The organism is Mameliella sp. MMSF_3455, from assembly GCF_030733205.1.
GTDB lineage: Bacteria > Pseudomonadota > Alphaproteobacteria > Rhodobacterales > Rhodobacteraceae > Antarctobacter.
Genome location: NZ_JASHJL010000007.1, coordinates 113,340 through 195,929, shown reverse-complemented (window position 1 = coordinate 195,929; position 82,590 = coordinate 113,340). Strand labels below are relative to the sequence as shown.

Annotated in this window: 90 protein-coding genes (1 of these 90 cut by a window edge); 46 read left to right on the top strand and 44 right to left on the bottom strand. The window is 64.4% G+C overall.

The genetic code is table 11. The features are described 5' to 3' along the window. Positions 1–133 precede the first annotated feature (133 nt). Positions 134–1,804 carry a TniQ family protein gene (locus RBB42_RS07500; RefSeq protein ID WP_305969124.1) on the top strand — a complete coding sequence of 557 codons (1,671 nt, stop codon included), beginning with the start codon at positions 134–136 and terminating at the stop codon, positions 1,802–1,804. 189 nt (positions 1,805–1,993) lie between these two features. On the opposite strand, the gene RBB42_RS07495 is transcribed toward RBB42_RS07500, so the two are convergent. Further along, a complete protein-coding gene (locus RBB42_RS07495) occupies positions 1,994–2,311 on the bottom strand; it encodes a hypothetical protein (RefSeq protein ID WP_305969125.1) in 318 nt (105 codons plus the stop codon). Positions 2,312–2,316: 5 nt separating this feature from the next. Then, a complete protein-coding gene (locus RBB42_RS07490; RefSeq protein WP_305969126.1) occupies positions 2,317–3,084 on the bottom strand; it encodes a sulfite exporter TauE/SafE family protein in 768 nt (255 codons plus the stop codon). A 227-nt stretch (positions 3,085–3,311) separates the two neighbouring features. Here RBB42_RS07490 and RBB42_RS07485 point away from each other — a divergent pair, with 227 nt between their 5' ends. Then, a complete protein-coding gene (locus tag RBB42_RS07485) occupies positions 3,312–4,997 on the top strand; it encodes an acyl-CoA dehydrogenase family protein (RefSeq protein WP_305969127.1) in 1,686 nt (561 codons plus the stop codon). 166 nt (positions 4,998–5,163) lie between these two features. Beyond that, positions 5,164–5,517, top strand: coding sequence for a carboxymuconolactone decarboxylase family protein (locus tag RBB42_RS07480; protein ID WP_305969128.1), 354 nt, complete (start codon positions 5,164–5,166; stop codon positions 5,515–5,517). Positions 5,518–5,670: 153 nt separating this feature from the next. Here the strand turns inward: RBB42_RS07480 and pheT are convergent, their stop codons facing one another. The 8 genes from pheT to rpmI form a co-directional block, all read right to left on the bottom strand. Beyond that, positions 5,671–8,076: a phenylalanine--tRNA ligase subunit beta gene (gene pheT, locus RBB42_RS07475; protein ID WP_305969129.1), complete on the bottom strand. Its 2,406-nt coding sequence runs from the start codon at positions 8,074–8,076 to the stop codon at positions 5,671–5,673. A gap of 226 nt (positions 8,077–8,302) precedes the next feature. Continuing rightward, positions 8,303–9,172 (bottom strand): nitrilase-related carbon-nitrogen hydrolase, encoded by an 870-nt coding sequence (locus tag RBB42_RS07470; protein ID WP_306043383.1) that lies wholly within the window; start codon positions 9,170–9,172, stop codon positions 8,303–8,305. A 47-nt stretch (positions 9,173–9,219) separates the two neighbouring features. Beyond that, positions 9,220–9,501: a YrhK family protein gene (locus tag RBB42_RS07465; protein WP_305969131.1), complete on the bottom strand. Its 282-nt coding sequence runs from the start codon at positions 9,499–9,501 to the stop codon at positions 9,220–9,222. A 1-nt stretch (position 9,502) separates the two neighbouring features. Next, entirely contained in the window at positions 9,503–9,892 is a 390-nt protein-coding gene (locus RBB42_RS07460; RefSeq protein ID WP_305969132.1) for a hypothetical protein, read from the bottom strand. A gap of 210 nt (positions 9,893–10,102) precedes the next feature. Then, positions 10,103–11,176, bottom strand: coding sequence for a phenylalanine--tRNA ligase subunit alpha (pheS, locus tag RBB42_RS07455; RefSeq protein WP_305969133.1), 1,074 nt, complete (start codon positions 11,174–11,176; stop codon positions 10,103–10,105). Between the two features lie 82 nt (positions 11,177–11,258). After that, positions 11,259–11,948: a gamma-glutamylcyclotransferase gene (locus RBB42_RS07450; protein ID WP_305969134.1), complete on the bottom strand. Its 690-nt coding sequence runs from the start codon at positions 11,946–11,948 to the stop codon at positions 11,259–11,261. 351 nt (positions 11,949–12,299) lie between these two features. After that, positions 12,300–12,665 (bottom strand): 50S ribosomal protein L20, encoded by a 366-nt coding sequence (gene rplT, locus RBB42_RS07445; protein ID WP_305969135.1) that lies wholly within the window; start codon positions 12,663–12,665, stop codon positions 12,300–12,302. Positions 12,666–12,680: 15 nt separating this feature from the next. Next, complete coding sequence (gene rpmI, locus RBB42_RS07440; RefSeq protein WP_305969136.1) at positions 12,681–12,881, bottom strand: 50S ribosomal protein L35; 201 nt, start codon at positions 12,879–12,881, stop codon at positions 12,681–12,683. A gap of 259 nt (positions 12,882–13,140) precedes the next feature. Between rpmI and RBB42_RS07435 the strand changes: the two genes are divergently transcribed. Then, the gene (locus RBB42_RS07435) at positions 13,141–14,292 is read left to right on the top strand and encodes an AI-2E family transporter (protein WP_305969137.1); all 1,152 of its coding nucleotides are present in this window, start codon (positions 13,141–13,143) and stop codon (positions 14,290–14,292) included. Positions 14,293–14,300: 8 nt separating this feature from the next. Here RBB42_RS07435 and RBB42_RS07430 read toward each other — a convergent pair whose 3' ends face one another. Together RBB42_RS07430 and pyk are read right to left on the bottom strand one after the other, a co-directional pair. Beyond that, on the bottom strand, positions 14,301–14,525 hold the full coding sequence (locus RBB42_RS07430; RefSeq protein ID WP_305969138.1) for a hypothetical protein: 225 nt from the start codon (positions 14,523–14,525) through the stop codon (positions 14,301–14,303). Positions 14,526–14,553: 28 nt separating this feature from the next. After that, positions 14,554–15,999 carry a pyruvate kinase gene (pyk, locus tag RBB42_RS07425; protein ID WP_305969139.1) on the bottom strand — a complete coding sequence of 482 codons (1,446 nt, stop codon included), beginning with the start codon at positions 15,997–15,999 and terminating at the stop codon, positions 14,554–14,556. Between the two features lie 160 nt (positions 16,000–16,159). Between pyk and RBB42_RS07420 the strand changes: the two genes are divergently transcribed. From RBB42_RS07420 to RBB42_RS07395, 6 genes are all read left to right on the top strand, one after another. After that, positions 16,160–16,909, top strand: a complete 750-nt coding sequence (locus RBB42_RS07420) for an N-formylglutamate amidohydrolase (protein ID WP_305969140.1) — start codon at positions 16,160–16,162, stop codon at positions 16,907–16,909. A 5-nt stretch (positions 16,910–16,914) separates the two neighbouring features. Beyond that, the gene (locus RBB42_RS07415; protein WP_305969141.1) at positions 16,915–17,229 is read left to right on the top strand and encodes a DUF1244 domain-containing protein; all 315 of its coding nucleotides are present in this window, start codon (positions 16,915–16,917) and stop codon (positions 17,227–17,229) included. A gap of 136 nt (positions 17,230–17,365) precedes the next feature. Then, positions 17,366–18,298: a bifunctional riboflavin kinase/FAD synthetase gene (locus RBB42_RS07410; protein ID WP_305969142.1), complete on the top strand. Its 933-nt coding sequence runs from the start codon at positions 17,366–17,368 to the stop codon at positions 18,296–18,298. Further along, positions 18,295–18,765 (top strand): YcgN family cysteine cluster protein, encoded by a 471-nt coding sequence (locus RBB42_RS07405; RefSeq protein ID WP_305969143.1) that lies wholly within the window; start codon positions 18,295–18,297, stop codon positions 18,763–18,765. Before RBB42_RS07410 ends, RBB42_RS07405 begins: the two co-directional genes overlap by 4 nt. Further along, positions 18,762–19,829: a threonine aldolase family protein gene (locus RBB42_RS07400; protein WP_305969144.1), complete on the top strand. Its 1,068-nt coding sequence runs from the start codon at positions 18,762–18,764 to the stop codon at positions 19,827–19,829. The genes RBB42_RS07405 and RBB42_RS07400 overlap by 4 nt, the downstream gene beginning before the upstream one ends. A 62-nt stretch (positions 19,830–19,891) precedes the next feature. Continuing rightward, positions 19,892–20,485, top strand: coding sequence for a 2-hydroxychromene-2-carboxylate isomerase (locus tag RBB42_RS07395; RefSeq protein ID WP_305969145.1), 594 nt, complete (start codon positions 19,892–19,894; stop codon positions 20,483–20,485). Positions 20,486–20,510: 25 nt separating this feature from the next. On the opposite strand, the gene hspQ is transcribed toward RBB42_RS07395, so the two are convergent. Continuing rightward, the gene (gene hspQ / locus RBB42_RS07390; RefSeq protein ID WP_043142221.1) at positions 20,511–20,837 is read right to left on the bottom strand and encodes a heat shock protein HspQ; all 327 of its coding nucleotides are present in this window, start codon (positions 20,835–20,837) and stop codon (positions 20,511–20,513) included. 249 nt (positions 20,838–21,086) lie between these two features. Here hspQ and RBB42_RS07385 point away from each other — a divergent pair, with 249 nt between their 5' ends. After that, positions 21,087–21,680: a transglycosylase SLT domain-containing protein gene (locus RBB42_RS07385; protein ID WP_306043507.1), complete on the top strand. Its 594-nt coding sequence runs from the start codon at positions 21,087–21,089 to the stop codon at positions 21,678–21,680. Positions 21,681–21,719: 39 nt separating this feature from the next. Here RBB42_RS07385 and RBB42_RS07380 read toward each other — a convergent pair whose 3' ends face one another. The 4 genes from RBB42_RS07380 to RBB42_RS07365 form a co-directional block, all read right to left on the bottom strand. Beyond that, the gene (locus RBB42_RS07380; protein ID WP_305969147.1) at positions 21,720–22,313 is read right to left on the bottom strand and encodes a LolA family protein; all 594 of its coding nucleotides are present in this window, start codon (positions 22,311–22,313) and stop codon (positions 21,720–21,722) included. Positions 22,314–22,516: 203 nt separating this feature from the next. Next, entirely contained in the window at positions 22,517–25,663 is a 3,147-nt protein-coding gene (locus RBB42_RS07375; RefSeq protein ID WP_305969148.1) for a DNA translocase FtsK, read from the bottom strand. Between the two features lie 22 nt (positions 25,664–25,685). After that, positions 25,686–26,864, bottom strand: a complete 1,179-nt coding sequence (locus tag RBB42_RS07370; RefSeq protein WP_305969304.1) for an aminotransferase class I/II-fold pyridoxal phosphate-dependent enzyme — start codon at positions 26,862–26,864, stop codon at positions 25,686–25,688. 140 nt (positions 26,865–27,004) lie between these two features. Further along, positions 27,005–28,333 (bottom strand): amidase, encoded by a 1,329-nt coding sequence (locus tag RBB42_RS07365; protein WP_305969149.1) that lies wholly within the window; start codon positions 28,331–28,333, stop codon positions 27,005–27,007. 48 nt (positions 28,334–28,381) lie between these two features. Between RBB42_RS07365 and RBB42_RS07360 the strand changes: the two genes are divergently transcribed. Beyond that, positions 28,382–29,629, top strand: a complete 1,248-nt coding sequence (locus RBB42_RS07360) for a UbiH/UbiF/VisC/COQ6 family ubiquinone biosynthesis hydroxylase (protein WP_305969150.1) — start codon at positions 28,382–28,384, stop codon at positions 29,627–29,629. Positions 29,630–29,702: 73 nt separating this feature from the next. After that, positions 29,703–30,455, top strand: coding sequence for an SDR family NAD(P)-dependent oxidoreductase (locus RBB42_RS07355; protein WP_305969151.1), 753 nt, complete (start codon positions 29,703–29,705; stop codon positions 30,453–30,455). A gap of 66 nt (positions 30,456–30,521) precedes the next feature. On the opposite strand, the gene RBB42_RS07350 is transcribed toward RBB42_RS07355, so the two are convergent. After that, a complete protein-coding gene (locus RBB42_RS07350; protein ID WP_305969152.1) occupies positions 30,522–32,051 on the bottom strand; it encodes a hypothetical protein in 1,530 nt (509 codons plus the stop codon). 154 nt (positions 32,052–32,205) lie between these two features. On the opposite strand from RBB42_RS07350, the gene RBB42_RS07345 reads away from it, so the two are divergent. Together RBB42_RS07345 and RBB42_RS07340 are read left to right on the top strand one after the other, a co-directional pair. Continuing rightward, positions 32,206–32,961: an SDR family oxidoreductase gene (locus RBB42_RS07345; RefSeq protein ID WP_305969153.1), complete on the top strand. Its 756-nt coding sequence runs from the start codon at positions 32,206–32,208 to the stop codon at positions 32,959–32,961. Next, positions 32,958–33,566 carry an enoyl-CoA hydratase/isomerase family protein gene (locus RBB42_RS07340; protein ID WP_305969154.1) on the top strand — a complete coding sequence of 203 codons (609 nt, stop codon included), beginning with the start codon at positions 32,958–32,960 and terminating at the stop codon, positions 33,564–33,566. Before RBB42_RS07345 ends, RBB42_RS07340 begins: the two co-directional genes overlap by 4 nt. On the opposite strand, the gene choV is transcribed toward RBB42_RS07340, so the two are convergent. Then, a complete protein-coding gene (gene choV, locus RBB42_RS07335) occupies positions 33,563–34,570 on the bottom strand; it encodes a choline ABC transporter ATP-binding protein (RefSeq protein ID WP_306043625.1) in 1,008 nt (335 codons plus the stop codon). The genes RBB42_RS07340 and choV overlap by 4 nt on opposite strands. Continuing rightward, the gene (gene choW / locus RBB42_RS07330) at positions 34,567–35,400 is read right to left on the bottom strand and encodes a choline ABC transporter permease subunit (protein WP_305969156.1); all 834 of its coding nucleotides are present in this window, start codon (positions 35,398–35,400) and stop codon (positions 34,567–34,569) included. Before choW ends, choV begins: the two co-directional genes overlap by 4 nt. A gap of 131 nt (positions 35,401–35,531) precedes the next feature. On the opposite strand from choW, the gene RBB42_RS07325 reads away from it, so the two are divergent. Beyond that, positions 35,532–36,167: a glutathione S-transferase family protein gene (locus RBB42_RS07325; RefSeq protein ID WP_305969157.1), complete on the top strand. Its 636-nt coding sequence runs from the start codon at positions 35,532–35,534 to the stop codon at positions 36,165–36,167. Between the two features lie 44 nt (positions 36,168–36,211). Here the strand turns inward: RBB42_RS07325 and choX are convergent, their stop codons facing one another. Further along, positions 36,212–37,132, bottom strand: a complete 921-nt coding sequence (choX, locus tag RBB42_RS07320) for a choline ABC transporter substrate-binding protein (protein WP_305969158.1) — start codon at positions 37,130–37,132, stop codon at positions 36,212–36,214. Between the two features lie 158 nt (positions 37,133–37,290). On the opposite strand from choX, the gene ade reads away from it, so the two are divergent. Continuing rightward, on the top strand, positions 37,291–38,985 hold the full coding sequence (ade, locus tag RBB42_RS07315) for an adenine deaminase (RefSeq protein WP_305969159.1): 1,695 nt from the start codon (positions 37,291–37,293) through the stop codon (positions 38,983–38,985). A gap of 72 nt (positions 38,986–39,057) precedes the next feature. Here ade and RBB42_RS07310 read toward each other — a convergent pair whose 3' ends face one another. Beyond that, positions 39,058–40,233, bottom strand: a complete 1,176-nt coding sequence (locus RBB42_RS07310; protein ID WP_305969160.1) for a lytic murein transglycosylase — start codon at positions 40,231–40,233, stop codon at positions 39,058–39,060. 257 nt (positions 40,234–40,490) lie between these two features. On the opposite strand from RBB42_RS07310, the gene RBB42_RS07305 reads away from it, so the two are divergent. Further along, positions 40,491–40,847, top strand: coding sequence for a response regulator transcription factor (locus tag RBB42_RS07305; protein WP_371931748.1), 357 nt, complete (start codon positions 40,491–40,493; stop codon positions 40,845–40,847). 6 nt (positions 40,848–40,853) lie between these two features. Here RBB42_RS07305 and RBB42_RS07300 read toward each other — a convergent pair whose 3' ends face one another. From RBB42_RS07300 to def (RBB42_RS07270), 7 genes are all read right to left on the bottom strand, one after another. After that, positions 40,854–41,843, bottom strand: a complete 990-nt coding sequence (locus tag RBB42_RS07300) for a glutathione S-transferase family protein (protein WP_305969162.1) — start codon at positions 41,841–41,843, stop codon at positions 40,854–40,856. 96 nt (positions 41,844–41,939) lie between these two features. Then, positions 41,940–42,173, bottom strand: coding sequence for a GlsB/YeaQ/YmgE family stress response membrane protein (locus tag RBB42_RS07295; protein ID WP_305969163.1), 234 nt, complete (start codon positions 42,171–42,173; stop codon positions 41,940–41,942). A 135-nt stretch (positions 42,174–42,308) separates the two neighbouring features. Then, the gene (locus RBB42_RS07290) at positions 42,309–42,551 is read right to left on the bottom strand and encodes a hypothetical protein (protein ID WP_305969164.1); all 243 of its coding nucleotides are present in this window, start codon (positions 42,549–42,551) and stop codon (positions 42,309–42,311) included. Positions 42,552–42,609: 58 nt separating this feature from the next. Continuing rightward, positions 42,610–43,521: a methionyl-tRNA formyltransferase gene (fmt, locus tag RBB42_RS07285; RefSeq protein WP_305969165.1), complete on the bottom strand. Its 912-nt coding sequence runs from the start codon at positions 43,519–43,521 to the stop codon at positions 42,610–42,612. A gap of 65 nt (positions 43,522–43,586) precedes the next feature. Next, positions 43,587–44,081, bottom strand: a complete 495-nt coding sequence (def, locus tag RBB42_RS07280; protein WP_305969166.1) for a peptide deformylase — start codon at positions 44,079–44,081, stop codon at positions 43,587–43,589. Then, positions 44,078–44,581 (bottom strand): peptide deformylase, encoded by a 504-nt coding sequence (gene def / locus RBB42_RS07275; RefSeq protein ID WP_305969167.1) that lies wholly within the window; start codon positions 44,579–44,581, stop codon positions 44,078–44,080. Before def (RBB42_RS07275) ends, def (RBB42_RS07280) begins: the two co-directional genes overlap by 4 nt. Further along, positions 44,578–45,105: a peptide deformylase gene (def, locus tag RBB42_RS07270; protein WP_305969168.1), complete on the bottom strand. Its 528-nt coding sequence runs from the start codon at positions 45,103–45,105 to the stop codon at positions 44,578–44,580. The genes def (RBB42_RS07275) and def (RBB42_RS07270) overlap by 4 nt, the downstream gene beginning before the upstream one ends. Positions 45,106–45,208: 103 nt before the next feature. Between def (RBB42_RS07270) and RBB42_RS07265 the strand changes: the two genes are divergently transcribed. Then, positions 45,209–46,384, top strand: coding sequence for a MalY/PatB family protein (locus tag RBB42_RS07265; RefSeq protein ID WP_305969169.1), 1,176 nt, complete (start codon positions 45,209–45,211; stop codon positions 46,382–46,384). Positions 46,385–46,486: 102 nt separating this feature from the next. On the opposite strand, the gene RBB42_RS07260 is transcribed toward RBB42_RS07265, so the two are convergent. The 6 genes from RBB42_RS07260 to RBB42_RS07235 all read right to left on the bottom strand — a co-directional run bounded on the left by RBB42_RS07260 (position 46,487) and on the right by RBB42_RS07235 (position 50,409). Further along, on the bottom strand, positions 46,487–47,107 hold the full coding sequence (locus RBB42_RS07260; protein WP_305969170.1) for a trimeric intracellular cation channel family protein: 621 nt from the start codon (positions 47,105–47,107) through the stop codon (positions 46,487–46,489). Positions 47,108–47,120: 13 nt separating this feature from the next. Next, the gene (gene rnhA, locus RBB42_RS07255; RefSeq protein ID WP_305969171.1) at positions 47,121–47,573 is read right to left on the bottom strand and encodes a ribonuclease HI; all 453 of its coding nucleotides are present in this window, start codon (positions 47,571–47,573) and stop codon (positions 47,121–47,123) included. Then, entirely contained in the window at positions 47,566–48,156 is a 591-nt protein-coding gene (locus RBB42_RS07250) for a class I SAM-dependent DNA methyltransferase (protein ID WP_305969172.1), read from the bottom strand. Before RBB42_RS07250 ends, rnhA begins: the two co-directional genes overlap by 8 nt. A 41-nt stretch (positions 48,157–48,197) precedes the next feature. After that, positions 48,198–48,650 (bottom strand): DUF3429 domain-containing protein, encoded by a 453-nt coding sequence (locus tag RBB42_RS07245; RefSeq protein ID WP_305969173.1) that lies wholly within the window; start codon positions 48,648–48,650, stop codon positions 48,198–48,200. A gap of 7 nt (positions 48,651–48,657) precedes the next feature. After that, positions 48,658–49,614 (bottom strand): 4-hydroxy-3-methylbut-2-enyl diphosphate reductase, encoded by a 957-nt coding sequence (gene ispH, locus RBB42_RS07240; protein WP_305969174.1) that lies wholly within the window; start codon positions 49,612–49,614, stop codon positions 48,658–48,660. Between the two features lie 222 nt (positions 49,615–49,836). Then, positions 49,837–50,409: a LabA-like NYN domain-containing protein gene (locus RBB42_RS07235; protein WP_219513532.1), complete on the bottom strand. Its 573-nt coding sequence runs from the start codon at positions 50,407–50,409 to the stop codon at positions 49,837–49,839. 137 nt (positions 50,410–50,546) lie between these two features. Between RBB42_RS07235 and folK the strand changes: the two genes are divergently transcribed. The 8 genes from folK (at position 50,547) to acpS (ending at position 57,217) form a co-directional block, all read left to right on the top strand. Then, positions 50,547–51,107, top strand: coding sequence for a 2-amino-4-hydroxy-6-hydroxymethyldihydropteridine diphosphokinase (folK, locus tag RBB42_RS07230; RefSeq protein ID WP_305969175.1), 561 nt, complete (start codon positions 50,547–50,549; stop codon positions 51,105–51,107). Positions 51,108–51,204: 97 nt separating this feature from the next. Continuing rightward, complete coding sequence (gene rpoZ / locus RBB42_RS07225; protein ID WP_043142299.1) at positions 51,205–51,558, top strand: DNA-directed RNA polymerase subunit omega; 354 nt, start codon at positions 51,205–51,207, stop codon at positions 51,556–51,558. 28 nt (positions 51,559–51,586) lie between these two features. Beyond that, positions 51,587–53,737 carry a RelA/SpoT family protein gene (locus tag RBB42_RS07220; protein WP_305969176.1) on the top strand — a complete coding sequence of 717 codons (2,151 nt, stop codon included), beginning with the start codon at positions 51,587–51,589 and terminating at the stop codon, positions 53,735–53,737. Positions 53,738–53,753: 16 nt separating this feature from the next. Further along, on the top strand, positions 53,754–54,389 hold the full coding sequence (locus RBB42_RS07215; RefSeq protein ID WP_305969177.1) for a DUF2062 domain-containing protein: 636 nt from the start codon (positions 53,754–53,756) through the stop codon (positions 54,387–54,389). Between the two features lie 93 nt (positions 54,390–54,482). Then, positions 54,483–55,232 carry a pyridoxine 5'-phosphate synthase gene (locus tag RBB42_RS07210; RefSeq protein WP_305969178.1) on the top strand — a complete coding sequence of 250 codons (750 nt, stop codon included), beginning with the start codon at positions 54,483–54,485 and terminating at the stop codon, positions 55,230–55,232. 128 nt (positions 55,233–55,360) lie between these two features. Further along, the gene (locus tag RBB42_RS07205) at positions 55,361–56,179 is read left to right on the top strand and encodes a 2OG-Fe(II) oxygenase (RefSeq protein WP_305969179.1); all 819 of its coding nucleotides are present in this window, start codon (positions 55,361–55,363) and stop codon (positions 56,177–56,179) included. 110 nt (positions 56,180–56,289) lie between these two features. Beyond that, on the top strand, positions 56,290–56,748 hold the full coding sequence (locus RBB42_RS07200) for a hypothetical protein (RefSeq protein WP_305969180.1): 459 nt from the start codon (positions 56,290–56,292) through the stop codon (positions 56,746–56,748). A gap of 67 nt (positions 56,749–56,815) precedes the next feature. Further along, positions 56,816–57,217 carry a holo-ACP synthase gene (acpS, locus tag RBB42_RS07195; RefSeq protein ID WP_305969181.1) on the top strand — a complete coding sequence of 134 codons (402 nt, stop codon included), beginning with the start codon at positions 56,816–56,818 and terminating at the stop codon, positions 57,215–57,217. A gap of 17 nt (positions 57,218–57,234) precedes the next feature. Here acpS and RBB42_RS07190 read toward each other — a convergent pair whose 3' ends face one another. Further along, entirely contained in the window at positions 57,235–58,920 is a 1,686-nt protein-coding gene (locus RBB42_RS07190; protein ID WP_305969182.1) for a trypsin-like peptidase domain-containing protein, read from the bottom strand. A 324-nt stretch (positions 58,921–59,244) separates the two neighbouring features. Between RBB42_RS07190 and lepB (RBB42_RS07185) the strand changes: the two genes are divergently transcribed. The 7 genes from lepB (RBB42_RS07185) to recO all read left to right on the top strand — a co-directional run bounded on the left by lepB (RBB42_RS07185) (position 59,245) and on the right by recO (position 64,989). Beyond that, on the top strand, positions 59,245–60,078 hold the full coding sequence (gene lepB, locus RBB42_RS07185) for a signal peptidase I (RefSeq protein WP_305969183.1): 834 nt from the start codon (positions 59,245–59,247) through the stop codon (positions 60,076–60,078). Further along, positions 60,075–61,043: a signal peptidase I gene (lepB, locus tag RBB42_RS07180; RefSeq protein WP_305969184.1), complete on the top strand. Its 969-nt coding sequence runs from the start codon at positions 60,075–60,077 to the stop codon at positions 61,041–61,043. The genes lepB (RBB42_RS07185) and lepB (RBB42_RS07180) overlap by 4 nt, the downstream gene beginning before the upstream one ends. Next, positions 61,040–61,720: a ribonuclease III gene (rnc, locus tag RBB42_RS07175; RefSeq protein ID WP_305969185.1), complete on the top strand. Its 681-nt coding sequence runs from the start codon at positions 61,040–61,042 to the stop codon at positions 61,718–61,720. Before lepB (RBB42_RS07180) ends, rnc begins: the two co-directional genes overlap by 4 nt. Before the next feature lie 192 nt (positions 61,721–61,912). Further along, a complete protein-coding gene (locus tag RBB42_RS07170; RefSeq protein WP_305969186.1) occupies positions 61,913–62,803 on the top strand; it encodes a DMT family transporter in 891 nt (296 codons plus the stop codon). Between the two features lie 88 nt (positions 62,804–62,891). Further along, positions 62,892–63,800: a GTPase Era gene (era, locus tag RBB42_RS07165; protein ID WP_305969187.1), complete on the top strand. Its 909-nt coding sequence runs from the start codon at positions 62,892–62,894 to the stop codon at positions 63,798–63,800. Next, positions 63,800–64,129 carry a DUF1491 family protein gene (locus RBB42_RS07160; RefSeq protein WP_305969188.1) on the top strand — a complete coding sequence of 110 codons (330 nt, stop codon included), beginning with the start codon at positions 63,800–63,802 and terminating at the stop codon, positions 64,127–64,129. Before era ends, RBB42_RS07160 begins: the two co-directional genes overlap by 1 nt. Positions 64,130–64,263: 134 nt before the next feature. After that, the gene (gene recO / locus RBB42_RS07155; protein ID WP_305969189.1) at positions 64,264–64,989 is read left to right on the top strand and encodes a DNA repair protein RecO; all 726 of its coding nucleotides are present in this window, start codon (positions 64,264–64,266) and stop codon (positions 64,987–64,989) included. Here the strand turns inward: recO and RBB42_RS07150 are convergent. Beyond that, positions 64,973–65,359 carry an META domain-containing protein gene (locus tag RBB42_RS07150; RefSeq protein ID WP_305969190.1) on the bottom strand — a complete coding sequence of 129 codons (387 nt, stop codon included), beginning with the start codon at positions 65,357–65,359 and terminating at the stop codon, positions 64,973–64,975. The two genes, recO and RBB42_RS07150, sit on opposite strands and share 17 nt — an antisense overlap. 92 nt (positions 65,360–65,451) lie before the next feature. Between RBB42_RS07150 and pgsA the strand changes: the two genes are divergently transcribed. The 4 genes from pgsA to RBB42_RS07130 are packed head-to-tail and all read left to right on the top strand — an operon-like array spanning position 65,452 to position 67,631. Continuing rightward, complete coding sequence (gene pgsA / locus RBB42_RS07145) at positions 65,452–66,117, top strand: CDP-diacylglycerol--glycerol-3-phosphate 3-phosphatidyltransferase (RefSeq protein WP_305969191.1); 666 nt, start codon at positions 65,452–65,454, stop codon at positions 66,115–66,117. Continuing rightward, complete coding sequence (gene moaD / locus RBB42_RS07140) at positions 66,117–66,362, top strand: molybdopterin converting factor subunit 1 (protein WP_305969192.1); 246 nt, start codon at positions 66,117–66,119, stop codon at positions 66,360–66,362. The genes pgsA and moaD overlap by 1 nt, the downstream gene beginning before the upstream one ends. A gap of 5 nt (positions 66,363–66,367) precedes the next feature. Next, the gene (locus tag RBB42_RS07135) at positions 66,368–66,811 is read left to right on the top strand and encodes a molybdenum cofactor biosynthesis protein MoaE (protein WP_305969193.1); all 444 of its coding nucleotides are present in this window, start codon (positions 66,368–66,370) and stop codon (positions 66,809–66,811) included. A gap of 49 nt (positions 66,812–66,860) precedes the next feature. Then, the gene (locus tag RBB42_RS07130; RefSeq protein ID WP_305969194.1) at positions 66,861–67,631 is read left to right on the top strand and encodes an FCD domain-containing protein; all 771 of its coding nucleotides are present in this window, start codon (positions 66,861–66,863) and stop codon (positions 67,629–67,631) included. A gap of 172 nt (positions 67,632–67,803) precedes the next feature. Here RBB42_RS07130 and RBB42_RS07125 read toward each other — a convergent pair whose 3' ends face one another. From RBB42_RS07125 to RBB42_RS07115, 3 genes are all read right to left on the bottom strand, one after another. Continuing rightward, the gene (locus RBB42_RS07125) at positions 67,804–68,259 is read right to left on the bottom strand and encodes a hypothetical protein (protein ID WP_306043624.1); all 456 of its coding nucleotides are present in this window, start codon (positions 68,257–68,259) and stop codon (positions 67,804–67,806) included. A 183-nt stretch (positions 68,260–68,442) separates the two neighbouring features. Then, positions 68,443–69,777 (bottom strand): ammonium transporter, encoded by a 1,335-nt coding sequence (locus RBB42_RS07120; RefSeq protein ID WP_305969196.1) that lies wholly within the window; start codon positions 69,775–69,777, stop codon positions 68,443–68,445. A 30-nt stretch (positions 69,778–69,807) separates the two neighbouring features. After that, the gene (locus RBB42_RS07115) at positions 69,808–70,146 is read right to left on the bottom strand and encodes a P-II family nitrogen regulator (protein ID WP_305969197.1); all 339 of its coding nucleotides are present in this window, start codon (positions 70,144–70,146) and stop codon (positions 69,808–69,810) included. A 253-nt stretch (positions 70,147–70,399) separates the two neighbouring features. On the opposite strand from RBB42_RS07115, the gene RBB42_RS07110 reads away from it, so the two are divergent. The 5 genes from RBB42_RS07110 (at position 70,400) to RBB42_RS07090 (ending at position 76,815) form a co-directional block, all read left to right on the top strand. After that, entirely contained in the window at positions 70,400–72,553 is a 2,154-nt protein-coding gene (locus RBB42_RS07110; protein ID WP_305969198.1) for a transglycosylase domain-containing protein, read from the top strand. Positions 72,554–73,019: 466 nt separating this feature from the next. Further along, positions 73,020–74,252: a cytochrome P450 gene (locus RBB42_RS07105; RefSeq protein WP_305969199.1), complete on the top strand. Its 1,233-nt coding sequence runs from the start codon at positions 73,020–73,022 to the stop codon at positions 74,250–74,252. A 13-nt stretch (positions 74,253–74,265) separates the two neighbouring features. Next, positions 74,266–75,300 (top strand): NADH:ubiquinone reductase (Na(+)-transporting) subunit F, encoded by a 1,035-nt coding sequence (locus tag RBB42_RS07100; protein WP_305969200.1) that lies wholly within the window; start codon positions 74,266–74,268, stop codon positions 75,298–75,300. 13 nt (positions 75,301–75,313) lie between these two features. After that, positions 75,314–75,610, top strand: a complete 297-nt coding sequence (locus RBB42_RS07095) for an EthD family reductase (RefSeq protein WP_305969201.1) — start codon at positions 75,314–75,316, stop codon at positions 75,608–75,610. Beyond that, positions 75,610–76,815 carry a muconate cycloisomerase family protein gene (locus RBB42_RS07090; RefSeq protein ID WP_305969202.1) on the top strand — a complete coding sequence of 402 codons (1,206 nt, stop codon included), beginning with the start codon at positions 75,610–75,612 and terminating at the stop codon, positions 76,813–76,815. The genes RBB42_RS07095 and RBB42_RS07090 overlap by 1 nt, the downstream gene beginning before the upstream one ends. Before the next feature lie 4 nt (positions 76,816–76,819). Here the strand turns inward: RBB42_RS07090 and RBB42_RS07085 are convergent, their stop codons facing one another. Beyond that, positions 76,820–77,710 (bottom strand): LysR family transcriptional regulator, encoded by an 891-nt coding sequence (locus tag RBB42_RS07085; protein WP_305969203.1) that lies wholly within the window; start codon positions 77,708–77,710, stop codon positions 76,820–76,822. A 109-nt stretch (positions 77,711–77,819) separates the two neighbouring features. Further along, positions 77,820–78,695: a dioxygenase family protein gene (locus tag RBB42_RS07080; RefSeq protein ID WP_305969204.1), complete on the bottom strand. Its 876-nt coding sequence runs from the start codon at positions 78,693–78,695 to the stop codon at positions 77,820–77,822. Positions 78,696–78,884: 189 nt separating this feature from the next. Here RBB42_RS07080 and RBB42_RS07075 point away from each other — a divergent pair, with 189 nt between their 5' ends. Genes RBB42_RS07075 through RBB42_RS07065 form a run of 3 tightly spaced genes read left to right on the top strand, consistent with a single transcriptional unit; the run spans position 78,885 to position 80,934 of the window. Then, positions 78,885–79,265, top strand: a complete 381-nt coding sequence (locus RBB42_RS07075; protein WP_305969205.1) for a hypothetical protein — start codon at positions 78,885–78,887, stop codon at positions 79,263–79,265. Beyond that, a complete protein-coding gene (locus RBB42_RS07070; RefSeq protein WP_305969206.1) occupies positions 79,262–80,098 on the top strand; it encodes an alpha/beta fold hydrolase in 837 nt (278 codons plus the stop codon). The genes RBB42_RS07075 and RBB42_RS07070 overlap by 4 nt, the downstream gene beginning before the upstream one ends. Next, entirely contained in the window at positions 80,095–80,934 is an 840-nt protein-coding gene (locus tag RBB42_RS07065; RefSeq protein ID WP_305969207.1) for a 3-oxoadipate:acetyl-CoA acetyltransferase, read from the top strand. Before RBB42_RS07070 ends, RBB42_RS07065 begins: the two co-directional genes overlap by 4 nt. A gap of 544 nt (positions 80,935–81,478) precedes the next feature. Here the strand turns inward: RBB42_RS07065 and RBB42_RS07060 are convergent. Together RBB42_RS07060 and RBB42_RS07055 are read right to left on the bottom strand one after the other, a co-directional pair. Next, positions 81,479–82,066: an MlaC/ttg2D family ABC transporter substrate-binding protein gene (locus RBB42_RS07060; protein ID WP_305969208.1), complete on the bottom strand. Its 588-nt coding sequence runs from the start codon at positions 82,064–82,066 to the stop codon at positions 81,479–81,481. Between the two features lie 13 nt (positions 82,067–82,079). After that, positions 82,080–82,590, bottom strand: the 3' portion of a protein-coding gene (locus tag RBB42_RS07055) for an MlaA family lipoprotein (protein WP_305969209.1). Its footprint extends 236 nt past the window's final position; the window shows 511 of its 747 coding nt (coding positions 237–747); the start codon falls outside the window, past its right edge — the gene reads right to left on this strand; it ends in the stop codon at positions 82,080–82,082.

Sequence of the window (82,590 nt, the reverse complement as noted above, 5' to 3'; positions counted from 1 at the left end):
CCCGTGAATGACCGAGAACCCGCTGGCCCGATACGGCTGCGCTGTATGGGGGCTACACCGCATCGGGCCAGCTACCGTGCGCTCCAACGGGGTCATTTTTGGATGCCGATAGGGGGTCAAGATTGCGTGCCGATTGACATTCGGGATCGACTATTTGAAACTAACCAATGGCGACCAAGAGGATTGTGCGCGATTAGCTTCACTTGCCGGTGTCGATCAGGCGGAACTGCATCGCCACACACCTGCGCTAGTCTCTCCTGGCTGGTTCCGGTTGGGCATCGAGGAGATCAAGTTCACGGCCTTCAGCCGAACCGCCCTCAAAGGCTGCTCGCAATGCCTGCAAGACGCCTCAAACCAAAACGATGCTGCGCATTTCGGCCTATGGCAGTTGACCTCAATCCGCACCTGCTGCTTGCACGGCTGCTACCTCACGCCGTTGCCCACGTCGCCTGGGACGCGAGAGCGGTTCGACGTCATCAAGCTGACCTCTGGCTTTTCACCACCAAAACCCCAAATCGCGAACGATCAGGATCTTTTGTTCGAGCACTACCTGAGAAATAGGATCAAGAAAGGGCCCGGGAAAACGTGGCTCGACCGGTTGCCCTTCCATGTTGCGGCGCACACGTGCGAGGGCTTGGGGCTCCTGCTGACCCTTGGCCCGAAAGCCCGGCGAGAAACAGTGACGCCGGCGCAATGGGCGGCTGCAGGCACTGCCGGTTATGGTGTCCTACGTCACGGACCAGATGCTTTCAGGGAAAAGCTCAAGGAGATCCAGCCGGCGCATCCGGTCGACAACACCCTTTACCGGACCCGCTATCGCGTGTTCTTCGAGTGGTTGCGCCACCGCGACGACGACCCTCAGTTCGATGTGATCCGTGATCTGGTGCGAGAGTTCATCTTCCGCAACTTTCCGATCTCCGAAGGCTACATCGTTCTGGGCCAGCCTTGCCCGGAACAATACGTTCATTCGCTTTCAACGGCGCGCTCGCGATATGGCATGTCTGGTTGGAAGCTGGCGCGCCGCCTTGCCGCGATGGGTCTCGCAGAAAGGAAGACATCAGGTCAGGGTTTTATACTGACCGGTTACGTGCCCACGGAAATCATCAATGACATCGCGACCGATTTCGACGCCCTTCTAAACGCGACCGATGCAGGAAAGTACCTTGGCGTCGAGCGTTTCATGATGACCAAGCTGACTAACCCCGGACTGATCGAGAAGTATTTCGACGAAAAGAATGCCTCGCCGATGTATCATCCACGCGATCTCGATCGGTTCCTTGGAAAGCTGAGGGCGCGCGTCGAGCGCCCCAAAGCGGAGGATCTACTCGACATTGCGACGGCATCGCATCGTGTCCGCATACCGACAGAGCGCGTGGTCGAAATCATTCTGAGAAACCGCCTTCCGCTGCATGCAGTCGACCCTGCCACTACGCGCTTCCCGGATTTCCGCTTGTCGCTAGCCGTGCTGCGTGAGGTCATCGCTACCGATCACCATGGAACCGTTCGGCCGACCCGGGCCGCGAAGATCCTCGGCATCAATATCCGTACGATACGCAGTCTGATGGACACCGGCGTTCTGAAATCTTGCGACATAGAGGAGCTGAAGAGCGGGCGAAGGCGACGGTATGTCTGCGCCAACTCGATGGAGCGGTTTTCCAAAAGCCATATTTCGGTGGTCGAACTGGCGACGAAGAGTGGGAGGCTACCAGGCGTCGAGGCTGTAATCCAACTTGATCGCGGCGCGAAGCCGCTACCGTTGGACCCACGCGCCAACATGATTTTCAGGCGAAACGACGTTCTCTAAAACAACAGTCAAAGGAAGCCGGCCACTGCGCCGGCTTTTTCATGTGCGGTCAGAGGCAACCTTATCTGACGAAAAAGGCAGGTTCAGTTCAGCATCGAGATTTTGGGGCGCTGAATTCAAAAGGAAATTTTGGCACGCAGAGGCAGAACTTTGTGACGCTTCCCACCTCCACCACGATTATAGGACACCTCAGACCGAGGCAAAACAGCCCAACGCCGGGCCGTGAACGCCAATGTCCAGCGGTCCGAAATCGCTGTCCACGCAGAGGCTGAAATAGCCCGCCGTCGGCAGGAAGAGCACCGAATAGGCACCGTCCGAACGGGTCACGCTGTAACAGGTCAGGGTCAGCCCCCCGCTGAAATTGACGGTTATGGGGCGCGGACGCCGCACGCGCATACGTGCAAACTCCTCCAGCAACAGGCGGTCGCCCTGGCTTTCCACCGCAAAGCCCGCCAGTTCATCCTCAACAAGCCGCGTCACATGCGCGGGCCAATCCTGCTGCGTCATGGACCTCAGATTAAGGCGCGACGCACAAGGTTCAAGCCCGCGACCAGCAGCACAAGCAAGGTCGCCCGCCGAAAGGCGCGCTGGTCGATCCGGTTCTGCACCCGCGACCCGATCCACATGCCCGCCAGCGCCGGCGGCACCAATGCCAGCGACAGCCAGACGGTCGCCGCGTTCAACACGCCCGAGCCGATATGGGCCAGCGTCAGCGCCACCGCGCCCAGCCCGTAGATCACGCCCTGTACGCGCATCTGTTCGCGCTTTTCGGTGCCCATCGCTGTCAGGTAGGCCACGGTAGGCGGCCCCCAGACGCCCGAGAACCCGCCGATGAACCCGGCGAACACCCCGATCCCGATTTCCAGCCCCCGGTGCCCCTCGCGTGCGACACTAGGCTGCCAGCCTGCAAGCTGCAGGATCGCGAACAGGGTGATCGGTGCGCCGATCATCAGCAACAGGACCTGCCCCGGCAGCACCGCCACCAGTTGCGCCGACAACAGCAGCATCACGCAGGCAACACCCAGGAAAACCCGGAACCGGCGTACGGATTGCACGGCGGCGCCTGGCCCCTGGGCCATCGCCTGGAATCCGTTTGTCACCAATGTCGGAAGGATCAATCCCGCCAGGGCCAGTTCCGGCGCCACGAGGCTGCCGAGCCCCGAGACGAGAATCATCGGCATGGCAAAACCGACCAATCCCTTGATCACACCGGCGAGCGACGCAATTCCAATGGCAATGAGGACTGTAAGCGGGGTCAGATCTGCAAGAATTCCGGGCATGAGGGCCTCTTAGCATGTCCTGCAATGACCGCACCCGGAATCAACGTCGCGCAACAATTGAACAATACCAAATGGCCATCGGTATTTTTGTTGCGCTGCACCTGCAAAGTGGCTAGGACCATCGGGACGATGTAATTTGACCGCAAACTCTGGAACGCACGTTCCACTACACGCGCGACGGATGGCCACGCCAGCCCGCACGGCGACAAAGAGAGAGGACCTGTTGAATGGCGCATGACGGACAAGACCTGAGCCTTGGCAGCGTGATTCTGCCCGATCTTCTGACCCTGACTGGCGATTCGATTGCCCCGATCGAAGGCATCCTGGAAACCGCCCGCGCCCATGTCCGGGACATGGTGCTGGCCGATGGCCGCGTGTCCGGCGCCCTGGTCGAGCAGAACCAGTTTGCCGCCCACGGATTGGCCTGGCTGGCCACCTACGTCGAATCTCTGCGCCAGATGCAGGCCTGGGCCAAGCGACTGGATAGCGATGGCACCTTCGGCGAGGTCGAGCAGCTGATCCACCAGATCGCCTTTGGCGAGTACCTGTCACAGATCCACGGCGGCATCCAGATGAACCAGGGCGAGATCGTGCGCCTGGCCGACATGGGCCTGAACCAGGATGAACGCCGCGCCATGCTGACCGATCAGGTCGAACACCTCATGCAGCACGGCAACAATCCGGGCGCCCGCACTCGGCTGGTGCAACTGATGGAGGAACGGCAGGCCGAAGTCACGCATGGCCGCACCGGGCTGGACGAAGAGTTGGAGATGATCCGCGACCAGTTCCGCCGTTATGCCGTGGAAAAGGTCGAGCCTCACGCGCATGAATGGCACCTCAAGGATGAGCTGATCCCGATGGAAATCATCGAGGAACTGGCGGAAATGGGTGTCTTCGGCCTGACAATCCCCGAGGAATACGGCGGCCTGGGCCTGTCCAAGGCCTCCATGTGCGTGGTCTCCGAGGAACTCTCGCGCGGGTATATCGGTGTCGGATCCCTGGGCACCCGGTCCGAGATCGCCGCCGAACTGGTTATCGCGGGCGGCACGGAAGAGCAGAAGCAGAAATGGCTTCCGCGCTTTGCCAGCGGTGAAACTCTGCCGACGGCAGTCTTCACCGAACCCAACACCGGATCAGACCTGGGGTCTCTGCGGACCCGCGCCGTCAAGGACGAGAATGGCGACTACAGCATCACCGGCAACAAGACCTGGATCACCCATGCCGCGCGTACGCATGTGATGACCCTGCTGGCACGCACCGATCCGTCGACGGACAACTACAAGGGCCTGTCGATGTTCCTGGCCGAGAAAACCCCCGGCACGGATGAGGATCCCTTCCCCACCGAGGGCATGACCGGCGGAGAGATCGAGGTGCTGGGGTATCGCGGCATGAAGGAGTACGAGCTTGGCTTCGACGACTTCAAGGTCAAGGGCGAGAACCTGCTTGGGGGCGAGGAAGGCAACGGCTTCAAGCAGTTGATGGAAACCTTCGAATCGGCCCGCATCCAGACCGCCGCGCGTGCCATCGGCGTGGCCCAGGCGGCACTGGACGTGGGCATGCAATACGCCATCGACCGCAAGCAGTTCGGCAAGTCGCTGATCAACTTCCCCCGCGTCTCGGGCAAGCTGGCCATGATGGCAGTGGAAATCATGATCGCCCGGCAGTTGACCTATTTCTCGGCCTGGGAAAAGGACCACGGACGGCGCTGCGACCTCGAGGCCGGCATGGCCAAGCTTCTTGGCGCGCGCGTGGCCTGGGCCAATGCGGACAACGCGCTGCAGATCCACGGCGGCAACGGCTTTGCGCTGGAATACACGGTCAGCCGCATTCTCTGCGATGCGCGCATCCTCAACATCTTTGAAGGCGCCGCCGAGATCCAGGCACAGGTGATCGCACGCCGCCTGCTGGCATAATTCGGAATCGAACCGGTTCAGGGCCCCGCCAGGAATGGCGGGGCCTTTTTTCTTGATCACTTGTCCGTTTGACCACGCGCCATCCGCCCGACAATCTGATCCGGATCAAGGTTTCGGCCACTCTGGCGTGATCTGACACCGGCGATCACAACACCGGAGTCGCTCCATGAGTTACAAGGAATCGCTCGCCGCGTTGAAACCGCAGGTGAAAGATTTCAACGCCGCCATCGGGGAAACCGCCCAGGGTTTTGGCGCAATTGCCAAGAGCCTGCACGGCGACGGCGCGCTGACCCACAAGCAAAAGGAATTGGTCGCACTGGGCATCGCGGTGGCGATACGATGCGAACCCTGCATCATGTTCCACATCGAAGCTTTGGTGCGCCTTGGCGCCACGCGCCAAGAAATCGCGGAAACACTGGCGGTTTGCGTGGAAATGGGCGGCGGCCCGGGCGTGATGTACGGCACAAAGGCACTGGCTGCCTTCGACGAATTCAACGCCAAATCCAAGTCGGCGGAATGACATCAAGTCAACGGATGGCCATCACCGATGATGGTTTGCCACAGACTTTGGCCGCGGCGGCGACATGAGTGCCGGAAAACCGATCTTGCCGGAGCAAGACAAAGGGCGGGGAAGTCCCCGCCCTTTTCCATACTTCCATGAGTGGCCTGGGTCTTATCCCCGCAGCGTACCGCCTGTGGCCTTGGTCACCTTCTCGACGATCTTCGCCGCGACCGCCTCGATGTCCTTTTCCTTCAGTGTCTTGCCCGTCGGCTGAAGGCGCACGGTGATGGCAAGGGATTTCTTGCCCTCGCCCAGGCTGCCGCCGATGAACTCGTCAAAGACGCGCACCTCTTCGATCAACGCCTTGTCGGCGCCCTGAGCCGCATTGACCAGCGTCAGCGCCTCGACATCCGCATTCACGACAAAGGCAAAGTCGCGCTCGACCGCCTGCAGATCATTCAGAACCAGCGCGGGCCGGGTCGCGCCGCTCTTGCGCGGCATCGGCACCTCTTGCGGCCAGAGGGTAAAGCCCACGGCCGGCCCCTTGACGTCCATCGAGGCCAGAACCTTGGGATGCAGTTCGCCAAAGACGCCCAGCACCTTCTTGGGGCCAAGGCAAAACTTGCCGTGCCGCCCCGGATGCCACCATTCCCGCGCCCCGCGCAGGATCTGCATCTTGGCCGGTGCGCCCATCGCGGCCAGTACCGCCTCGGCATCGGCCTTGGCATCGTAGAGATCCACGGGCCGCGAGGCACCGTGCACGTCCTTGGGCCCGCTGCGCCCCACCAGCAGGCCGGTGACCTGCACATGCTGTTCGCCAGGCTCGCCGCCGTGGAAGGCATGGCCGACTTCGAACAGGGCCTGGTCCATGAAACCGCGTGCCTGGTTGCGTGCCGCAGCCTGCAAGAGGCCCGGCATCAGCGCGGGCCGCATGTGGCTCATCTCCGAGCTGATCGGGTTGGCCAGCATATGCGCGTCGTCACCGCCGCCAAACAGCGCCGCCGCCGCCTGGTCGATGAAGGTATAGGTCACGCATTCATTGTAGCCCAGCGCCGCCACGGTCCGCCGCGCGCTGCGTTCACGCAGTTGCATCGGTGACAGGACGGGGCGGGTCACGCCATCACTGAGGCGAGGCAGCGGCTTGCCCTGAAGCTTGGTCAACGAGGCGACGCGCGCCACCTCCTCGACAAGATCCGCCTCACCCAGCACGTCGGGACGCCAGGACGGGACATGCGCCATATCACCTTCCATGACAAACCCCAGCGCCTCCAGCGTGCGGCGTTGCTCATCGGCGGGGATGTCCATACCAACCAGCGAAATGACGCGGTCCGTGTCCAGCTTGTAGGCGCGCGCCGTGTCCGGCACCGCGCCCGCAACGACAACCTCAGAGGCTTCGCCGCCGCAGAGATCGAGGATCATCTGCGCCGCATCTTCCATCGCCTGCATGTTGTAGGCCGGGTCGATGCCGCGTTCGTTGCGATAGCGCGCGTCCGAGTTGATCTTGAGCGCGCGTCCGGTGTGGGCGATCTGGATACGATCCCAGACAGCGGCCTCGAGGAAGACATTGGTCGTCTCTACGGTACAGCCGGTTTCCAGCCCACCCATGATGCCACCGATGGACTCGATGCTTTCGGCGTCGGAGATCACCACCTGCCCGTCCGAGAAGGCATAGGGTTTTTCGTCCAGGCCCAACAGCGTGTCGCCCTGTTTGGCGCGATGGATGCGCAGGGTCTCGCCCTTGACCTTGTCCGCATCGAAAACGTGCAGCGGACGGTTGCGGTCGAAGGTGAAGAAGTTGGTGATATCCACGAGGATTGAGCGCGGGCGCAGTCCGATGGCCCGCAGGCGATCCTGCAGCCAGGCGGGCGACGGGCCGTTCTTCGCGCCCCGGATCAGGCGACCCGCGAAGACGTGGCAGCCCCCCTCGCCCTGGGTGTCCTCGTCAATGGTCACGCTGATCGGACAAGGGAACTGGCCCGCGACCTTTTCGACCTTGAGCGGTTTCAGCGTACCGAGGCCGCGTGCAGCCAGATCGCGCGCGATGCCGTGCACGCCCAGCGCATCCTGCCGGTTGGGGGTGATGGCGATCTCGATCACCGGGTCGACCTTGGCCGGGTCGTTCTGCGCCAACCAATCGGTGAACTTCTGGCCGACCTCTCCCGAAGGCAGTTCGATGATGCCGTCATGTTCGTCGCTGAGTTCAAGCTCGCGTTCCGAAGCCATCATTCCGTGGCTTTCGACACCCCGGATATTGCCCACCGACAGCGTCACGTCGATGCCGGGCACATAGTCGCCCGGCTTGGCCAACACCACGGTGATCCCGGCACGCGCGTTGGGTGCGCCGCAGACGATCTGTTTCACGCCCTCGTCGGTTTCCACCTTGCAGACACGCAGGCGGTCGGCATCGGGATGCTGTTCGGCCTCCTGCACCTTGGCCAGCGTAAAGGCGGAAAGCGATTTCGCCGGATCGACGACCTCCTCGACCTCGAGGCCGAGATCGGTCAGCGCCTCGGCGATCTCGTCGACCGAAGCTTCGGTGTCGAGGTGTTCCTTGAGCCAGGAGAGGGTGAATTTCATCGCTTCATGCCCCGCATATGCGTCACGTCGCGCCGTCCTTAGCGGATCGGGTGATGGGAGGAAAGAGGGGGGTGGGCTTCGGGCGGCGCACCGGTTTGATCCGCGGGCAAAAGGGGACTCTGATCCCTCGGCCTGCGGCCTTCACCCCCGGAGGTATCTGGATGCCCAAAGAAACATTGAAACACGCCAAGATCGGTTCGTTCCTGCACGGGTGGCGGACGCTGGATCAATCGTCGTCGCGGATGATGTCAGGCACACCCAGTCGGTCAATCAGGCGGTTCATCTCGCGTTCGACCAGTCCAATGTTGCTGTCCCGCACCGTGGGCAAAAGGGCACGGGCGCGGCGCACCTGCGCATAATCCAGCTCGGCGGTGATCAGCTCCGGGGTCCTTCCGGCGATGGCCAGAGGATGGCCGAACGGATCGAGGATCCGCGAGCCGCCCCAGAAATTCAGGTCTTCTTCCGGACCGGTCCGGTTCACCATGATCGAGGGCGCGCCGTACATCATCGAGTAGAAATGCATCGTCGCGGTCCAACCGGAGGGATTGTCGAAAGCCTCTCCGACCGCCTCGACCCCGCTGGAGATCGGTGAAACCAGCAGTGTCGCGCCGTGCAGGAAGGCCAGGTGCACCAGCGCCGGGTTCCAGAGGTCGGCGCAGATCAGCAAGCCCAGCCGCCAGTCCTCGGTGATCTCCTGCGTGTCCACGAAACGGCCCTGGGCGTAGTATTTCGTCTCGATCAGCTTGCCGTAGGAGGGGAGGTTGATCTTGCGGTGGATATAGATCAGCTTGCCGTCCTTGTAGACACCCGCGGCATTGTAGAACTGCGCCGCCGGCCCTTCCTCGACAAAGCCCAGGATCAGGATCGTGTCTCCCGCCGCCCGGCTGAGATCGATAAGGCGCGGATCGTGCCGTTTCATCGTCACGTCCAGCAGGTTCTCGGCACCGTAATGGCCAACGAGGCTGAGTTCGGGAAAGACCAGCAGGTCCAGGCCTTTCGCGCGGCTGACCCAGCGGTGGTGTTCCTCGAAATTGGCGTCGAGATCGCCGATCCGGCTGCCGAACTGCGCAGCGCCGACGGTGAGCGTTCCGGACATCATGTGCCTCCCCTTTCGCTCGGCCTGCCACGGTCGGCCGGCAGGCGTCAATCGCGGTAGCGTTCCGCCAGGTCCTCGGCGTCGCCCATTGCCGCCAACCGCAGTTCGCGAACCAGCCGAAGGGTCGGTTTCAGCGCGAAAAAGACCGATCCGATGACGAAAAGCCAGATCGCCTGCGTCTCCCAGACCGGCCAGAAAAACAGGATCGAGCCGATCAGGAAACAGAAGGCGGCGATGAAATCGACGGTTGTATGGGCGATCTCGAAGGCGGCATAGACGCGGCGCGCGTCGGCGCTGCGCTGGCGGTTTTCATGAGTAAAGAGGGTCATGTCAGCGTGCGAGGGCCCGGAAGGATGTGGTCATAGGGCCAAAGCATTCGCCCAGCGAGAGGGTAAAGGAGGTCGGGAAGGCGGGCCCGTCGAAACTGACAAGTGCCTCGCCCCAGTCGTGGCTGGGTTGACCGCCGAGGCTCATGGCGGCAAAGCAAGTGCCCGGCCCCTGCCCGACCCAGAAGGCGCGGTGCACGGCGCGGTCCTGGTAGTTGCCCGCCAATCCCGGGATGACCAGCATGGCCGGATAGCCGTTTGGATGCGTGAAGGACAGGACCGCCGCGCCGCCGGTGTCCTCTTCGTAGACGACAGGGCCTTGCGCGCTGTCCCAGACCTCATCGGCGAGGGCGGGAGATGCGAGAAGGGCGGCAAGGGTGAGAGCGCGGAACATGGCAGGTCTCCGTTTGATATCACTGGTCGGAGAGTTGCACGGAAGTGCCGGTGAAGACAGAGGCTTGGTACAGTTGGGCGCTTTAACGACGGGCCGTGGAGAAGCCCGTCATATCGAAAGACATGCTTCCGATATGACGGTGTGACTGCATATGGCCAAGTTGCGCCGGAGATACACCGGCGCCAAGAGCCAGACGACGCGCAGGCTCTGTTAGCGTGAAAGCCCCGCCGCCGTCGTCGGAACGTCCAGCGCCGCGAACCCGTAGTGCCGCAGCCAGCGCAGATCCGAGTCGAAGAAGGCGCGCAGGTCGGGGATGCCGTATTTCAGCATCGCGATCCGGTCGATCCCCATGCCGAAGGCAAAGCCCTGCCATTCGTCGGGGTTCACGCCGGAGTTCTTCAGCACCTGCGGGTGCACCATGCCGCTCCCGAGGATTTCGAGCCAGTCGTCGCCCTCGCCCACCTTCAGCACGCCGCCTTCCCAGGAACACTGGATGTCGACCTCGGCAGAAGGTTCGGTGAAGGGGAAATGCGAGGCGCGGAACCGCAGTTCGACGTGGTCGACCTCGAAATAGGCCTTCACGAATTCCTCAAGCACCCATTTCAGGTTCGCCATCGAGATGTCGCGGTCGATGGCGAGGCCTTCGACCTGGTGGAACATCGGCGTGTGCGTCTGGTCATAGTCGGCGCGGTAGACGCGGCCCGGGGCGATGATCCGACAAGGGGCGCCGTGCGCCTCCATGTGGCGGATCTGCACGGGGCTGGTATGCGTCCGCAAGACATGCGGCGGGCGGTTGTCGCCCTCAGCGCGGTGCATGTAGAACGTGTCCATTTCGGCCCGCGCCGGGTGGTGCGAAGGGATGTTCAGCGCGTCGAAATTGTACCAGTCGCTGTCGATCTGCGGCCCTTCGGCGACGGAAAAGCCGAGGTCGGCAAAGATCGCGGTGATCTCCTCCATGACCTGGCTGACCGGGTGGATCGTACCGCGGCGCATCGGGCGTCCCGGCAAAGTCACGTCCAGCCATTCGGTCTTCAGGCGCTCCTCGAGCGCGACGTCCGCTAGTGCGGCCTTCTTTGCCGCGAGCGCTGCGTTGATCTCGTCCTTGAGCTTGTTCAGCGCGGGGCCGGCGACCTGCCGCTCCTCCGGGCTCATCTTGCCCAGTTCACGCATCTTGAGGCTGATCTCGCCCTTCTTGCCCACTGCGGCCACGCGCAGGTCCTCGAGCGCGGCTTCGTCGCCCGCCTTGGCAATCAGGTCGATGTATTTCTCGCGCAGGTCTTCCATATCACGTCCCTCAGGCTTGCCCGCGACGGGTTAGCCCCGCCATGCCGGGTTTGCAACCTTGCTTTGCCCCGGACGGCGGCGCCTAGCCCGAGGCGAAGGCACGCACATCGGTCACGAGCCGTGTGACCTCTGCATCCTCGATCTTCATCTCTTTGAAATGCGTGGCGAGGTTTTCAAGGTATTCGCGGCTGGAGCCGAGAAATCCCTCACCGGTCGCGATCAGGCGCACCTGCTCCTCGTGGGTCAGATCCCCCTTGATATTGCCCGCCGCATGGTCGGCAAGAAAGGCAAGCGCCTCTTCGGTGCCGTGATCGGTTTCGACAGGAATGAAACGCGGCAGATAGGCCTCGCCCAGCCGCTCGCGATGCCAGAGGCAGCGGGTCTCGGCAGGCACGTCCTTGGCCGCGATCCGAAAGATCAGACCGTGACATCCCTGCCCTGTGTCCAGCGCAGCCATCAGGCCCGGCTGATCTTCTGTGCCGCGCCCGCCGTTGATGTCAAAGAGGATGAAGCGCCGCTCGGCCCCCGGGGCAAAGCCGCGCCTCACCTCGGCAAAGCGAACGCCCGGATCCCACATCAGCGAGCCATAGGCAAAGACCCAGAGGTCGCGATCCATCCGCCCGGCCAGCGCTCGCTTCCTGTCCGCCTCGATCTCGGCTTCGGTCAGGATCCAGTCCGTGGCGCGCCCGTGCAGCTTGCCGATCTCGATGGCCTTGTCGATGTGGAAATCCGCGAAAAAACTGTCTTCGCGCGGCTTGATCAGAGGGCGCAAGCCGGGGTGGTGACGGAAAGGATCGTTGGTTGTCATGTATTCTGCGCCGGGGACATTTGGCTCCCAACTTGCACGGGCGTGCTGGAAAAGCAAAGGCGGCGGTGGCGACCGCGACGGGATTCGACCCCGCAGCACCCGGATAGACAGTCCGGTGCTCTCCCGTTGATCGACGTTACCGACGTACCCGGCCAGGCAAGGAGAATGGGATTCAATGCCGCGTTTTCCGCTCGACTGGCGAGTGTCATGCCCCCCTGGACGGCCCCCAGATGGCACATTCTCAAGGCACCCATGCAACAGAAAAGGCCCGGGCGATGCGCCCGGGCCTTTGTCAAATTTCCACTTGCGCTCGGCTCAGGCCGGCAGCGCGCCTTTCGCCTGGTCGACGATGGCGGCAAAAGCCTCGGGCTCGTGCACGGCCAGATCGGCCAGAACCTTGCGGTCGACCTCGATGCCGGCCAGCGTCAGGCCATTGATGAACCGCGAGTAGGTCAGCGATTCGTCATGCGCGCGCACGGCTGCGTTGATCCGCTGGATCCACAGGGCGCGGAAGTTGCGCTTGCGATTCTTGCGGTCGCGCGTGGCGTACTGGTTCGCCTTGTCGACAGCCTGTGCCGCCACCTTGAAGGTGTTCTTGCGGCGGCCATAGTAACCTTTGGCCTGGCTGGTGATCTTCTTGTGACGCGCGTGGGTAACGGTTCCGCCTTTGGTACGGGGCATATCTTATCCTCCTGATCAGCGGTCGTAGGGCATGTACTGCTTGACGATCTTCGCGTCAGGCTTGGACATGACAGTGGTTCCGCGCGCATCGCGGATGAATTTCTTGGTGCGCTTGATCATGCCGTGGCGCTTGCCGGCCTGGGCCGTCAGCACCTTGCCGCTGGCGCTCACCTTGAAGCGCTTCTTGGCGCTCGACTTGGTCTTCATCTTGGGCATTTCAATCTCCGTTACTTGGCGCGACTCGGCATGCCACTGGTGGCCGGCCGCGCGGTTGGAAGGCGCCGTATAGGAGGGTGCAAGAGATTTGGCAAGGGCAGAAGCGCCCCACCCGGACGGCCACGCGCGATCAGTGAACGGGCACTGCGGGACACTTCCGGCAAACGGGACGGCACCTGTCCTTGCCCGTAGCGGAACACCTCACTATCCTCGCACGGTGCATTTGCAACCACAAAGATCAGAGTTCCCAATCCCCCGAATGTCCGACACTCCCGAACAAGACCAGTCAACGCGCCCGGAAATTTCGGAAATCCGAAAGGCACAGACCTGGTTCCTCGGCATCATCGCCTTCGCGGTGATCCTCTTCCTGCTGGTGCAGGCCAAGTTCCTGCTGATCTCGCTGGCCATCGCGATCATGCTGTTCTCGCTGACCTCTGACGCGATCAACTATTTCCAACGCATGCGCATCGGCAGCGCGCGGGTCTCGATTTGGATCGCCTCGGTTCTGGCCGTCCTGCTGATCGCCACGATCATGATCTCCGCCTCGCTGATCATCATCGCGCAGGCCAACACGGTGGTGATCACGATCCTGCAATACGCGGACCCCGCCCAGCAGGCGGTTGCGGACATGGTCGGCTGGATGGGTGCGGACGTCGAGACCGCCGTTCTGGACTGGATGAAGTCGATCCAGCTGGGCCCCTACCTGTCTTCGCTGGCAGGACAGGCTGGCAACATCGCCTCGGGTGCGGTGCTGGTAACGCTGTTCGTGGGGTTCATGTTCCTCGAACGCCTCTGGTTCCCGACCAAGCTGGCCAGTCTCATGGGCGATGAGCGGCGTGCGCGCCGGGTCGAGCGGATCATCTCCTCGATCATCCACAGGGTGAACCGCTATCTGGTGGTCAAGGTGGTCATCAGTTCCGTGACCGGGGCGCTGGTCTACGCGGTGATGACCGTCTTTGCACTGGACCTGGCGATGCCGATGGCGGTGCTGACCTTTATCCTGAACTTCATTCCCAACATCGGTTCGATCGTGGCAACGGTTGTGGTCGCGCTGGTCAGCTACGTCCAGACCGGCGACGCCTTTACCGGCCTCACGGTCCTGTCGATCGTGACGGTGATCCAGTTCACCGTGGGTCAAGTGCTGGACCCTCTCCTGCTTGGCAAGACCCTTCGCCTGTCCTCCTTTGGCATCATCGCCAGCCTGGCCTTCTGGGCCGCGGTGTGGGGGATCGTCGGGATGTTCCTGGCGGTGCCCATCATGGTGTCGATCATGATCATCTGTTCGCATATCCCGCGCGTGCGCCCGGTGGCCATCCTGTTGTCCCGCGAAGGACTGCCGGACCTCGACCTGGAGATGGAGCAGGAACAGGATCCGGCAAAGGAGCCTGCGGAGCCCCGCCCCTCTTCCTGAAACTGCGGTCAGTTCAGGATCTGACCGATCACGCCATAGACAGCGTCAGGGACATCCTGCAGGCGATAGCCGCCTTCCCTTTCACGGAATGCCCAGAATACGAGACCGGCGCCCCCGAACAAAACGAGGGCGCCCACACGGGGCGCCCGGTTGTCGGCCCAGGCCGCGAAGATCGCCGGCAGGGACAGAACCACCAGCAACATGCCGGTGACCAGCATCATGTCAGGATGCATTGGCCTGCCCCCTCTTGCAGGGGGCGGGTTATTCAGGATCTGTCGAAAAGATCAAACGCTCGTTGCAGGGGGCAACGCGCAGAATGTTGGTCGTGCCCGGCTGGTTGAAAGGCACGCCGGCAGTCACGACGATCTGGTCCTTTTCGCCGGCATAGCCTTGCGCACGGGCGGCGCGGGCGGCATTGACGACCGCCTGCTTGAACCGCTCCAGCTCGCCGGTCATGACGCATTGCGTGCCCCAGGTCAGCGAGAGGCGACGCGCGGCGCCCGTCATCGGGGTCATGGCAATGATCGGAACGCGGGGACGTTCGCGCGCAACCAGCGCCGCGGTGGTGCCCGATGAGGTAAAGCAGCAGATCGCCTTGATCTCCGTCGTCTCCGCGATCTCGCGCGCCGCAGCGACGATACCGTCCGCGACAGAGGTCCGGACTGCATTGCGCGAGGCCTCTATAACGTCGCGGTAGGTCGGGTCGCTCTCTACCGATATGGCCACGTTGTTCATCGTGGTGACGGCCTCGATCGGGTACTGACCTGCCGCCGATTCCGCCGACAGCATGATCGCGTCGGTGCCTTCGTAGATGGCGCCGGAGACGTCCGACACCTCGGCCCGGGTCGGCATCGGGGATTCGATCATGGATTCCAGCATCTGCGTCGCGACGATCACCGGCTTGGCCGCCGCACGGCACTTGCGCACCAGGCGTTTCTGGATCGGCGGCACCGCCTGCACCGGCAGTTCGACCCCCAGGTCGCCACGGGCAACCATGATCCCGTCCGAAACTTCGAGGATCTCGTCGAAGGCCTCGACTGCCGAGGGCTTCTCGATTTTCGAGACAATCGCGGCCCGGCCCCAGACCAGGCGCCGCGCTTCTTCGACGTCCTCAACTCGCTGCACGAAGGACAGCGCGATCCAGTCCACGCCCAGCCCGCAGGCGAACTCCAGGTCGCGGCGGTCCTTGTCGCTGAGCGCCGCCAGGGGCAGCACCACGTCGGGCACATTCACGCCCTTTCGGTTGGAAATCGTGCCGCCCGCCTCGACGATGCAATTGGCGTGATCCTTGCCGCAATCGGCCACCCGCAAGCGGATCTTGCCGTCATTGACCAAAAGGTGCGACCCGCCGGTCAGGGCAGCAAAGATCTCGGGGTGCGGCAGCTGAACCCGCGTCGAGTCGCCCGGCGTTTCGTCCAGGTCGAGCCTGAATTTCTGACCCCATTCCAGCTCTTCGGAGCCGTTGGCGAATTCGCCGACGCGCAGTTTGGGCCCCTGGAGGTCGGCAAGGATCGCGATCGGGCTGTCCAGATCCTTTTCGACCTGCCGGATTATCTTGTGGCGCTCCTCGATTTCCTCGTGGGTGCCGTGGCTCATGTTCAGGCGAAAGACATCCGCCCCGGCCTCGTGCAGGGCCCGGATCATCTCGTAGGTGTTGGATGCGGGGCCCAGCGTGGCCACGATCTTGACGTTACGGTCGCGTTTCATGTCTTTCTCCCTGCCCGGTCGGCTGTGGCGGCCAGTCGCGTCCATGGGTGCGCTCTGGCAAATGCAGTTGCGGCGTTACCGCTAACGGCGCCCGCTTTATCCCGTATTTCCCTTTGCCGCGCAACTGGCATATGTGTAGCGGGCCAAAGACGACGAGACCATGACATATTCCCCCTGCCAGATCATCGGCGAAACCCGCCAGAGCCGGTTCCTGATCACCTGTGACCATGCCGCCAACATCGTTCCGCCGGATCTTGGCGGCTCTCTCGGCCTGCCGGTTTCTGACATGGCGCGCCACATCGCCTACGACGTGGGTGCCGCCGGTGTGGCCCGGGAACTGGGCGAGTTGCTGGATGCCCCGGTTGTGCTGTCGAATTTCTCGCGCCTCGTGATCGACCCGAACCGGGGCGAAGACGACCCGACCTTGCTGATGAAGCTGTACGACGGTTCGGTGATCCCCGGCAACCGCCATGCGGACGCCGAGGAAAAGGAACGCCGCCTGAACGCCTATTACCGCCCCTACGACGCCGCTTTGGCGAAAATGGTGGCGCGGCGCGAAGATGCCGCCATCGTCTCGATCCATTCCTTCACGCCGCAACTGCATGGCCGCCCCCCCCGGCCCTGGCATGTTGGCGTGCTGCATGCCGCATGGGATGCGCGCCTGTCAGATCCGCTCATTGACATGCTGGGGGCAGAGCCCGATCTGGTGGTGGGACGCAACCAGCCCTACCCCGGCCACCTGCCCGGCGATGCGATCGACCGCCACGCCCTGGGCGCAGGCCGCCTGAACACGCTGATCGAGGTCCGCAACGACCTGATCGAGGAAGAGGTCGGCCAGCGACACTGGGCGGCGCGCTTGGCGCCGCTGCTGGAAAAGGCGCTGGCCGCCGCGACGGAGAAAGAGGAGTGACAGAGATGGACGATCAGACCCGCATCGAGATCGAGGCCGCGGCCTTTCGCCGGTTGCGCCAGCACCTGATGGAAGACCGGCAGGATGTGCAGAACATCGACATGATGAACCTGGCCGGTTTCTGCCGCAACTGCCTGAGCCGCTGGTACCAGGAAGCGGCGAACGAAAAAGGCATCGAGATGGGCAAGGAAGAGGCCCGCGAAATCTACTACGGGATGCCCTATTCCGAATGGAAAGATAAATTCCAGACCGAGGCCGGGGCCGACAAACAGGCCGCGTTCGAAAAGTCCTTCAAGGAAAACGTGACCGACAAGGGCTGAACTCGCCCTCAGGCGGTCAGGTTATCTTGCCGCCCGCGCACCGTCGCGCGGGCGGCATCACGAATCGGGGCATTGGCGCCACGCTCGCTCCGGGGGATGCTTGCGCACGGGCGCGCGTGCCGGTAACGGGAAACGCATGCGGATCGTTCACGACTATCAGTACACCCGGCCCGAAGATCAGGGCGCCAGCGCCGCCATCGGCAACTTTGACGGCGTCCATCTGGGCCACCAGGCGGTGATCGACCTCGCGCGTCGTTCGGCGCCCGGGGCACCTTTGGGCGTGATGACCTTTGAACCGCATCCTCGCGAGTATTTCGCCCCCGACTCTCCGCCCTTTCGCCTGATGAGCGCCGAAACCCGCGCCGCGCGGCTTGAAAAGCTCGGCGTCGAGCGGCTGTACCAGTTGAATTTCAACACGGCCCTTGCCTCGCTGACCCCGCGCGAATTCGCGGACCGCGTTATCTGCAAGGGTTTTGGCCTGACCAACGTGGTCGTCGGCGCGGATTTCTGTTTCGGCAAGGGTCGCGCGGGCAATGTCGCGGACCTGCAGGCTTTTGGCGCCGAGATGGGGTTTGGCGTGACGGTGTCGAACCTCTTGGAAACCGGCGGCGTTCAGGTCTCTTCGACCGCGATCCGCGACGCGCTGTCCGAGGGCCGCCCGCGCGATGCCGCGGCCCTGCTCGGCCATTGGCACCGGATCGAAGGCAAGGTCGTGGGCGGCGAACAGCGCGGCCGCGTTCTGGGCTATCCCACGGCCAACATGTCCATCGACGGGCTGCATCCGCCGCATTTTGGCGTCTATGCCGTGCTGGTGGACGTAAGGGACGGCCCGCACAAGGGCAGCTATCGCGGCGCCGCCAGCATCGGGGTCCGCCCGATGTTCAACGGCGAGGTGCCCAACATCGAAACCTACCTCTTCGACTTCAAAGGCGACCTCTACGGTGCGACGCTGTCGGTCGGGCTGGTCGAGTACCTGCGCCCCGAGTTGAAATTCGACGGGCTGGATGCGCTGATCACCCAGATGGACGCGGACTGCCTGAAGGCGCGCGAGATCCTGGCCGCCGAATGACCGACCCGATTGCCCGCACAGGCCTGACGCCGCGCTTCTGGGAGCGCAAGCGCCTGCAGGACATGTCGGACGCCGAGTGGGAGGCGCTTTGCGACGGCTGCGGCAAATGCTGCCTGAACAAGCTCGAGGACGAGGACAGCGGCGAGGTGGCCCTGACCCGTGTCGCCTGCCGCCTGTTTGACGACAGCACCTGCCGGTGTTCCCAGTACGAGATCCGGCACCAGTTCGTGCCGGAATGCATCGTATTGCGGCCCGCGAACATCGCCAAGAACCATTACTGGATGCCCGAGACCTGCGCCTACAAGCTGCTCTTCGAGGGCAAGCCCCTGTACGATTGGCACCCGCTGATCTCGGGCACGCCGGACTCCGTTCACGCGGCGGGTGTTTCGATGCAGGGCGGCACGGTGCCCGAGTTCGAAGTGGATGAGGACGACTGGGAAGACCATATCATCGAGGAGCCGCTATGAACTTTGCATCCGACAATGCGAGCCCTGTTCCGCAGCAGGTTCTTGACGTCCTGGCGCGGGTGAACAGCGGCGCGGCGGCCAGCTATGGCGCTGACGACGTTACGGCAGAAGTGGCCGACCGGGTCCGCGACCTGTTTGATGCGCCGGGCGCGGCGGTCTACTTGGTGGCCACCGGTACAGCTGCGAATGCGCTGTCGCTGGCCACGCTCTGTGCGCCATTCCAAACGATCTTCTGTTCCGAGCACGCGCATATCCACGAGGATGAGTGCAACGCGCCCGAGTTCTACACCGGCGGCGCCAAGCTGACGCTTGTGCATGGTGGCGACGTGATGACGCCGCCTGCGCTGCGGACCGCCATCCTGGGCGAAGGCAACCGCGGCGTGCATGGCCCGCAGCGCGGTCCGGTCTCGATCACCAATGTGACCGAGGGCGGGAATGTATATTCGCTGTCCGATGTCGGGGCGCTGTGTGCGGTGGCGCGGGAATACGGGTTGCCGGTGCACCTTGACGGCGCGCGTTTTGCCAACGCCTGCGTCAAGCTTGGCTGCACCCCGGCCGAGATGACCTGGAAGGCAGGCGTGGACATCGCCGTTTTCGGCGGCACCAAGAACGGGCTGATGGACGCCGAGGCAGTTGTGATCTTCGATCCCGAGGCACCCGCCAGCAGCGGGTTTACCCGGGCGCAAGAATTCGAGCTGCGGGTGAAGCGCGCGGGCCATCTCTATTCAAAGCACCGCTACGTCGCCGCCCAAATGCTGGCCTACCTCGAGGACGACCTCTGGCGCGATCTGGCGCAACAGGCCAACGACCGCTGCGAAGCGCTGGCTCGGGGCCTCGGGGAGATGGGCCTCGAGATCGTGAACCCGACCCGCGCCAACATGCTCTTCTTTCGCGCGCCCCTGCGGGCGCACGAGGCAGCCCAGGCGGCGGGTGCGGTCTATGCGCTTTGGGGCAACCCGCCCGATAACGCCGATGACCCGGCGCTTGCGCGGCTGGTGTGTAACTGGTCCACGACCGAGGCCGAAATCGCGGAATTTCTGGACGTCATGCGCGCCGCGCTGTGACCGGGGGCTTCACAGCCTGCCCTGCCTGCCGCTAGACTGACCTGGCGGCAGGAGGTTCCCACATGGCCCGGCTGGATTTCTGGTATTCGATCGGCAGCACCTACAGTTACCTGACAGTCGCGCGGATGCGAGAGTATGCGCGGGATCACGGCCTGCAGGTGACATGGCGTCCCTTTGACGTGCGCCGGATCATGATGGCCCAGAACAACATCCCCTTTCGCGACAAGCCGATCAAGACAGCCTACATGTGGCGCGACATGGAACGGCGGGCCGAGCTCTTCGGTCTGCCAATCAATGTGCCCGCCCCCTACCCGCTGCCCGACCTGCCCCTGGCCAACAAGGTGGCGGTTCTGGGCATGACAGAGGGCTGGGGAGAGGATTACACGATCGAGACCTACCGCCGCTGGTTCATAGAGGGGCAGGAGGCGGGCAGCGATCCGAACCTGTCGGACAGCCTGCGGGCCGTGGGACAGGACCCCGCCGCAGTGCTGGCCCGGGCCGCTGGCGAGGAAGGCACAGAGCTGCTGACCGCTGAAACCGACAAGGCCGAAGCCCTGGGCATCTTTGGCAGCCCCTCTTTCGTCGTGGGGGCCGAATTGTTCTGGGGCGACGACCGGCTGGACGAGGCGGCAGCATGGGCTGCACGGGCGGCATGATCCCGCCCGGACCGGTACGGCCCGCTCAGTTCATCTGGAAATGCAGCGCGTAAGAACCATCCTCGAAGGCGCCGAAGAGATCGGGAATATCGGGATGGTCCACCGGCTCGCCGGAATAGTCGGCGACGAGGTTCTGTTCGGACACATAGGCCACGTAAAAGCTCTGATCGTTTTCCGCCAACAGATGATAGAAGGGCTGCTTCTTGGACGGGCGGCTGTCCTCGGGGATGGATTCGTACCATTCCTCGGTGTTGGAGAATTCGGGATCGACATCGAACACCACGCCCCGGAAGGGGTGCTTGCGGTGGCGGACAACCTGACCCAAGTGATATTTCGCGCGATTGTGCAACATAACGAACCTCTTCCTGCCTCCTTGATACCGTTTCCGCCAGTGTCTTGTCCAACTTTCGCCTCAAATTGGCGGGAAACACTCTGTGAAACACACGCCAACAGTGCAATTCATGCGGCAAGGACACAGGTTTCCCGACGCCATGCCTGGTAACAGCGGCCACCCGCTGGACGTGAGGAAATGTGATTCCCTCGCCCGGCGCAATCAGCTAAAATGAGCATCAATAAAAAGACAAAGCGAGGCGAGTGGCAAATGAGCAGAGTCCTTCGCGCCTTGGTGATCGTGCTTCTGGCGGCCTCCTGTGGGGGTGGCGGCGGATCTGGCACGTCTCCGCGCAACCTGGACAACGCCTGTTCGATTCTCGAACAGCGACCCGGATATTATCGTGCCTTCCGCAGTGCCGAACGGCGCTGGGGCGTACCAGTGCACGTCCAGATGGCAACGATCTACCAGGAGAGCAAGTTCGACAGCGACGCGCGAACCCCCTTCCGGTACAGCCTGGGCGTGATCCCGATCGGCCGGCAAAGCTCGGCCTTCGGTTACAGCCAGGCGCTGGACGGCACCTGGGACGAATACCTGGCCGACGTGGGCCGGCGTGGCGCGCGCCGCGACAACATCCGCGACGCGACTGATTTCATGGGCTGGTACATGGATCTGTCGCGCAAGGAGCTTGGCATCCCGATGTCTGACGCGCGGCGCCACTACCTTGCCTACCACGAGGGGCGCGCAGGCTATCGTCGGGGCAGCTACAACGCCAAGTCCTGGCTGCTGCGCGTCTCGACCCAGGTCGGCGAGCGCGCGGTGCTCTACGAACGGCAACTCCGGAACTGCCGCGCCGCACGGTAAGGCGGACGTGCGGCCCCCGCGCGGGGCCGCACGATCAGCTCAGCGTTTGAGCTTGGACAGTTCCTTGTCGATCGAGAAGACGCTGTTGGGCAGATCGGCCTTTTCCAGCCCGCCGAGGATCACCGTGGTCTGGCTGCCATTGCCGTCGGTGATGATCCACTGCCGCAATTCCACCGGTGCGCCGGTGAACTTCATCTGGATGGTGCCATAATCCGGATTGTCCGGATCCTGCGCGGTGACGGTTGTCGCCGTGCCGTCGTACCCATGCCCCACCACCATGCCGGCGCGGCTCAGATCCACCTGGCGCGCCAGGATGATCGACAGCGGCGTCTGGCGCAGCGGATAGGTGTCCGGTCGGGCACCCAGCTTGCGATCGAGGATATAGACCGCCCCGGCACTGGCCATGACCAGTGCCCGCTCCGGCGGGTTATAGTCGAAACGCACCTTGCCCGGACGCTTGATCGCGATGTCGCCGGTCGAGATCGTGCCGTCGGCATTGATCTGGGTGAATATGCCCGTGGCCGAGGTGATCGAGTTCAGGTAACGCGAGATCTCGTTCAGAGAGAGTTGTTGCGCCGAGAGCGGCGCGGCAAGGGTGACAAACGCCAGGGTGGCGAAAAGGGTGCGGAGCATCTTTGGTCCTTCCTGCTCGGATTGCCCGCTGACATGGCACAGCGCGCGGCGCTATGCGATAGCAGGCCTCTTGCAGGTCAATATCGGGGCGGAAAGCCGCCCCTTCAATGCCCTCGCCGCCCCTGCTTCTTCTCTGCAAAAATACTCCGGGGGTGAATGCGCCGTAGGCGCAGAGGGGGCCGCGCCCCCTCCATGCTCCGGTCTCAGGCCTGTTCCGGCACCAGGATTTCGCGCTTGCCGACATGGTTGGCGGGGCTGACGACGCCCTCGTCCTCCATCTGCTCGACCAGGCGCGCGGCCTTGTTGTAGCCGATGCCCAGCTTGCGCTGGATGTAGGAGGTCGAACACTTCCGATCCTTGATGACGATCTGCACCGCCTGATCGTAAAGCGCATCCTCGCCGCCGGTATTGCCCCCGGTGTTCAGGCCCAGCACCGCGTCGATGTTGTCGGCCTTTTCCTCGTCGGGGCCGGAAACGACCCCGCCGACATATTCCGGCGGACCGAAAGCCTTGAGGTGGTTGACGATTTCCTCGACTTCCTCGTCCGACACGAACGGCCCGTGGCAACGGGTGATCTTGGCCCCGCCCGCCATGTAGAGCATGTCGCCCATGCCCAGCAGTTGCTCGGCCCCCATCTCACCCAGGATGGTGCGGCTGTCGATCTTGGACGTCACCTGGAAGGAAATCCGGGTGGGGAAGTTGGCCTTGATCGTACCGGTGATGACATCGACCGAGGGGCGCTGCGTGGCCATGATCAGGTGGATGCCCGAAGCACGCGCCATCTGCGCAAGACGCTGGATGCAGGCCTCGATCTCTTTCCCCGCGACCATCATCAGGTCGGCCATCTCGTCGACGATGACCACGATGTAGGGCATCTTCTTGGGTTCGAATTCCTCGGTCTCGAACACCGGTTCGCCGGTCTCATCGTCGAAGCCGGTCTGAACCGTGCGGCTGAACATCTCGCCCTTGGACAGCGCATCTTCGACCCGGCTGTTGTAGCCGTCGATGTTCCGCACGCCCATCTTGGACATCTTGCGATAGCGGTCCTCCATTTCGCCCACGACCCATTTCAGCGCGACGACGGCCTTTTTCGGATCGGTCACAACGGGCGACAGCAGGTGCGGGATGCCGTCATAGACGGAGAGTTCCAGCATCTTGGGGTCGATCATCACCAGCCGCAGGTCTTCCGGCGACAGCTTGTAGAGCAGCGACAGGATCATGGTGTTGATCGCCACCGACTTGCCCGAGCCGGTGGTCCCCGCGATGAGCAGGTGGGGCATCTTGGCAAGGTTGGCCACCAGAGGCTCGCCGCCGATGTTCTTGCCCAAGGCCAGCGGCAGCTTGTGCTTGCCGTCACCGTAGTCGCGGCCCGCCAGAATCTCGCGGAACGAGACCATCTCGCGGTTGTCATTGGGCAGTTCGATGCCGATCACGCTGCGGCCCGGCACGGTCGAGACACGGGCCGAGAGCGCCGACATGGACCGTGCGATGTCGTCGGCCAGGCCGATGACGCGGCTGGCCTTCAGGCCCGGCGCGGGTTCCAGTTCGTACATGGTGACAACCGGGCCGGGGCGAACGCTGACGATCTCGCCCTTGATGCCATAGTCGTCCAGCACGGTTTCCAGCATCCGGGCGTTTTCCTCCAGCGCCTCGTCGGACAGGACATGGCGCTCGATCTTGTCCGGCGACATGAGCAGCGAAAGCGGCGGCAGTTCGTATTCCGGCTTGTCGTCGTCAAAGCGCAGTTGCGGCTGGGCCTCGGCCTGGGCCCGTCTTGAGGGCTGCACGGGCTTGCGCACCGGCTGCTGGACCACCTTCTTGGGTTCCGGCAGCGGCACGGCGGCTCGCTGCTGCGGCGCGGCCTGCGGGGCCGGTTCCGGCTGGTAGTCGTCGCTCAGCACCTCGGCCTCGTCCGCGTAGTCGTCCTCGACGTCATCCTGGGCGCCGTAGTCGTCGAAATCGCTGAGGTCCGAGTAGAGTTCGGCATCCACCTCGGGTTCCGCGACCGGGATACGCGGCAGAACGCGCGGCGCCGGTTCCGCAGCCTCTTCCGCGATGGGCGCGGTCCGGGGGGCCGGTGCCATTTCCGGCGCGGGCGCAGGTTCGGCGGCGGTGAGGCGCGGCTCGGGCGGCAACGGGCGGTCTGCCGCGGTCAACGGCGGTTCGGGCGGCAGCGCAGGCTGGCGCGGCGTGTCGCGAAAGACGATGGGTTGCGGACCATAGCCACGCCCCTTGGTCAACGGCTTGTCTGCCATGATGCCGGGTGTCTGGCGCCCCGGCAGCACCGTGCTGCGGGATTTCACCGCACGGGCGATCTTGGCGCGAATGCGATCCTCTCCCGGCACGTCGACGTCATGGTCGATCAGCTCCTCGACCAGCTCGGGTTCCGGCAGCGGATCGGGGTCCGCCCGGCGGATCATGCGCGACAGAAAGCCCTGTTTCTCGGGCTGCGGTGCAGGAGCTTCTTCGAGGATGTCCTCGTCCGGGTCATAGAACCCTGCCTCGGGCGAAGGCGGCACGCCCATGTCCGCACGCAGCACGCGCGAGGCAGGCGGCACTGCGGCGGGCGCCGGTTCGGCGGTGGCGAGAAGATCGGCCTCTTGCGCGGCTTCGGCGGCGGCGGCCCGACGCTCGGCCCGGGCGGCGCGGCGTTCGGCATTGGCGGCCTGCATCCGCTGCGCCATCGTCATCGTGCCGCTGGCGCCCCGTCCCATCAGGCGCACCAGCGTCGCGTAGGTCATGACCAGGCTGACCAGCAGGAAGCGACCCAGCGATTTAAGCTCCTCGCGGGTAAAGCCCAGCACGAAGGCGCCCAGCGCGAGGATTCCGGCGCCCAGCCCCAGCTGCATGATCTTCAGTCCCGTCGCCGGGGCAAAGGGCAGCACGTTGAGAGCAGAGCCCATCATCATGTCACCAAAAAGCCCGCCAAGGCCAAAGTGGTGCGTCCATCCGGCGGATTCGTGCAGGCCCGAGGCATAGACCGCACAAAGCGCCACCCAGATGGGCGAGAAGATCAGGCAGGAAAAGGCGCGGCCATTGCCCTGGTGCAGGGCCAGGCGCCCCCCCCAGGCCAGGAAGACGGCTGCCAGCGCCCAGGTCCCGAGGCCGATGATCATGAACAGCGGCGCGGCGACATAGGCACCAAGCCGCCCCATCCAGTTCTGCACCGGCGCGTCCGTGGCCGACAGCCAGGACGGATCATCCGGCGTGTACGAGGCGATCATGGCCGCCACCATCAGCCCCAGCGCAACCAGCGCCAGCCCGATCAGCTCGCGACCGCGCTTTTCCAGCGTCGCGGCGGTGTTGGTGTCGAACAGGGGATCACGGCCCCGTGCCTGGAAAGATGCCATCTTCGCCTCGTCTTTTTTTTAATTATGTGAACAGGCAGTCCCGGATCCGGGTCAGCCCATCCCTTGTCTCGTCCTGAGGCGCGACAAGCGCCGCGCGGATGTACCCCTGTCCCGGGTTTCCATCCGCCGTGTCGCGCGACAGGTAGGCGCCGGGCAGGACCCGGACGCCGGTTTCCGTCCACAGCTTGAACGTCGCCGCCTCGCCGTCCTCGACCGGCAACCAGACGAACATGCCCGCCCGCGGGGACATGTAGCCCGGGACATTGCCCAGGATCTCGTCCGCCAGGGCGTATTTCTGCGCCCACAGCGCACGGTTCTCGCGCACATGTTCCTCGTCCGTCCAGAGCGCCTCTGACACATGTTGCAGAGGCAACGGCACCGGGGCGCCGGAATAGGCCCGCAGCTGGCGCAGGCGCGCGATGCTTTCGGGCCCGCCCGCCACGAAACCGGAGCGCAGGCCCGGCAGGTTCGAGCGTTTGGACAGCGAATGCAGCGACAGCACCCGTTCGGGATGTGCGCCCATCGCCGCGGCCACCTCCAGCGCGCCGGCGGGCGGCGTGTCGCGGTACAGCTCGGCGTAACATTCATCGGCCACGATCTGGAAGTCGTGCTTTTCCGCAAGGCCGATCAATTCGCGCCAATAGGCCTCGTCCGCCATGACCCCCTGCGGGTTGGCGGGCGAGCAGATGTAGCACAGCGCGGTGCGGTCCAGAACCTCGGCCGGCAGGCCGGCAAAGTCCGGCAGGTGCCCGGTCTCGGCGGTGGCGGGCGCAAAGACAGGATCGGCCCCGACCGAAATCGCCGAGATCATGTAGACTTGGTAGAACGGGTTGGGCATCAGCACCGCCGGGCGCTGGCCCCGCTTCTGCTCGGGGCAAAGCGCCATGCCGATATTGTACAGCCCCTCGCGCGTGCCGTTCAGGTTCATGACCTGCGTCGCCGGATCGAGGCTGACGCCGTAACGCCGGTTCAGCCAGCCCGCGATGGCGCCGCGCAGCTCTGCGGTGCCTTCGTTCGGCGGGTAGCGGCCGAAATCGGCGGCATGGCGCGCGATGATCTCGGAAATCCATGCCGGAAACGGGTGTTTCGGCTCTCCGATGGACATGTGCAGCACAGAACCGCCCGGATCATGATGATCCAGAAGCGCGCGCAGGCGCGGGAACGCATAGGCCGGTAGGTTCGAAAACCGCTCGGGGAACATCGTGACTGCCTCAATAAGTAGCGGGATCATTCGCGTGCCCCGCGTTTGTCCGCAGGATACGGAAAAACGAGGGGTTCTGTCCAGAATCAAGGACCTGCAGGGGGGCGCTGTGGCGCCAAAGACGCAGTGGCGCGGAAATCTCAGCCGATGGCGGCCTCGGCGGCGGCAGCGATCCGCAACAGGTGATGTTCGCCCATCGGCGTGCCCATCAACGAGATGCCGCAGGACGGTATGCCGGTCGGCAGGGTGACAATGGCGCCACCGATCAGGTTGCCGATCCGCGTGTTGCGCAGGGTGCGCAGGTTGGCCTGCACATAGGTCTCGCCCAGTTCCATCAGGGTTTCGACCTTTTCCGGCAGGTTCGGCGCGGTCGGGCACAGGACAGCGTCATAGCCCGCCGTCACCTCGGCCCAGCGGGCGCGCATGGCGTGCACGGTTTTCCAGCCGGCAACGAAATCGGCAGCGGAATGCGCGGCGCCGGCCTCGAATCGCTCGCGGATGGGCGCGAACATGACATCTGGCTGGGCCATGATCTCGTCGCGCCAGGTCGCCCAAGCCTCCGAGGTGTAGAGCATGGCAGACTGTTCGTGTGGCGTGATGATCTCGGGGAAGTCCAGTTCCTCGATGGTGGCCCCTGCGGCGCGCAGCTTGTCCAGCGCAGCGGCGTATGCCTGCGCCGGGGCTGGGTCCAGGTCGTCCATGACCACGGTCTGCAGCGCGGCGAACCTGCGTCCCTTCAGGCTGGTCCCGCGCAGGTCGGGCGCGGGCGCGCCTTCAAGCGCCGAGAGCATCAGCGCCGCATCTTCGACCGTGCGGCACAGCGGCCCAACCGTGTCGAAACTGGCGATCAACGGGACCGCGCCGTCCAGGCTGAGCCTGCCGGAGGTGGTCTTGAGGCCCACGAGGTCATTCCAGCAGGCCGGCAGTCGCACGGACCCGCCCGTGTCAGAGCCGACGCCTGCTGGCGCCAGCCCGAAGGCGACCGAGGCCGCGGCTCCGGAGGACGACCCGCCCGCCACCGCTTCGGGATCGTTCACGCAGGGCGCGGTGGCCGTCACCGGGTTCAGACCAAGACCGGAAAAGGCCAGTTCGGACAGGTGGGTCTTGCCCAGGCATACAAGCCCGTTCTGCGTCGCCGTCCGCAGCACCTCGGCATCGCGGGCGGGGATGCGGCCAGCCAACAGAGCAGAGCCAGCCTCGGTCACCGTGCCTGCGGTATCGAAGAGGTCTTTCCAGCTGATCGGCACACCGTCCAGAGGATGCATCCGCAATCCACGCTCGGCCCGGGATTTCGCCGCGGCAGCCTCGGCGAGGGCGCGGTCGGGGGTCAGCCGGGCATAGATCCGGTCACGCAGGGGGTGAGCGTTGATTTCATTCAGGAAATGCTCGGTCAACGCGACCGGGTCGATTTCTTTCCTGCCGATCCCTCGTCCCAGGTCCGCGGCATTCATCTCTGTCCAATTCGTCATGCTTGTCTTTCCTGTCCTCGCGCGGCGACGGTAGCGGCAGGCGGGCGCATGGACAATCCCGCGCGCAAGTTCATATTGCGGCTCATGGAACATGACCTGATCATCGTCGGCGGCGGACTGAACGGCCCCGCCCTTGCCTTGGCCGCGGCGCAGGCCGGGTTGAGCAGTTGCGTGGTGGATGCGCTGCCCCTCGACACGAGGGCGGCGGAGGATTTCGATGGCCGTTCCTACGCGCTGGCAAGGTCGTCGCAGCGGATGCTGGACCGGCTGGGGATCTGGGGAGCGCTGGCCGATCACGCCCAGCCGATGAACAAGATCAAGGTTTCGGACGGACGCGTGGGCGATGCAGGCGTCTTCCTGGGCCTGCATTTCGACAGTGCCGAGATCGAGGACGGCCCGATGGGCTACATGGTCGAGGACCGCTACCTGCGCCGCGCCCTGTTGGTCGCGCTGTCGGCATCGGACCTGATCGAGCATCGCGCCGAAAGCCTTGTCACCGCGCAGGAGGTCACGCCCGAGGGCGCGGCGGTCACTCTGGCGGATGGGACCGTGCTGCGCGGGCGGCTGATCGTGGGCGCGGACGGGCAGAAAAGCGGTGTCGCGCGCCGGGCAGGCATCCGGCGGATGGGCTGGACCTATGGTCAGACAGCGCTCGTCTGCGCCATCGCGCATGAGGAACCGCATCACGGCGTGGCGCATCAATTGTTCCTGCCCGCCGGACCGCTGGCCATCCTGCCGCTGACCGGCAACCGTTCCAGCATCGTCTGGAGCGAAACCGACGCGCGGGCCAAGGCCATCAACGCCTTGCCGGACGCAGAGTACCTTGAAGTGCTGCGCCCGCGCTTCGGCGACTTCCTGGGCGAGATCTCCCTGGCCGGCGCGCGATTCACCTATCCGCTGACCCTGTCGCTGGCCCGGGCCTTCGTGGCGGACCGGGTGGCGCTGGTGGGGGATGCAGCGCACCGGATGCATCCGATCGCGGGCCAGGGGCTGAACGCGGGACTGCGCGACGTCGCCGTGCTGGCACATGTGATCACACATGCAGCGCGGCGCGGAGAGGACATCGCGGCGCCGGGCGTGCTGGACCGCTACACGCAGTGGCGGCGGTTCGACACGGCGACGCTCGCCGCCTCCACCGACCTGTTCAACCGGTTGTTTTCAAATGACAACCCGCTTCTGCGGGCCGCGCGCGACATCGGCATGGCGGCGATCAATGCCGCCCCCAACTTGCGACGCGGTTTCATCCGCGAGGCGGCCGGGTTGACCGGCGACCTGCCTGACCTCATGCGGGCATGACACGCGTCTGACGGGGCTTCCCCCCGATCTGCGGCCTGCCTAGAGTGCCCGGCAGAAGATCGGGAGGACATCAATGGACAAGAAATGCGCAATCGTCACCGGCGCCGCGCGCGGTATCGGCCTGGCCACGGCGGACCTGTTCCTGGAGAACGGCTGGCAGGTGGCGATGCTGGATCGCGACGGGGACGAGTTGCTGAAGCAGACCGCCACGCGCGAAAACGTGCTGCCGCTGGTACGGGACGTGTCGAACCCGCAGGACGTGGCCGCGATGGTGCGCGAGGCGCATGGCTGGGCCGGCCGCATCGACGCGCTGATCAACAACGCGGGCGTTGCCGAATTCGGCCCCATCGAAGACTGCGATTTCGCGATGTGGCGACGGGTGATGGAAACCAACCTGGACGGCGTCTTCCTCTGTTCGCAGGCAGTCACGCCTTACCTCAAGGACACGCATGGGGCCATCGTCAACATCGCCTCGATCAGCGGGTTGCGCGCCTCGACGCTGCGGGTGGCCTATGGCACCTCGAAGGCGGCGGTCGTCCACCTGACCAAGCAGCACGCCGCCGAGCTGGGCGAATTCGGCATCCGGGTCAACTGTGTCGCACCGGGGCCGGTCAAGACCAAGCTGTCGATCGCCGTGCACAGCCCCGAGATCATCCAAGCCTACCACGACTCGATTCCGCTGAACCGCTACGGCAGCGAACGCGAGCTGGCCGAGGTGATCGTCTTTCTGGCCTCGGAGAAAGCGTCCTACGTCAGTGGTCAGATCGTGTCGGTGGACGGTGGGTTCGATTCCACGGGCGTGGGCCTGCCGGCTTTGCGGGCCTGAGCCACATCAAAGGAACGAAAAAGGGCGGGGATATCCCCGCCCTTTTGCTGGCCCCGAACAGGCCTCTTACTGGATACGTTGGCCGTTGGCCAGAACGTGACCCTCGGCGTTGACCTCGATGGTCGACGTCGCGGTGTCGGGGTCGGTGCCGGGCACGGTGAACATCGACATCATCATGCGGAAGCCCATCGCGTCCTCTTCGGGCAGCAAGCCCATCGAGATCAGGCTGTCGACAAGGCCGTTCGCACCCGCGATCGACACGTCCAGCTTGCCCTCGGGACGCGGAACGCCGCCGAATGTCTGCAGGTCGGTGTTGTCGAAGGTGAAGGCGCCCGAGCCCTTGACCATCGCGCCCACCGCATCGACCACGAGGGTGTTGAGCGTCAGCGAGTTCAGCTCACCCGGCATACCGCCGGTCATGCCCAGCTTTTCCATCGACTCGGGGTCCAGCAGGCTGACGAAGGGCGTGACCATCGCGTCCAGGCTGAAGGCAACGGTGGCCGGATCGCGGGGCAGCACCTGGCCCGGGTCAAAGATGTTCCACAGCATGTCGTCCATCGTGAACTCGCCAAGGGTCAGCGACAGCGACGCCGGGCGGGGCTCTTCGGACGGAGAAAGCGGCATCACCAGAGAGAAACCGGCCTCGCCCAGGGCTGCGTTGATCGGCAGCGGCAGTTCCGGGCCGGCCATTGCAACGGTCTGATCCAAAGCCGAGAGGCTGTAGGACAGGTCGGTTTCCGACACGGCCACGCCGAACTGGCCACCGGAAGAGCTGAACATGCCGGTGGTCGGGCCGTCGCCTTCGTCGAGGCTGAACTCGGTCTTGCCGCCGTTGTGCTTGAGCACCGCGTCGACCATGCCGCCGTTCTTGAACATCGAAGTCGGGTCGTCGACGTCCAGATCCAGCGGCAGGCGGGTGGTGCCCGTGCTGCTGAGACCGGCAAGGTTCATCGAGAACGCAAAGGCCTCGTCTCCATCGGGTTCGTCGAAACTGACGTCGATGGCCAAGTCGCCCATCGTCATATCCTGTTCGATGCTGCGCATCACATCGTCCAACATGATGTGCGAGGTGCCCGACAGCGGCCCCATGCTCATCGTTGCGCTGATGATGTCGCGGCCGTATTCCTCGTTGTCCTCGTGGTTGAAGACACGGGTCAGTTCCAGCGCGACACGCTCGCCCGAGTAGGTGTAGGTCAGATCACCAGGGTTGCCCGAGACCAGCATCTCGAGGTCGGTGTGGGTCATTTCCAGCGCGACTTCGCCGACAACCTCGTCACCGTCTTCGACAAAATAGACCATGACCTCGCCCACCTCGGGGTAGGTGATCGCGACGCTGCCTTCGCCGGCTTCGGCAAAGGTCATCGGCGGCATGGTCACGCGGACAAGGCCATCCTCTTCGGGGATGGTCACGACCATCGTCATGTCCGAGATCACCAGCGACGAACCTTCCATCGTCTCGGTCGCGGTGATCTGGTAGCCGAAGTTGGACATGTAGGCTTCGAAGTCGTCCCAGACCTGCTGGGGCGTGACATCGGCCCAAGCCTGTCCGGCCATAGCAACAATGGCCAGCGCCGAGGCTGTTGCGTAGCGTTTCATAATCTCTCCTCTCTGTCGGGGCAAACGAATGTATGCAGTGTCAAGGCCTTCCGAGGGCCGGTCAAGGGACTGGATTCCATACTATTGAGCGATTACGACAGTTGCGAGACGCCTTTTTGTGGCGCAATTCACCTATTTTAGCAGGAGACCGGGCATGAGCAGCGATCTGAACGGAAAGACGGTGCTGATCACGGGCGCAAGCCGCGGGATCGGGGCCGAGGCGGCGCGGGCATTCGCCGCGGCGGGGGCACGGGTGGCGCTGGTGGCGCGCACTGCCGAGGCAATCGCGGACCTGGCCGGCGAGATCGGCGAACAGGCGGTGGCGATCCCCTGCGACATTGCCCGCTACTGGGAGGTCGAACAGGCGGTGTCCAAGTGCCTGCAGGCGCATGGGGGGCTGGACATCCTGGTGAACAACGCCGGGGTGATCGAACCCGTGGCACGCATGGCCGATGCCGATCCCGAGGCCTGGGGCGAAGTCATCGACATCAATCTCAAGGGGGTGTTCCATGGCATGCGCGCGGCGCTGCCCGTCATGCTCGAAGCCGGTGGCGGCACGGTGCTGACCATCGGGTCCGGCGCGGCACATGGCCCGGTCGAAGGCTGGTCGCACTACTGTTCATCCAAGGCCGGCGCGCTGATGCTGACCCGGATGATGGACAAGGAATACCGCGACCAGGGGATGCGGGCGATCTCGCTCTCGCCCGGGACGGTGGCCACGCAGATGCAGCGCGAGATCAAGGCCAGCGGCATCAACCCGGTCAGCCAGCTTGACTGGTCGGCCCATATCCCGCCCGAGTGGGTTGCGAAAACCCTGGTCTGGATGTGTTCGGACGCGGCGGACGGCTGGCTGGGGGACGAGGTTTCCCTGCGGGACGAGAGCATTCGCAAGGCCGTGGGACTGGCATGATCCGGCTGGATCGCGACGGCGGGCTGTGGATCGCCACCATCGACCGGCCGGAAAAGGCCAATTCTCTGACCGCCTGGATGCTCGAAGAGCTGTGCGACATCGCCGAGGATGCGCAGACGGGCGCGCGGGCGCTGGTGCTGACCGGCGCGGGAAAGGTCTTTTCTGCCGGTGCAGACCTGGAGGCGGCCAAGTCCGGGCTGGCGGTCTCGCCCCTGTGGGAGCGGCTGTCGGGGGCAATCGCCCGGCACCCAGGCCTGACGATCTGCGCCTTGAACGGCACCGTTGCAGGCGGGGCGATGGGCATGGCACTGGCCTGTGATCTGCGGATTTCCGTCCCCGGCGCCAAGATCTTTTACCCGGTGATGAAGCTGGGCTTTCTTCCCCAGCCGTCGGACCCCAGCCGCCTGGTGGCACTGGTGGGGCCGTCCCGGGCCAAGATGATCCTGATGGCAGGCCAGAAGATCCCCGTCGAAGAGGCGCAAACCTGGGGCCTTGTCGACCGGCTGGTCGAGGGCGACCTGCTGGACGAGGCGCGCGCGCTGACCGCCGACACGGTGGACGCCGGGCCGGACCACGCCCGCGCGATCAAGGGGCTGATCGTCTAGGTCCCCGAGCAGAGCCGGGCGATCACGCTGTCGGCGGTCACACGCCCCAGCGCTTCCCCCGCTTCGGTCACGGTCAACGGACCGTCCTTCAGCCTTGGCATCAGGTCGCGGATCGGCGTTTCCGCCGCGACCTCGATGGACCCGGCGCCGGCTTCCATCACGTCGCGCGCGGTCAGCACGCCCAGCGGGTTCATGTTGGCGACGAAGTCGGCGACGTAATCCGATGCGGGGTTCGAGAAAATCTCGCGCGGGGTGCCGGTCTGAACGATGCGGCCACCTTCCATGATGGCGATGCGATTGCCGATCTTGAAGGCCTCGTCGAGGTCATGGCTGACAAACAGGATGGTACGTTTCAGCTCGCTCTGCAGGTCCAGCAGTTCGTCCTGAAGACGGCTGCGGATCAGCGGATCCAGGGCGGAAAACGGCTCGTCCATCAGAAGGATCGGCGCATCGGTGGCAAAGGCGCGGGCAAGGCCGACGCGTTGCTGCATCCCGCCCGACAGTTCGCCCACCTTGCGATCCCCCCAGTCCGCCAGGCCCACAAGCGCCAGCTGGCGCTCGACGGTCCGGGCGCGATCCGCGGCCCCCTGCCCCGCCAGTTCGAGGCCGAAACCCACGTTTTCGGCCACCGTGCGCCAGGGGAGCAGGCCGAACTGCTGAAAGACCATCGCGACATGCCCCTGCCGGACACGACGCAGGGCGCTCTTGGAACAATTGGTGACATCCGTCACCTCGTCCCCGCAGGTCACCCGCACCGCGCCCCGGCTGACCTTGTTCAACCCGTTGACCGCGCGCAACAGCGTCGACTTGCCCGACCCCGACAGCCCCATGAGAACGACGATTTCGCCTTCCTCCACGTCGAGCGAGCAGTTGTGCGCCCCGAGGACCTGCCCGGTTTCGGACTGGATCTCTGCCCGGTCCTTGCCTTCATCGGCCAGAGGCAGGGCCCGCTTGGGGTGGTCGCCGAAGATGATTGAGACGTTATCAAAGGAAACAGCGGTCATTTGCCACCCACCCGCAGCGCACGATCAAGCATGATGGCGACGACGACGATGATCAGCCCCGCTTCGAACCCGAGACCCGTGTCGACCCGGTTCAGCGCGCGCACAACCGGCACGCCCAGCCCGTCGGCGCCCACCAGCGCCGCGATCACAACCATCGACAGCGACAGCATGATGGTCTGGTTCAGCCCGGCCATGATCTGCGGCAGCGCGCTTGGCAGCTCGACCTTCCACAGCTTCTGTCCGGGCGTGGCGCCGAAGGCATCCGCAGCCTCCAAAAGCGACTTGGGTGTCGAGGATATGCCGAGATGCGTCAGGCGTATGGGCGCGGGCACGACAAAGATCACGGTTGCGATCAGGCCCGGCACCATGCCGATCCCGAAAAAGACGATGGCCGGGATCAGGTAGACGAAGGTGGGCAGCGTCTGCATCAGGTCGAGAACCGGACGGAGGAACCGATAGAGGCCGGGATTGTGGGCGGCAAAGATGCCGATGGGCACGCCCACCCCCATGCAGACCACGCAGGCCGAGAGCACCAGAGTCAGGCTTTCGGTCGTTTCTTCCCAGTACCCCTGGTTGAGAATGAAGAGAAAGCCAAGCAAGACCATTAGCGGCACCTGCCAACTGCGGTGCAACGCGGCGGTGGCGGCGGCGAACAGCAGCACGACCAGCATCTCGTGCGGCGTCTGCAGAAGCCACAGGATCGCGTCGATCAGCGCCTCCATCGCCACGGCCATGCCGTCGAAAAACCATCCTCCGTGTTCCTGCAACCAGTCGAAGACCGCCTCCGCGGCATCACCTACGGGGAGCTTGTGCTCGGTCAGCCAGTCCAAATGTCATCCCTTTCCGTTCCCGGGCCAAGCATGGGGGCTGTTCGGTCAGATGTGAAGCGGGTTTAGCGATTGACGCTTGGTGACGGGCGCCCGACGTGCGAGCCTGAGAACATGGACCTCGGAGAGAGATCATGAGTGACATCACCCTTTACACCAACCCCATGTCGCGGGGGCGCATCGCCCGCTGGATGCTGGAAGAAACCGGCGTTCCCTACCGGACGGAGGTCCTGCAGTACGGTCCGGAGATGAAAGCCCCCACCTACAGGGCGTTGAACCCGATGGGCAAGGTACCGACCCTGGTGCATGGCAAGACCATCATCACGGAATGCGCGGCGATCTGCGCCTATCTGGCGGATGCCTTTCCCGAGGCCGGGTTGGCGCCAGAGCCGGGGGCGATCGCGCGGGGCGCTTACTATCGTTGGCTGTTCTTTGCCGCGGGGCCGGTCGAGGCGGCAGTGACCGCGGCCTCTTTCGGCTTTGACACGCAGGATGAACAGTCCTTTGGCCGCGCCGGCTGGGGCAACCTCGAGGCGGTGACGGATACGCTGGATGGGCTGCTGTCGGACGGGCGGACTTACCTGCTGGGCGATACGTTCTCGGCGGTGGATGTCTACCTGGGTTCGCAGATCGCCTGGGGGCGCGAGTTCGGCAGCTTGCCCGACCGAACCAACTTTGGCCCCTATGTCGCACGGATCATGCGACGCGAGGCGGCGGTCCGGGCGCAGGACATGGACAATGCCCTGATGCCGCAACAGGACGAGAGTTAGTCCAGGCGACGTTGAACGGGGGCGCCTGGGCGCCCCCGCCCGGATCACTTCAGCGCGTCCATGACCGCGGCCTTGGCGTCGCCACCGTCGATCGCGGTCACGCCGTCCAGCCAACCGTCCAGAACGCCGGTGTTGGCCGACAGCCAGGTCCTGGCGGCATCCTCGGGGTCTTCACCCTCGTCGAGGATCAGGGCCATGATCTCGTTTTCCATCGCCAGGCTGAACTCGAGGTTCTTGAGCAAAGCGCCGACGTTGGGGCATTCATCGACGTAACCGACACGGGTGTTGGTATAGACCGTCGCGCCGCCCAGGTTCGGACCGAAATAATCGTCGCCGCCGGTCAGGTAGGTCAGGTCGTAGTTGGCGTTCATCGGGTGCGGTTCCCAGGCCAGGAATACCACGGGCTCATCGCGGCTGACCGCGCGCCCGACCTGCGCCAGCATCCCCTGTTCCGAGCTTTCCTTGACCTCGAATTCGCTGAGGCCGAAAGCATCCGCGTCGATCATGTCCATGATCAGGCGGTTGCCGTCGTTGCCCGGTTCGATGCCATAGATCGTTTCGTCCAGCGCATCCGCATGGTCGGCGATATCGGCGAAATCCGCGATCCCCAGCGCGGCGCCGGCGGCATTGGTGGCCAGGGTGTATTTTGCCCCCTGCAGGTTGTCGCGGACGGTCTCGACCGTGCCTGCCTCGCGGTAAGGGGCAATATCGGCCTCCATCGTCGGCATCCAGTTGCCAAGGAAAATGTCGATGTCGCCCTCGGCCATCGAGGTATAGGTCACCGGAACGGACAGCACCTTGATATCCGTCTCATAGCCCAGCGCGTCCAGCACCAGCGTGGTGGCGGCGGTGGTGGCAGTGATGTCGGTCCAGCCCACGTCCGAAAAGGTGACGGTGCCGCAATCGGCCATCGCGGTTCCCGCAACAAGACTCAGCGCAAGTGCGGAAGTGAGGGTCTTTTTCATGGAAGTCTCCCTGGTTGGTTTTGCGCGCAAGTAGATCGTGCCTTGGGGTCCATTGCAACCGGCGGATGGGTCGGCTTGGTTGCGGCGGCGTAAGCCCTCGCAGGGGACCGGGCGCTGTGCCATCATCCGGCACGAAGCAGTTTTCGAAAGGCAGAGTCATGGCGGATCTGGAACGACGCATCGCGCAGGGGCGCGGGGATGAACCGGCGGACAAGGTGCTGCGCGGTGGGCGGGTGTTCGACCTGATGACCGGAGAGTTGCTCGACGGCGACGTCGCCATCTCCGGCGACACAATCGTCGGCACCCTGGACCGCTACGAAGGCCGCGAGGTGATCGACGTCACTGGGCTGATCTTGGTGCCGGGGTTCATCGACACCCATCTGCATATCGAGTCCTCGCTGGTCACACCTTTCGAGTTCGACCGGTGCGTGGGGCCGCGCGGGGTAACGACGGCGATCTGCGACCCGCATGAAATCGCCAACGTGATCGGCGAGGCCGGCGTGCGCTATTTCCAGCAGGCCAGCCGCCATACGTTGATCGACATTAAGGTCCAGCTGTCGTCCTGCGTGCCCTCGACCCATATGGAAACCGCGGGAGCCGAACTGACCGCCGCGGAGATTGCCGGGCTGATGGGGCACGCGTCGGGCCTGGGTCTGGCGGAGTTCATGAATTTTCCCGGCGTGATCCACCGTGATCCCGCCTGCATGGACAAGCTGCGCCTGTTCGAGGGCGGCCATGTGGACGGGCATTGCCCCCTGTTGTCCGGCAAGGACCTGAACGCCTATGTCGCGGCGGGCATCCGGACCGAACACGAAGCGACCAGCGCGGAAGAGGCCCTGGAAAAGCTGCGCAAAGGGATGCGGGTGCTGATCCGCGAAGGCTCTGTCTCCAAGGACCTGAATGCGCTGCAACCGCTGCTGAATGAACGAACGGCGCCTTACATGTGCCTCTGCACCGACGACCGAAACCCGTTGGACATCGGCGAACACGGGCACCTTGATTACATGATCCGAGAGTTGATCCGGCTGGGGTGCTCGCCATTGTCGGTTTACCGCGCGGCCAGCCTTTCGGCCGCCGAGGCCTTTGGCCTGAAAGATCGCGGCATGATCGCCCCAGGCAAACGGGCGGATATCGTCGCCGTCGGCTCGCTGGACGCCTGCGACGCGCAGATGGTGCTGGCGGGCGGCGTCATGCTTTCGGAGGCGGCGTTTTCCGCACGCGAGACGGTGGCGCCTGTGGGGCGCGCTTCGGTCAAGGCGCCGCAGGTTTCACCCGAAAATTTCCGGGCACGGGCCAACCGTGTCGAAACGGATGTCATCGGCATCCGCGAGGGCCAGATCCTGACCGACCACCTGCACGAGGACATTGCCATCGTGGACGGTGACAAGGCGCCGGACGTCACCCGCGACCTGGTGCGCATCGCGGTGGTGGAGCGGCACGGCAAGAACGGGAATATCGCCACGGGGTTTGTGAAGGGTTTTGGCCTGAAGGCCGGGGCGATTGCCTCGACCGTCTGCCACGACCACCACAATATCGCCTGCGTCGGCGTGGACTATGCCGATATGGCCGTGGCCGCCAATCGGCTGTCCGAGATCGAAGGCGGTTTCGTGGTGGCCCGAGATGGCGAGGTCCGGGCCGAGCTGGCGCTGCCCGTGGCCGGCCTGATGAGCCTAGAGCCCTTCGAGGAAGTCCGCGCCCGGCTGGTCGACCTGAGGGCGGCGGCGAAGTCGCTGGGCGTGGCGCTGGAAGAACCCTTCCTGCAACTTGCCTTCCTGGCATTGCCGGTGATCCCGGCGCTCAAGATCACCGACCGGGGCATGGTGGACGTGAACCGTTTCGAGATCATCGGGTAACGCAGCGCCCTGTCCGCCGCACGGTTTCGGCCCGGATGGGCCGAAACATCACCTGGACACGGTTTGCCCCGATTACAGCCGGTTCAGCAGCGCAGGCGTCGGCCAGGCATCCGCCGGCAAGCCCAGTTCGCGCTGAACATCGCGAACCGCGCCGCGGGTGCCCGCACCGAGGATACCGTCGATTTCTCCCACGTCGTAGCCGCGCGCGGCCAGCTTGGACTGCAGGCGCTTCATCTGGTCACCGGAAAGTCCGGGCTCGGGGTTGCCCGCGTCATAGACCGGCGCGCCCTCCAGCCGGGTACCAAAGTAGGCGGCGGTCAGAACATAGGTAAAGCTCTGGTTCCATTCGAAATAGACACTGAAGTTCGGATAGGCGATGAAGGCCGGCCCTTTGCGCCCCTGCGGGATGATGATGGATGCCTCCAGCCGACCATCGTCCAGCGCCCCGTGCTTGCCGCGCACACCCAGTTGTTCCCATTCCGCCACCGTCTTGGTGGTGTGCATGCCGGTGTCGTACCAGTCCAGGTCGGAGGGCAGTTCGACCTCCTGCAACCAGGGCTCGTTCGGGCGCCACCCGAGGTGCGACAGCATCTTGGCGCCGGACATCAGGGCGTCGGGGGCCGAGGTCTTGGGCGTCACATGGCCATCGCCGTCACCATCGACGCCGTTGATCAGGATGTCCTTTGGGAGCATCTGAACCATGCCGATCTCACCGGCCCAGGCGCCAGTTGTGGTGCGCGGGTCGAAATCGCCGTTCTCGTACAGCTTGAGAGCCGCGAATATCTGCGGCCGGAAGATCTCGGGGCGGCGGCAGTCATGCGCCAGCGTCACCAGCGCGTTGAGCGTGTTGAAATCCCCCTGGAAGGCCCCGAAATCGGTCTCGAAGGCCCAGAAGGCCAGCAGGACACCGCGGGAAAGGCCGTACTCGCGTTCGATCCGGTCGAAGACGGAGTCGTAGCGGTCCGCCATCTGGCGTCCCTTGTCCAGCCGGTACTGGCTTATCAGCTTGCGCGAGAAGGTGATGAAAGGATCCTGAAAGATCCCCTGCCGGCGATCGGCCCTCAGCACGGCGCTGCTTTGCTGCGCGCTGGCAAAAAACTGCCGAACCGTGGCGGGATCATGTCCCTGCGTGACAGCCTCTTGCGCCAGACCGTCGACGAAGGCGCCAAAGCTTCCGCCACAGGGCACGTCCTGCGCCTGCGCCGCGCCTGCCAGCATCAGCGCTCCGATAATTGCCGAAAACCGCATCGAATTCCTCGTTTGCTCTGTTTGGCGGCACAGTATCAAGACCGGCGCCCGGGGCAAGCGCGCTTCGCTTTCAGGGCAACTTGTGGCAGGTTTCCGACGGGACAGGCTCTGACAACCGAGACGGGTATTTACCCTTTATTCAAAATTCTCATGGCAATTAACCGTTTCTTCACTCCTGTGAACACATGATGAAGACAAGGAACGGTTCACAGGGGATATTCTACCCCAGTGCTGGGTGCGAGGAGAGTCGCTTGAACGTGCTGATCGTGGAAAACAGCGAGCCGTTGGCTCAGCTGTGGAAGAGGCATATCCAGCGTGGAGGTGCCCAAGTCTGGACGGCCGCCACCGAGGAGGCCGCCTTTGACCTGCTTGCGGCTCAGAATTTCGACATCATCATCCTGAACGTGGTGCTGGAAGGCGGCAACGCGCTGGCCGTCTCCGACCTGGCGCAATATCGCCAACCCGAAGCGCGGATCATCTTCGTCACCAATACGACCTTCTTTTCGGACGGGTCGATCTTCAACCTTTGCGCCAATGCCTGCGCCTTTCTGCCCAGCAGCACCTCTCCCGACGATCTCGCGACGATGGTCAGGCACTACGCCCGGACGGGCTGACGCGGCTCAGGCCGCGCGCCGCTTGTCACGCCCATGCGGCGCGTCAAGATCCAGGTCCGGTCCCACGGGCACGATGCGGTGCGGGTTCACCGTTTCGTGGCTATAGTGGTAATGCCGCGTGATATGGTCGAAATTCACCGTCTCCGCCACGCCCGGCCACTGGTACAGTTCACGGGTATAGGCCCAGAGATTCGGGAAATCGACGATCCGCGCCCGGTTGCACTTGAAGTGACCGTGATAGACCTTGTCAAAGCGGATCAGCGTGGTGAACAGCCGCCAGTCGGCCTCTGTGATTGCGTCCCCCATCAGGTACCGGTTGTGTGACAACCGATCCTCGATCCAGTCCAGCGTTTCGAAAAGCGGGTGTACAGCGTCGTCATAGGCCTTTTGCGTGGTCGCAAAGCCCGACTTGTAGACGCCGTTGTTCAGCGTGTCATAGATGCGCGCATTGATCGGCTCGATCGCTTCGCGCAGAGCCTCGGGCCAGAAATCTTGCGTGTTGCCGGTGATCCCGTCGAAGGCACTGTTGAACATGCGGATGATCTCGGCACTTTCGTTCGAGACGATGATTTCACGTTGCTTGTCCCATAGCACGGGAACGGTGACGCGGGTCGTCGCCTGCGGGTCGGCCTTGGTATAGATGTCACGCAGGTAGGGCAGACCATAGAGCGTGTCGCCCGTAGCCCCCTTGCTATCGGTGTCGAATGTCCAGCCGTCGCCCAGCATGTCCGGATGTACGGCGCTGACCGTGATCAGGTCCTGCAACCCCTTGAGCCGGCGAAAGATCAGCGCGCGATGCGCCCAGGGGCAGGCATAGCTGACATAGAGGTGATAACGGCCCGGTTCCGCCTTGAAGCCGCCCTCGCCCGTGGGGCCCGGTGCGCCATCGGCGGTGATCCAGTTGCGCCAGCTCGACTCCGAGCGCACGAACTTGCCGCCGGTCTTTCCCGTATCATACCAGCCTTCGTGCCAGGTGCCGTCAACAAGTTGTCCCATACTATCCTCCTTTGGCTGGCAAGGAGTTAGAACCACAAAGCTTGCGCACCAAGGCCGATAGGCGCGCAGGAGGTCTGTGCAGGCGCACATGCACACCTAGCGCATGAAGGTCTGCCAGACCCAGATCAGCAGGAGCGCCCCCAGCACGGCGCCAACGAGTCCGGCCAATAGCCCCGTCACGGTCAGCAGAAACCGCAGGATCAGGCCGCCGATCAGCGCGCCGCCGATGCCGATGGCGATGGTCGGCAGGATGCCGGTATCCATCTTCATCATGCGGGTGGCAAGGAAACCGGCGGCGGCGCCGATAATGATGAGCCAGACAATAGGCATGGATGCTCCTCTTGGGCGGGCGCGTCTCTGCGGGCAGGATAGGCGAGCGGGACGGCGGCGCCTAGGGGGAAGCCCCGGAAATGCGCCCGGCCCTTTGTGCCGATGGCAATGGGCGTGACATGGCGCCACCCGGGGTCATCTGCGGCGCCGCCAGTGCGTCGGCACGATGATCAGCGCGCCGATTGAAGAGAGAATGGCATTCAGGCCCGGACTGCGAAAACCAATGCCGAACATGATGGTGACAAAATAGAACAGGAAGGCACCGCCGATGCAGATGATGATGCTGGACAGGATGCCGTTCCTGGTAAATCCCGATTTCTCGGAGAGATAGCCGGTGATCCCGGCGATGACCACGGTGCCGATCAGGGTGGGGAACATAGGGGTCTCCTTGGGTCCGGGATCACGATAGGGGCACGGGCGCGCGATGCCCAGAGGTTCAGCCGCCCAGATGTGTGCCCTTGGGCAGTGGAAAACCGTTCAGAAAGGTTGCCGCGTCCTGCGCGCCCTTGCCTGCCCGTTGCGCGCGGCTGATGCGCAGGGCGCCGGTTCCGCAAGCCACGGCAAAGCAATCGTCCAGCAGCACGCCCGGCGCGCCCTGCCCGTCTGCCGGTTCGGCGCCCAGCAGCTTTATCCGGTCCCCCTTGTGCGTGGTCCAGGCGCCGGGAAAGGGCGCAAGTCCGCGGACCTGGCGCGAGATCTCTTCCGCGGGGCGCGTCCAGTCTACGGCGGCCTCGGCCTTGTCGATCTTGTCGGCATAGGTGACGCCCTCCTCGGGCTGGGGTTCGGGCACGAGGTCGTCGATCCGGTCGAGCGCTTGGGTGATGAGCCGCGCACCCATCTGGCTGAGCCGGTCGTGCAATTCGCCGGTCGTCTCCGTGGCACCGATGGGCGTGGCCTCGCGCAGCAGCACCGGGCCGGTGTCGAGGCCGGCCTCCATCTGCATGATGCAGACGCCGGTTTCGGCATCTCCGGCCATGATCGCGCGGTGGATCGGGGCCGCACCGCGCCAGCGGGGCAGCAGGGAGGCATGGATATTCAGGCAGCCCAGTTTCGGCGCATCCAACACCGGCTGCGGCAGGATCAACCCGTAGGCGACAACAACCGCCAAGTCGGCGTTCAACTCGGCGAATGCGGCCTGGTCCTCGGGCGATTTCAGCCTTTCGGGATGACGGACCGGCAGGCCCAGTGCCTCGGCGCGCTGATGCACCGGGGTGGGGCGGTCCTTCTTGCCACGTCCGGCGGGACGCGGTGGCTGGCAATAGACGCAGGCGATGTCATGGCCCGCCGCATGCAGCGCGTCGAGGACCGGGACAGAGAAATCGGGGGTGCCCATGAAGACAACGCGCATGTACCTGCTCCTGCGATGATCGTGTCGCGGGTGTAACGCAGGCAGGCGGGCGGGACCAGATGGCGTCAGCCGCGTTTGCGGGCCTTGCGCAAGAGCATGTCGCGTTTCATCTTGCTGAGCCGGTCGAAATACATCCGCCCGTTCAGGTGGTCGATCTGGTGCTGGACCGAAGTGGCCCAGAGACCGACCAGATCCTTGCGCACCTTCATGCCCTGCGGGTCGGTATAGGTGACGGTCACGGCGCGCGGACGGCTGATCTTCGCGTGCACACCGGGCAAGTTGGGGCTGGCCTCGTCATGGTCCCGGAACTCGACGGAGGCGTGCAGGATCTCGGGGTTGGCCATGCGCAGGGGTTTGCCACGTTCGTCAGAGGCATCGACCACCGCAAGCCGCAACATCACGCCGATCTGTGGCGCGGCAAGGCCGACGCCGGGCATGGCCTCCATCGTGTCGATCATGTCCTCCCAGATGGCACGGATCTCGTCGGTGATCTGCTCGACCGGGGCGGCGGCGGTGCGCAGGCGCTTGTCGGGCCATGGGACGAAAGGGCGTACGCTCATGCGTCCTGCCCCGCTTCGTAGGCCGCCAGGAGCGCATCGCGCCCGGCCGGGTCCAGCCGGTCGAAATGCAACACCCCGTCGAGATGGTCGTATTCATGTTGGGCGATCGTCGCCTCTGACCCGGTCAGGGTCAGTCGCTGCGCCGTGCCCGTAAGATCTGTGAAGGCAAGCGTGATCGTCGCAGGGCGGGTCACCTCCGCGGTCACGCCGGGAACGGAGAGGCAGCCCTCTGTTGACACCGCCTGCTCGTCAGAGGCCGACAGGATCGCCGGGTTGATGCAGACGAGCGGGGTCATGTCGCCCTCTTTCCAGCCCGCGTCCATGACAAAGAATCGCTGCATTACGCCGACCTGGGGCGCGGCAAGGCCACGACCGGGCGCATCGTACATGGTTTCGAACATGTCCGTCACCAGCGCCTCGAGTGCGGCGGGCTCCTGGACCGGGGCACAGGGCTGGGCCAGGCGCGGGTCGGGCCATTTCAGGATCGGAAGAATGCTCACGCCTTTTCCCGCGCCCGCTCTTTCTTGAGCTTGACCATCTTGCGGGTGATCATCTGCCGCCGGAGCGGTTTCAGGTAGTCGATGAACAGCTTGCCGTCGAGGTGGTCGATCTCGTGCTGGACACAGGTGGCCCAGAGCCCGTCGAAGGTTTCGCGCTGCAGCTTGCCGTCGCGGTCAAGCCATTCAACGTCTACCACCTTGGGTCGTTCGACATCGGCATACTGGTCGGGGATCGACAGGCAGCCTTCCTCGTAGACGTTGCATTCATCGCTGCTGGCCACCACCTGCGGGTTGAACATGACCAGGGGGCGTGCCTCGTCCCCGTCGTCCTTTTTCGCGCAATCCAGCACGATCAGCCGCGACAGGATACCGATCTGCGGCGCGGCCAACCCGATGCCCGGCGCGGCATACATGGTTTCCAGCATGTCATCCGAAAGGGCGCGCAGATCGTCTGACAGATCGTCGACGGGGGCGCAGACCTTTTTCAGGCGAGGGTCGGGGTGAATGAGGATCGGCCGTTTCATGCGCCCGATTTAAGCATGGCGGACGATATAGGCAAGCGCGGCCCCTTGCACCTGCCACCCGTCAGGATAGCCTGCGCCGCGTAGATGCAGAAAGGGGCAGGTGATGAGCCGGTTTGACGAGGACATCGACCGCGTGGGCACGCATTCGACCAAGTGGGACATGATGGAAAAGGCCTATGGCGTCTCGCCCGAGGACGGGCTGGCAATGTGGGTCGCAGACATGGATTTCCGTCCGCCCGATTGCGTCCGCGCGGCCCTGCAGCGGATGGTCGATCACGGGCTGTTCGGCTACTTCGGGCCCGACACCGCCTATCGTGACGCGATCCGCTGGTGGCTGGACGAGCGGCACGGCTGGGAAATCTCGCCCGACTGGATCTTTTCCACGCATGGGCTGGTGAACGGGACGGGCCTGTGCCTGCAGGCCTACACCGAGCCGGGGGACGGCGTGGTGCTGTTCACGCCGGTCTACCATGCCTTTGCCCGAGTCATCCGCGCTGCGGGGCGCGAGGTGGTGGAATGCCCGCTGGTGATGAACAACGGTCGTTACGAAATGGATTTCGACGCCTACGACGGCATGATGACCGGGCGTGAGAAGCTGGTGATGCTCTGTTCTCCACATAATCCCGGCGGCCGGGTCTGGACAGAGGAGGAATTGCGCGGTCTTGCCGAATTCGCAAAGCGGCATGACCTTGTGCTGGTCTCGGACGAGATCCACCATGACCTGCTGATGCCGGGCGAAAAGCACATTCCTATGGCCAAGGTCGACGCCGGCATCGAGGACCGGCTGGTGATGATGTCGGCCACCACAAAGACCTTCAACATGGCGGGCAGCCATATCGGCAATGTCATCATTCCCGATACCGCCCTGCGCAAACGCTTTGGCGACGTCATGGCGGGGCTGGGCATGTCGCCCAATTCCTTTGGCATGGTGACCGCCACCGCCGCCTATTCGCCCGAGGGCGCCGCCTGGGTCGATGAGCTTTGCGCCTACCTAGATGGCAACCGGCGGCTGTTCGACGAGGGCGTCAACGCGATTCCGGGCGTGACCTCGATGCCGATGCAGGCGACCTACCTGGCTTGGGTCGACTTCGCGGGGACGGGCATGGCTCCCGAGGAGTTCACCCGGCGGGTGGAAAAGGAGGCCCGGATCGCCGTGAACCACGGCAATACCTTCGGGACAGGCGGGGAGAGTTTCCTACGTTTCAACTTTGCCACCCCGCGCAGCCGGGTCGCCCTGGCCGTCGAACGCCTGCAAGAGGCCTTTGCCGACCTGCAATGACGGTCAATCCTAAAGGCTGATGCGAGGGGGCCAGCCCCTCGCGCGCCCCGGGCGATTTTCACCAAGAAACGGCACAGGGGACGGACGACACAGGCCCCGTGGTCACTGTCGCGGCGGGCGTGGCCGGTAGACCGGCAGGCGCCAGCCCAACGTCAGCGACCCGGCGCGGAGCCCGATGGTCACCAGTGCCACCAATCCGGCGCTGACCGCGGGCGAGGCGCCCGCCCGCGTGGCCAGGACACCGGCCAGCGATCCTGCAAGAGCGCAGGTGACGTAAAGTTCGCCTTGTTTCAGCACCAGCGGCAGTTCGTTGGCAACCACGTCGCGGGCCAGACCGCCGGCACAGCCTGTGGCGATTCCCATGACCAGCACGACGCCCACGGGCTGACCCAGCCCCTGCGCCACCCCGGCCCCGGCGGCCACGGCGATACCCAGCGCCAGCGCGTCCAGCCAGAGGATCGCGCGCATCCGGCTTTCCAGCAGGTGGGCCGTGAAAAAGACCAGCACGGCAGCGCCTGTCACAACCGCAAGATAGGTCTGGTCGGCAATCCAGATCGGCGTGCGGTTCAACAGCGTGTCGCGCAAGGTTCCCCCGCCCAGCCCCGTCAGACCGGCGAGAAAGGCAAAGCCAACGATGTCCAGCTGCGCGCGGCTGGCAACCAGCGCGCCGGTCAGCGCAAAGACCAAGACAGCGGCATAATCTAGCAGGACCAGCAGGCTCATGCGCGGGATCCGCTCATTTCTTGAAGGGCGCCATGCCCGCGCGCGCCAATTCGTCGGCACGCTCGTTTTCCGGGTGGCCGGCGTGGCCCTTGACCCACTCCCAGGTCACGTCATGGCGCTTTTGCGCCTCGTCCAGCCTCTGCCAGAGTTCGACATTCTTGACCGGTTTCTTGGCGGCAGTCTTCCACCCGTTGCGCTTCCAGCCGTGGATCCAGCCGGTGACGCCGTTCTTGACGTAGGCGCTGTCGGTCACGACGGTGATGGTCGAGGGCCGGGCAAGGCTTTCCAATGCGTTGATCGCGGCCAGCAGTTCCATCCGATTGTTGGTGGTCTGTGCCTCGCCGCCTTTCAGCTCGCGCTCCTTTACGACCGTTTCGCCATCCATCGCCCGCAGCAAGGCGCCCCATCCCCCGGGACCGGGATTTCCGGAACAGGCGCCATCGGTATAGGCAAAAAGTTCAGGCATGCGCGGTCACCGTGATCCAGGGGGCCATGACATTGTCCAGGCCGAGGTCCTCGCCGTGACGGAAGGCACCGGGGGTGAAACCCGCGGCCCGAAGCAGGCCCGCCAGTTCGGCCTCGGTGTAGTAGGTATAGAGGCGGCCAAGGTCGTCGCGCTGGCTGCCCGAGCCGGACTTCACGCCGATGTGGAAGAGGCCGCCGGGCTTCAGCGCGCGGTGAATGGCCGCCAGATGGCGTGGCATGGCCTCGCGCGGGGCGTGCAGCAGGCTGAAGTTGGCCCAGATGCCGTCATAGGCCGCCACGACATCCAGTGCATCGAAATCCGCCTGGCGCGCGGTCACTCCAGGATGGGCCGACGCCAGTTCCACCATCGCGGCGGATGCATCCCACGCCTCGACGTGGCATCCGGCAGCGGCCATGTGGCGCGCCGAGAGGCCCGGACCGCAGCCGAGATCAAGCACATGCGCCCCTGTGGGCAGCGCCTCGATGAAGGCCCGCAGGGTGGCGTCCGGGACGCCAGAAGCGGTGACCCGGGCGTAGTCTTGCGCCCGGCTGTCGTAGATACGGATGGTTTCACGGTCTGTCATGGATGTGGTCTGGCCTTTTCCGGCGCCCTTCGCAAGCCGGTTCAGAGCAATGCGGTAAGCAGCAGGCAAGCGACGACCAGCGCCGTCAGAAGGATGCGCAACTGCATCCACCAGGGCGGCGCCAGCCCCCAGCGCCAGAAGGCCGCATCCAGCAGCAACAAGGCGAGAAACCCGAATGTCAGGTTGAGCGCGGCTGCGGTCTCGCCTCCGCCCGTGGTGAAAAAGGCCCAGAGCGCGGGAAGGACAGAGAGCACGTAGCCTGTGGTCGCGCGACGTCCCTCGGCCTTGGTGGCAAATCCCCACAGCACGCCGGACATGAAGGAGAGGATGACCGCGCCGTAGAACAGCTGGACATAGGGGCCGACGAAACGCGCGCCGAGGGCACCCTGGCCCCAATCGTGCAGGCCGGGCGAAAGCAGGGTCAGCACACCCCAGACAAAAGGCAGCACGCCGGCCAGGCCAAGGATCAGGGCAGAGCGGGGGATCCGGGACATGGGCGGATCAGGCCGGTTCGCGCAGCACGCGCGGCACCTTGAACTCGACGTTTTCCTGCGCCGTTTCGACCAATTCGACCGTGACGTCGTGGCGGGCGCGGAAGGCGTCGATGACCTCCTCGATCAACACCTCCGGCGCGGAGGCACCAGCGGTGATCCCCACCGATGCGATGCCGTCCAGCGCACGCCAGTCGATATCTGTGGCCCGCTGGACAAGCTGCGAGTAGGCACAGCCCGCACGTCGCCCGACCTCGACCAGGCGCTTCGAGTTCGAGGAATTGGGGGCGCCCACAACCAAGAGCGCGTCCGCCTTTGGCGCCAGCGCCTTGACCGCCTCCTGGCGGTTGGTGGTGGCATAGCAGATGTCTTCCTTGTGCGGGCCGACGATGGCCGGGAACCGCGCCTTGAGTGCAGCCACGATGTCGGTCGTGTCATCGACGGACAGCGTCGTCTGAGTGACGAAAGCAAGGCGCTCGGGGTCTCGCACCTCGACACGGGCCACGTCCTCGACCGTTTCGACCAGCAGCACCTCACCCTTGGGCAGCTGGCCCATGGTCCCCACGGTCTCTGGGTGGCCGGCATGGCCGATCATGATCATCTGCAACCCGTTCTCGTGGTGGCGGGCGGCCTCGATATGCACCTTGGAGACCAGCGGGCATGTGGCGTCGACATAGATCATCTCGCGCTTGGCCGCCTCGGCCGGAACGGATTTTGGCACGCCATGCGCGGAAAAGATCACAGGGCGGTCGTCAGGGCAGTCTTCCAGTTCCTCGACGAAGACGGCCCCCTTGGCGCGCAGATCATCGACGACGTATTTGTTATGGACGATTTCGTGCCGGACGTAGACCGGCGCGCCCCATTTCTCCAACGCCATTTCCACGATCTTGATGGCCCGGTCGACACCGGCGCAGAACCCGCGAGGCGCGGCAAGGTAAAGAGTGAGTGGCGGCAGTCTGTCAGTCATCGCGCGGCCTTTCGTCCTGTGCTTGTCCCTGACCTAAGACCTTGGCCCCTGCTCGTCCAGTGTGCCCCTTTGCCCAAGCCGGACAGGCCAAGGAACCGGCCCAAAGGGGGGCCAAAAGGAAAGGGACGGCGCAGCGCACCGTCCCATCCGTTTCGGGCCGCCCTACCCTGTCCCCGCTCCCTCATCCCTGTGGAGCGGGTTTCGGCACGGCGGCCTATGGTCTTACTTGCTCGAGGCGACCTCGAAGTTGCGTTCGACCTGGTTGTCGCGCGGCGGGCGGCCGATGACTTCACGCAGCTCGTCGAGCTCGATGAAGTTGTCGGCCTGGCGGCGCAACTCGTCGGCGATCATCGGGGGTTGCGAGCGGATGGTCGAGACCACCGAAACCCGCACGCCCTGCCGCTGGAGGCTTTCGACCAGCGGACGGAAGTCGCCGTCACCGGAGAAGAGCACGATGTGATCCACCCGCGGGGCCAGCTCCATCGCATCGACCGTCAGCTCGATGTCCATGTTGCCCTTGACCTTGCGACGCCCCTGGCTGTCCGTGTACTCCTTCGCGGGCTTGGTCACCATCGTGAAGCCGTTGTAGTGGAGCCAATCAACCAGAGGGCGAATCGGAGAGTACTCATCGTTCTCCAGAAGCGCCGTATAATAGAAGGCCCGAACCATCTTGCCACGACGTGCAAATTCCTGTCTCAGGAGCTTGTAGTCGATATCAAACCCGAGAGCCTTGGCCGCAGCGTAGAGATTGGAGCCATCTATGAACAGCGCAAGCCGTTCGTCCTTGTAGAACATAAAATTTCCTTTCGTCCAATCGGCCCGCCAAGTCCGTGAGTGAGTGAGTGGTAGCGGGCGCGTCCGGCTAACATTATTGTTTTTTCCGCGCTTCGCAAGGCGCGGGGAAGTCCCAAAAGGATAGTACGTTAGGGCAAATGGCACAAGAATTCCTTATAGCACTCGGCTCAAACTTGCCGTCCAGCGCGGGCGGCAGCAGCGACACCCTGGCCGCGGCATTGACCGCGATGACTGCTTCCGGGCTGCGTCTGCGCCGGGTCAGCCGGTTTTTCGCAACCCCCTGTTTCCCGCCCGGCAACGGGCCGGACTTCGTGAATGCGTGCGTGGCAGCGACCGGCCCCACTCACCCTCAGGTAGTATTGGATATCCTCCACGCCATCGAGTCGGAGTTCGGTCGAACCCGCGGGACGCGGTGGGCCAGCCGACCGCTGGACCTCGACCTGCTGGCCGCCGGTGACCTTGTGCGCCCGGATCCCGAGGGCCAGGCGCATTGGCGCAATCTGCCGCTGGAGCGACAGACGAAAGACGTCCCAGGCGAGTTGATCCTGCCGCATCCGCGCATCCAGGACCGCGCCTTCGTGCTGGTGCCGCTGGCCGACATCGCATCGGACTGGCGCCATCCGCTGACAGGCGCTACGGTGAAAGAGATGCTGGCAGCCCTGCCCGGGCAGGACCTTGCCGACGTCAGCGCCTTGTAACGGGCCTTGTGATGGCATCCCCCCTTGTATCCCGGGCAAGGGCACGTTATGTCATGCCTTTCTGAGGCCCTCGTAACAGGATAACGGAGCGCTTTTCATGGCACGCGTGACGGTAGAAGATTGCGTCGACAAGGTCCCGAACCGGTTCGAACTGGTGATGCTCGCCGCGCATCGTGCGCGCGAAGTGTCTTCCGGTGCCGCGATCACGGTCGACCGCGACAATGACAAGAACCCGGTGGTCGCCCTGCGCGAAATCGCCGAGGAAACCCAGTCCGCCGACGAGCTGCGCGAGCGTCTGATCGAGTCGAACCAGACCCAGATCGAGGTCGACGAACCCGAAGAAGACGCGATGGCCCTGCTGATGGGTGCAGAGCAGGACAAGCCGCAAGAAGACGACATGTCCGAAGAAAAGCTGCTGCGCGCGCTGATGGAGGCGCAGGGCCAGGGCTGAGCCCCCGGGCCGGCGGTGTGGTGCTGACATGATCTCGGCAGAAGACCTCGTCGATCTCGTCCGCAACTACAATCCGCGCACCAACGCAGATCTGATCATCGCGGCCTATGACTATGGCCGCGAGATGCACGAGGGGCAGTTCCGCAAGTCGGGCGAGCCCTATTTTTCGCATCCGGTCTCGGTGGCGGCGATCCTGACCGAGCAACAGCTCGACGACGCCACCATCGTCACCGCCCTGCTGCACGACACGATCGAAGACACGCGCTCGACCTTTGCCGAGGTCGAACGGCGTTTCGGGCGCGAGATCGCCGACCTGGTCGATGGCGTCACCAAGCTGACCAACCTCCAGCTGTCCAGTTCCGAGACCAAGCAGGCAGAGAACTTTCGCAAGCTGTTCATGGCCATGTCCAAGGATCTGCGCGTGATCCTGGTCAAGCTGGCCGACCGGCTGCACAACATGCGCACCATCCGCGCCATGCGCCCCGACAAGCAGGTGCAGAAGGCGCGCGAGACGATGGACATCTATGCGCCTCTGGCAGGCCGGATGGGCATGCAGTGGATGCGCGAGGAACTGGAGGACCACGCCTTTCGCGTGCTGAACCCCAAGGGCCGCGACAGCATCATCCGCCGCTTCATCACCCTGCAGCGTGAAACCGGCGACGTGGTGCAGCGCATCACCACCGACATGCGCCACGAGCTGGAAAAGGCAGGTGTCGAGGCCGAGGTCTTTGGCCGCGCGAAAAAGCCCTATTCGATCTGGCGCAAGATGCAGGAAAAGAAGATCGGCTTTTCCCGCCTCTCGGATATCTACGGCTTTCGCGTCATCACCCGGTCCGAGGCGGACTGCTATGGCGCGCTTGGCGCCATCCACCAGCGTTGGAAATCCATCCCCGGTCGGTTCAAGGACTATATCAGCCAGCCCAAGACCAACGGCTATCGTTCTATCCACACCACCGTGTCGGGGCGCGATGGCAAGCGGGTCGAGGTACAGATCCGCACCCGCGAAATGCACGAGGTCGCCGAGACCGGGGTTGCGGCCCATTGGTCCTATCGCGACGGCGTGCGAGCAGAGAACCGCTTTGCCGTTGACCCGGCCAAGTGGATCGCCTCGGTCACCGAACAGTTCGACGCCGAGGAAGACCACGACGCCTTTCTCGAGGCGGTCAAGCTGGAGATGTATTCCGACAAGGTCTTCTGCTTCACGCCCCAGGGTGACGTGGTGAAACTGCCGCGCGGGGCGACGCCGATCGACTATGCCTATGCGATTCATACGCGGATCGGGTCCAAATGCGTCGGTGCCAAGGTCGACGGCATCCGCGTGCCGCTGTGGACGCGGCTGAAGAACGGCCAGTCGGTCGAGATCATCACCGCCGAGGGCCAGGCGCCACAGGCGACCTGGCTGGACATGGCGACGACGGGCAAAGCCAAATCAGCGATCCGCCGCGCCCTGCGCGAAGCCAACAAGGAACGCTACGCCAAGCTGGGCCATGAACTGGCCCGGGCCGCCTTCGAATCGCGCGGCAAGAAAGCGACGGACAAGGTGCTGGAAAAGGCCGCGGCGACGCTGCGACTGGACGACACCGAAACCCTGCTTGCACGGCTGGGCAGCGCCGAACTGACCACCTCCGAGGTGGTCGAGGCGGTCTATCCCAACCTCGCGATCCAGGACGACGGCGAGATCGAGATGAAACGCGCGGTCGTCGGGTTGGAACATGGCCAGGGATTCGAACGGGCGAAGTGCTGTCAGCCCCTGCCGGGCGAACGAATCGTGGGGCTTGCGCATCGCGGCCACGGTGTTGCCGTCCATGCCATCGACTGCGCCGCCCTGGCAGATCACGAGGACCAGACAGAGCGCTGGCTGGACCTGCATTGGGCGGAGGGCAAGCACCCGGCCGTCTATACGGTGTCACTCGAACTCACCATCGGCAACGATGCTGGTGTGCTGGGACGGATTTGCACATTGATCGGCGAGACCAAGGCCAATATTTCTGATCTGAATTTCATCGCCCGCAAACCGGATTTTTACCGCCTCATGATGGACATCGACCTGCGAGATGCGGAACATCTGCACTCCCTGATCTCCACGCTGGAGGCGGAAAGCCATGTGGCCGCTGTCGTCCGTCGACGTGACCCCGGGCTTGAATCCGTTCCGGCTGCGGCGACAGAAGCGGCAGAATAGGCAAGAAAGGCACAGCTTGGTCTTCAAGAGACGCGACAGACGGCCGATCGGCCGGATCGTGCTCGAAGTGCTCTGGCCACGAGGCGGCTGGGCGCGGGCGGCGCGGTATGTCCAGTTGCGCGTCAACCGCTTGCCCGATCCTCCCGACAGAATCGCGCGCGGCATCTTTGCCGGTGTGCTGACCACCTTTACGCCCTTTTACGGGTTTCACTTCTTCACCGCCGCGCTGATCGCCTGGATCATGCGGGGCAACATCCTGGCGGCGATCCTGTCGACGTTTTTCGGCAATCCGCTGACCTATGTGCCCATCGGCGTGATCGCGATGAAGACGGGGTATTGGCTGCTGGGGCTCGAAGCGGATGAGGATCACGGCAGCATAGGCAAGAAATTCGTCAAGGCGGGCCAAGACCTCTGGGACAATTTCATCGCCATTTTCACCCCGGACAAGACCGACTGGAGCCACCTCAAGATCTTTTATGACGAGGTGTTCTTTCCCTACATGGTGGGCGGCATCCTGCCCGGTCTGATCGCGGCCACCATCGCCTACTATGTCTCGCGGCCGCTGATCACAGCCTTTCAGAACCGCCGCAAGGGGGCCATCAAGGCCAAGCTGGCCGAGCTGAAGAAGAAAAAGGCGCGCGAGGCCAAGTGATCGCCGGGCCGTCTGGAACCACCCGATTCCCGCTTTCTTTTTCCTGCCCGCCACTCTAGCTTTTGATCAAATTCCAGAACGGGGATCGCCTTCATGACCCAAACCGGACAACTGCGCCTTGGCGTCAACATTGATCACGTCGCAACCGTGCGAAATGCGCGCGGTGGCGCCTATCCCGATCCGATCCGGGCGGCCAAGCTGGCAGAGGAAGCCGGCGCCGACGGCATCACCGCGCACCTGCGCGAGGACCGGCGCCATATCTCGGACGCGGACATCGACGGGCTGATGGAAAACCTGAGCGTGCCGCTCAATTTCGAGATGGCCGCCACCGACGAGATGCAGAAGATCGCCCTGCGTCACAAGCCGCATGCCGTCTGCATCGTCCCCGAAAAGCGCGAGGAAAAGACCACCGAGGGCGGGCTTGAGGTGGCACGTGAAGAAAACAAGCTGGCGCATTTCATCGCTCCCCTGCGAGAGGCCGGTTGCCGTGTGTCGATCTTCATTGCCGCCGACCAGCGCCAGATCGAGGCCGCGCACCGGATCGGCGCGCAGGTGATCGAGTTGCACACCGGCGCCTATTGCGATTTCCACGCCGAGGGGCAGGTCGACAAGCGCGACGCGGAACTGGAACGGATGCGTGAAATGGCCACCTATGCGCATTCGCTGGGGTTGGAGGTACACGCCGGACACGGGCTGACCTACGAGACCGTGCAACCCGTCGCCGCATTTCCCGAGGTCATGGAACTGAACATCGGCCACTTCCTGGTGGGAGAGGCGATCTTTCGCGGTCTCGGCCCGGCCATCGCGGAAATGCGCCGCCTGATGGACGCCGCGCGCGGCTGACCCGCGCGGATCGATCATTCGGTTCACAGCACTCCGCGGGATTGCCTCCATTTTTTCGCCGTAAAACCCCGGTACAGCGGGCCAAAACGCCTGCAATTGCCGAAGGTGCCGTCATGCCCGTCATTCCAATGGATCCAGAAACCCTTGCCATCGACGCAACGGCTGCCAAGGCGGCAGGCGCAGCCGCCGCCGCGACCTATCGCGATCGCCAACCCTATCCCTACGGCAGCTTTGACGATTTTCTGCCCGCAGAGGTGCTGGACCGGGTCCTGGAAGAGCTGGAACAGCTGCCCGAAGCCGAGGACATGTTCAACCGCCCGCAGGAAAAGCTGAAATCCAGCTACCTGCCGGAGCGCCTGCCGCCCTACACGCGCAACCTGTTCTACGTCTTGAACTCGCGCCCCTTTGTGCGCTTCCTCGAAGAGATGACCGGCATCAACGGGCTGATCCCGGACCCCTATTTCGCGGGAGGCGGCGTGCATGTGGTCGCCAACGGCGGGCACCTCGATATCCATGCGGACTTCAACCACAATCAGAAGCTCAACCTGGAACGGCGGCTGAATATCCTGATCTACCTGAACAAGGGCTGGAAAGAGAAATACGGCGGCTCCTTCGAGATCTGGAACACCGACATGACGGAAAAGGTCGCGGGCTTCGTGCCGCTTTTCAACCGCATGTGCTGCTTCAACACCGGGTCCGACACGTGGCACGGCAACCCCGAGACGGTGAACCATCCCGACGGGGAGCCCCGCATGTCGCTGGCCCTGTATTACTACACCGCCACCTGGGACCACAGGCGCAAATCCCACACGACGCTGTTCAAACCCCGCCCCGGCACGAGGGATCAAGTCGACCGGCAGGTGAAGCGGGCTGACATGCTGCAAGAAATCCTGCCGCCAGTCATTTTCCGCAAGGTGATCGGGCGCTTGCAGCGCCTCGGCTTCTGAACAGCCGCAAGATCGGGGAGGGTCGGGAAAAGTCGGGAAATCCCCGCCTCGCCCCCTTGTCCTGGAGGGGCTATCCTTGCGCAAAAGCCGTTCTGACAAGGATCAACCCCATGAAACGCCTGTTCTGCGCCCTGCCCCTTGTCCTGCTTCCGGCCCTTGCGGCGGCACAAGAGACCATCGTCACCGTGCAGGACTGCGACTGGCAGGCCAGCGCCCGCAACATCGTCGAACCCTGGGAGGCGCACAGCCGTACCTTTTCCAACGGCAAGACCCGCCTGGCGCTGATGGACACTATCGAGCCCGCCGCCGGCTGGGCCTGGATGCTGGTGCTGTCGCCGCCCTATTCGGAACTGGGGGACCGTCAGTGCAAGGTGATCGGGCTGAACGGCATGGGCTTTGCCGGGATGGAATTCGGCGCCCTGACCGCCGACTACGACCCCGCCACGGGCCTGACATTCACCGTCCCTGTGAGCGTCTACGACCCGGCCACCGCCATGCCCGGCGCGGCGACCCTGCGCTTTACGCTCAACCAGGCCACCGGCGTCATCGACGGCGACATCCTCCCCTGATCTTGACCTTGGCGCGGCGCCGGGGTTTGTGGGGCGGGTTCCCACCCGCCCGCAGGAGGCTGACGCAATGATCCTTGGCATCGGCACCGACCTGGCCAACATCGACCGGATCGCCGGCACGCTTGACCGTTTCGGCGACCGGTTCCGCAACCGCGTCTTCACCGACGTGGAACAGGCCAAGGCCGAACGCCGGGCGGATACGCCCGGCACCTACGCCAAACGCTGGGCTGCGAAAGAGGCCTGCTCCAAGGCGCTCGGAACGGGGCTGCGCATGGGCATCGCCTGGAAGGACATGGCTGTCAGCAACCTGCACACCGGCCAGCCGGTGATGGAGGTAACAGGCTGGGCAAAAGAGCGGCTGGAGGCGATGACGCCCGAGGGGTACGAGGCCATCATCCACGTCACCCTGACCGACGATCACCCCTGGGCGCAGGCCTTCGTCGTGATCGATGCGCGGCCCTGTACCTGATGCGCCATGGCGAGCTTTCAGGGCTTCAGTCGGCCCACGGGCATCGTGACAGACCAGGTTCGCCCGGCACGCGCAACCCCCAGTCTGAGGTTAGATTTGCCCTGGCCCGATGCCTTGCGTAGCCTGAGATAAAACGCTGGCACACTTCGGACGGGCTCACCGTCGACGCTTACAACTCGATCCCCAACCCGCAGCCGGGCGGTTTCCCCGGCACCGATCACCTCGACCGCAACAGAACCACCGAATTCGAGTTCGCCATAGCTGAGCCGATATCCGTCAAAGCGAAAGTCTCCGTCGGTAAGAGCACGGGAAAGTAAGGTCGCTCCCACCTCCTGCTCTACTTCGGATAGGCGGACAGTCACACCAAGGCCTCGGCCGTTGCGCAGAACCTCAACATTCATTCTGCCCTGCATTTTCCGGGCAGCCCCGGAAAGCGTCAAGTACAGGCTAGCCGCACTCTCGACGGTGGCCCCCCCGACCCGAACAACCATGTCCCCGGTCCGAAACACCGAGCCGGGATCTGCGCCAACCACACGCACAGCACCATGGCCGGTCAACTTGGCGCCCGCGACAAACAGAGTATTGCCATCGAAACGGGGCGCTTCATCGGGCCGTTCCAACCGCGCTAGGCCGTCGGTAACTGCTACAGGTGTATCGGATTTGGACGCCATTGCCGTAGTCAAGAACGTACTTGCACTTTTTGCGGCGGTCGTGCCCGGATACGCCTGAAGCAGGTCCGAAAGTGCTTGGGTCTGTGCCGCACCTTGCAACGACAGAGCCTTGGTCAGAGCCACCGCGGCCTCGACCTCAGGATCGCGCTTTGAGATCATCAGGTCCAAAGTGAATCCGGCACTTCTCGCGGCGCGGCTGTCGGGAAATTGCGAAACCACGTTTTCCAGCGCCGCGCGCCGCGCTTCGATGCCGTCCAGCTGCAGCGCCTCGGTCAGAGCCTCCTGGGCAAGGGTTTCCGGGTCCGGCTTTTGAATGACAACGGGCTCCGGCGCCGCCTTGGCCCGAAATCCCAGCCCCAAAGCTGCTTCGACCGCAGCAATCTTGTGCCCGCCGTTAAAGCCGCCGCGCCCGTGCAACCCACCCTGGTTATGCAGGCCGACAACGGCCAAGGAGCGCGCATCCAGCAGAAGGGAGCCGGACGAGCCGCCCGTCGTCTCGCAGCTATGGCGCAATTGCGACGCCTCTTCGGGCAGCTTGCTCTGGTCCGGGTGTACCTGACAGGTTCCGGATGAGAACTGCTGCGGATCGCCGTTCGGATGGTGGATCATCGTCAGCGCGCGCCGCGGGCGCACGCGCGGCTGCATCACCATCGGCACATGCCCGCCCAGTGCCTCGTTCGCATCCGCGCCGAAGATCTGCAGCACCATCGCGTCAAGCTTTTCATCCCGCGCAAGCTCGCGCGTCGAGACGGCATAAGTCTTGACGTCGCCGGTGAAATCCGCCGCCGTATAGCCAAAGTTGATACGCGCCTCCTGAACGAAGGTGAACCCCGCCGCGACCATGACATCGTTGTAGTAACAGTGGTTGTTGGTCAGCAGGCGGTTTCCGGGCAGGAGCGCCGCGGTACAGGTGGTCATCTGCGGGCTTTTCAGCGTCCGGGTCTGACCGTTGAGCGTCACCGTCCGAGGCTTGCCATCCGGCGTCATCAGGCAGACGTCCAGGCGCCCGATATAACGCGCGATATCCTGCACGTCGTCCGGGGCCTCGGTGATCGGGCGCCAGAACCCGCCGCGTTCCGATGCCCCTTGGATCAGCGCCTGAAGGGCCGAGCTTTGCGTGTCGATGCGAAAGGAGAATTTGCAACCTTCGAAAGCGCTGGCACCGTGTCCGGCTAGCACGAAGAGCAGCGCGGCGAGAAGGCGAGGCAAGGTCATGAAGAAATCCCGGACGGACCTGACAATCCGCAAACCGTAGCAAGCGCTGCCCTGCCCGGTCAACGCCCGGCCCTCGTGCCTTGACACGCCCTGCCCCGCCGCCCATGAAGCGCCGGACAGGTGAGGCAAAGGGCAGATCACATGGCGAAGGAAGAAAAGAAGGGCGGTCTCGTCGAGACCATCAAGACGGTTGTCTACGCGCTGCTGATCGCGGGCGTCTTCCGCACCTTCCTGTTCCAGCCTTTCTGGATCCCCTCGGGATCGATGAAGGACACGCTGCTGATCGGCGACTTCCTGTTCGTGAACAAGATGGCCTATGGCTATTCCTATGCCTCCTGCCCCTCGATCATCATTCCGCGTTTCGGCATCAACGTGGACGCGCAGGACTTCTGTGGCTGGGCCGATGGCGACAACAAGCGCCTCTTTGGTGGAGAGCCCAAGCGCGGCGACGTGGTCGTGTTCCGTCACCCGGTGTCGGGGCGCGACTTCATCAAGCGGCTGGTCGGCTTGCCGGGCGAACGCATCCAGATGCGCAACGGTGTGCTGCACATCAATGGCCAACCGGTCGAACTGACCCCGGATGGCACCTTCGAGGAACTGGCCGCGCCGCAAGGACCGCAGGGCCTGCGCCCGCGCTGTTCCAACGGCACGGTCGGGGACGGCGCCACCTGCATCAAGGAAAAGCTGATCGAGACGCTGCCCAACGGTGTCAGCCATTCGATCCTGAACATCGGCATGCAGGGATCCGACAACACCCCGGTCTACACGGTTCCCGAAGGGCACTACTTCTTCATGGGGGACAACCGCGACAACTCTTCGGACAGCCGCGTGCCCAATATCGCCAATGGCGTCGGCTTTGTCCCCTACGAGAACCTGATCGGTCGGGCTGACCGGATCATGTTCTCTTCCGCCGGTCGGTCGATGCTCTTCTTCTGGACCTGGCGGAGCGACCGGTACTTCCAAGTGATCGAGTGAGCTTTCTGACTGAAGCCTTTGACTGGCGCGGCCTGACCGGCCGCGCCGGGTTCGTTCTGGCCGCCGTGCTGGTGGTTGCGCTGCTGGTCGCGCAGGGCCGACTGTCCCCGCTCAGCCCGGCCGGGGCCGTCGGGGCGCTGGCCGCTGCAATGGCAACCCTGCTGTTCTGGGGGCATGCCCGGCGGCGCCTGCGCGCGATGGGCTGGTCCGGCTGGTGGATGTGGGGCCTGGCGATCCCTCTGGTCTCGCTTGCGCTGGTGGCGATCATGGCAATCCGCAGCAACCGGCCCGATGCCACACCGGGCCCCTTCAGCCAGTCGGGTCGGGCGCTTGTCTGGGTCATGGTTGCCCTGATCGGCAGTCGCGTGTTCTGGGCGCCCTACATCATCCCGACCGGCAGCATGTCACCTACCCTTCAACCCGGCGACTACGCGCTGGCCACTCGCAGCTTTTCGGCTCCGGAACGCGGCGCGGTGATCGTCTTTCGGCATCCGGTCAGCGGGCTGGACTTCATCAAGCGGGTGATCGGGCTGCCCGGCGACCGCGTGCAGATGCGCGATGGTCAGGTGATCCTGAACGACACCCCGGTGCCGCAAGCCCCCCTCCCAGACTGGAACGAACCCAACCGCCCCACAATGATCGGAACGCGTCCGCGCTGCCTGTCCCCAACGGCACCCGGCGCCCCCTGCATCAAACAGGCCGCGCGCGAAACCCTGCCCGGCGGCCAAAGCTACACCGTGCTGAACATCGGCACGCATCGCACCGACGGCACCGTCGAATTCCGCGTTCCCGATGGGCATATCTTTGTCCTCGGCGACAACCGCGACAATTCGCTGGACAGCCGCATCCCCCGGAGATCGGGCGGTGTCGGGCTGGTTCCCCTGAGCCATGTTGCAGGTCGGGTGCGTCTGGTGCTCTATTCGCAGGAAGGGCGCGAAGGGCGTCTGCTGAGGACAATCGAATGAAGGTATCCGCCGAACTCATCGCCCTGCAAGAGTCGCTGGGCCACCGTTTCGCCGACCCGCGCCTGTTGCGTCGTGCGGTCACCCATGCCTCGATGTCCGGACCGGGGCGCGAGGACAACCAGCGGTTGGAGTTCCTCGGCGATCGCGTTCTGGGTCTGGTCATGGCCGAAGCCCTGCTGGAACGCGACCGCGCCGCGACCGAGGGTCAGATGGCACCCAGGTTCAACGCCCTGGTGCGCAAGGAAACCTGCGCCGACGTCGCGCGCCAGGTCGGCATCGGCAACGCTCTGAAACTGGGCCGGTCGGAACAACTCTCTGGCGGGCGGCGCAAGATGGCGCTGCTGGGGGACGCGATGGAAGCGGTGATTGCCGCGGTCTACCTGGACGCCGGGTTCGAGGCCGCGCGCGCCCTGATCCTGCGCCTTTGGGACAAACGCATCGACGCCGTCGAAGAGGACGCCAAGGACGCCAAGACCGCATTGCAGGAATGGGCGCAGGCGCGCGGCCACCAGCCGCCCAAATACGTCGAAACCGCCCGTAGCGGTCCGGATCATGCTCCGGTCTTCACCATCGAGGTCCGCCTGCCCGACGGCACCTCTGCCGAAGCGACCGCAGGCAGCAAGCGCCAGGCAGAGCAGATGGCGGCCCGGACCTTGTTGGACAAGTTGACCACCTGAGCCAGGTCCCGTCCCCCTGTCTCTGAAAGGGGCCACCCCGGGCGAGGCGCACAACACGAGGTCACAGGACCGAAATCGCACCTGTTCGGCCACCGTTCCCCGACAACCGCGCACAGCCAGCCCATACACAGACTCTGGTCGAGCAGATGAATGCGCTGTACCGCTATACACATCTCAACGCAGGGGGCGCGCATGACCGACAATCTCAAGGGCAGCCTCTGGATGATGCTCGCCATGCTTGGCTTCGGGGTCGAGGACGCCTTCTTCAAGGCCGCCACCGGCTCCGGCGGGATTTCTCCCGGCCTCGGCACGGTGCAATTCGGCCTCTTGGCGGTGACCATCTACGCCGTGCAAGCGCGGCGCCGGGGCGTGCCACTCTGGGATCCGGCCTACCTGCAAAAGGGCCTGCTGATCCGCACCGGGTTCGAGATCCTGGGCCGGCTCTTCTTTGCCCTCAGCCTGGCCTACACGCCGCTATCCACGACATCCGCCATCCTGCAGGCCGCGCCGCTGGTGGTCATGCTGTCCGCCGGGCTGTTCCTGGGCGAACGCATCGGCCCGCACCGCTGGCTGGCCACAGCCGTGGGCTTCGCGGGCGTGCTGCTGATCATCCGCCCCTCCCCCTCGGGGATCGAGGCAAACGCCGTCTTTGCCCTGCTCGGCATGATCGGATTTGCGGGCCGCGATGTGGCCACCCGCACCGCCCCCGCACATATCCGCCCTTCGCAACTGGGCGTGCTGGGTTTTGCCGTCGTCACCTTCGCCGGCCTCGTCATCATGGCCTTCGAACCCGCGCCCAGCCTGCCAAGCCTGCCCGCCACGGCGATGATCTGCGGCACTGCGATCGCCGGGGTGGTCGGATATACCGCTCTCACCGCCGCCATGCGCACCGGCGAGGTCTCTGTCGTGGCCCCGTTCCGCTATTCCCGACTGCTGGTGGCGCTGGTCCTGGCCTACACGGTCTTCGGCGAACGCCCCAACACGATAACCCTGACAGGCGCGGCGCTGATCGTCGCCTCGGGCATCTATTCGCTCTGGCGCGACGGGCGGAACAGGGCCTCCGTCGACCGCGCACCCCCCTGAGACGGCCCGCCACATGCGAATCCTCTGGCCTTGACGCCGCATCTGGCCTAGGGGAAGCAATTCGAAATCGCATTCGGACAGATCTGTCATGACCACACGCGCCGGCTTCATCGCCCTCATCGGAGAGCCCAACGCAGGCAAATCCACCCTCACCAACGCGATGGTGGGGGCCAAGGTCAGCATCGTGACCCACAAGGTCCAGACCACCCGCGCCCGCATCCGCGGCGTGGCGATGGAAGGCGACAGCCAGCTGGTCTTCGTGGACACGCCGGGCCTGTTCAAACCGCGCCGCCGGCTGGACCGCGCGATGGTCGCCGCCGCCTGGGGCGGCGCCGCCGATGCCGATGTCATCGTGCTGCTGATCGAAGCCCACCGAGGCATCACCGAAGGCGTCGAAAGCATCCTCGAAGGCCTGAAGGACCTGCCACAGAACCGCACCGTCGCCCTGGCCATCAACAAGATCGACCGCGTCGAGGCACCGGCCCTCCTGGCCCTGACCCAGGCCATAAACGAACGCTACGCGTTTGCCCGGACCTTCATGATCTCCGCTGAAAAGGGTTACGGGATCGAGGACCTGCGCAGCTGGCTGGCCAATGAAATGCCCGAAAGCCCCTGGCTCTACCCCGAAGACCAGATCGCAGACCTGCCGATGCGCATGATCGCCGCCGAGATCACGCGCGAGAAACTGACCCTGCGCCTGCACCAGGAACTGCCCTACCAGCTGACCGTCGAGACCGAGAGCTGGGAAGAGCGCAAGGACGGCTCCGCCCGCATCGACCAGGTGGTCTACGTCGCCCGGGACGGGCACAAGGGCATCGTGCTGGGCCACAAGGGCGAGACGATCAAGGCCATCTCCAAGGCCGCCCGCGAGGAACTGACCGAATTTCTCGATCGTCCCATCCATCTCTTCCTGCAGGTCAAGGTGCGCGAGAACTGGCTAGAAGAGGCGGAACGCTACTCGGAAATGGGGCTCGACTTTCGCGACGGCAACGCCTGATGGCGCGGCTGACCGCGCGGTTCTGGGTGGATGCCTACCTTGCCCGGCTTCGCCTGATGGACATTCCCGCCTTCGTCACTGCCCACGGCGACGACACGGCCGGCGCCGTCCTGGTCAAGCTCAACACGCTCGACGGCCGGGCCCGCGCCTTCACCCGCGGCTTCGACCTCGCCAGCGGCGACCGCAAGTGGACCGACCTCACTTCCGGCCCGGAAACTGAGGTCGATGAAACCATCACGCGCCAACGCCGTTTCGATCCCGACCTCTGGGTGATCGAGGTCGAAGACCGCCAGGGCCGCCACCTGCTCGACGATCCCGCCCTGGCCTGACCCGCACGTTTCTTCTCTCCCGAAATACTCATGCCCGAGGCCCCGAAAAGGGGCCGAGACATCCAGCGCAGCCGCCGGCTGCACCATTGGATCACGGCTTGCCAATCGGTGCGCGCGGGCCGATCTTTCGGCGCATGGACTGGCGCGACACGGGCATACTTCTCAGCACGCGGAAACACGGCGAGACCTCGCTGATCCTCGAGGTCTTCACGCCGCAACATGGCCGTCACGCGGGCGTCTTGCGGGGCGGCACCTCGCGCAAGCTGGCGCCGCACCTTCAGCCCGGCGCGCAGCTCGACCTGTCATGGCGGGCGCGGCTCGAGGATCATATCGGCAGCTTCACAGCCGAACCCGAACGTTCGCGCGCCGCCGCCGCGCTGAGGGACCGGCTGGCGCTGGCCGGGCTCAACGCGGTCACCGCGCTGCTGGCCTTCTGCCTGCCCGAACGCGAACCGCACCCGGCGCTCTACGAACGCTCCGAACGGCTGCTGGACCTGCTGGATCGCCCGGATCTCTGGCCCCTGGCCTACCTGCAATGGGAACTGGCCTTGCTCGAGGAAATGGGGTTCGGCCTCGACCTGACCCAATGCGCCGTCACCGGCGCGACAGAGGGGCTGGATTTCGTCTCTCCCCGGTCTGGCCGCGCCGTGACCGCGCAGGGGGCCGGGGACTGGGCCGACAGATTGCTGCCCCTGCCGCCGGTCCTGCGCGGAGCAGGCGAGGCCGGGGATGGCGAAATCCTGACTGCCCTGGAAACAACGGGCTACTTCATGGAAAACCGGCTGGCCGCGCAATTGCGCGACAAGCCTCTGCCGCCCGCGCGCGCCGCCCTGATCGCGCGGCTCAGGGCGCGGGTCTGAACACCAGTTCGCCGCCCTCCGCGTCGCGCAAGACCAGTTGGTCATCGCGCAGCTCTGCCTGCGTCACCTTCTGAAGAGCCATGACAAAGGCGTTCTCCTGCGCCAGCTCTGGACAGGCCCGGCGGGTCATCCGCAACGGGCCAAAGCTCAGTTCGGGCCATGCCCCTTCGACCTTGCCACCGAAACTGTTGCAGGGCGCCTTGCCGTTCACCGTGCCGGGCATGGTCAGGTCCAGCGACGCGTCGAAATCCACCGCCGCGCCGCCCATGCTCTTCAGCACCCAACGCGCCTGTTCAGGGTGCAGGGTCATGCCCGCCCAGGCGCCCGGGACAAGCGCCGAAAGAAGTCCCGCCAGGATGAGTCCACGCATGATACCCCCGCTTTGCCTCGTCCAAAGGTGGGGTGTCGGGACCATGCGTGCAAGCCTTCCCCCTTGCCCGAGAACCGGTTAGAGAGGCTGCGATGAAACTGACATTGCCCAACCTTCTCACCATCCTGCGCCTGCTCGCCGCTCCCGGCGTTGCGGTGATGTTCCTGTACTTCTCGCGGCCGCTGGCGGACTGGGCCGCGCTGATCCTATTCCTGGGGGCCGCCGTGACGGACTGGCTGGACGGCCATCTGGCCCGCAGCTGGCAGCAGGAAACCAAGCTGGGCGCCATGCTGGACCCGATCGCCGACAAGGCGATGGTGGTCATCGCGCTGATGGTGATCGTCGGGTTTTCCTCCTGGTCGCCCTGGCTGGTCCTGCCGGCCACAGTGATCCTCTTCCGAGAGGTCTTTGTTTCCGGCTTGCGGGAATACCTCGGTGATACCGCCGGCACGCTGAAAGTCACCAAGCTGGCCAAGTGGAAGACCACGGCGCAGATGGTGGCCATTGCCGTGCTCTTTGCACAAGGCGTCTTTGAACACTATCTTGTTGTGTCGAGCATGGGCATGGACGACCAGATCATCGGCCAGATTCTCGATGGCGAGATCGAGGACGACCTTGGCCTGCGCTGGAAGCTGCAGGGCATGATCTGGTCCGGCAAGGGCGGGCTGACCCTGCTCTGGATTGCCGCGGCGCTGACGCTGGTCACGGGTTGGGACTACTTCCGCAAGGCCCTGCCCTTTCTGAAGGAGGATCGCTGATGGATGTGCTGTATTTCGCCTGGGTGCGCGAGAGGATCGGCCTGCCGCGCGAAAAGGTCGAGACCCAGGCCGCGACAGTGGCCGCCCTGGTCGAGGAACTGCGCGCACGCGAAGAGCGCTATGCCGCTGCCTTCGATGACCTGAGCGCCCTGCGTGTGGCCGTGGACCAGGAGCTGACGGATTTCGATGCCCCCTTGGCGGGGGTGCGCGAAGTGGCCTTCTTTCCGCCGATGACGGGGGGCTGAGGGCCATGCGCGTCGTCGTCCAGGAGCCCCCGTTCGATTTCGGTGCCGAAGCCGCGCGGTTCGCGGCCGGTCGGCACGACATGGGTGCGGTCGTCACCTTCACCGGCATCGTGCGCGATCAGAAGGGCGGCGGGCTGGACGCGATGGAGATCGAACACTACCCCGGCATGACCGAGAAAGCCCTTGAAAAGATTGCCAAAGAGGCGGTCGAGCGCTGGTCTTTGGGGGATGCATTGGTGATCCACCGTTATGGCCGGATGGAACCGGGCGAACAGATCATGATGGTCGCGACGGCGGCGCCGCACCGCAAGGATGCTTTCGAAGCGGCGGAGTTCCTGATGGATTACCTGAAGTCGCGCGCGCCGTTCTGGAAGAAAGAATTCAGCGCGAAATCAAAGACTTGGGTCGCGGCACGGGATGAGGACGAGGACGCGTTGCGGCGGTGGTAACAGCGGGCGGGTTTTGGTAACTTCTCCTGACCAGCGGAAGGAACGCGCCATGCCCTTCGAAAAAGTCCAGGCCGAGAAGCTCTCGAAAACCGTTGTCCGGCAGATCGAGCTGCTGATCCTTCGCGGCGTTTTGCGCCCCGGCGAGCGCCTGCCCTCGGAACGTGATCTGTCGGAACAGCTTGGCGTCTCGCGGCCCTCACTGCGCGAGGCCGTGTCGGAATTGCAGGCGCGCGGCTTGCTGACCTCCAAGGCCAGCGCGGGCATCTTTGTCACCGGCGTGCTGGGATCGGCCTTTTCCGAACCGCTGATCCAGCTTTTTGCCAATCACGACGAGGCGGTGTTTGACTACCTGTCCTTCCGACGCGACCTGGAAGGGCTGGCCGCCGAACGCGCCGCGATCCACGGCACCGACAGCGATCTCGCCGTGATCGCAGCGGTTTTCGCCAAGATGGAGGCGGCCCACGTCAAGCGGAACCCGGCCGAAGAGGCCGGGCTGGACGCCGAGTTTCACCTGGCGATCATCGAGGCCAGCCACAACGTCATCATGCTGCACATGATGCGGTCGATGTACCAGTTGCTGCGCGAAGGCGTGTTCTACAACCGCCAGGTGATGTTCAAGCAGCGCACCACGAGAACGAGCCTGCTGGACCAGCACCGCGCCATCAACGACGCGCTGCAGGCGCGCGATGCCGCCGGGGCGCGAGCGGCGGTCGAGGCGCATCTGGATTACGTCGAGGCGGCTCTGAGCGCGGACAGGACCGCCGAAAAGAACGAGGCCATCGCACGCCAGCGGCTTCGTCGGGAAAGCGAACGCCGCTAGAGCCCCACCCGCCGGTGCGGTCAGAAAGACTGACCAGGAGGCGCGCCCGGTCTTTGGGCAAACCATGCACCCGGCCCCGGGTTTGAGCCCCATGCGCCATATACGTTTTATACAAAACGTACGTCGATTTCAGCATTTTGTACAAAACACCCGCCTGGGTTGATTCCCAGGACTATGCGCGCGGATCACGGTGCAGAAAGCGCCGCACGGGCGCCTGATGTTCGTCGGGAATCCCGGCGCGGGCAATGAGCCATTCCACCGCCTCGGAGATGTCCAGCGTCACCATCGTGTTCTCCTGCTTTCGCACGCCAGACAACTCGAAATAGGTGGCGGACATCCGCATCATGCCAAAGTTGGTGTCGTTGCTCATGACATAGGCGGCAAGGGCGCCGGTCGCGCCGAAGCCCTGCGCCCTGAGCCGGGTCGAATAGCGGCGCATGTCTTCGCCGGTGAACCGCGCCAAGTCGGCCTCGCGCATGTCGAAGACCACCGGACGGGTCATGTCCGCGGCAAGACCGCCAGCGGCCCGGACCGCGACGAAGGCCTCGTTCGCCGCGTCCAGGTCAATCTCGCCCGACATGCGCCAGTACCGGACGCCCGGCACCTCCAGGAAGTCGTGAGATATCATCGGGCCCCTCTGATTGTCGGCAGCCTTTCCCCAAGGGAACCCATGGTTTCAGTCACGCAGCCCGGATGCAAGCCCGCCAGGAAGCAGAGCCGGACCAAGGGCTGCTTCCGATGTTCCGGCACGAAAAAACCCGGGCGCGAGCGCCCGGGCCAGTGGTCACAAGAACTGAGAGGAAGGAGAACCTCAGCCCTTGGAGAACTCGGGGTATGCCTCCATACCCAGCTCGGCCATGTCGAGACCGGTGATCTCTTCCTCTTCGGAGACACGGATACCCATGACGGCCTTGAGGATGAACCAGACGATCAGCGAGGCAACGAAGGTGAAGACACCGTAGCCGATGATGCCGATGATCTGCGTCGAGAGGCTGGCGTCACCGTTGTAGAAGACCACGGCGATGGTGCCCCAGATGCCGGCGCAGAGGTGCACCGGGATGGCGCCGACCACGTCGTCGATCTTGAACTTGTCCAGCATCGGCACGGCGAAGACCACGATGATACCGCCGATGGCACCGATCCAGAGCGAGCCGAAGAGCGTCGGCGCAAGCGGTTCCGCGGTGATCGAGACCAGGCCCGCCAGGGCGCCGTTCAGGACCATCGTCAGGTCGACCTTCTTGTACATGATCTGGGTCAGGATCATCGCTGCGACGGCACCGGCCGCGGCGGCCATGTTGGTGTTGGCGAAGATGCGCGACACGTCCGACACGTCACCGACGGTGCCCATTGCCAGCTGCGAGCCGCCGTTGAAGCCGAACCAGCCCAGCCACAGGATGAACGTACCGAGGGTTGCCAGCGCCAGGTTGGAACCCGGGATCGGGTGCACCTTGCCGTCCTTGCCGAACTTGCCGATCCGCGGGCCAAGAACGATCGCCCCTGCGAGCGCGGCCCAGCCACCGACCGAGTGCACGACCGTCGAGCCGGCGAAGTCGGAGAAGCCCATTTCGGACAGCCAGCCGCCGCCCCACTGCCAGGAGCCGGAGATCGGGTACATGACGCCGGTCAGGATGACGACGAAGACCAGGAAGGGCCACAGCTTGATCCGCTCGGCCAGGGCGCCCGACACGATCGAGGCGGTGGCGGCGACGAAGACCAGCTGGAAGAAGAAGTCGGAACCGATCGAGGCGTAGTCAAGCGCCGCATCCGCAGCGGCCACGCCAACCGGGTCAAGGACGGTCGGGCTGAAGAACGGTCCGACATAGCCGGTCATGATCCAGCCGTCGCCCGGGTACATCAGGTTGAAACCGATGAGCCAGTACATGATCGCGGCAACCGAGAAGAGCGCGATGTTCTTGGTCATCTGCATGGTGACGTTCTTGGACCGCACCAGGCCGCCTTCGAGCATGGCAAAGCCCGCGGCCATGAAGAACACCAGGAAACCCGCCATGCAGAACAGCAGGGTCGTCATGATGTAGGGGCCGATTTCGTCAAAGCCGGGCGCGGCCGCCTCGGCGTCCTGTGCCAGGCCCATGCTCGGCAGGGCCAGCAACAGCGCGGCCGGCGCAAGCGTCTTGAGAAGTTTCATGTCGTTATCCCTCATGATGAACTGCGCGCTTCAGAGCGCGTCTGCGTCGGTTTCGCCGGTGCGCACGCGCACGGCCTGCTGAACGTCGAGCACGAAGATCTTGCCGTCGCCGATCTTGCCGGTCTGCGCGGTGGTCTTGATGGTCTCGATCACCTGGTCGGTCATCGACGACGACACGACGATTTCGAGCTTGATTTTCGGCACGAAATTCACGGCGTATTCTGCGCCGCGGTAGATTTCGGTATGGCCGGACTGAGAGCCGAAGCCCTTGATTTCCGTTACCATCATGCCGCGCACGCCGATGCCGGTGAGGGCTTCCCGCACCTCTTCCAGCTTGAACGGCTTGATCGTTGCAATGATCAGTTTCACCTTGGTCCCCTTCGGTCTGGCAGGGTCGCCCCTGCATTGCACCCGCAGCAAAACTGGTCCGTGGCCGCAAAATGAAGGGATCGGCCCGGATTTCGGGCAAATTTTCGGGCGCGAGCGTCTATTTTTTAATCTATCAAAAATTCTCGCACAAAATTTAGTCACAAAATAAACTACTCTGACGCTCGGCGATGGTCAACATTCACGCTCGGGACGGGTAGAGTCGGGACCAAAGAAGAGTGACGGGCAGATCTCGATGAGTTCCTCGAAGGGCAAATCCGGCCGCTTGGTGGCCGACAGGCGCTATCCGCGCAAAGCGCAGAAACCCGCCGCGAAACCGGCGCGCGGCCGCAAGACAAGCCAGCGGCGCAAACCCGTCCGGCGGCAGCGGCGCGGCGGCATTCTGGGCTTTTTCGGCACCATCCTGCGTTGGATCCTGCGGCTGATCTGGCGCGTGACGCTGTCGGCGACGGTGGTGGTGGCGCTGATCCTGGGATCTGCGGTGCTGTACGTCTACAGCGGGTTGCCCGAACTGTCGGAGGTGACGGACGGGCGCGCGCGGGGCTCGGTGACGCTGCTGGACCGCGATGGCAAGGTCTTTGCCCTGCGCGGCGACCAGTTCGGCGGCGCGGTGACGGCGGACACCGTGTCCGAGCATCTCAAGAACGCGGTGGTGGCCACAGAGGACCGGCGATTCTACTGGCACTTCGGCGTCAGCCCGCGCGGCGTCGCCAGCGCGATCCGCATCAACCTGCGCGAGGGGCGCGGCCCCTTGCAAGGGCACGGCGGCTCGACGATCACCCAGCAGACCGCGAAACTGCTGTGCCTGGGCGTGCAGTACGACCCGGACGAGTGGGAGTCCGAGGCGGACTACGTTGCCGACTGCCGGCGAGGTTCGCTGTCGCGCAAGGCAAAGGAAGCGATCTATGCCATCGCGATGGAGGCCAAGTACACCAAGGACGAGATCCTCTCGATCTACCTGAACCGCGCCTACATGGGCGGCGGGGCCTATGGGGCCGAGGCGGCAGCACAGCGCTATTTCGCCAAGCCGGCAGCCGCGCTGAACCCGGCCGAGGCGGCGATGCTGGCGGGGCTGCTGACCGCGCCTTCGACGCTGGCGCCGACATCGAACCTCCAGCGCAGCCAGGATCGTGCGGCCACGGTGCTGCGACTGATGCATGACCAGGGCTATCTTGGCGAAGAGGACATGCGCCACTACCAGCAGAACCCGGCGGTGCTGGCGCAGGGCGCGCGCAACCTGGGCGGCGGCTATTTCGCCGACTGGATCATGTCGTCGGACATGGACTACCTGATCGGCGACACGACAGAGGACGTTATCATCGAGACGACGCTGGATCAGCGGATCCAGCGCGCCACCGCCGCAGCGGTCGACAAGGTCTTTGCCGAAAAGGTGCGCGAAGGGTCCAAGGCGCAGGTGGCGGTTGTGGTGATGTCGGCGGACGGCGCCGTGCGCGGCATGGTCGGAGGGCGCGACACCGATGCCACCGGCCTGTTCAACCGCGCCACGCAGGCGGTGCGCCAGACCGGATCGGCCTTCAAGCCCTTCGTCTATGCCACGGCGCTGGAACTGGGCTATTCGCCGCTGGATACGGTCGTCGACGAACCCCATTGCCTGAACATCCCCGGTTCCGGCCAGTGGTGCCCCGAGAACTATTCGCGCCAGCATTACGGCCGGGTGAGCCTGGCCGAGGCGCTGGAGAAGTCGCTGAACATCCCGGCGGTCAAGGTGTCGGAAACCGTGGGCCGTGACCTGGTGCTGCGGGTGGCGCGCGATTTCGGCATCTACCGGGAACTGGTGGACACGCCGGCCCTTGCCCTGGGCGCCTCCGAGGCGACGCTGCTGGAAATGACCGGCGCCTATGCGGGCATCCTGAACGGCGGGTCATCCGTGCGCCCCTACGGCCAGCGGCTGATCCGCTACAAGGGCGCGTCGGACCCGCTGATCGAGGCCAGCGGCGGCATGGGCGAACGGGTGATCCGCGAAGAGGCGGCGCAACAGTTGGTCTGGATGATGCGCCGGGTGGTGGCCCAGGGCACCGGCGGCCGGGCCGCCCTGCCCGACCGGCAGGTCGCGGGCAAAACCGGCACCAGCCAGGAGGCGCGTGACGCCTGGTTCGTGGGCTTTACCGCCGACTACGTCGCCGGAGTCTGGATGGGCTATGACGACAACACGCCACTGACCGGCGTGACCGGCAGCGGCCTGCCCGCGGAAATCTGGCACGAGGTCATGGTGCGGGTCCACGACGGCCTGCCGGTGCGCCCGCTGCCGATGATGGAGCCGGTGCCGCCCAAGGTCCCCGAGCCGGAGCCCCAGCCGGCCCCACGGCAACCGCAACGGCGCGATTCGATCCTTGAACAGGTGCTGCGGGACATCCTGGGCGGCAACTGAGCCGTCATCCGCCAGAACGGAAAAGGAGTGGGCCGGCCCCAGGGGGACCGCCATCCCTTTGTCGTAGCCATCCCTTTGTCGTAAATGACATGCGTGCGACCCGCGGTGGGCTTGGAGCGCAATAACCGCTTTGGAGCCCAAACTGACTACGCTGGTCGTAATATGCTTTGCAGCCGCGGCATGGGCGTGCCTCTCGCTCCCGGCCCAGTGCGGTCATTCACCCTTCAACTGGGCTTCAAGCGGGCGGACTTGGAAGCAGACATCGAGCGGACGTGTGCTTGATTTCAAGTGTTGCCGCGCTGGAGCCTGCCGCGAGTATTGACCAATACCTTTCGCCAAGCCGCCCGTCAGGTACCTTCTCCTCAACGGGTTTTGACGCCCGGGAGGATGCAACTTTACCCTCGTTCGATCGACCGGGCATGTGCCGACGGATGTTGCGAGGGGGCGCGGAGGAGGCGCTGACGCGATGGATGGCAACACGCAGATACCGAACGTTCCGGACTGGATCGCCGAGATCACAGTGCCCGAGCTGGAGCGCGACCCTTACCCGATCTACGAGCGACTGCGCAAAGAGGCACCGGTCGCCTTCATCCCTGCCCTGGGGCTGCACGTCGCCTCCACCAAGGAAGCGTGCCGTGAAATCGCAAGCGACGGCGACAACTGGCACGGCTTCATCTCGCCCGCTGGCGGGCGCACCTTCGGGCACCCCAACGTGCTGAACGTCAACGGCGCCGAACACAAGGAGTTGCGGTGCATGGTCGACCCGGCCCTGCAGCCGGCGGAAGTCGATCGCTATGTCGAGGACCTGGTTCGCCCGATCGCCCGCCGCTACGTCGAGGCGATCGAAGACAAGGGCGCGGCCGACCTTGTGGAGACCTTTTGCGAGCCGGTCAGCGTGCGATCTCTGGGCGACCTTCTGGGCCTGCAATCGGTCAGCTCGGACAAGCTGCGCGAATGGTTTCACAAATTGAGCGTATCGTTCACCAACGCCGCCGTGGACGACAAGGGCGAGTGGGCCAACCCCGAGGGGTTCACCCCCGGCGACGAGGCCCGCGCCGAGATCCGCGAGGTCGTCGATCCGCTGCTCGACCACTGGGAAAAGCACCCCGACGACAGCGCCCTGTCGCATTGGCTGCATGATGGCATGCCCGAGGGCAAGACCCGCGACCGCGAACGCATCTATCCGACGCTGTTCGTGTTCCTGCTCGGCGCAATGCAGGAGCCTGGGCACGCCATGGCCTCGACCATTGCCGGGCTCTGGACGCGGCCCGACCAGTACGACCGGGTGATCGACGACCCCGCACTGATCCGCCGGGCCATCGGCGAAAGCCTTCGCTGGACCTCGCCGATCTGGTCGGCCGTGGCGCGGCAGAACCAGCGCGACACGACCGTCGCGGGCACGTTCCTGCCTGCGGGATCCGTGGTGATGCTCTCCTACGGGTCGGCCAACCATGACGTGAACGACTACAATGCGCCGTCGGATTTCGACATGGACCGCCCGCCGGTCCCGCATATCGCTTTCGGCGCCGGGCCGCATGCCTGCGCAGGCACCTACTTCGCCTCAGAGGTCTGCCGGATTGGCCTGGAAGAGCTGTTCGAAGTGATCCCGAACCTTGAGCGCGACCTCAGCCACGAGATCGACTTCTGGGGTTGGGGTTTCCGCGGCCCGAAGGAACTGCACGCGACCTGGGAAGTGTGAGGAGGACGGACCGATGGCATTCGACGTTAAACTGAAGAGCCTGGGCAAGACCGCCCGGGCGGAGCCGGATCAACCGCTGCTCGACGCCTTCCTTCGTGACGGCGTCTGGCTGCCACACAATTGCACCCAAGGCACCTGCGGCAGCTGCAAGTGCCGCGTGGAATCGGGGGAGTTCGACCACGGCAACGCGCCGCTGTCGACCCTGACTGAGGAAGAGCGCGCGCAGGGGCTGCTGCTGGGCTGTCAGGCCCGCGCGAAAAGCGACATGGTGATCGAACCGATCACCGCCGTCGAGGACGACGTCGTTCATCACCCGTTGCGCGACGTGGCAGGCCGGATCGCGGTGCTGGAGGATATTGCCCGCGACACGCGCCGGCTGGTGATCGAATTGGACGACGACATGACCTTCCTCGCCGGGCAATATGCCGAAATCAAGGTGCCCGGCACCTCTGCATGGCGGCAATATTCCATGGCCAACCCGCCATCCGAGACCCGGCGGTTGGAGTTCCACCTCAAGCGCACCGAGGGCGGTATTGCCACCGATCAGTGGTTGTTTCGCAGGGCTGCCGTGGGCGATCGCGTCGAACTGAAGGGGCCCTTGGGCAATTTCGGCCTGTTCCGCCCGCAGGACGACCCGGCCATCCTGATCGCAGGGGGCACCGGCCTCGCGCCAATGAAATCAATCGTGCAGCATGCCCTGGCCGAAGGGCTGATCCCCGAGATCTGGCTTTACCATGGCGGGCGCGGCGCGGCAGACCTCTACGACGGCGAGTTTTTCGAAGCGTTGGCTGACAGGCATCCGAATTTTCACTACCGCCCCTGCCTGTCCGAAGACACCTGGGACGGGCGCTGCGGGATGGTGACGGATTGCGTCCTGGAGGACTTCAAGAGCTGCAAGGGCATGTCGGCCTACCTCTGCGGCCCGCCCGCCATGGTGCAGGCCGCGGGCAAGGCACTGAAACGTCGCCGCATGCCTCCGCGCCGGACCTTCAAAGAGGAATTCACCACCGCCGAACATGCCGACGCGCCACTGGCAAAGGCCGGCTGAGGAGGAAGCGATCATGCACACCCTGATGGTGCTTTACGGACAGCCCGAGGACCCGGCCCATTTTCGTCGCTACTATGAGGAAACGCACCTGCCGCTGGCGCAGGCACTGCCCGGTGCGCAGAATCTGCGGTATTCTCTCGACCTGTCCGGTCCCGATGGGCCCGGCGCCTATGCCGCCAAGTTCGAGGCCGATTTCGACAGCGCCGATGCCATGGGCGCGGCATTGAATTCGGACGCGGGCGAAAGGGCCAAGGCCGATACCACGAACTTTGCTACCGGCGGGCTGGAGATCCTGCATTATCCGTCCTGATGGACGCGTATCTCAGGCCCTCGGGGCGACGCCGTGAACAACTCAGAACAAGGATACTCCCCTTGATCACGATTGACCGCATAGAAACCACATTGATCGACCTGCCCACGATCCGCGGGCATGTCCTGTCCATGACCACGATGATGGTGCAGTCGGTGGTGCTGGTGCGCATACGCTTTTCGGACGGATCCGTCGGGCTGGGCGAAGGCACGTCAATCGGGGGAATGAGCTACGGCCCGGAAAGCCCGGAGAGCATCAGACTGGCGATCGACACCTACATTGCGCCTGCTCTCCAAGGCTGTGATGCAGACCGGATAATCGCGGCGACCGAGATCATGCAGAGGACCGTCAAGGGAAACCCGATCGCGCGCTGCGCGGTCGAAACAGCCCTGTGGGACGGTCTGGCGCGGCGGCTCGGCGTGTCGGTCGCGCAATTGTTCGGCGGGCCGGTCCGCGACGCCATGCCCGTGGCCTGGACGCTCGCCTCGGGCAATTCCGAGACCGACATCGTCGAGGCGCAGGACATGCTGGAGCGTCGGCGGCACAACATCTTCAAACTGAAGATCGGCAAGCGTGCGGTTCGTGACGATGTCGCCCATGTCGGCGCAATTCGTGCTGCGCTTGGCGATGCGGTGTCACTGCGGGTCGATGTGAACCAGGCGTGGTCTCTCGACGATGCGCGATGGGGCCTGCGCGGCCTGCAGGAGATCGGTGTCGAACTCGTTGAGCAACCGATCGATGCGCGTCACCTCTCCGGACTCAAGCGGCTGACAAAGGGCTACGAGATCCGCGTCATGGCCGACGAAGCCCTCCAGGGGCCGGAAGACGCGATGCTCGTTGCATCCGGAGGGGCCGCCGACGTGTTTGCGGTGAAGATCGCCCAGTCAGGCGGCATGAAACGCGCCGCGGAAGTCGCGTCCATCGCGCAGGCTACCGGTATCGGGCTCTATGCCGGAACGATGCTGGAAGCCGGTGTAGGAACGGCAGCGGCGCTTCAGCTGTTTTCGACCGTCCCGACTTTGCAATGGGGCTCCGAGCTGTTCGGACCCTTGCTGCTGCGGCACGAGATCCTCGCCGATCCGATCCGGTATTCCGAATTTGCGGTGCATGTGCCTGAGGGCCCCGGCCTTGGTATCGAGCTGGACCCCGACCGTATCGCAGAGTTCCGTCGGGATCGCGGTCCCCGGGTCCACGCAGCGGGCTGACGCTTCAGAAGGTCTTGCGCGCGACGCTCTGCGCGATCCTGACGAACGCCTGCACATGCTGGCCCTGTTCATCGACGCGGTGATTGAGCGACAGCGCCGTGTCGCCAATGCTTGGCTCGATGATGCAGTAACGGAGGCCATTGCGGGCCGCGCTGCCGACCGAGGCGGGGACAATACAGATCCCCTCGCCGATGGCAACGAGGCTCAGCGCGGTTTGCAAGTCCATCGTGAAGATTCGGTTAGTGATCTCCAGCCCTTGCGCGGCACAGCCATCGAGCACCAGGTCCGCATAGGACGGACGCGGATATTCGGGGTAGAGGATCACGGCGTGCGGCGCGATCTCTTCAAGGCTGATCGTCTGCGATAATCGTGTGGTCAGCGTGTCGGGCACGGCGGCGATCAGGGCCTCGGTCTGCAGGTGCCGCGTGACGAATTCCGCATCACCCAGTTCCGGCCGGGCAAAGGCGATATCGATCTCGCGCTGGACCAGCGACCGATGCAGCTGCGCATTGTTCATCGGCGAGAGCGTCAGGCTCACCTCGGGAAAGTGCGCCCGGTAAGACTTGATGATGTTGGGCAAGATGCCGTAGGTCGACGATCCCACGAAGCCGATCCTGAGCCGCCCCTCGGCCCCTTGGCCGAGCCGCCGGATCTCGAGCCGCAGGTCGTCGAGATCGGCGATCAGTGCGCGGCCACGCTTCAGCAGGCGTTCTCCGGCCTGGGTCAGGCTGACGGCCCGTCGGCCGCGGTTGAAAAGGATCGCGCCCAGGTCGTCCTCGAGCTGCTTGATCTGGCGAGACAGAGGCGGCTGCGCCATGTCCAGCCGCTCGGCGGCGCGGCCGAAATGCAATTCTTCGGCGACGGCGACGAAATAGCCAAGCTGTTTCAAGTTCATGTCTTTCCTCCCCCGACATCCTTTGCCGCTCCGCGGCAAAAAAGGAAGCCTCCGGGCGGACCCGGAGGCATCACATCGCCAGGCCGGAAACCCGGCCCGACAGGGAAGATCATTCCGCCGCGATGCGGTCCGTGGCGCTTTCACGGGCCAGCACGAAGTCGAAATCCACGTGCAGGTCCGTATTCAGTTCGGGCGCGGCTTTGCGGAATTCGCCCACCAGGCTCTCCTTGACCGCAAAGACGCTGTCATTGTCGAGATAGGGCGAAGTGCTGTCGTAGATCTGGCTGATCAGCGGACGGTATCCGTCCTTCGAAATGATGAAGTGCATGTGACCTGGGCGCATCGGGTGGTGCCCCATGTAGCGCAAGAGCTCGCCCGCGGTCTCGTTGTCGGGGATCGGATAGTCGACCGGGCGCAACGCGCGGAAGGCATAGTGCCCGTTCTCATCGGTCTCGAAGCGGCCGCGCAGGTTGAAATCGGGCTGATCCGGGTCGTGGTTTTCATAAAGTCCGTTGGGCGCATCCTCCCACACGTCGATTATGGCACCGGCCAGCGGCGAGCCGTCCGCGTCGCGGATATGGCCTTCGAAATAGACGGTTTCCTGATCCGGGTAATCCTTCAGAACGGTCGACGCGCCCTTCGGCAGGACCGGCGGGTTTTCGCGGTAGAAGGGCCCCAGTACTGTGGACTCGCTCTCGTTGCCGCTGACCGGGTTCGACAGCATGTCGACCAGCACTTCGACCCCCAGGATATCCCCCAGCAGGATGAACTCCTGCCGACCGCCGTCGCAGACCGCTCCGGCGCGGGCGAGGTACTGGCAGGCGCCGATGAACTCGTGGTGTTGCAGCTTCACGTCCTTACAGAAACCGTGCAGGTGCTTGACCAGCGAGGTCATGATCTCGCGCTGGCGGGCGTCGATCTCGCCGTTCTCTCCCAGAGCGGCTGTGACAACTTCGGTGATATTTTCGATGGTGACCTTGGACATCGGCGTTTCCTCCTCAAGCAACGCGGTTCGTGGGCTGCCCCGATCCTTCACCGAACGCTGCAGTGCGCCAATAGAGCGGGAGGTATCGCTTGATACCTTCGCGATGGTATCAAGCGATACCCCGCGCGTCATTGTGCAACAGGCCCTGTGCGCACAGCTTGCCCCGCAGATAGCCAAGAGGGGGTGAGAGTGCAGAGGTTTCTGGACGTGATGGAGGCGCGACTGGTCGCGCGCCCGGATCTGGCGCGGCTGGGCCGGTTATTCTCTGAGACGGTGCTGCTGCGGATCGGCGACGACGAGTTCTACCTGGAGTTCGACCGTGGCACGCTGGCCCGGATCCGGCGCGGCCCGTCGAAAAAGGTCCCCTATCGCGTAGGCCTGCTGACCGACGCCGACGCCATGGCACGCTTCTGGCAGCCGTTGCCAGAGCCGGGCTTTCACGACCTCTTCGGGCTGGTCAAGATCGGCCGCGCCGAAATCGTGGGCGACATCCTCGTGCTGGTGAAGAATCTGCGTTTCCTAAAAGAGGTTCTGGCCCTGCCGCGCGGCCAGGTGGAGGGCGCGGCATGAGCATCGAACAGATCACCGGACGCTATGCCCACGTCGAGATCGCCGGACGTCGCCATCGCATCTACTTTGAGGAAGCCGGAGAAGGCCGCCCGGTGCTGTGTCTGCACACCGCCGGGGCCCACACCGGCCAATGGCGGCACCTAATGAACGATGCAGACGTGACGGGTGCAAACAGGCTGATCGCCTTCGACATGCCCTGGCACGGCAAATCCCTGCCGCCCGACGGCTTCCAGACTGAAGAGTACCTGCTAACGACAGAGGGGTACATCGACACCGTTCTGGCGATGGTCGATGCACTGGGACTCGACCGGCCCATTCTTGCGGGCTGCTCCATGGGCGGGCGCATCGCGCTGCAACTGGCAGCGCTGCATCCCGAGCGGTTTTCGGGGTTCATCGCCATCGAGGCATCGGATTTCCAGCCCGCCTGGTATGACATCGATTGGTTCGACCGCCCCGACGCCCACGGCGGCGAAATGGGGGCAGCGCTGGTGTCCACCAACATCTCGCCTCATGCGCCACTTGCCGATCGCTGGGCGACGCTGTGGATGTTCATGGCCAGCGGCCCGGGCGTGTTCCGCGGTGATCTGAGCTTCTACACGCAGGACGATAGCCTCGTCGGGCGGCTCGGTCAGATCGACACCACGCGCACGCCGGTGCATTTTTTGGTAGGGGCCTATGACCTGACCTGCACGCCCGAGGACGCGCGGCGCACGGCAGACGCCATAGCCGGTGCAACACTGTCGGTTATGGATGAACTCGGTCATTTCCCAATGAGCGAACACCCCGAGGGCTTCCGCCCCTTCTTCGTAGAAGCGTTGGAGCGGATGCCATGACAACGCCGGCCATCATCTGTGTTGCGATCACGGGCTCAGTTCCGACCAAGGCGGACAACCCCGCAGTACCAATCACCATCGCGGAACAGGTCGAAAGCACCCATGCTGCTTTCGAGGCCGGGGCGAGCATCGCGCATTGTCACGTCCGCGACCACGACGGCACCCCGACCTCGGATCCCGAGCGGTTCGCCCGTTTGAAGGAGGGTATCGAGCGGCATTGCCCCGGCATGATCGTCCAGCTTTCGACCGGAGGGCGTTCGGGCGCAGGACGGACGCGGGGCGCCATGTTGCCGCTTCGGCCCGACATGGCATCGCTGTCCGTGGGCTCCAACAACTTCCCGACGCGCGTTTACGAAAACCCGCCGGACCTGGTGGACTGGCTGGCGGGCGAGATGAAGGCCTACGGCGTCATCCCCGAGATCGAGGCCTTCGATCTGTCGCACATCTACCAGGCGCGCCGCCTTCGCGACCGCGGGCTCTTGCCAGCCAAACCGTATGTCCAGTTCGTAATGGGGGTCCGGAACGCCATGCCCGCAGATCGCCGTGTCTTCGATTTCTACGTCGAGACTCTAAAGACGCTGTTCGGGCCCGAGGCACAGTGGTGCGCCGCAGGAATCGGGCGACACCAGATCGAGTTGAACCACTGGGCTGCCGCGGCCGGCGGGCACCTACGCACCGGGCTCGAGGACAACATCCGCCTTGACCGCGAAACCCTCGCGCCATCGAATGCAGCGCTTGTTTCCATTGCAGCAGAGATAGTTCACTCGCATGGACGTCGTGTGGCCACGGTAGAGGAAGCGAGAGAACAGCTCGGACTTACATTGGTTGGCGCGTAAGCGCGAACGACCCGCAGTCTGTTTGGGGCATCTGGCTCCCGCGCAGATCGGTCCACGACGCTGCGCCCGAGGCCCAAATGGTGGCCAGTCACATGAAGACCGTGAACCACTGCGTCTTGAGCCGGGCCGATCTGCACGCCTTCGGTAAGACCAATGGCATGACCGAGCGCCTGTCCATCCCGTCAGATGACGCCGTGCTGGAGTTCTGATAACGAGGGGGGCTGAAGATCGGCCTTGGCACACAGTGTCTGCTTAGGCGTTCAAGAAGCGTTTTTTGCACGTGCGGCGAAGGTCTGCTGTCCGCCCTTCAACCAAACGTCTCGCAAGCGCGGCACGGATCGAGCCGTTGCAGCGAATGGCAGGAAGGTCCCGCATAGCCGACATTCATCGCAACCATTCCCCAAAGTTTTCTTCGGGAGATGGTTTCTTGTCATCGGGCTGTCCGGAACGGCTCTCGGTTCCGCACTGCATCAATTGATGCAAAGGGCCGGCCCCTTGGGGACCGGCCCGTTGTCATTTCGTGGGCAAGACGCGTGGGCGCGGGTCAGCCAGCCCGACGCAGGTCGGCGATCAGCTGGTCGATGTTGCCACGGCGGGCATCCAGCATGGCGCCGATCTCTTCCTTTTCGGACAGCAGCATGTCGGCGCCTTCCACGAACAGGTTGTAGAAGCGGTTCGAGTTCGAGACCCGGAAGGCGGTTTCCAGCGTCTTGGACCCGCTCATGTGGGCCACGCAGCGCACCTCGTAGCCGCGGCTGATCGCATGGACCGACTGCACCTCGATGCGCCCGCCCTGGAACTCGCGGAACCGCTTGCCGTACTTGCGCGCGATGTAGCCGGTGAAGGCATCGGTAAAGGCCTTGCGCTGCGCGTTGCTGGCGCGGCGCGCGGCAACGCCCAGCACGTTGGCGGCGATCAGGGGCGTGTCGCCGTATTTCTTGAAGATCCGCTCGAAGTCGCGATACATCGACGCCCCGGATTTGCCCGAGGCGATGACCGCGTTGATCTCGTTCACGAGGTTGTGCACGAGGTTCGCCGCCTGCTGGCCGGTCAGGGCAAGGGCGGGCATGGCGGGCATCGCGGCCAGGGCCGCGCCCGCCGCGATGAAATGGCGACGGTTGAGATGGGTCATCACGGGACTCCTCTTAGAAACCTTCTGTATCGACGGCGAAGGGATCAAAATCGCCCCCCGGTGCCTCTTCGCCGAGCTCGTAACGGCGCTGTTGCAGGTAGATCAACCGCAGCTGGGTATAGCTGTCGGCACTGTCGTAGAGGACCGAATCGACCGTGCCGCCGAACTGGCTGCGCTCGCCGAACTTGTCGATGGCCTTGGCGACGGTCCCGGCATATCGATCTGGAGTCGGAACGACATATTTCAATGGATCGGTGAAAAGGTCGACGATGTCACCGGCGGTATCCCGCTCGGTCGACGGGCCCAGCAGGGGCACCTCGAGGTAGGCGCCCTCCGGCACGCCCCAGACCGCCAGCGTTTCGCCGAAATCGGTCTCGTCCGGCTTGAGGCCCCATTCGTTGGCCACGTCGAACAAGCCGCCGATTCCGATGGTGGCGTTCAGCGTGAAACGCATGGTGTTGCTGGTCGCCCGCAACAGGCGGCCCTGCATCAACTGGTTGACCACGGTCTGCGGCAGCGACACC

Excerpts from the sequence above, each read along its gene's own strand:
- RBB42_RS07495 (WP_305969125.1), bottom strand. The coding sequence starts at position 2,311 with ATGACGCAGCAGGATTGGCCCGCGCATGTGACGCGGCTTGTTGAGGAT.
- RBB42_RS07490 (WP_305969126.1), bottom strand. The coding sequence starts at position 3,084 with ATGCCCGGAATTCTTGCAGATCTGACCCCGCTTACAGTCCTCATTGCC.
- RBB42_RS07485 (WP_305969127.1), top strand. The coding sequence starts at position 3,312 with ATGGCGCATGACGGACAAGACCTGAGCCTTGGCAGCGTGATTCTGCCC.
- RBB42_RS07480 (WP_305969128.1), top strand. The coding sequence starts at position 5,164 with ATGAGTTACAAGGAATCGCTCGCCGCGTTGAAACCGCAGGTGAAAGAT.
- pheT (WP_305969129.1), bottom strand. The coding sequence starts at position 8,076 with ATGAAATTCACCCTCTCCTGGCTCAAGGAACACCTCGACACCGAAGCT.
- RBB42_RS07470 (WP_306043383.1), bottom strand. The coding sequence starts at position 9,172 with ATGTCCGGAACGCTCACCGTCGGCGCTGCGCAGTTCGGCAGCCGGATC.
- RBB42_RS07465 (WP_305969131.1), bottom strand. The coding sequence starts at position 9,501 with ATGACCCTCTTTACTCATGAAAACCGCCAGCGCAGCGCCGACGCGCGC.
- RBB42_RS07460 (WP_305969132.1), bottom strand. The coding sequence starts at position 9,892 with ATGTTCCGCGCTCTCACCCTTGCCGCCCTTCTCGCATCTCCCGCCCTC.
- pheS (WP_305969133.1), bottom strand. The coding sequence starts at position 11,176 with ATGGAAGACCTGCGCGAGAAATACATCGACCTGATTGCCAAGGCGGGC.
- rplT (WP_305969135.1), bottom strand. The coding sequence starts at position 12,665 with ATGCCCCGTACCAAAGGCGGAACCGTTACCCACGCGCGTCACAAGAAG.
- rpmI (WP_305969136.1), bottom strand. The coding sequence starts at position 12,881 with ATGCCCAAGATGAAGACCAAGTCGAGCGCCAAGAAGCGCTTCAAGGTG.
- RBB42_RS07435 (WP_305969137.1), top strand. The coding sequence starts at position 13,141 with ATGTCCGACACTCCCGAACAAGACCAGTCAACGCGCCCGGAAATTTCG.
- RBB42_RS07430 (WP_305969138.1), bottom strand. The coding sequence starts at position 14,525 with ATGCATCCTGACATGATGCTGGTCACCGGCATGTTGCTGGTGGTTCTG.
- pyk (WP_305969139.1), bottom strand. The coding sequence starts at position 15,999 with ATGAAACGCGACCGTAACGTCAAGATCGTGGCCACGCTGGGCCCCGCA.
- RBB42_RS07420 (WP_305969140.1), top strand. The coding sequence starts at position 16,160 with ATGACATATTCCCCCTGCCAGATCATCGGCGAAACCCGCCAGAGCCGG.
- RBB42_RS07415 (WP_305969141.1), top strand. The coding sequence starts at position 16,915 with ATGGACGATCAGACCCGCATCGAGATCGAGGCCGCGGCCTTTCGCCGG.
- RBB42_RS07410 (WP_305969142.1), top strand. The coding sequence starts at position 17,366 with ATGCGGATCGTTCACGACTATCAGTACACCCGGCCCGAAGATCAGGGC.
- RBB42_RS07405 (WP_305969143.1), top strand. The coding sequence starts at position 18,295 with ATGACCGACCCGATTGCCCGCACAGGCCTGACGCCGCGCTTCTGGGAG.
- RBB42_RS07400 (WP_305969144.1), top strand. The coding sequence starts at position 18,762 with ATGAACTTTGCATCCGACAATGCGAGCCCTGTTCCGCAGCAGGTTCTT.
- RBB42_RS07395 (WP_305969145.1), top strand. The coding sequence starts at position 19,892 with ATGGCCCGGCTGGATTTCTGGTATTCGATCGGCAGCACCTACAGTTAC.
- hspQ (WP_043142221.1), bottom strand. The coding sequence starts at position 20,837 with ATGTTGCACAATCGCGCGAAATATCACTTGGGTCAGGTTGTCCGCCAC.
- RBB42_RS07385 (WP_306043507.1), top strand. The coding sequence starts at position 21,087 with ATGAGCAGAGTCCTTCGCGCCTTGGTGATCGTGCTTCTGGCGGCCTCC.
- RBB42_RS07380 (WP_305969147.1), bottom strand. The coding sequence starts at position 22,313 with ATGCTCCGCACCCTTTTCGCCACCCTGGCGTTTGTCACCCTTGCCGCG.
- RBB42_RS07375 (WP_305969148.1), bottom strand. The coding sequence starts at position 25,663 with ATGGCATCTTTCCAGGCACGGGGCCGTGATCCCCTGTTCGACACCAAC.
- RBB42_RS07370 (WP_305969304.1), bottom strand. The coding sequence starts at position 26,864 with ATGTTCCCCGAGCGGTTTTCGAACCTACCGGCCTATGCGTTCCCGCGC.
- RBB42_RS07365 (WP_305969149.1), bottom strand. The coding sequence starts at position 28,333 with ATGACGAATTGGACAGAGATGAATGCCGCGGACCTGGGACGAGGGATC.
- RBB42_RS07360 (WP_305969150.1), top strand. The coding sequence starts at position 28,382 with ATGGACAATCCCGCGCGCAAGTTCATATTGCGGCTCATGGAACATGAC.
- RBB42_RS07355 (WP_305969151.1), top strand. The coding sequence starts at position 29,703 with ATGGACAAGAAATGCGCAATCGTCACCGGCGCCGCGCGCGGTATCGGC.
- RBB42_RS07350 (WP_305969152.1), bottom strand. The coding sequence starts at position 32,051 with ATGAAACGCTACGCAACAGCCTCGGCGCTGGCCATTGTTGCTATGGCC.
- RBB42_RS07345 (WP_305969153.1), top strand. The coding sequence starts at position 32,206 with ATGAGCAGCGATCTGAACGGAAAGACGGTGCTGATCACGGGCGCAAGC.
- RBB42_RS07340 (WP_305969154.1), top strand. The coding sequence starts at position 32,958 with ATGATCCGGCTGGATCGCGACGGCGGGCTGTGGATCGCCACCATCGAC.
- choV (WP_306043625.1), bottom strand. The coding sequence starts at position 34,570 with ATGACCGCTGTTTCCTTTGATAACGTCTCAATCATCTTCGGCGACCAC.
- RBB42_RS07325 (WP_305969157.1), top strand. The coding sequence starts at position 35,532 with ATGAGTGACATCACCCTTTACACCAACCCCATGTCGCGGGGGCGCATC.
- choX (WP_305969158.1), bottom strand. The coding sequence starts at position 37,132 with ATGAAAAAGACCCTCACTTCCGCACTTGCGCTGAGTCTTGTTGCGGGA.
- ade (WP_305969159.1), top strand. The coding sequence starts at position 37,291 with ATGGCGGATCTGGAACGACGCATCGCGCAGGGGCGCGGGGATGAACCG.
- RBB42_RS07310 (WP_305969160.1), bottom strand. The coding sequence starts at position 40,233 with ATGCGGTTTTCGGCAATTATCGGAGCGCTGATGCTGGCAGGCGCGGCG.
- RBB42_RS07300 (WP_305969162.1), bottom strand. The coding sequence starts at position 41,843 with ATGGGACAACTTGTTGACGGCACCTGGCACGAAGGCTGGTATGATACG.
- RBB42_RS07295 (WP_305969163.1), bottom strand. The coding sequence starts at position 42,173 with ATGCCTATTGTCTGGCTCATCATTATCGGCGCCGCCGCCGGTTTCCTT.
- RBB42_RS07290 (WP_305969164.1), bottom strand. The coding sequence starts at position 42,551 with ATGTTCCCCACCCTGATCGGCACCGTGGTCATCGCCGGGATCACCGGC.
- fmt (WP_305969165.1), bottom strand. The coding sequence starts at position 43,521 with ATGCGCGTTGTCTTCATGGGCACCCCCGATTTCTCTGTCCCGGTCCTC.
- def (WP_305969166.1), bottom strand. The coding sequence starts at position 44,081 with ATGAGCGTACGCCCTTTCGTCCCATGGCCCGACAAGCGCCTGCGCACC.
- def (WP_305969168.1), bottom strand. The coding sequence starts at position 45,105 with ATGAAACGGCCGATCCTCATTCACCCCGACCCTCGCCTGAAAAAGGTC.
- RBB42_RS07265 (WP_305969169.1), top strand. The coding sequence starts at position 45,209 with ATGAGCCGGTTTGACGAGGACATCGACCGCGTGGGCACGCATTCGACC.
- RBB42_RS07260 (WP_305969170.1), bottom strand. The coding sequence starts at position 47,107 with ATGAGCCTGCTGGTCCTGCTAGATTATGCCGCTGTCTTGGTCTTTGCG.
- rnhA (WP_305969171.1), bottom strand. The coding sequence starts at position 47,573 with ATGCCTGAACTTTTTGCCTATACCGATGGCGCCTGTTCCGGAAATCCC.
- RBB42_RS07250 (WP_305969172.1), bottom strand. The coding sequence starts at position 48,156 with ATGACAGACCGTGAAACCATCCGTATCTACGACAGCCGGGCGCAAGAC.
- RBB42_RS07245 (WP_305969173.1), bottom strand. The coding sequence starts at position 48,650 with ATGTCCCGGATCCCCCGCTCTGCCCTGATCCTTGGCCTGGCCGGCGTG.
- ispH (WP_305969174.1), bottom strand. The coding sequence starts at position 49,614 with ATGACTGACAGACTGCCGCCACTCACTCTTTACCTTGCCGCGCCTCGC.
- RBB42_RS07235 (WP_219513532.1), bottom strand. The coding sequence starts at position 50,409 with ATGTTCTACAAGGACGAACGGCTTGCGCTGTTCATAGATGGCTCCAAT.
- folK (WP_305969175.1), top strand. The coding sequence starts at position 50,547 with ATGGCACAAGAATTCCTTATAGCACTCGGCTCAAACTTGCCGTCCAGC.
- rpoZ (WP_043142299.1), top strand. The coding sequence starts at position 51,205 with ATGGCACGCGTGACGGTAGAAGATTGCGTCGACAAGGTCCCGAACCGG.
- RBB42_RS07220 (WP_305969176.1), top strand. The coding sequence starts at position 51,587 with ATGATCTCGGCAGAAGACCTCGTCGATCTCGTCCGCAACTACAATCCG.
- RBB42_RS07210 (WP_305969178.1), top strand. The coding sequence starts at position 54,483 with ATGACCCAAACCGGACAACTGCGCCTTGGCGTCAACATTGATCACGTC.
- RBB42_RS07205 (WP_305969179.1), top strand. The coding sequence starts at position 55,361 with ATGGATCCAGAAACCCTTGCCATCGACGCAACGGCTGCCAAGGCGGCA.
- RBB42_RS07200 (WP_305969180.1), top strand. The coding sequence starts at position 56,290 with ATGAAACGCCTGTTCTGCGCCCTGCCCCTTGTCCTGCTTCCGGCCCTT.
- acpS (WP_305969181.1), top strand. The coding sequence starts at position 56,816 with ATGATCCTTGGCATCGGCACCGACCTGGCCAACATCGACCGGATCGCC.
- lepB (WP_305969183.1), top strand. The coding sequence starts at position 59,245 with ATGGCGAAGGAAGAAAAGAAGGGCGGTCTCGTCGAGACCATCAAGACG.
- rnc (WP_305969185.1), top strand. The coding sequence starts at position 61,040 with ATGAAGGTATCCGCCGAACTCATCGCCCTGCAAGAGTCGCTGGGCCAC.
- RBB42_RS07170 (WP_305969186.1), top strand. The coding sequence starts at position 61,913 with ATGACCGACAATCTCAAGGGCAGCCTCTGGATGATGCTCGCCATGCTT.
- era (WP_305969187.1), top strand. The coding sequence starts at position 62,892 with ATGACCACACGCGCCGGCTTCATCGCCCTCATCGGAGAGCCCAACGCA.
- RBB42_RS07160 (WP_305969188.1), top strand. The coding sequence starts at position 63,800 with ATGGCGCGGCTGACCGCGCGGTTCTGGGTGGATGCCTACCTTGCCCGG.
- recO (WP_305969189.1), top strand. The coding sequence starts at position 64,264 with ATGGACTGGCGCGACACGGGCATACTTCTCAGCACGCGGAAACACGGC.
- RBB42_RS07150 (WP_305969190.1), bottom strand. The coding sequence starts at position 65,359 with ATGCGTGGACTCATCCTGGCGGGACTTCTTTCGGCGCTTGTCCCGGGC.
- pgsA (WP_305969191.1), top strand. The coding sequence starts at position 65,452 with ATGAAACTGACATTGCCCAACCTTCTCACCATCCTGCGCCTGCTCGCC.
- moaD (WP_305969192.1), top strand. The coding sequence starts at position 66,117 with ATGGATGTGCTGTATTTCGCCTGGGTGCGCGAGAGGATCGGCCTGCCG.
- RBB42_RS07135 (WP_305969193.1), top strand. The coding sequence starts at position 66,368 with ATGCGCGTCGTCGTCCAGGAGCCCCCGTTCGATTTCGGTGCCGAAGCC.
- RBB42_RS07130 (WP_305969194.1), top strand. The coding sequence starts at position 66,861 with ATGCCCTTCGAAAAAGTCCAGGCCGAGAAGCTCTCGAAAACCGTTGTC.
- RBB42_RS07125 (WP_306043624.1), bottom strand. The coding sequence starts at position 68,259 with ATGATATCTCACGACTTCCTGGAGGTGCCGGGCGTCCGGTACTGGCGC.
- RBB42_RS07120 (WP_305969196.1), bottom strand. The coding sequence starts at position 69,777 with ATGAAACTTCTCAAGACGCTTGCGCCGGCCGCGCTGTTGCTGGCCCTG.
- RBB42_RS07110 (WP_305969198.1), top strand. The coding sequence starts at position 70,400 with ATGAGTTCCTCGAAGGGCAAATCCGGCCGCTTGGTGGCCGACAGGCGC.
- RBB42_RS07105 (WP_305969199.1), top strand. The coding sequence starts at position 73,020 with ATGGATGGCAACACGCAGATACCGAACGTTCCGGACTGGATCGCCGAG.
- RBB42_RS07100 (WP_305969200.1), top strand. The coding sequence starts at position 74,266 with ATGGCATTCGACGTTAAACTGAAGAGCCTGGGCAAGACCGCCCGGGCG.
- RBB42_RS07095 (WP_305969201.1), top strand. The coding sequence starts at position 75,314 with ATGCACACCCTGATGGTGCTTTACGGACAGCCCGAGGACCCGGCCCAT.
- RBB42_RS07090 (WP_305969202.1), top strand. The coding sequence starts at position 75,610 with ATGGACGCGTATCTCAGGCCCTCGGGGCGACGCCGTGAACAACTCAGA.
- RBB42_RS07085 (WP_305969203.1), bottom strand. The coding sequence starts at position 77,710 with ATGAACTTGAAACAGCTTGGCTATTTCGTCGCCGTCGCCGAAGAATTG.
- RBB42_RS07080 (WP_305969204.1), bottom strand. The coding sequence starts at position 78,695 with ATGTCCAAGGTCACCATCGAAAATATCACCGAAGTTGTCACAGCCGCT.
- RBB42_RS07070 (WP_305969206.1), top strand. The coding sequence starts at position 79,262 with ATGAGCATCGAACAGATCACCGGACGCTATGCCCACGTCGAGATCGCC.
- RBB42_RS07065 (WP_305969207.1), top strand. The coding sequence starts at position 80,095 with ATGACAACGCCGGCCATCATCTGTGTTGCGATCACGGGCTCAGTTCCG.
- RBB42_RS07060 (WP_305969208.1), bottom strand. The coding sequence starts at position 82,066 with ATGACCCATCTCAACCGTCGCCATTTCATCGCGGCGGGCGCGGCCCTG.